This window comes from Foetidibacter luteolus, assembly GCF_009650435.1.
GTDB lineage: Bacteria > Bacteroidota > Bacteroidia > Chitinophagales > Chitinophagaceae > Foetidibacter > Foetidibacter luteolus.
This window is the reverse complement of sequence record NZ_VVIP01000038.1, coordinates 18,872-134,214: the sequence shown is the minus strand read 5'-3', so window position 1 is coordinate 134,214 and position 115,343 is coordinate 18,872. Positions and strand designations below refer to the sequence as shown.

Sequence of the window (115,343 nt, the reverse complement as noted above, 5' to 3'; positions counted from 1 at the left end):
GGCATGAAGCGCAAGGGCAAATTTTGCCCAATGAACCGGAAGCAGTGCCTTGGCTTTCAGGTCAAGCGTGGCTTGCACTGCTTCTTCGGGCATCATGTGTATATGCCGCCAGGCCTCGTTATACTGGCCGGTTTCAAGAATAGCCAAATCAAAGGGGCCATAGTTACTGCCGATGGTCGCAAAATGGGTATCATAGCCACTGTCTGCACCCACGTAAATTTTGTAACCCTCTGTTTGTACAACGAAAGATGACCATAATGTTTTATAGCGTGTCAACCCTCTGCCAGAGAAATGCCGGGCCGGTGCGCCGGTAACCTGGATGCCGTTTATATGAGCCTCCTGCCACCAGTCCAGCTCTGTAATTTTTTCTTCTTCCATGCCCCAATAAACCAGGTGAGAGGAAACACCCAGTGATGTACATACAGCTTTTGTTTTAGGCAGTAGCTGCATTATGGTAGTATAATCCAGGTGGTCGTAATGATCGTGGGTTATAATGAGCAGGTCTATTGCAGGCAGGTCGTCTGCACTGAATACATTACTTCCCTTAAAGCTTTTGGCAAAAGCAGCGAAAGGGGAGGCGTAACCGCTGAAAACAGGGTCTACAAGAATGTTTTTACCATGAATACTGAGCAGGTAAGAAGAGTGCCCAAACCATACTACGGATGCTTTATTCCCTGGTAGTGTTTTAAGGTTTGTTGTAACCGATGGCAGGGCAGCGGGAGGTACGGTGTTTTTTGGTTTGTTAAAAAATTTCCAGGTAGCTTTCAGCATAGATCCGTTTTCTTCCATTAATCTTGTTACGCTGCTGTTCCGGAAAGCATTATTGTGGTATTGCGGGGATTTTTTAATAAGATCCAAATGCCTGCCGTGTGGTCTTCTCCCAAAAGTTTTAAGTGTCATGTATATGGACATTATCAATTGTCAATATTAGGCTTTTTGACAATGCCTGGAAAATGAACATAGATATCGAAGATTAATTTTCAAAATAGTTGCAACATGAATATGGGTTTAACAAAGCGGGCTTCTTTTTTTTAAGCGGCTGGTGATGCCGGTTCGCCATATAAAATCATTTAATCACCGGCTATTCGCCCTATTCAGTACCAAAACCCTTATTTTTGTTTCTGAGGGATTAAACCGCTAACAGAAAAAACCTGGGCAGATTCTATTCACGCAACGAACACGCCGGTGAAAAGAACCTGTGCATAAACCATCTTAATATGGTTACAACAGAAATAAAATTTCTATTTCAGGGAATTATCTTTACGGCCGCCGCGCATGTGCTACAAGATAATAACGGGCAAAAAGAAATTATTGTGCGCTTCAATACCCGCTACCTCATCAACAACTTTCGCCAGTTTTATAAATTCACACTTTTCAAAGAAAAATTCGCAGCCATTTTTGGCGTGGGCGAATTGGAGTTCGAACTTATTCAGTCTGTACAGAAAGCTATACTGCAAAGCCCGGATTTAAGTAACCCCCCCAAAGATGAGCGGCCGAACAGAGAAAGTAGGGTTCAACTGTTTCAATAACAAACCGGCACGTCTCTTGTAACGGTACTGGCAACTTTATTATTCCAGGTAGCCAGTTATTTTAGTTTCGGGGAATTTTTTATATCCACAGCCATTTCACCGGGTTGTTTAATGCGTTGAAAGTAAAATTCAGCGGCGGATTATAAAAATACTTAATCAAGGTATCTGGCATTCATTCAGTTAAAGTAGTTTGCGTTATCCAGTATGAGAAACCTTTTCCAGAGTTTGTACCTGCTGTTGGCAGGCATTGTTATTATTTGCACTATTGTAAAGTCAATTTACTTCCGCAACGCCGGCCGTAGCGGCGTGGATGATTTTATACAGAGCTTTTTCAGGTGGTACAGCAGCTACCGCATGTACGACACCTCTTCCGAAACAAAACGCCTTTACATGCGCACCAATAACCGTGTTAACATTGTATGGTGGGCTGCACTACTTTCGGCAGTGGCATGCTTTGTTTTTTATAAGTTGGTATTTAAGTAAAGAACTGCTGATACCAGCAAAAACGGATGAAGCTGTCTTCTATTTAATCTATCCCGGTAATGTTGCGGGGGTGTGGCTTTTGTTGCCGCATAGACTGGTGCAGTACAAGAGTGCGACGCAAGGGACGCCTCACAGAAGTTCCTCCTGCCGGGCCCATAAAAAATTTTTCCTTAATAAGTAGTGGCAGACTTTGCGCCGGCATCAGTAAAATTAATGCCGATTATCCTGATAGTGTAAGGAAGCTGGGCTCCCCCTTTTAATTGTTGCTGTTGTTGCTGCTGCTGTTGTAGTGACTGCTGTTGCTGGGCAGGTACAAGCCTGTTTGTTATTTGACCGGCAACTTGCCGCACGCCGCTTTTATAAAAAATGTTGCTGATGTTGTTAAGGATGCTTTGCAGTTCCAATCTTTCAGACTCGGTGTTATAGGTGGCTTCCAACCTTATCTTTTTGTCAGCCTGGCTGTTTAGTTGCTGCGCTGTGGTATTTATCAGGTCAAGGCTGCGCTTGTCTGGCTGAAGCTTTTTATCTAATTCTATGGTGCCCAGCAATATTTCCTGTGCGGCAGGCGAAGCAGCCCTGGTGTACACTATTTTACAGTTGGGCAACGCTTCCTGTAAGCGGCTTATTTCTGCATCGTACAGGCTTGTGGCGCCCAGGTTAAGCTCCTGCAGGTTCTTTAACTGGTAAAACTCGGCAGGTAATGTGGAAGGAGGGTTGGCTGATAAGTCGAGCTTACAAATAACAAGCAGGCTGCCTTCTTTTTTTGCTTCATCCAATGACTTGAAGACACGGTTGCAATCCGGCTTTGGATCTGGGTTTTTAACCGGCTCCGCGGGGTTGTTGCTTTCTGCTGCTGTGGTGGCATTTTCATCCGGCTGTAAGCCTATTACCAGCTCAAAGTAACTTCTTTGAAACGGGTTGTTGGGGGCAGGCGTGCCGTCTTCTATGTCAAGGGGAATATTGCCCCGGCTAACCCGTATATTGAAACCCTTATCGGAAAGAATATCCCCCACGGTTGTTTTGCTAACCGGCGAAATGAAGTTGGTGGCCGAATGAATAGTTGCTTTGAATTTGCCTGACCTGTCCATGCGGAACGCCTTGTCCTGAAACTTGTTGTTCTCTGATGGGGCAAGTGTTGTGCCTGAAACAGGCAAATAAATAACGTTGTTGTTAGCGGGATAATACCAGGTCATCCTGTTAAACCTGTCGCAGTTTGCTTCGGTAACATTATCCGCTTCCGCTTTGGTAGTATATGGGTTTTGGCAAACAGACAATTCAAATGACTGTGCTGTTACATTGCGTACAAAGCACAGCCGGTAGCCCTGGCTGGTGCGTATAGTTATTTTATACATATTACGGCTAAAACATATTTCGCTTATGTTGTAAGTGCCATAGGTACTTACATCGCCGGTGGAATAATAAATCCTTCTTTGCTGCAGGTTAATATTTACCAGCCGGTTGCTGGTGCCGCCGTGCCATATCTCATTAAGCGATGCAGGCAGTGCGTTAATGGCCAATTGTGTGCAGGTGTTAACGGCAATATAAACGTTTAGCTGTTGTGCATTACCCGCTGCAAGAACAGGTTGTATGTTCCTTCCCAAATCCCGGGAAATATTGGCCGCAAGTTCCTGCGCATCTTGTAGCTGTATATCATTGTGGTAAATAATCCGTATGCCGGTATCTGAAAAGTTCTCCGGGATGCTGTTTACGCGGAAACGTGCAGGCAGTGTTTCCGCAATTATACCCGCAAGCTGCTGCGCCGCCGTACTGTTATAATGCATAGTAACAGCTACCACAGATGGTTGCGAAAGCTGCAGGTTGTAAAGGGATGCGTTGAGGCGGAAGCTGTCCCTGGCAACTTCCCTGCCTTCCCCGGTTTGTAAGGTAAAAGGTACAACTGCCGCAGTGTCTGTAACCGTTACATTGCGTAACAAAACTGTGTCGCCATTATTTACTGCGAACCCCAGTGTATCGCCTGCTACTATAAAGCCGGCTTTTAACGCCCCCGAACTTTCTACATTATTGCTGACAATAAATGAAAGGTTAACTGGCAAAGTGTTCTTCCATTGCAGCCAGTTGCTGTAATTGGCTAAAGAAAACCATGCAGCGGCGGCATAAAATATGCCACAGGCCACGCTGTAGATTACAGCTTTTCTTTTTCTTTTTTTGTGTTCGCCGGTAATTTCATCTTCCGCAAACTGAAGGTAATCTTTCAAGGGCATCGTTTCTCCGCTGCCGGGGTTTACGAGCATGTCGTTTTCCCTTTGCGAAAGGTTGTCTGCAACGGCAAGGTCAAGTTGCTGGTGCTCCAGGATTTCCCGTATCATCCGAAGTTCTTCCCTGGTGTGCGGTTGTTGTTCTGAGGCTTTCAGTATAAAATTGTTTACCGCTTCCTGTACGTCAAAATGCCGGCGGATAAGAGAGCCGGGTGATATGCTGTCTCTAATGGCATGCAGTTGTTCCAGCAAAACCCGGCGTGCAGTTAGCTGTACTTCTTTTTCCAGGTGCTGAAGCAGTAGGGTTTTTATAGTGCCGCTGATTACACCGTCATGCAACCAGCTTATACGGGCAAGCTTCAACAGGTTGCTGTAATTAACGAGGGATAATGTTTTTCCTTTACCAGCCCACATTTTTTCCAACGCGTGGCCTATGGCAAGGGTAAGGTTCCAGTCTGGCACCGGGTAAACAGCAAGACTGCAAACCCATTGCAGCAGGTACCGGTTGCCAAGGTATTGCTCCAGGCTTTGCAGGGTATTGAACTGTAAAAACCTGGCTTCATAAGTTTCAGGTACCTGTAACTTATGTTGTGCCTGCACATCAACCTGGCGGTTGATGATCCTTTCAATAACAGGAAATGCATCCGCATCCGCAGGCAGTACCATGAAGTTGAGGGATGTGAGTATTTTTTCCCTTTTATCCCAATCGTTTTTGGCGAAAGGCGTTACCAGTATTTTCGTTTCCCATATTTCAAACCGGTCTTTAAGCCAGGGCCTTGGGTTGTTCTTCAGCGGCTGGAAGAAATTAGCCGCATCACCAAATATAATCAAGGCTGTATTGGGGTAAAGGGCGGCAACCCTTTCAACGGGTATGCGTACCTGGTTAAGCTTGTGGCTGGTAAGGTAAAGAGGTTCTTTATAGTACTCATATACGGTAATGTTAACCTGCTCCGCCAATAGTTTCTCGCAAAGTGTATTGAATAATTGAAACAGGAAACTGCCGGGGTGTTGGTTATCTATAAATACCAGGAATTCTGTTGGCCTGGTAAGCGGGGAAAACTGCAGTTGCGGAAGGCCGCCTGTTTTAAACACCGACAAAATGGTTTTGCGTATGTTGAGTTTAAACAGATCGCTTACCTGTCTCTTCCGCATATTATCTGCGAGATGTTCTATGGCAGGCGACGGATGGATAAGGTGGCTGGTTTGCTGAAATTTAATCTCGTAAGGTTCTTCATCGCCACCCGGCTCAAGCTCAATACCGGGGGATGCCGGTTTAATTCTTTTTGACAGGAAGGCGTACAGCAGCAAGCCTGCTATTATGGGTATAGTCAATATAAACAGCAGGCTGAGAACAATGTTCTTCCAGTTAAAAACCACGGGTATTTGCAGTGTTGCCAGCGGGCTTAAAGCCATTGCTATGGCCGGCGTTTCGGCACGGTATACTACTGAGTCTTCCAGGTGCAGGCTGTTATAATCAACAGTAAGTTTAACGGTAAGTGGTTTGTTGCGCCCGGCGGAGAGTGTGAACTGTTTCCCGTTACCTTGCAATACGCCATCCTTATACCAGTTGTAACGGTATTGGCTGGTATCTGCGGTGGCATTGAAAAAAACGGGGCTGTATTCAACAGTCCGCAACCTGGTATCCTGGCTTACCAGTTCTGTAGTTTGAATAGTTAACTTAACAGGCAGCTCCGCAAGTACAGTGTATGATTCCCTGGCTGAATCAATGACAGCACCCGCCTTGTTTTTTACATATACGGCAACAACCTGTTTACCGGTATCCTCAAAACGGTAAGGCGCCTGCCAGCCTGCAGCCGTGGCGCCGTTACCAAACTGCCAGTAAGCGGTGTGGCTTTCTTTCAGGGAACTATCTACTGTTACGGCAGAGAACAAAATTGTGTCATTAACAAGCATCTCCGCTTTGTTAACTACAATCCTTGGCGGCCCATGTTGAACAGCACCCGGTGAAAAAAGTTTTATTCCCCATATTATGATGGCCGTGAGTATTACAACCGCTGCAATGGGTTTGAAGGGCTTTGCTTTTAGGGCATACCACCACTGTTGTAGTTTTGATGCAACCTGTTCTTTGGTTTCCTGTTCCTTAACTTCATCATAAACCTGTACTATCGCCTTGTCATCCAGTATCACTTTTTCATCCAGCAGGTTGAAAATCTTATGCACCTTTTCCTGCTCCTCTTTGTTCCTGCTTATTACCGGCGTAAGCAGATATTTAAGCCTGGCAAAAGAGCTGCAGTCTTCCTCGCTGGCACGCATGAGTATCCTGCCGATGTCCAGCGCCGCAGCGGTGCTTATTTCCAGCCCTTCGTTGCGCAGCAACTGAACCAGTGTTTGCAGCAAAACGGTTTTATATTGAAGCTGGTTTTCCAATTGGCCAGGTTAATTAGTTCAGGAATATTTTTTTATTACTGCCGCCAGGTCGTTTTTTGTTTTCGCCAGTGTAGAGGCCACTTCCCGCAGTATTTTTTTCTGCTGGTCATCGGTTTTGGTAAAGTCTATTTTACCGGTAAAAAAGTCCTTTTGTTCCAGTGCCTTTACCCAATCCAGCAATTCTGCCGTGGCTGGCTGCTTTTCGTTAATAACGGTTTTTATGTTAATGAATTCGGTTACACATGCGGCCAGGTTGTCGCCAAGATTATCGCTGATGGTATTGAGGCGGGCAGTATCTTTTGTGCCATACATTTCCTGTATATAAGGTTTAATGCGGGCATTTACAATGTTGGTAAGCTCAATGGCCCCGGGGTTAGGAATGTGGTAAAACAGGCAGCGTCTTAAAAAAGCATCGGGCAGGTTTTTTTCAAAGTTGCTGGTCATAAACACCACCACCTGGGCCTTGCTTGCGGCAGGCTTTGCTATTTTCTTGTTCATCAGTTCAGCTATTGAGAATTCCATGTTCTCAATTTCATTCAACAGGTCGTTGGGAAAATCGCGGGGGGCCTTATCTATTTCATCTATCAGCACTACAGAGCTGTAAGGCTGCTGTTTCAGTTCATCAAAACCGGCAAGTTTTTGCAGGTCTCCAAGGTTTGGGTCATCCGCTATTGCCTGGCTGCCATAAGCCTGCAGTATGGCGCTGCCCAGGGCATGCAGCTTAATAAAGGGGTGTGCGTCCGCTACATCCGTTTTGGCTTGCCCATCATTTTCATGTACATACTTTTTTTGAAAATGCCTTACCGCGTCGTAGAAGTAAAATAAGTCTGTTGATGTGCTGGTTGTTTTGGTATTAAAAATAAAGGGGGTTGGCAAAAATGGCGCACAGGTATCTGCATGGTCTGTTTTAGCCAGCATGTCTGCCACTTTAAACGCAAGCTGTGTTTTACCAGTACCAGGGGCGCCGGTAAGCAGTAAAGGCTTGCCCAGCCATATAGCCATTTGTATAGCCGTAGCCAGGCCTTCGTTATGCTCACTGTCCAGTACATAACCGGCGGGCGACTTGTCTGCTTTTGTCTTAATGCTCCTGAGGCTAAAAACTGGTTCGGACATATAGTTTGTGTTTATGAATGATTTAATTTACCGGTTGTTTAAGAGGCTTGCACTACGGGGGCTGCAGCCGCTATTATAACCGAACGATGAACGGATTGCGACGCAACGATGATGCCATGAAAAAATATCGCTGGTATCATAAACCTGCCCTGGCTAACCACTCTTGTTGTACAGTTCGATAATTTTTCTCAGGCCCGGTTCTATCTTCTTAAAATAGCAATCGCCCTGCTCCATGTCTTTAAGGTAAAGGCTTACCAGTTCATCGGTAACTGAGTTGGCTGTTTCTATTTTGTTTTCCCGCAGCCAGCGCCGTATATCGTCTTTTTTAATCTTGCCAAACCTGGGCAGGTTGTTTTCCCACAGCAACTGCTCGGTGTGTTTATTAAACTCTTCTTCGGTTATAAATGTGTTGCTGGTATAGCGCAATATGCCGAAAAAGAAAATGTGCTTACCATTGGCAAATGGCTTGCTGTTGTCGGCCACGGATTGTTTCAGCAAGGCATTTACCGCATCGTATTTCTCGTAAAATTTTTGTATAAACTCGTTAAGCTTCTTGTTTTGCCAGTAAATGCTGTCTATGTACCAGGAGATGGATAGGTAGCGCAGGTTGTGCGCATGCATAAACTCCAGCAGCCCGTCAACAGACACATTGGCCGGATTGGTGAATTTCCATTTTATCTTTTGAAAAATGCCTGCTTTAATGTACTTCTCCACCCGTTCAAAATTTTCTTCGGTATTGGGTATGTCGGGTATAATGTCAACATTCATCCATGTGTTTTCTTCGCCGCTGTCATATTCCATTTCCTTACGGTCAATAAAGTATTCCAGGTTGTCATCGTCATGGCCTTTCAGCAAAAAAAACTGAATGGGGTCTTCGTCAACGGAAATATCAAACTCCTGGCTTTGGGGCACCCTGTCGCACAGCTTAATGGTCTCAAAAGAAATATCGTCTTCTTTGCGCAGGTATTTTTTCAGTCTTGCGGCAGTGTTGTAATCCAGGCTTTCCAATACAAGTTTTGGTATATCTTCCAGTTGCTCAAAGTAAATAGTTTGTAATTGCAGGTTGTTTATTTCTTTTTTCCAGCGGGTAATGTCATCGCCGTTGTCTGTGCATACAGCAGGGTTTTTCATCAAAATAATCCGCTCAATACCATGGCCCTGCTGCTTGCGCCATAATGCCCGTTCATATTCGCAGTAAGTAAAAGATTTTATGGTATCAATGCCGGTATCATCCTTTACTTTAGAGCCGTAATTTTCTCCCAGTATTAATATGTAAAAGCCGCAGTTGTCAACATCTTCCAGGCATTTGTCCAGCACTTTTCTATCGGCGCCGCGATAAAATTCCATGGCAGTTATCCTGTACAGGTAGCTGCGTTGCTGAATTTGCTGTATAATCTTTTCCCTTATGTCTTTAAATTCCATATAGGGAGAAGACAGGTAAACAACCATTTCATCTGCCATAAGAATGAATTGATTGTCAATATAAAAAAATATTCATTCATTTACAATCCGTGGTTACTGGATTAACATAAGCGCTTATCCAGTGGGGGCCTTTGCATCATTTATGGGAATTTTTTTATGGACCCGGCGGCAGGAACATCTATGAGGCTTTGGTTGTGTCACTCACTTGTACGCCTTGTCCGCTATTCTGCATAGTGTAACAGGCTTTAATTAATCAAATTGTTTTGGGTTAATCTCTGTGCCTGCTCCAGTCAACCATTTGCTTTTCGCTTGTAATACCTGCTGGCTATAAAAGCAATAGGCAAACCAATACAGATAATCAATACCAACACGGCCTGCACGGCCCTGGCGGCGTCAAAGGGCACAGGGCTTGTTTTACTAAGCGGCACTATCAGCAGGTTCATTACAGCCCATACAAAAATGCCGTAGATAACAGCACTGGTAAAAATGTTTTGCCGCAGCAGTTTTGTTTTAGGATATAGCCAGAAATAAAGCAGCGTAAAACCCGTAGCAATCATGTAATGGAACAAAGTGCCCCAAACCGGCATCATGGGATCGCCGGAAAAAGCGGCTTTGCCAAAAACGCCGCTGGCAATAAACTGCAATACAATAACAGGGCTTTTACCTGTAGCGGATGTAAACATGATGATAGCTGCCAGAATGTCTAAGGTGCCGGCCAGCAAAGCCGCGCCAGCGATGGCCGTAATAGCCGTAGTGGATACCGGTGTGTTCATGGCAATAATTGTTGCGGTTAAGGTAACTTAATTTTTTTGTAAGCGGCATCTTTAACAATCACTCCTCACATAACATTTCAATTGCGTTTTTTATAAAGCTCCAGCGTTGCTGCACTGTGCCGGTGGGCACTATTGCAGGTTGGTATCCATAGTGGTTAATAACATTGGCCACCATGTGTATGGCTGGGGAAGTTCGAAACAGCCGGGTAGGAGAGGGCGGATACACAGAACAGCAGGGCTTCTATATGGTGGGAAAAGCCGCGTAGCGAACCAAACGTACAAGAGTGCGACGCAACGGCAGCTTCATAGCAGTTCATGCAGCCGGGCCCATAATTATTCTTTCTCAAAGGATATGGGCCTAATCTTCCGCCACCAGTTGTATACCGGTTTTGGTAAACACAATCCGGCGTTGCTTATACAAATTGCCCGTAGCCATTTTAAAGGTTTTTTTACTCATGGCAAAAAAACTGTAGATGTCGTCGGGGTCAGATTTATCATTATAAGGCAGGTAGCCATTATTTTCGTTGAGGAGCCTTAAAACCTTGCCGGTTTCATCTTCCACCCGCTGGTAGCCGGGCTTGCCAATCAGCACGTCAATCTTATTGTCTGGGTTTATCTTTTTTATAAAGCCCTGTAATTGGTCGCCGATGGCAATATCGCGGAACACTTCATTAAAATGCAGTACGCCGGTATGCAGGTTGTTAATTATGACAAAATAGCCAATATCGGTACGGCGGTACACCAGCAGGTTTACCTGGTCCATTTCTTTAACAGGAAGGTTATCGTTGTTAAGAAAACGCTCTACTTTTTCAGTAGCCGCAATGCGGCCTGTCTGCTCATCAATATAAATTTTAACCAGGTACTTTTTGCCGGGGTGCATGCCGGTTACCTGCTGAGATTTTGCAACAAAAATGTCTTTCATCAGCCCCCAGTCCATAAAAGCTCCCTGGGGCGTAACGGATACCGCTTTCAGCATCACGATATCACCCACAACACCGGCCGGCTTTTGCGTGGTGGCTATTAACCTGCCCTCAGATTCATGGTAAATAAACACCTCCAGCCTGTCCCCCTTTTTTGTTCCTTCGGGTACAAACCTTTTGGGCAGCAGTATGCCTTTGTCACCATCATCCAGGTACACCCCAAAATCAACCATGCGTATAACTTCCAGTGTATTATAACGGCCAACATTAACCATAGAAAACTTTCCGTATTAATTAAACGGGCTGCTAAGATAGCCTGAACCGGCCACATCTGTTGGCGGCGGCGCATTTTACTGTGCAACAGGTGTTTTGGCAGGTGTGGAGCCGCGCTGCACAAAACTGGCCTGCACCTGTATTTTTTGAAGAGGTTCTGCAGCTTCTTTTTTAGTAAGGTGGGACAGGAGAAGGTTCATCGCTGTATGGGCAATATCTTCCACCGGCTGCCGTATGGAAGTAATGCCGGGCGGATAAAGGCCGAATATTTCGTGATCGTCAAAACAAATGACCGCTATGTCTGAAGGTATTTGCAGGCCGGCATTTTTAATGGCCTGCAGGCCGCTTACGCCCAGGTAATTGGTAGCGAAAAAAACAGCGTCCATTTTTTTATTGTTTAACAGGTAGGCTGTTATGGCGTTGATTACTTCTTCTTTTTGCAGTTGGTAACCCAGTTTAAGCACCAGTTTTTTATCCTGCTTAAGCTTGTGCAGCTTCAGCGTTTCCGTATAGCCCCGCCAGCGTTCTTTAAGCTGCACCAGGTCAAGGTCAACCGAAACAAACCCTATGTTTTTGTAACCATTGGCAATAAGATGTTCCATGCCGCTTTTTACGCCCTCGTAATTATCCACCAATACGTAAGGTATGTTTATACCCGGCAGGTAACCATCCATCATTACAACGGGTTTGCCGTGCTGCACCAGTTCCTGCACATCTTTTTCTATGCCGTTAACCGGCGTTATCAGGTAGCCATCCACAAGCTGGTGAGACAGCATATCAATCATGCCGCGGGCTTTGTCAACATTGTTTTCCGTACTGCAATACACAATACGGTAGCCATGTTTTTCCGCTTCGGCTTCAATTACGCGGGCCAGTGCCCCAAAGAAAGCCCCGCCGATGCTCTCCACTATCAGTCCAATGATCTTTGACTGCCCGGTGCGCAGGCTTACCGCTACCGCGTTGGGTTTGTAACCGTATTTTTTGGTAGTAGCCAGAATTTTTTTGGCTATGGCCGCGCTGATGCGCATTTCCTTGGCCCTGCCATTTAGCACAAACGAAACTGTAGTGGGCGAAGTGCCGGTTAGTCTGGCTATATCTTTTATAGATATTTTTTTCATGTGCTGCGGAGGAAGTTCTGGTTTAGATAACTCGTTATGCTGCCTGTGAATATACAGGATTGGGCAAAGAAATTTTAGAAACGCAGGGGAAAAGATATTTTTAAACCAATATCAGCTATTTTACGCCGCCTGCTGCAATGCCGAATGCTTTACTTTTACGGCCTTATCAATTTAGCTTAACGGTATGAAAAATATGTTTACGCGTAGCCTGGTGCTTGCATCTCTTTTACTAACCATTTCTGCTTATGGGCAAATTGACAGTGCCCAACTGCAGCAATGGAGAAACCAAAAGTATTCCATGTTTATTCACTTCGGCGCTATTTACTCGCAACTGGGCGGCGTATGGGATGGCAGGGAAATATCCAAGGGGCTTAGCGAACAGATACAGGCACATGCAGGCATTTACAGCGATACCTACGCGGATGTGGCAAAAACCTTTAACCCCGCTAAATGGAGCCCCGACAGTATTGCCCTGCTGGCTAAAAATGCCGGCATGCGCAGCATTGTAATTACCTCCAAACACCACGATGGCTTTGCTATGTTCAATACTGCCACAACCGGTTTTAATGTGGTAGATGCCACGCCTTATCACAAAGACATACTGAAGGAGGTTGCCGAAGCCTGTGCCCGCCATGGCCTGCGCTTTGGCATTTATTTCTCGCTTATTGACTGGCATTATCCGGCGGCCATGCCCATATCCAGCCACAACTCAGATAGTATTACCGCCCAACACCACGAATACAACAAACAGCAAATTACAGAACTGTTAAGCAACTACGGCCCGGTATCAGAGCTTTGGTTTGACATGGGCTCCATGAGCGTTGAACAAAGCCGCGACATGCGCAACCTGGTACACCGCCTGCAACCCAATTGCATGATTGGCAGCCGCATTGGTAACGATATGGGCGATTTTATGGTAATGGGCGATAACCAGGAGCCTGATTACACTATAGGTGTGCCCTGGCAAAGCCCGGCTTCTTTTTTTGACGAAACCTGGGGCTACCGTAGCTGGCAGAAAAGGGTTAGTGAAGAAGAGAAAGTGAAAGAAAAACTTACCAGCCTTATACGTGTGGCCAGCAGGGGTGGCAACTTTCTGCTGAACATTGGGCCCAGGGGGGATGGCTCAGTAGTTGAATATGAACGTGATGTATTACTTAAGATTGGCGCCTGGCTGCAGCAAAACAGCGAGGCTGTTTACGACACCAGGCCAGATCCTTTTCATGTTAGCTTTAACTGGGGCAGTATTACCAGCCAGGATAACAAACTGTACCTGCACGTAATGCAACAACCGGAAAATAATCTAATTACTTTGCCGGGTGTAAAAACAAAAGCGGTAAAAGCATACGAATTAAACGGCGCCGGCAACTACACGGCCACCCTTGCAAAAGAAGCGGTTACTATAGAACTGCCTGCGTCTTTTTCTGTGGCTGACGGATATAAAGTAGTTGTTTTGGATTTTCCAGGTGGTTACACCGTTCCCCCCGCCAATATTATACCTGTTGATAAAAGCATCGCCCTCAATAACGATAACGCCTTTAAGTCGTTCAGTAATTCCGGCATTGATTACAACACGCGGTACACCAGTACCATTAAGCAGAGTTATACATTGCTGGCTGCAAAAAATAACAGTTATACCCCGGCGCTGTATTATACCGAAGAAGAAAAAGGAAAGTCGCTTGAACTGGAGCTTGGCGAGCACACCGAAACCATAACGCTGGACAATGACGCACCCTTACCGTTGAACAACAGTACGGGCACGCTGCAATATGGGCCGTTATACCTGCAGGGCCCTTTGTACTCCGGGCTTGATGGTACGCATGCCAGCCTTTCCAACATCAATGTAAATGCGCCCTGGCCAAAAGAAAACGGTAACGCCTGGCAACAAAAACAGGATTGGAAAACCGGCGCCACTTACACTTTGCCTGCGGGCTTAACCACTGCTTACTATGTGTTGCAGGAAATTAATACCGCTGCCGCACAGCCTTTACTGGTGCGCATTACCAGCGGCGATGGGCTAATGGTTTTCCTTAACGGCAAACAACTGTTCATTCAAAATAACCCGTTTAAAAAAGAAAGTGTTGATCATGTATTGCTGTTAAACCTGCAGGCCGGCAACAACCAGTTGGCAGTAAAACTTTTCAATAATTTCCACGGGCAAATACCTTTTGCTATAGACTATAACATACCGCAGCATATCTACCGTAAAGTATTGCCGGTTGTGCAGCTTCAAAAGAACAGTTATTATCCCGTAAGCTGGAGGCTGCATCAACCCTTTACACCCCACCAGGATATGGGGCTGCCTAACCTTGTATTTAAGCTGGAGAAATAGGCCGGGCATTTTTATGGGACCAGCGGCGGTATTTCATGGCGACTTCGTTGTGTCACTCACTTGTACTTACGTTTTTCATGGCGGCTTTTAAGCGGGTATTAAATATTTTCAAGCAAAATATTATGCATCCTATAGCCCATAACAGCATAATTAGGCGAATTTAAACAACACAAACCTGCATCACATGCAACCTGAAACCAGGCTAACCATCATAAAAATAGTGCACACCATTATCTGGCTGTTTTTTAATGTGGTTATCTTCTATATGCTGTACGCGGCTATTACAGGTAAGCTGGATGTATGGTTGTGGATTGGTTATGGCTTGTTTGTACTGGAAGGCATTGTGCTGGCGCTGTTCAGGTTTTCCTGCCCACTCACCGTTATGGCCCGCAGGTATTCTGATTCTGCTAAACACAATTTTGACATTTACCTTCCTGAGTGGCTGGCAAAATACAATAAACAGATTTATACTTCTATACTGGGGTTAATTATGGTTATAACGGTTTACCAGCTTTTGAAATAACTACCGCAGGGCAATATGATATCGCTTGCAAATTCTTAACTTAATTATTGGCGCTGTTTGCTATATTGGGATGATAAAGCTTAACACCAAAAAAATAACTGTATGAAAATAAAAACAAGGCATGTAGGAAAAGGCGATGCCCAAACAGATGTTACCTACAGAAAATTAGGCAAGCATGCTTACCTGGTAAGTGATAAATACCTGGTAATCTTTAACGAAACGCCTGAAGGTTACCAAAGCAGCATACTGGCAGTATCTGCTGTTGATGCAAATGCTGACGCGGAGTATATAAAAAAGATTTCCAAATCTTTCAACAAGCTGCATAAAAAAATGCTTGAAAAGCTTACGGCGGCTTCTGCAGGCGAAACAGGCGCCGCTACTACAGATACCATCGAAGAATAACGGACATGTAGCATGCTGGACAAGCTTTTTAAACGGGCTTAGCCTGCCGGGCAAACTATCAAAAAAACCGGGCGTATCAGCCCGGTTTTTTTACTATAGCATTACCTCTGAAATTAAATGGTTACCCTTTGTTTGCTGGCGGCCGATTTATAAATAGCCTGTACAACACGTATATCCCGCAGGCCTTCTTCACCTGGTACCAGCATAGGCTTGCCCTGCATAATGGAAGTGGCATTGTCGTCCATCTGTTTGGCCTGCTGCCAGGGTATATCGTAAGGGTGATAAATTTCGCCTAACGGGCTGCTGGCTTTTAAGCCGTTGTAAGCGGAGTAGGGCTCCACTTTTATTTCGCCTTTTTCGCAGGTAATGTTTAAAAAGTTAACGTTTTCGCCAAAGCTTGTCTTAATATCTGCGAGTACGCCGCCGGGAAATTCAAGCTGAGCCACTGTAGTTTCATCAAGACCGTTCTTATAAATTTCAGGCCGGGTGGTAGATGTTGTGGCCGATACAATTGCTACCGGTTCCATACCCATGCCCAGCCTTGCACCCTGTATGGCGTATACACCCATATCGTACAATACGCCCCCGCCCAGTTCCCTTGTTTGCTTCCAGTGGTTGGTACGGTTATCGCGATAGCCGGCAGCGCAGTTAACGCCGGTAACCTTGCCCAGCAGTTTGTTGTTAACAATGCGGCGGTATTCCTGCGTGTGCGGCTCGTGGTGAAGCCGGTAGCCGATGGCCAGCGATTGCTTGTTTTTGTTGCAGGCATCTATCATGGCCTGGCATTCGTCCACCGTCATGGCCATGGGTTTTTCGCACCACACATGCTTACCTGCATTGGCGGCACGCACCACATATTCCTTGTGCATAGATGGCGGCAACACCACGTATACTACATCAATATCCGGGTTATTGGCAATGGTATCAAAGGTTTGGTAGTTGTAAATGTTTTTGTCAGGAATATTGTATTTGGCCTTCCATGCTTCTGCCTTGGCGGGGGTGCCGGTTACAATGCCCGCCAGGTAGCAATTTTTAGTTTGCTGCAGGGCAGGGGCCAGCAGGTCTGTACTATAATAGCCCAGGCCAACCAATGCAATGCCAAGCTTATCTTTTTTGCGCCTGGTAGCTGCCAATAAAACGTTGGGGGAGAAGAATAATGCGCTGCTGCCGAGTGCCAGCGTTTTCAAAACATCTCTGCGGGATTTGTTCATCATAGTTAAGATTTGTTGCCGGCGGCTAACCGGTGGTTAACAATGTTTACAGTGTATATGGCAGGTGTGCACCCGCGTAGTGAAGTTAATGAATAGGCTGAATAAACAACAGGATTTTACATGGCTTCGCCATAAGTAAAAAACAATTATGGGCCCGGCGGCAGTAACCTGAATGTAGCTTTTGTTGCGTCGCACTCTTCTACGGTTGGATTCGCTACGCGGCTTTTACCACCAGGTAGATTTTGTTTCTGCCGCCTTTGGCGCCAGAAACTTTGCCCGCAAGGTCAGTGTAGCAAGGGAAAGTACATCTTTCTGCCGCACAAAGTACTTAAAGCGGTTAGCCAGTTGTCAACATCCTTCTTACATTTGGCTGATGAAAGTTAAAGTGCTGGCATTTGGCATAGCCAAAGAAATATTCGGCAGCAGGCATATTGAAGTGGATATGGCAGAGGCTGCTAATGTGCAACAATTGAAGGCAGTGCTGGAACAGCAGTTTCCACGGTTAAAACAACTGGCCTCTTACCTTGTAGCTGTAAATGATGAATACGCTGAAGGCCCGCAGGCCCTTGGCGAACGGGATGAGGTGGCGGTTATTCCGCCGGTGAGCGGGGGATAACGGCTGTTAGCGGCAGTGATAAAGAATACGCCTGTAATCGCAGAGCAAAGATGCTACGGAGACGGATAGATGCCATGAAAAACAGAACGTACACGCTGTTGCGACGCAACGGAAGATGCCATGAAATACAATAGCCGGGTTCATAAAAAAATATGGGCTGGCTCGTTAAGCAATTAATATGATTGATATACAGATTACGGATAAACCACTGGACATGCAGGCTTGTATAAACATGGTTATGCACCCGCAATGCGGTGGTATTGATGTGTTTATTGGCACCGTGCGTGAATTAACCAAAGGCAAACAGGTACTGCGCCTGGAGTTTGAAGCGTATGAAGCGATGGCATTGAAAGAGATGCGTAAAATTGCGGAGACAGCCTTTGAAAAATGGCCGGTGCAAAGAATGGCTATCCACCATAGAACGGGTGTGCTGGAAGTAGGGGAGGTGCCGGTGGTAATAGCCGTATCTGCCGCCCACCGTGCCGCGGCTTTTGATGCCTGCCGCTATACTATTGACACTTTAAAGCAAACAGTGCCCATTTGGAAAAAAGAAATTTTTGAAAATGGCGAAGTATGGGTTGCGGCACACCCATAGTTAATCGCTAAGCAAACTGTCCAGCTTTTGCTGCATTACAGGAAAGCTGTTCAAGTTGCGGTGATCGCCGCCGGGCAGCGTTATAAATTCATCTCCGGGCTTTAATAATGTTTTTAACTTAACCGCGTTGCTGTAGGGTATTACATCATCTTCTGTACCATGAAAAATGGTTACCGGCGCTGTAACTTTTGGCAGGTATTCGTTGGTGGGCAGTTTGCATTTTACCATCAGCGATACGGGGTACATCCACGCATAATGCTGCGCTACCGATACCATGCTGTAATAAGGGGTTTCCAGTATAAGCCTCCTGCAATCCCGCCGGCTGGCCAATTGTGTGGCGACACCCGTGCCCAACGATTTTCCGTAAATAACTATTCTTTGCGGCGTAAAATGCACCCTTGCCATTTTATAAATCTGCATGGCTTCCTCATACATCATCTGTTCGCCCGGTATGCCTGTTGACTTGCCAAAGCCTACATAATCCATCATCCATACTTCGTAACCATGTTTGGTAAAATTGTTTACAAAACGCCTGTACCGCTCTATACTGCCCCTGTTACCGTGAAAGTAAATAACTATGCCTTTGGCGGTATCCTTCGGGAAAAATTTTACGAAATGAAAAGTGGTGGCAGAATCGTAGCGTATGCTGGCTTCTTTAAAAGAATCGGTGAACTTAAACACGTAATCGCTGGGCAATACTTTGGGGTGAAACATGATTTTATCCTGCAGAAAATACAACGCAATGCCCGCTGCCAGGTAGATAATTAATAAAGTTTTCAAAATAATCTTAACAGCTTTTTTCATGAATCATACACCGGTTTAATACAGCAATATATCCCTTAAAAAATTATGGTATTCAGGAAAGGCCGGTAAATTATTATGGCCCCCGCCATGTATGCGTATCAGCGTTATTTTATGCGGGCTTATTTTCTGCAGCGCTTCGCTGTGGCGTATGGGTATCAGCCAGTCTTTGGTGCCGTGAATAATGTAGGTATGACAGTTTACCTTTTTTATCCATTTATCGGTTCTAAGGTGATAGCGCAATACCCAGCGGTGTGGCAGTATGGGCAAAAAGCGTTCCGCCACTTTTAAAAAGCTGTAGTAGGGCGCATCCAGTATTAAATACCGCGGATTGTTTTCCGAAGCTACTTTTGCAGCAAAGCCGCTGCCGATGCTGCGGCCGTACACCAGCAAATGGTTTTCGGCATGTTTTTCCTTCAGCTTGTCATACACAAACTGCATATCGTTAAGCATTTCTTTTTCGCTGCGTTTGCCGGTGCTTTTGCCAAAGCCACGGTAGTCAACTAACAGCACTTCATACTGGTACCGGTAAAAGTCTTTAGCATATTTAGCCCACCCCTTGATACTGCGGGTATTGCCATGAAAATAAAGAATAAGGCCCTTGGCTTCTTTGCAAAAAAAATGCAGGGCATTAATGCGTACGCCCGGCTCCACATCGTAAAACAGTTCTTCAAAAGGAACATCGAATTTATACTGGAAATCCTGCGGCAGTTTTTCGGGCTTAAAAATAAGCCGCTCCTGTATAATGTAAGTGATAATAAGCAATGCCGCATAGCCGGCCAGCAGGTAAACAATTGTCATGTTGCCAAAGGGATTCGTTGTTTAAGGTAACAACAATTATTCAAATGCAGGATGTGGGATTTAAAGCAAGTACAGTACTTTTTTTGTGTAAGATGTTAGATGTGCGATGTACGGTGTGGGTGTCTTGTCCCGTATCAATTACAATCGCAGTCAAATTCATTTTCAAGGTCAATGCAGGTTACCACGGTAACCTCATCGTTACAGGGGGCGAATATGATGCGGAGGTGCTGATTATCGTGACTGTAACCTTCTACAGCATATTTCTTGCGGCATTCAGCGCCGTCCAGTTCACTTTTGCGGTAGTTTATTTTGCCGTCTTTAAGTATTTCCATCACTTCTTTTTCGTCAATGTGGCGGCAACCCATGCGGCAGCGGGCATGTTTGGAATAATTGATGTGAGATGGATTGCGGTTAAGGCCACGCTGCTGATAGTTGTTATCAGCGGTTTCTTTTTTCTTGGGCTTAGGCGTAGTGGTATCCTGTGTATCGGGCTGGTTACACCTTTTAATAGCTACAACGGCGATGGCCAGTAGTAACAGCACTATGTAAGGGAACGCTTTTTTAAAGTTCATAAGCAATGGTTGCGTTGCAATATTAACTTTTATTCCAGTCCCAAACCACCACACTCCATTCGTCCAGCAGGTCTTTATACACATGCAGTTCCCTGAAGCCTACACGTTTATGGGCTTTAATGGAGCGCCGGTTACTGGTGGATATTTCGGTTATCAGCAGATTGTATTTGGAGGCATAGAGTTTTTGGTGATGCCGGTACAGCATATCGAACACGCCCATGCCACGGTAAGCTTTGTCAATACAAACCTGGCCCATTACATACCAGCTATAGTCATTCAGCGGCCTGCCGTTATAGCTAAGGGTAGCCAGGTTATCCATCATTGTCTGCAAATCATGGTGAAAAGGCCCGGCTTCCCGTGGTGTAACCAGGGCGTAGCCAGCTACCTTGTCTCCATCTTTCACAATAATGCTGGCCTGCAGTTGATGCATTTGCTGCAGAAGTTCCATAGAATACAGCCAGGTTACAAAGCCCTGCGCTTTTTTCTCCGCATCCGTAACATTTTGCTTGAGGTTAATACTGTTGAGCCGATGTATTTGTTTAAGCTCTTCTGTTGTGGTAACTACCGTTGCGATTAACATGGCTGCAAAGTAAAAGATAAGCATGTTATTGAACAATTCCTGCAGGATGTATAGGGCAGGCCGCACTGTTATGCAGCCCTTCTGTAATATCGCAGCTTCCGGATATGCTGGATTCATTATAAGGCATTTATGCAGCAGACCCAAGCGATGGTAGACTGCCTCAGTAAAAACGATGGTAGAATCGTTTTCCACAATTATGCCTGTTTTGTTTATAAAAGATTGGACGAAGGGCAGCATTGAACGCCTATTTTTGCGGGTTAGTGCGGCGGGCTATCGGGTAACCATAGATAAAAACTGTACGTAAACACCACCGGGGCCGAATCGATGAGCAGTATTGCAAAATTTGCCTGCAATGCTGCGGGATGCTGGTTTTGTTGCTCAGTAAAGTTATAGAGTACAAGTGAGTGACACAACAGGCGATGACCAAAGCTTCCTAAGCCCGTCCCCAAAAAAAGAAAAAATTGAATTTATCCTATGGCTGAAGTAAAAGAAAAGAATTTGTTTGATTACACGGAGGACAGCATTAAAAGCCTTGACTGGAAGGAGCATATACGCCTGAGGCCGGGCATGTACATTGGTAAACTCGGCGATGGTTCATCACCCGACGATGGCATTTATGTTCTGATAAAAGAGGTGATTGACAACTGTATTGATGAGCATACCATGGGCTACGGCAAACATGTGGATATTACCATCAGGGATAAAACAGTTACTATACGCGATTATGGCCGTGGCATACCGCTGGGTAAAGTGGTAGATGTGGTAAGCAAGATTAATACCGGCGCCAAATACGACAGCAAGGCCTTTCAAAAAAGTGTTGGTTTAAATGGTGTAGGTACTAAAGCCGTAAATGCCCTAAGCCATTATTTTAAAGTGCAAAGCATACGCGATGGCAGAACCAAAGTGGCCGAATTTGAAAAAGGCAACCTGGTAAAAGAGCATAAGGAGGCCGCAACAGATGAGCAGAACGGCACCATGGTAACGTTTGTGCCGGATGATACGGTGTTTAAAAATTTTCATTACATACATGAATACCTGGATAGCCAGTTGTGGAACTACTGCTACCTTAACGCTGGCCTGGTAATTAACTTTAACAACAAAAGGTATGTAAGCAAAAATGGTTTGCTCGATTTGCTGCAGCGCAAAACCAACGAGGATGAAATACGCTATCCCATCATTCACTTGAAAGGAGAAGATATTGAAGTTGCCCTTACGCATAACAACGATTATGGCGAGGATATTTATTCTTTTGTAAACGGCCAGTACACCACGCAGGGCGGTACGCACCAGCAGGCTTTCAGGGAAGCTTTTGTAAAAGTGGTAAGAGATTTTTATAAGAAAGATTACGAAGCCGCCGATATACGCGGCAGCATTTGTGCAGCGGTATCTGTACGTGTGCAGGAGCCGGTTTTTGAAAGCCAGACCAAAACAAAGCTGGGTTCTCTCAATGTATATGAGGAAGGCCCCAGCATGAAGAATTTTGTGCTGGAGTTTTTAAGTAAAGAGCTGGATAACTACCTGCACAGGAACACTGCCATTGCAGATGCGCTGAAGAAGCGGATTGAGCAAAGCGAACGTGAACGCAAAGAACTGGCAGGTATTAAAAAACTGGCCAATGAAAGGGCCAAAAAAGCCAACCTGCACAATAAAAAACTGCGCGATTGCCGGGTGCACCTGAATGATGAGCCACCTGCAAAAAACAAAGAAGAATTTGTAGCCCTTCAAAACAACAGCACCATTTTTATAACAGAAGGCGATAGCGCCAGCGGCTCAATCACCAAGGCCCGCAATGTAGATACGCAGGCCGTGTTTAGCCTTCGTGGCAAGCCGCTTAACTGCTATAGCCTTACCAAAAAAATTGTGTACGAAAACGAGGAGTTTAACCTGTTGCAGCATGCGTTAAATATTGAGGACGGGCTGGAAGGCCTGCGTTATAACCGTGTTGTAATAGCTACAGACGCTGATGTGGATGGCATGCACATACGCTTATTGTTAATGACGTTCTTCCTGCAGTTTTTTCCAGACCTTGTTAAACGTGGCCATGTGTTTATTTTGGAAACGCCATTGTTCAGGGTACGCAATAAACAGGAAACTATTTATTGTTTTGATGAAGCGGAAAAGCAGGCCGCCATTAAAAAGCTGGGTGGCAAACCGGAGATAACCAGGTTTAAAGGGCTGGGCGAAATATCGCCTGGCGAGTTTGAACGTTTCATAACCGAAGACGGTATTAAGCTGCAGCCGGTAATATTGGAGCAGGGCGACCATATTCAACACCTGCTGGAATATTTTATGGGTAAAAACACCCAGGAGCGGCAGGAATTTATTATTAATAACCTGCGGGTAGAGCTGGATTTGGTGGAAGAGAACCAGGCGGTAAAATCGTAAATTTGAAAAAATAGTTTTATGGAGGCGTTTAAATTAACGGGAAAATCAAAAGGGGGTGTGCTTACAGTACATGTACCTGAAGAGTTTGACGGCCGCAACCTGGAGGTGATTATTTTGTCATTGGATGAACAAAACAGGATTGCCACCCAAGGTAATCCTTCAAAAGAAAAAACAAAAAGATTGTTAAGTATTATAGGGTCTGCTGCGGATAAAACTACCAATTTCGATAAGCACGATGTTTATGATCAGTAAAATTTTTATAGATAGTTCTGTGCTGATAGAACCTCTGCAAACCGGAAGGTTGAATTTTATACAAATCTCGTTGGTGCTGAAAAAATAAGTGTTGCTTTACAGCCGTACTTTATTACAAATACTTTAGATGAATTCTTATTTGTGGAGCCGGGTAAAAATATTGTTCCTTTAGTGCCTGCACTGATGGCGAAATATAACCTCCTGCCTAACGATGCCATTATTTTAGCTACGTGCAAAATACTGGGTATCGAAAGGCCGGCATCGCACGATGAGGATTTCATTATTCCGTGCCTTCAAGAGGGTATCGAATTACTAAATGAGCAAAATATACCAGAATAATAAAAAATAAGATTGGCATGTTGCATATTGTTTTCCAGGAAGCTGATATTGCTGTGTTGCAGAAAGCCATAGAACTGGATGAAAAAGGAAGCATGAATGGCGAGGTATGGCAGATAAAAGATGATTTTGCCGTGGGCCCCATCGTTAATATTTATCAAGCGGAAGGGTACCAGCAGCGCCGCGACTGGTGGAAGGGGTTGCTGGAGTTTTCTCCTTATACGGAGCAAATAGATATTGTTGACGATAAGCTTACCGTTCATAACCTTTTGAAAAAGCTTGATGAGGAAGCAGACCTGCATTTGTGGATATGGATGGGCCAAAACCAACATGATGTGTGCGGTTACTACTGGCTGATGAGCCAGTTAAAACAATACCAGGGCCGTATTCATGTATTGTACCTGAACAACCTGCCCTTCATCAACGAAAAGGGCAGCATTTTTTATCCCACTGATTTACACCAAATACAGCCAAAAGAGTTTCTGAAAGCCAAGCGGTTGGCCAGGGTAATAACCCTTAGCGAGTTTGAGGTTGACCCTGATGAATGGAAACGTTTATGTAATGAAAATGCGTTAATACGTACGCTGGAAGGCGGCAAAAAAATAGCAGGCTGCAGCGCCGATTTTTATGATAAGGCATTGTTGGGCGCCATAAGCGGAGATTTTCAGAAGTTGGGCAAAGTGCTGCAAAATGCATTCTCAAAAATGAAGATAGCGACCGGGGATGTGTTCCTTGTTTGGCGCATACGCCAGATGCAGCAGGATGGAAAACTGGAAGTGCAGGGCGACTGGGCAAAAGGCTGGAAAGAAATTTCCGTAAAACTTGCACGCGTTGCGGTAGCGGAACACGCAGAAGCCGTGCAGTAAAATGCTGCGCATTTTCAGGACAAGTTTTATGGGCCCGGCAATTGACGCTTTGGGTATCGTCCCTTGCGTCGCACTCTTGTACTTAAGAATATATGGCATCAAAACCGGGCCATTCATCTTTTCATTAGCTAAGGAGTTTTAGTTTTCAATTCATCCATGAATAAACTGTTTGCAAATAAGTCTCCGGTTATCTTGTTGCCGTTATTTACCGGACTGCTGTTTATTCACCTTATGGTAAACTTCTGCGGCTTTTATGGAAATGACGATGTTAAATATGCAAGTCTTGCCGCAGGCATGTTTAACGGCGGCTATGCGGCGGGTACGATAAACGACCACTTTAGCTTTCGCTGGGTTGCCATATTGGCAACCGCTGTTTTCTATAAACTCGTTGGTGTTACTGCTGTAAGTTCGGCGCTGTTTTCGTTTGCCTGTTTTATTGTAACAGCGGTTGGCATACAGTACTTTCTGAAAAAAGAAAAAGCTGTTGTGCAGTTAGCGGTGCTGGCACTGTTTTTTCTCAACTATACAGTCATCTTTTATTCACACAGGCTGTTGCCGGATGCCGGTATAGCCTTATTTGTTTTTTTTGCATGGCTGTTTTATTACCGACAAAGGTTTGGCGGCTATCAGCCTTTGGTAGATGCCGCAGGGTTTAGTATGTCACTATCGCTGGCCATGCTTACCAAAGAAACCATTATCATCACCCTGCCGCTGTGGGTTTACCTGTTTATTACAGACGTATATCACAAACGTAATATCAGCTTTTGGAAATTTGCCATTGCTTTTTTTGTTGCAGGGTTGTTCCTTTATATGTTGTACTTCCGGGTTGTGTATAACGATTGGTTGTACAGGTATCACCTGCTTGTGCAAACCAACCTGGCTTACTCGGACGGTACAGGTGTGTTAAGCCCGGCAGGAGTTGTTAAACGGGTGCTGTATGATTTGTGGAAAGCCCTGCTGTTAAATGGCGATATGCAGTACCTTATACCGGCAATAGCGGCTTTTATTTACAGGAAATCATTATGGGCAGAGACAAAGCACCACGCTATTGCTACCGCTTTTATTATCCTGCTTGTATTGGCGGATGTAATGAGTTTTTCATTTACCGGTTATGCCCCATTGCCGCCTGATCCCAGGCATTTTATGTTTCTTATACCGTTTGCTGTTATTTGTGGCGGGTACATGCTGGTCGCATTTTTTAATAGCCCGCAACGTTATCCCTTGTTGCCCATGTTTTTCTTATTGGCCGCAGTTATAATATGGTTTCTGCCTGTTGGCAATACCAGGCATATCTATCTTGCACTGGCTGCTTTATTCACAGCAAGATTACTGGTAAAGCGCATGTGGCCTGTATTAGCTTTTGCCGGTTGGGTATCCATCATGCTGGGCAATTACCTGTACGATTTTGTGAAACCGCAATATTCATTTTATTTTGACCAAAAGAAGATTGTTCAAACAAGTTTTTACAATACTGTGCAGCCGGCTGTTGTTTATACCGGCGAACCTCAAACAGCGGATATGGGCAACTACTTCCTGGGTTTTAATAAGAAGAATGTGCTGTTCAGGTGTTTGCGCAACGGAACTGGAACTGGTGAAACAGGTAATGCAACAGCAAACTACCTGTTATTGAATGGCGGTTACAATCAGGGGTTCAAAAACTCTTTTGATTCACTGATGGGCAGCAAGGAATTTAAGGATGGGTTTGTTATAAAAATGCAACATAATGGCAGTGCCTTGTACGAGGTTAAAAATATTGCCTTGCTGGCCGGTTTGCAGCAATTTGCAACAGGCCGTTATTATTGAACATAAAGTGCCGGGCATATAAAATGCCGGAAGAGTAGTTTAACTATGTCAAAAGATATTTCTAAAGAATTAGACCTTTCTAACGAGTTGGGCGTACAGGGCCAGTACAAGAACTGGTTCCTGGATTACGCGTCTTATGTAATACTGGAACGTGCGGTACCTGCCGTGGAAGATGGCCTTAAGCCCGTTCAAAGGCGCATACTGCATGCCATGAAGGAGATGGATGATGGCCGCTTTAACAAAGTGGCCAATATTATAGGGCAGAGTATGCAGTATCATCCGCATGGCGATGCCAGTATTGGCGAAGCGCTGGTGAATATGGGCCAGAAAGATTTACTGATTGAAACACAGGGCAACTGGGGCGATGTAAGAACAGGTGATGATGCCGCCGCACCGCGTTATATTGAGGCACGTCTTTCAAAATTTGCGCTGGAAGTTGCTTTTAATGCCAAAACAACAGACTGGCAGGTTAGTTACGATGGCCGCAAGCAGGAGCCCATCGCCTTGCCCATGAAGTTTCCCCTGGTGCTGGCGCAGGGTGCCGATGGTATAGCCGTGGGACTTTCTACCAAAATATTGCCTCATAACTTTTGTGAGCTTTGCGAAGCCTCCATTAAATACCTCCGCGGCAGAAAGTTTGATTTATACCCCGATTTTCAAACCGGCGGCATGATTGACGTAACCAACTACAACGAAGGTAAGCGTGGCGGCAAAGTGCGGGTACGTGCGGTAATTGAAGAGCAGGATAAGAAAACCGTGGTTATTAAAAGTGTTCCTTACGGGGTAACCACTTCATCCCTGATGGAATCAATAGTAAAGGCAAATGACCAGGGAAAGATAAAAATCAAGAAAGTAACAGACGCCACGGCGAAGAATGTTGAAGTAATGGTGGAGCTGGCGCCAGGCATCTCTCCTGATATTACCATTGATGCACTGTATGCCTTTACGGATTGCGAGGTGAGCATTTCTCCCAATGCCTGTGTGATAGTGGATAAGAAGCCCCGGTTCATCAGTGTGCATGAGCTGCTGCGCATATCGGCCGACCATACCAAGGACATATTGAAGAAAGAGCTGGAGATAAAGCTCGGCGAACTTGAAGATAAATGGCACTATACCTCGCTGGAAAAAATCTTCTTTGAAGAGAAAATATACAAGGAACTGGAGAAACGCCATGAAACCTGGGATAAAGTAATTGAAGCAATTGACAAGGCTTTTGACCCGTTCAAAAAGAAGCTGAAAAGGGAAGTAACCCGGGAAGACATCCTTAAGCTTACAGAAAAGCCGGTAAGACGCATTTACAAACTTGATATTGACGAACTGAATGAGCAGATTAAAGGCATTGAAGCTGACATAAAGCAGGTGAATTACGACCTTGAACACCTTACGGATTACGCGGTTAGCTATTTTGAAAACCTGTTGAAAAAATATGGAAAAGGCAGGGAACGAAAAACCGAGATTAAATTATTTGACACCATACAGGCCAAGCAGGTTGCCATTGCCAATACCAAATTGTATATCAACAGGGCAGAAGGTTTTGTGGGTACCAGCCTTAAGAAAGATGAATTCCTGGCTGAATGCTCAGACCTGGATGATATTATTGTTTTTACCAAGCGTGGAATAATGAAAGTGGTGCGTGTGGCGGATAAAGTGTTTATCGGAAAAGATATTATCCATGCCGCGGTATTTAACAAGAATGACGAGCGTACTACCTACAATATGATTTACCTGGACGGAGACAGCGGCACCAGTTATGCCAAACGCTTTAATGTTACCGGTATTACCCGCGATAAGGATTACGATTTAACCAAGGGTAGCGACAAAAGCAAAGTGCATTATTTTACCGCAAACCCTAACGGCGAAGCCGAAGTGGTAAAAGTATTATTAACACCAGGCAGCTCTGCCCGCAACAAAGAATTTGATTTCGCTTTTGAAGAACTGGATATTAAAGGCCGCAGCAGTATGGGTAACCAGGTTACCAAATATCCTATACGCTCTGTAAAGCTGAAGGAGAAAGGCAGGTCAACCCTGGCAGGCAGGAAGCTTTGGTTTGATGATAAATTTGGCCGCCTTAATTCTGAAGAAAAAGGAACATTCCTCGGAAGTTTTGAAGGAGATGAGAACATAGTTGTTTTTTACGTGGATGGGGCCTACGAAATAACCAATACGGAACTTACCCAGCGTTTTGAAACGGACAAGATTGTATTGATTGAGAAGTTTGTTCCTGAAAAGATAATTTCCGCGGTATACCTTGATAGCGATAAACAGCAGTACAACGTAAAGCGTTTTAAGATAGAAACAACCACGCTTAACAATAAATTCCTGTTCATCAAGGAAGGTAAGAACAATAAGCTGGAAGCTGTAACTACAGAAGAAGAGCCTGTGCTTGCTGTACAAACAGGCCGCGGCCAGCAGGTGAGGGGCGCTAAATTTAAAATTGCACGCATGGTAGAAGTGATGGGCTGGAAAGCTGTAGGGGCAAAGTTGATGGATTTCAGCAAAAGCATTGAAATGTCCTGGGAGAAAAAGGCTGATGAGAACAAGGCGCCGGAGTTGTTTTAAAGAAAAGTCAGGTGAGTCAGGTAAGTCAGAAAGTCAAAATAGTCAGAAAGTCAAGAAAGTCATAGAGTCATTAGGTTATGGTACATTAATATTTGTGAACTAAAACTTTTGACCTAATGACTTTATGACTTAAATGCCCCTGCATTTTTACTTTTTCTGGCATTATTTTTTCAATTCTATTAAAAAACCATACATGAAAAAGCGAAATTCTGCTTTGTTATTCATCGCAGGTACCCTGTTGCTGGCAAGTTGTGTATCAAAGAAAAAATATCTTGATTCACAGATTGCGTTGCGTTACCTTAAAAACGACAGCGCTATGCTGGCCAATAAAATAACCGGCCTGGAGGGTAATGTAGCCCAGCTTGAGCAGAAGGTTAAAGACTTAACATCTGCCAACGCCAAACTTTCAGAAGAAGCATCTACTACACAGGCACAGTTGCAGAACAGGCTTAACAGCAGCCAGCAGGCTTTAAAGGAGCAGCAAAAAAAGCTGGAACAATTGCAAGCCTTGCTTGATCAGCAGAAAGTAAAATCAGAAGAGATAAGAAAGAAAATGGCCGACGCTTTAAGCGGTTTCAGTTCTAACGAATTAACTGTTACACAAAAGAACGGTAAAGTATATGTAAGCTTAAGTGAAAACCTGCTGTTCCCTTCCGGTAGCGCGGTGGTTAACCCAAAGGGTAAGGAAGCTTTAAGCAAGCTGGCTGAAGTATTGAATATTAACCCGGATATTTCTGTAAACATTGAAGGCCATACGGATTCTATTCCCATTCGCGGCCGTTACGAAGATAACTGGGCATTAAGTACTGCCAGGGCTACCTCCATAGTAAGGATATTGGTAACCACTTACCAGGTAGATCCTGAAAGGATTATCGCATCAGGCCATAGCCAGTTTGACCCAGTGGAGTCTAACTCAACTCCTGAAGGCCGTGCAAAAAACAGGAGAACAGAAATTATTCTTTCGCCCAAGCTGGATGAGTTGTACAAACTGCTTGGCTCTTAAGAGGGTTTAATACCCGCATAAAAGTTGCCCAACGAACCGAACGATGAAGTGATTGCGACGCAACGAAGATGCCATGAAAAACTGTTGCTGGTATCTAAAGAAAGATCAATAGGGTAGGGCAGTAGCTCTTGTTTCAATAATAAGTTCTTAAAGCCGGAATGTTATTTCCGGCTTTTCTTTTTCTTGCGCAACAATACCGCACCGTTTTTAAGATAGTCACTGTTTATGTTTACTTCGTAACGGTGTTCGGAATCTGTTACTATCATCAGTGCCGCATTGGGTGGCAATTCGCCCAGGTTCTCCGCAAAGATTACCACTTTGTTGTTTTCGGCAATGGAGTCAACCTGTACATAAAAACTAATAGGCTTGCGGGTATTTAGCTCTTCTTTATAAATCTTAAGTTTATTGTTGTAGAAAAGGCTGATGGAGTCATGGTCATATTCAGCGTTATCATATAAATCAAGGCGAACGGAATCATCTGTTACTTCAAGTTCTTTCACCACATCTACACGCCTTCTTATCACTTCTTTTTCAGTAACTGTTTCTGGTTTAGGTTTAACTGGTTCTGTAATTTGTACAGTGTCTTTTTCAACAACAGGATCTTCCTCCAGTTCCAAAGGTTTGGCTGCAATTCTTTCCTTAAGTGTGGGTTCGTCTTTTTTAAGTTTGTTAAACTTAATGTTCAGCGGTGCGCAGGTAAACTTATGCAGGCCGGGGGCTGAAAAGTTACCTAATAAAATAGTTTCTACTTTAGAAATGCGCAATATAAATTCACCTTCCATCAGGCAATCAACACCAATAGCTATGTCTTTATTTCCGTGGTATAAAATGGGGATGGTTTTTATTTTCAGCATGCGGGAGCCATTATCGAAACTGCCTGTTATTTTGCTGCTGAAGTAGCCGTTTCTGAAGAAATAGTTGAACTCTCCTGTTACGCGGTTGCCTTTTTGCGTAATTAAAAATTCGCACAGGTAAGAGTTGGTGGCGCCTGCAATGGCTATGTTGCCAATGCCATACCATTTTCCTGTAACGCTTTGTGAGAAGATGCTTGTGCTTGCAAAAAATAACAGAGTAGTAAGTACAAAAAACCGGTAAAACTTCATTCCTGCTGGATTTGCGTAAAAATATCAACTATCGTGCTATAGTCATGTTATAATTAACAACGATTTGTTCACATAATTATTTCAGGTAACGCTTAATTTCTTTTTCAGTGTCTCGTTGTTTTATGGTTTCCCGTTTGTCGTGCAGTTTTTTGCCTTTAGCAAGGCCAATCTCAATTTTTACCAGGCTTTTTTCATTAAAAAACACCCGCAGTGGTATGATGGTAAGGCCCTTTTCTTTAAGTGCTGTTTGTAATTTTTTCAGTTCCCTTTTGCCAAGCAGCAGCTTCCTGTCGTGCACGGCAATATGGTTGTTGGCTGTGCCCAAAGCATATTCAGCAATGTACAGGCCACGTACCCAAAGCTCGCCTTTGTCAAAAAGGCAAAATGCGTCATTAAAGCTAAGCTTGCCTTCGCGTATAGATTTTACTTCTGTACCCATCAATACAATGCCCGCCACATATTTATCTTCTATGTGATAATTAAACCAGGCCTGCCTGTTATTCATTTCTTTAGCCATAATGTAATAGTCATTTAATCAATAGTCCCTTAAGCGTGTATCACTGGCCTTTAGTGCAACATTTTTTTTTTGGAGCCAGGGGTCCGGTACTGCTATTGGGCTTTACTTGCGTCGCACTCTTGTACTGCATCTCTTTACGCCACAACACATCTCACATCCTTCAGCATTCGTCATATAGTTATACAGCTTATCAACTCATGTGTTATCAATAATGCATGCTGTGGAAAGCCTGCAAAAATACAAAGCTGTGGGTCAAAAGTAAATCTGTTATTTATTTATTGTTCTATATGCAAAAGTTGTACTTTTAGCCCCTGATGCTTAACCTTCATATCAAAACATTCCCCACGGGTATCAAGTAGTAAACAGTAAGTAAAATAAAATAGATGAACAGGTAATTTTATTTAAGGCATGCATTGCTAAAACGATTGAGCCTTGTATTGCCGGCCAATATAGGTATGTGCTAATCTGATTGCTAAACAAAACGGACGCTTAAATGCAACCGACTTTAACTAACTGCCCCGGGAGAATTTTCCGTGGTTTCTTCTTTTGCTATCCTTTGCCGGAGAAATATCTTCCTCCCTGATGCTGCTATTGTTTTAACCGTAGCTGTTAAAGCTGCGGAAACTTCTTACATAATAAGTCATTCCCAACTTTCTAAAGCATTGCTATGAACAAAAAACTTCTATACACTATCCTGTTGTTTTTGGTTAGTGTACAAGTAATGGCACAGGTACAGGTTACCGGTACCGTTACAAACGATAAAGATGCTTCGCCCCTTGCCGGTGTAAGCGTTACCGTTAAAGGCTCTACCACGGGCACCGCAACCGGTGCAGACGGTAAGTACAGCATACAGGTTCCCGGCGCCACGGCTGTTCTTGTTTTTTCTTTTACAGGGTTTGCCAACCAGGAGTTAACTGTTGGCAGCCAAACCAGCATCAATGTATCTCTTAAAGAATCTGCAGCCTCCCTGGATGAAGTGGTGGTTATTGGTTATGGTACAGCCCGTAAGTCAGACCTTACTGGTTCCGTAGGAACGGTTAAAGCTTCCCAGTTGCAGGAGCGTCCTTCTGCATCGCTTAACGAGTCTATGGCTGGCCGTGTAGCAGGTGTTCAGATAAACACCAACTCTGGCCGCCCCGGTGGTCAGACCAATATCCGCATCCGCGGTTTCAGTTCTATCAACTCTTCCAATAACCCCTTATATGTTATTGATGGTGTTTTTCTTCCAACCGGTACGCAATCTCAAAACAGCAACTCTATAGATTTCGTTAACCCCAGCGATATAGCATCCATCGAAATATTAAAAGATGCCTCGGCTACAGCTATCTACGGTGCCAGGGGCGCCAACGGTGTGGTGCTTATCACTACCAAGCAGGGCAGGTCTGGTAAGCCCAGGATCACCTACGATGGCGATTTCTTTACCAACCGCATCGGGCCTGCAAGGGTACACATGCTGAATGCGCAGGAATACATAGCTGCGGAAAACCTGGCCTATGACAACATTAAAGTATATGACCCCGCAGGCTGGGCCGCCGGTAATTATGCTTCCGTTGTTGACCCCAGGGAAAAAAGAAAGAACCTTCCCAACCTGTTTGATGCCAATGGTAACCCGCTGTACAATACAGACTGGGTAGAAGCTTCCACGCAAAAGAAACTTTCTCAAAACCACCAGTTGGGCATATCCGGCGGTAACGAAAACACTACTTATGGCGCTTACCTCGGTTTCAGGGATGAGAATGGGCTGCTGCTCAATTCTTATCTTAAAAGATATTCTGCCCGTTTTACCATGGACAGCAAAGTGAACGATTTCCTGAAGATTGGCGGCAGCCTTGCTTACAACTACCAGGAAGAAAACATTGTTGACATAGGTACCGGCGGCCTTAACTCTGTTAGGATGATTACCGAAGCTTTCCCCTTCCTGCCGGTAAAATACCCCGACGGAACATGGGCTGAAAACTACCAGTATCCCGGTGCTGAAGGTGGCTCTAACCCGGTGCATATCTTGACAGACCGTAAGTATATCCTTACCACGCAAACAACGCTGGCCAACTTTTATGCCGTAGCTAAAATCACCAAAGACCTTGAGTTTAGGACACAGGCCGGTGTTAGCCTTGTTAACCGTGCAACCAACGAGTACAACGGCCGTACGCTTGACCAGATTTCCCGCGACCAGAGTGGCCGTGCCATTGTATCCAACAGCCAGGAAAACTACTGGTCTTTTGAAAACTACTTTACTTATAACAAGAAGATTTCAGACAAGCATTCCTTTACCGGTTTGGCAGGTCTTTCATGGCAGGGCACTACCTACTTCAACATCAGTGCTTCTTCCCAGAATTTCTCCACTGATTATTTTCAGTACAACAACATAGGCGCAGGCAGCCAGCAAAACCCCGGCGGTTCCGGCAAGAGTGCTTTTGGCTTTAATTCTTATTTCGGCAGGATTAATTATACGTTCAACCAGAAATACCTGCTTACTGTTACAGGCCGTGCAGACGGTTCATCAAAATTTGGTTCCAACAACAAGTATGCATTCTTCCCGTCAGCAGCTTTGGCATGGAGGGCTTCTGATGAAGATTTCCTGAGGGACAGCAGGGTAATTTCTAACCTTAAGGTACGCACAAGCTATGGCCTTACCGGTAACTCAGAAATTGCACCTTACCGTTCTGATGCCCAGTTGGGTTCTTACACCGCCATCTTTAACAACGCAAGGGTTACAGGCATCGGTACCGGCAGGCTGGCTAACGACAACCTGAAGTGGGAAAAAACAGCGCAGTTTGATGCAGGCGTTGAAATAGGTTTCCTGCAAAACCGCATCTCCCTGGAAGCTGACGTGTATTACAGGAAAACAACTGATATGTTGCTGGATGCCCCTGTGCCACGTTCCAGCGGTTACGGCTCCATCTTCCGCAACATAGGCAGCATGGAAAACAAGGGTATTGAGTTAACGCTTAACACGCAAAACATCAGCGGTAAGGACTTCACCTGGTCAACTACGTTTAACATTTCCATGAACAGGAATAAGGTATTGTCTTTGGCAACTCCTGCACCTATCTTCTCCGGCAACCCCAACTTCCTGTCCAATACAGGTATCATCAGGGTAGGAGATCCTGTAGGCTCTTTCTGGGGCCTCAGGCGCCTGGGTGTATGGACAGAAGCCGACAAGAACGAAGCTGCCAAATTTGCCAGCTATCGCGGTGGTAAGCCCATTCTGCCCGGCGACTTGAAATATCTTGACCTCAACGGAGATTATGCCATCAACGATGCGGACCGTATGATCATCGGTAACGGTAACCCAGATGGCTGGGGAAGCTTTGTAAACAACTTCCGCTACAAACAGTGGGATCTTCTGATTGAGCTGCAGTATATGTATGGCAACGATGTGCTTAACCAGTCCCTCCACTCCGGCGAAGACCGCACCGGCATTGCCAATAGCTACAATACCGTGCTGGATGCATGGGATCCCGCCAAAGGGAACGACAATACCATGATTGCCGCCATTCGTGATACCAGGGCCGGTTATGTTACCAACGTTGACAGCCATTGGGTGGAAGATGGTTCTTTCCTGCGCGGCAGAAACCTGTTGCTTAGCTACTCCTTAACATCGGATGCAGTTAAAAAATTGCACCTGAGCAGGTTAAGGTTCTATGCTTCTGTTCAAAACTTCTTCCTGGTTACCGGTTATAACGGCAACGATCCTGAAGTAACCACTTACAGCAACGCATTTGCACAGGGCCAGACATTTTTTGATTATCCCAAGCCTACTACTTTCAGGCTGGGCGTAAACGTAGGTCTGTAATTATTTACCAAAAAAAGAACGAGTTATGAAATTGATAAAAATAAATTATACAAACCTGCTGTTGTTCTTCGCCATACTGGTTACCGCAACGGGCTGCACCAAGTGGCTTGATGAGCAGGATGTTGATCCGTCAAATCTTTCGCCGGATACTTATTATACCATTCCGGCCCATGCCGAAGCAGCCATAGCTGCGGGGTATGCGCAAACAAGGTTCATCAACGGTGGCGCAGGCATATTTGCCAACAACTTTTCCATGCTGGAAATGGTTACCGGTACAGCTAAAACTGAAACCGGGCAGAATACAGATTTAAACAACCTGCTGGGCTTGTCCTACAACGGCGATAATGTGTTTGTTGGCAACTGGTGGAACGGCGCTTACAGCGTAATTGCGCAGGCCAACCTGGTGCTGCAAAAAGTGCCAGGTATTACACCTATGGACGAAGCGCAGAAAAAACGCATCCTGGGCGAAGCTAAATTCCTGCGTGCCTGGTCTTACTTTTACCTGGTAAGGCTTTATGGCGCTGTGCCTTTAATTACAGAGCCTGTTGAAGCTAACTCACCCCAGTTAACACCTGGCAGGTCTTCTATAGATTCTGTATATAACCTGATAGTGGCCGATCTTACGGATGCTGAAGCTTCCGGCCTTTCCTGGACAGACGCTACCGGCCGGGCCTCTTTGGGTGCCGTTAAAGCCGAGTTGGCAGAAGTATACCTTACCATGGCAGGGGCGCCGGTTAACAAAGGCGCGGCGTATTACAAAATGGCTGCCGATAAAGCTTACGAAGTAATACAAAGCGGCCAGTTTTCCCTGTTCGCCAATTATTTCGACCTGCACAATATCGCTACCGAAAACAGGGGCGAGCATATCTTCCAGTTACAATACCTGGGCGGCGTGGCTGATAACCCCAACCAGGGTATATTGCTGCCCAACTTTAAAGATGTATCAGCTTACGGTACAGAAATAGGTTCCAACGTGCCTACGCTTACGTTTTACGAATCGTTTGAACCCGGAGACCTTCGTGCTGTTGACAGGCAGGGTTTCTTTTACACTTCCTATTACAATGGTGGCAATGGCGCTTTAAAAGATCTCTCCGCACCTTACCTCTACAAATTTTTTGATGTAGTAGCCAACGGTACCGAAGGTGTTGCCGGCACTGCTGTAAGCAGCCTTAACTGGCCTAACATACGCTATGCGCAGGTATTGCTTACGTATGCTGAAGCACAAAACGAGTCCGGCGCGCCTAACCAGGCCGCATGGGATGCGCTTAATGCCATACGCACAAGGGCCGAACTTACTACACCGGGCCTTGCTACTTTTAACCAGGCAAGCTTCCGCACCGCGGTATTAAGAGAGCGCTGGCACGAGCTGTGTTACGAAGGCATTACCTGGTTTGATATGGTGCGTTTAAAGAAAGTGTACAACGAATCAACCAATGGTTTTGATGATTTTGTTGGACATAAATTTCCTGAAAACACATCGGTACTGGCCGAGAAACATTTGTTGTTCCCCCTGCCCACTTCAGAAATGCAGAACAATCCAAACCTGAGGCCGCAAAACCCAGGTTACCAGTAACAGCATTGTTTAAGTTTTGTTGATTGAATAAATAGAAAGCCGGTTTATGTTTATAGACCGGCTTTTTACATCCGGCACCGTAAGAGGCCGGCAGGTGAGTGGTAAATGGCAAGTAAGGATAGGCCAGCAGTAAATATTCATGTTTTTCCCGTATTGAAACGGGTTTTTGCCCGGATGCTGCCTGAATATTTTTATAAAATAGCTTTGGTCAGAAAAGCCCGTTTAGCAAGGGGCAGGCCAGCCCGCCGATTACTCGGGCTTATGCCTGGTTGTCCATTCCGTGCTGAAAAATAAGTTAGGTCTGCAGGGTATGCATTATCTATCGGATACTATACCGCTACCGGCGCTTTTATCGGTGGGTGGTGCTGATAGTTTTCCAATGTAAAATCTTCAAAGGTAAAATCGAAGACATCTTTTACAGCCGGGTTAAGTTTCATGGTTGGTAAAGGGTAAGGCTGGCGTGTTAGCTGCAGCCTTGCTTGCTCAATATGGTTATTGTATAAATGCACGTCGCCAAAAGTGTGTATAAAATCGCCGGCTTCCAGCCCGCAAACCTGTGCCATCATCATGGTGAGCAAAGCGTAGGATGCTATGTTAAAAGGAACACCGAGAAATACATCGGCACTGCGCTGGTAAAGCTGGCAGCTTAATTTGCCATCAGCCACATAAAACTGGAACAATGCGTGGCAGGGCATCAGCGCCATATCGGGTAAGTCTGCTACATTCCACGCACTGATAATGATGCGCCTGCTGTCAGGGTTATTTTTTATTTGCTTTATCGCGTCGCTCACCTGGTCAATAACCTGTCCACCAGCGCCCTGCCAGCTACGCCATTGTTTGCCGTAAACAGGGCCCAGTTCTCCATTTTCATCAGCCCATTCATCCCAAATGCTTACACCATGGTCTTTCAGGTAGGCTATATTGGTTTCGCCCTTTAAAAACCACAGCAGTTCATAAATAATACTTTTAAGGTGCAGTTTTTTGGTGGTAACCAACGGAAAGCCCTCCCGCAGGTTAAAGCGTAACTGGTAGCCAAAGCAGCTAATGGTGCCGGTGCCGGTGCGGTCGGTTTTTACGGCGCCATCATTTAATATATGTTGTAATAATTGCTGGTATTGTTGCATGGGCGCAAGTTAGGCTAAAATGGCCAAGGGTGGTTTGTTGCCAGGGGGGTGTGGGCAAGATGTGAAAAGCACGTTTAGCACTACCAGGTGGGTTTCCGGGTATTGTTATGCAGGTGACGGGCTGCCGGATTGAAACGGAAACCCCGCTGAAGGCTTGTGCAGCAGGGGGCTGTGGCGGAGTTGCAGTGAAAAGCCGGGACTACAGCCGCCAATGGCACAAAACCCGAAAGCCCCAAATATGGCTGCTGCTGTTACTGCTGCGCAGCGGCAGTTATCCGGGCTGTAACCAAAGCCTGCCGGGGAATAATAAAAGTTATTAATTCATCGAGTTCAAGGCCTGCCCGGTTACAGGCATCCTTTATGTCATCGCGGGAAACATTGGCGGCAAAGGATTTTTCTTTCAGCCGTTTTTTTACGCCTTTTACATCCATTCCTTCGTAACCATTGGGCCGCATAAGGGCATAGGCATGAACAAGGCCGGAAAGTTCATCAAAAGCGTACAACATTTTATCCATGTTGCTTTGGGGCTGTATGCCAAAATATGCCGGCCCGTGGGATGCGATGGCCTGCAGTACAGCAGGGTCAACATGGCGGCTGTCAAGTTCGTCCACAATTTTTTTGCAATGCTCGTCGGGCCACTGGTCCCAGTCGGCATCGTGCAGTAAACCCGCCATTTCCCATTGCCATTGCAGTTGCTCGCCTGCGCCCTCTTTTTCGGCAGCCCAGCACTTCATTAAATACGCTACCTGTCGCATGTGCAGTTGCAGCCGGGGGTTAAGTACCCACCCGGTAAAAAGTTGTTCAGCTTCGCTTCTTGATAGGGAATTGCCTTTATTGGCGTTATTACCCAATACAGTTTCAGCCGGAAATTTAAAAGCCATTGTTTTATCATTAAAAATTGTTTAAAGGTAACAACCACAGGCTTCTTTTGCCTACTTTTTCATTGTGTTAACTGTTTTTGAGTGTTTGCATAGCTTTTAAGGCAGGCGTCTTACAACAACCCTTGCCCGTACACCTACCGGCTGAAAATATGATGAAATTTTTTTGGGCTACAGCCCTCTCCTCCATACTCTGTTACTCATTAAAAGCGCAGCCAAACGCTAACCAGGATGAAGAACTGGTTGTTGGAAAGGTTGATACCGGCTGGTTAAACCACCAGGCTACCATAGCCCAGGATATCTACCTCCAAAATCCTGATACGGCAATGGCTATTGCCAAGAGAGTACTGATTTTATCAAGGAAAATAGATTATGATGAAGGCATTGGCCTGGGCTTTTCTGTAATGGGGCAGGTGTATTGGGCGCAGGCATATAATTCCATCAGTCTTTTTTGCCTGCAGCAGGCCGCCACATATCTTGAAAAAACAAACCTGCTGGCAGAAAGGGCCCGCTGTTACCGCATGCTTGGCCGCGTTAACATAGATGCGGGTAAAATTGAAACCGGCTGGGCTTACCTGCAAAGGGCCAGGCGTATAAGTACCGGCATAGGCTCGCCTAAAATGCTGGCCAGGGTTAACAGCGAAATTGCCCGTTATTATATTGCTGTTAAGCAACTTGATAACGCCTGGGAGTATGCGCAGCAGGCCATGCAGTATTCCGTTGCCGTAAACGATACGGTGGAAATGGCCATAAGTTACAGCCGCATGGGCAGCATTATGGTAAACAGTGGTAATTACGATGCGGCTAAAAATTACTACGACACATCTTTTCTTTTAAACGGGCGTATTGGCAATAAAAGGTTACAATGCGTACTGATGTATGAAATAGCTGCCCTTCAGTACAGTAATAATTTGTTGCCCCAGGCCGTTGAGTCTGCCACGGCCGCCATTGCCACGGCTGACAGCATCGGCATGTATAAAGTAAAACTGTTAACCATGGAGCTTATGGCCAATTGCTGGGCAAAACTGGACAGCAGCCAGAAAAGGATAAGCATGCTGCAACAGCTTAACAGGGTTAGGGACAGCATTGACCGTGTTGAAGATGAAAACAGTTTTAATCTGCTGGACGAATACCTGTCTTTAAACCGGCGCCTTGGTGAAATGGAAAGGGTGTCTGGCGCCCTGGCCTCCAAAAAGGAAGTTGTAAAGTACCAACGGGGCATTATTACTACGCTTGTTTTGTTTGTTTTATTACTTGGCGGTGGCCTTGCCGCTGTATATTACTATTATCGCCAAAAGAAAAAACTCAGTACTGACTTGCTGGTAAAACAGCAGGCGATTCTTGAACAAAATGAAACAATAGAAAAACAATCGCAAAAGCTGCAGGAGCTTAACCAGCTTAAAAATAAGCTGTTCGCCGTTATCAGTCACGACCTGCGTACCCCCGTAAGCAACCTTAAAATGATGCTTGATTTTTTTCGACGGGGATTGCTTACCCATGAAGAAATGGAAGATGTGATGCAGAAAATGGTGCCCCTGATTGATGGCACCGACCTTACGCTTACCAACCTGCTAAACTGGGCCACCTCTCAAATGAATGGGCTTAAAGTAAGGCCCAAACGTTTTTGTGTATACGACACCGCTGCTGAAATGAAACTTGTTTTTGAGTATGCGCTGGCTTGTAAAAAACTTGAGCTGCATAACCAGGTAAGTACAACAGACTTTGTTTTTGCCGACCCGGCTCTTATTATGATTGTTTTGCGCAATATCGTCAGCAACGCTGTTAAGTTTTCATTTGAGCAGGGGAGTATTACCATATCGTCAGAAAGCAGGGATGGGCGTGTTTACATATTTGTGCAGGATAATGGAAAAGGCATTGCCGAGGACGATGCGAAAAAGTTGTTTAAAGAAGCAACACATTTTACTTCTGCCGGTACTTCCGGCGAAAAAGGCACCGGGCTGGGTTTGCTGCTTTGCCGCGACCTTATATTACTTAACAGCGGTGAAATTGATGTAGCTTCAACCCCGGGCAAAAAAGGCAGCACGTTTTGGTTTAGCCTTCCTCAATGCTGATGGTGAATAGTTAATGCCGTATTTGTTTTAAATCGTACATCCCACATCTAAAATCTTACATAAAAACGATGCTTCGTACTTCACCCTTCGTACTTGCTTTTGGGGGTGCCCCCAAGCTGCGCAAGGGGTCGGGCTTTCCGCTCATACTCCGGCACAAAGGCCAGCGCACAAACCTTCACCGGGGTATCCGCTTCAATCCCTCACCCGAAAGTGCAGCCTGCTTTTTTTTGCCAAAGAGCCTATGTGCCGCCTTCCTCAATCAAAATTCCTTGTTCCTTGCTCGGTATTCATTTCGTGAGTGAACGTGAGTTGGCCGTGAACCGCAGGTTGCTTCTTTCTTCCTCAATCAAAATTCCTTGTTCCTTGTTCGATATTCTTTTCTGAATCCTATATCTTCGCTTTTTAATGAAACTATCCACACGACATCTGCTGGGTATTAAAGACCTTACGAAAGAGGATATCAGCCTCATACTTTCCACCGCAGAACAATTTAAAGAAGTACTTCAACGGCCGGTAAAGAAAGTGCCATCACTGCGGGATGTAACCATTGTTAACCTGTTTTACGAAAACTCCACCCGCACCAGGATGTCTTTTGAGTTGGCCGAACGCAGGCTTTCTGCCGATACGCTCAATTTTACAGCCAGTTCATCATCCGCCGCAAAAGGCGAAACCTTGCTGGATACGGTAAACAACATTCTTAGCATGAAAGTGGATATGGTGGTAATGCGGCATAGCGCCAGCGGGGCCCCCCATTTTTTATCAAAGCATATTCCCGCCGCCATAATCAATGCGGGAGACGGCATTAACGAACACCCCACACAGGCCTTGCTGGATGCTTTTTCCATGCGGGAAAAAACTGGCAGGCTGGAAGGGCTGAAAGTGGCCATTATTGGTGATATTATGCACAGCAGGGTAGCCTTGAGCAATATTTACCTGTTGGGTAAAATGGGGGCCGAGGTAACCGTTGCCGGTCCGCCCACGCTTATACCAAAATACATCAGCGAATCTTTCGGCATCCGTGTTGAATACAATGTGAAGAAGGCCCTGCAGTGGTGCGATGTGGCCAATGTGCTGCGCATTCAACTGGAGCGGCAGAACCAGCCATTGTTCTCATCGCTAAGGGAATACAATATAGCTTACGGCATTAACCGCCGCCTGCTGGAAAGCCTGGGCAAAGAGATCGTTATCATGCACCCGGGCCCCATTAACCGTGGCGTGGAACTGGACAGCGATGTTGCCGACGGGCCATTCTCTATCATACTTAACCAGGTGGAAAACGGTGTGGCTGTAAGAATGGCTGCATTGTACCTGCTGGCCAACAGAGGGAATTAAAGTACGATGTTGGATGTACGATGTGGGATGTACGATGTAAACAAAACGCTGACTTGTTGTAATGTAATTTACACTTGCAGGTGTTTGCCCAGGATTTAGGGTAAAGTACTTCTAACTTTGTAACTTAATTACATCTCACATCGTACATCTCACATCTTACATAAAAAAGTACTTCGTAACTCGTACTTAAAATAACACTGCTTATGCAACGTATTTGTCTTTTTCCCGGAACCTTTGACCCTGTAACGCTGGGCCATACAGACATCATAAACCGGGCACTGCCATTGTTTGATAAAATTGTGGTGGGTATTGGCATTAACGCTGCAAAAGCGCCCATGTTCAGTGCGGAGCAGCGCATGCTCTGGTTTAAAGAAATATACGCCGGCGAGCCCCGGATTGAGGTAAGGGTGTATGAAGGTCTGACTGTTAATTTTTGCAATGATATTGGCGCTAAATATATATTGCGCGGCATACGCTTTGTAAATGATTTTGAGTACGAAAAAACAATAGCCGACGCTAACCGCACCCTTGATAAAACGATTGAAACCATCTTCCTGACCTGCGAGCCGCAATACACATCCATCGCTTCCACCATAGTAAGGGATATCCTTAAAAATAAAGGCAACGCTTCACCTTTTCTTCCGGCAGTGGTTATTAAAAGCCTGGAAAGCTACGCTGACTGAACGGGACACGCACAGGCAAAAGAATATTTGGATAGCAATGACATTTGCTTTGCAATTGGTGATCTTTACCTGCTTAATTTAGCCGCTTGATTTACCGGTGGTTTTGTTGGCTGTAATTTTATTGGCACAGGCCGGCCATTTTTGTTTCCGGTAACAAGGAATAAGGTAAATTCACAATCATCTATGACTTTCACGCAACTGGAATATATAGTAGCGGTAGATACTTACCGCCATTTTGCAGAGGCGGCTTCACATTGTTTTGTAACACAGCCTACGCTAAGCATGCAGATACACAAGCTGGAAGAAGAGCTGGGCATCAAAATCTTTGACCGCAGCAAGCAACCTGTATTGCCTACAGAACCCGGGCTTGAAATTATAGAGCAGGCCAGGAAAATAATTGCAGAGCGGGATGTACTGAATGAAATGATTGATGCCAAAAAAGGAGTGGTTAACGGCGAACTGAGATTGGGCATTATCCCTACACTGGCGCCTTACCTGCTGCCGCTTTTTATACCCGCTTTTGCCAAAAAGTTTCCAAAAGTAAAGATTGTGGTAAATGAGCTTACCACCAGCCTCATTATTTCCCGCCTGCGGGAAGGAAAGATTGATGTGGGTATACTGGTAACCCCACTGAATGAAACAGGCATTAAGGAGCAGGTGTTGTTTTACGAGGAACTGATGGTATATGTTTCCAAAAACAACGACGTTTTTAAAAAAAGCTATGTGCTGGCCAAAGACATTAACCCAGATAAGCTTTGGTTGCTGGAAGAAGGCCATTGTTTCCGCTCGCAGATCATTAATTTGTGCGAGCTGAAAAAGAGCAGCAAAGAGGGCAGCCTGTTTGAATATGAGGCCGGCAGCCTGGAAACCCTGCGGCGCATGGTTGACCTTAATGATGGCATTACTATATTGCCGGAACTGGCCACTTTAGACCTGAGTTCCAAGCAGGAGCAACATATACGTTATTTTAAAGAACCCGCACCGGTAAGGGAAGTAAGCATCGTTACGCATCGCGACTTTGTTAAAAAGAAACTGGTTGATTTGCTGAAGAAGGAGATTATCGCTTCTGTTCCTGACAAGCTAAGGAAGAATAAGAAAACTACCGTGGTGCCCATTTAAACCGGTTGTTAGGGTTACCGCGTTTGTTATAAACAGCCTGTCTGAAAAGAAGTAACAGGCTGCACTTTGGGTGAGGGATTGAAGCGGATACCCCGCTGAAGCCTTCGCAGCCCGGCTTTGTGGCGGAGTAGTAGCGAAAAGCCCGACCCCTTGCGATAGCTTGGGGGCACCCCCTGAAAAACTATTTTCTTAAAAGATAAAACCTTGCTTTAAACAAGCATCTTTTGCGCCCAAAACCATCTCTACACATTAAAAATTCCCTTTTCTTTGCGGCATGGCATTAGAGCAACATACCAATGTACCGCTGCGGTATTGGCAGCAGGTAGAAAACTCCCGGAATTATGTATTGCCTTTTATAGAAAAAGCTATACCTGTAAAATCCGGCATGACGGTGCTGGAGATTGGCTGTGCCGAAGGTGGTGTATTAGTGCCTTTTTTAGAAAAAGGGTGCATGGTAGTTGGTGTTGATTTAAATGAAGAGCGCATTAATACTGCTAATGAATACAATAAAGAAGCTGTTGACAAAGGCATGGCTGCTTTTCGTGCACAGAATGTATATGATGAATCCTTTGTTGCAGAGTTTGACCACTACTTTGATATTATTATACTTAAAGACGCTATTGAACACATACCTGCCCAGGAGCAGTTTATACCTCATTTAAAAAAGCTATTGAAACCAGGCGGACAAATTTATTTTGGCTTTCCGCCATGGTATATGCCGCATGGCGGCCACCAGCAAATATGTGCAAACAAATTCCTGAGTATGCTGCCTTACTTTCACCTGCTACCCAAACCGCTGTACAGAGGCATCGTGAAAATGTTTGGAGAAGACAAAGGCATTATTAAAGAACTGATGGATATTAAAGCCACCGGAATTACCATTGAACGGTTTGAAAAAATTGTTCACAATACTGGCTTCAGGGTAACCAACAAACAGCATTACCTGCTGAACCCTATTTACAAGTATAAGTTTAAGGTAAACCCAAGGAAGCAGTCACCTATCATCAGCGCTATACCTTATGTACGCGATTTTTTAACTACCTGCGTGTATTATACAATAACGCCCGTGTAAGTATTGATGGCAGGTGCACCAGCTTTTGGTACTGCAGGTGATGTAAACATCGGCAGCCAGTTATGCCTGCAAAGCTTTTACGTAGTTGTAAATTTCCTGCTGCGACGCGATAGGAGGGAGGTTGTTAGTTACCTCCGTATTTTCCCCGGATTGATTTAGTTGTACCGCCTGTACATTGTCATTTAGTTGAAGTTGTACAATCTCCATCAACTGCTGTTTAATAGTGGCATCTAATACCGGAAAACATACCTCAATACGGCGGTAAATGTTGCGGTTCATCCAGTCGGCACTGCCCATAAATAATTCCGTATCTCCATTGTTGTGAAAAATGAATATGCGGCCATGCTCAAGGTAACGGTCAACAATGCGGGTAACAGTAATATTTTCGCTCATGCCCGGCACGCCGGGAATAAGGCGGCAGATGCTTCTTACCATCAACTGTACCTTAACACCCGCATTAGATGCATCGTAGAGTTTTGTAATCATCCGCTTTTCTTCCAGGTTGTTCAGCTTGATAATAATGTGCGCCGGCTTACCCCGTTGCGCATGCTGCATTTCCCGGTCAATTAAAAACAGGAAGGTTTGCTGCAGGTTAAATTGCGCCACCAGCAAATGGTTAAACTGGAGGGCCGGGTATTTATCCGCATGTTGCCGGTAGCCCAGGAAAATAAACAACATCTCCAGTTCCCGTACAAGGTTGGGGTTGGCGGTAAAAAGAATATGGTCAGTGTAAAAACGGGCCGTACCCTCATTAAAATTGCCCGTTGCCAGAAGGCCGAAGTACTCTGTTCTGTTATTGTTTTTCTTTTTTACCAAAGCTACTTTTGCATGTACTTTAAGGCCGGGAATGCTATAGATTATTTTTACACCGGCGGCCTTCATGCGCTTGCTCCACTTAAGGTTATTGGCCTCGTCAAACCGGGCTTTAAGCTCAACAAAAACGGTGACTTTTTTGCCATTGCGTGCCGCGCTGATAAGGGCATTGGCAATGCGGGAGTCACTGGCCACACGGTAAAGGGTTACGTATATTTCTTCAGTATCAGCATCAATGGCGGCTTCATTAAAAAAGCGCAGTACAGGGTTATAAGAATGATAGGGGATATGCAGTATCACATCCCGGTTTTTTATAGTATCGAAAATGGAAAGGCCGGTATTAAAGTCTTTCGGGGAAACTGAAGGCCAGCTTTGATAGGATAGTTCCTTGTATGTGCCAATGGGCAGTGACGAGAGGTCTTTAAGGTTATGGTAGCTGCCGCCCTGCACCATGTTAGACGAAGTGATGCCAAGCGTTTGCGCCAGGTTGAAAATTGTTCTTGTGGCGGCGCCGGGCTCGTAAAGAAAACGGGTAGCCAGGCCCAGGTCGCGTTTTTCAATTTGATTTTCTATTTTTTCAGCAAGGTCGCCTTCATATTCATCCTGCAGTTCCAGCTCCGCATCGCGGGTTATTTTAAAGCTGTAACTGCCGGTAACCGTGTAATGTTTAAATATGTTAGCCAGGTTAAGCTTGAGTACATCATCCAAAAAAAGAATGTATTGCGTGCCATTGTACGGCAGGCTGATAAAACGCGGCAACGCGTCTGACGGAATGTTGATAATGGCCGTTTCCTCTGCTCCGTCAGCGCCGGTTAGCACCACCAGCAAATACAGCTTATTGTTTTCCGGGAAAAACTTCCTGGAATAATCCCTTAGCCAAAGCGGCTGCAGAAAAGCAAGTACATGCGTATAAAAGTAGTCGGTAACAGCGCCTGTCAAAAAGCCTGGTACCGGCTCTTTATAAATAAGATGAATATTATGTCTCTTTAGCCCGGGCAGCAAATCTTCCTGCAATATTCTACCAAACTCATCCAGTTGCCTGGCGATTAGCTGGCTGGCTTCGTTGAGTATGCCCCGGTGGTCAGTAACTTCTTCGCCCGGCTTGGGCACGTTGGCCAGTGCCATCAGTACCGGGAAGCGTACCCGGTAAAACTCATCGAGGTTAGAGGAATAAATAGACAGGAATTTGATTCTTTCGAACAACGGTGCACTGCTGTTGGCTGCTTCCTGTAAAACCCTGCCATTAAAGCCCAGCCAGCTTATATCCCTGGAAAAAAATAAATATTGCTGCATGAAGTATTATGCTTCTTTATACGTAAGCACTGCAATGAGGAAAGCTATAACAGAAATTACAATACCAAACATGAAAATATTGTAACCTTTTCTAAGAAGTTTATACTTTTTGCCCAGCACCACACCTTGTGCGTACACATCTCTTATAAGACTGCCATAGAGAAATTCATAGTCGCCCATTACCTGCCGCATGCCCCAGGCGTATTCGTCCAGGCTCATTTTGTAAAAATTGCCAAAAAACAACAGGTTTACTTTTTTTTCTTCAATTTCTTCTTTGGTAAATGTACCGGGTGGTATGGTTGGCCGGGTGGCTAAAATTGCCAGCACAATGGTAACAACATTGGTGGCAACCAGCATAAATGATGGTATGGTAAGGTGGGGGTATTCATCCAGCTTCCGCAATAATACACTCAACAGAACAGAGATAATAATGGAGTTAACAGTAATAAGCAGTTGAGATTTGTTATCGGCCATATCACTCAGCCGCTGGTGATTGGTTGACGATACCCTGAACATGGTTTCTATACCACGGTCTGTCTTTACTGCTTTTTTATCTTCTTTGCCTTTTTCCTTTTTGGTCTGTTCTTCCGGCTTGTTTTGTTTAAGTTCCTGTTCGCCGGTGGCCACTGCAGCTTCTTGTGGTTGTGGTATTGCGGCTTTTTCCTGCTCTTTTTCGGTTACTTTTTTCTTTAACCTGGCCAGGTTTTCATCCTTGGTCTTTTGCAGCAGCAGTTTGGCATAATCGGTATGATAATGGTGCGATTCAAGGAACTGTATAGTGCCTTTGCGCCAGTCGTCTTTAGAAATGTCTTTATGTTTAATAATAGACATTTCTTTGCGCATTAGCTTATTGCGTTCAGTAAATGCTTCTGTGCCAAAATGAAAAAGATCCGCATCGCACACAATTTGCTCCAGCAGGTTATTGGGTTGTTGCGGTATGCGGGTAGCTATAATACAACCTTTAATTTGTGTAATGGTAGGTTCATCCACGGCCAAAGCAGAAAGGACTTCACCGGCTACTTCTGCACTTTTTGTTTCGTGTTCAGCCGGTTCACAAATAAAATAACCCAGGTCGTGAAAATAAGCGGCCGTAGTAACCACAAAAAAATCATGGTCGTTTAGCTGGTAATGATTACCTATTTGCGTGGCAGCTTCCACCACGGCTTTGGTATGTTCATAGTTATGATAAACAATCTGGTTGTCCGGATGTGAGGAATAAAACTGGTCTATATACTCTTTTACACGCTGAATAAGCTCCTGGTAATTCATAATGTAGCAATATTAAGTAACAGTCTTAAATATCGTATTTTTTGGCCAAGTTCAGCGCCAATTATAAGTATTCAGTAACAAATTGCGATGTCAATAGCCATCATCCTACCTTGCACAATACTCAATATTTGGATACCGGCGACGGTATTTCATGGCATCGCCTGTTGCGTCGCAAGCACTTCATCGTCCGGTTCATTGGGCGGCTTTTCAGTCCCGGATAGAACTGGTGCGTGGAGACACACACCAGGGAAAAGAATATTGAACACGCAACAAGGAATAATGAATGTTGAATGTCCCCCACTCACTATTCACCACTCACCATTCACCATTCACCACTCACCATTCACAAAATGAATATCGAACAAGGAACAAGGAATGTTAAATGAAGAAGGGGATACAGCGCATCCGCTACCCCCCACTTGCGATTAACGAGTCACTACTTGCGAAAATGAATATCGAACAAGGAATAATAAATGTTGAATGTCCCCCACTCACTATTCACCACTCACTATTCACCATTCACCACTCACCATTCACAAAATGAATATCAAACAAGGAATTTGAATGAAGAAGGGGATACAGCGCATCCGCTACCCCCACTTGCGATTCACGATTCACTACTTGCGAAATGAAAATCGAACAGGGAACAATAAATGTTGAATGTCTCCCACTCACTATTCACCATTCACCATTGACCATTCACCACTTGCGAATTAAATATCAAAAAAGTTTTTCAGCAGATGGTTATTTTTACAGTATGAGCAGAAAAATATTAAGTGTAATTTTCTCCTTCTTCCTTGTGCTGGCCTCCTGCCAAACTGTTACGTTTAAAAGTCCGCCAGGGTACAACCTGAAAGAAGCTGACATTACCGGGCTGGCAGAATCGTTACACGAAATTTCGGGTATCTGTTTTTTAAACAACAATCCAGATACATTATATGCTATTAATGATGAAGACGGCAAACTTTTCTGGTTTAACCTGAAAAAGAAAAAACCGGATTCAGTAAAATTTGGAAAACCCGGCGATTACGAAGATGTAACCGTTGACGCGGACAGGTTTGTGGTGATGAAAAGCAATGGCGAATTGCACAGCTTTCCGGTAAATGCTATTTATGCGGAACGTATTGACAGTGCTGTGGTAACCAAAGATGCCATACCCAAAGATGAGTATGAAGGCCTGTTTGCCGGTGAAGGTGGCAAGCTTTTTATTATGTGTAAAAATTGCAAGGGGGATAAGCCCTCAACTTCTGTGAGAATTTATGGTTTAACAAGAACACCGGATTTTACTTATACCGCAGATACCATTTACCACCTGGATGTAACTGACGTGAAAGAATTGCTGGCAGAAGAAAAGAAGCTAAGTCTTCACCCGTCTGCCCTGGCTCTGCACCCACTTACCGGGGAATGGTATATCATTTCATCTGTTAACAAACTACTGGTAGTTGCCGACAAAAATTTTAAAGTAAAACAGGCTTACAAGCTAAAGCCCAACCTTTTCCGGCAGCCGGAAGGCATAGCGTTTGATAAGGCTGGAAACCTGTATGTTTCCAACGAAGGCAAAGACGAAGATGCTGACATATTGATGTTTAAATATACAGGTAAGTAGGGGGATGGTGAGTGGTGAATAGTGAGTGGGTTGTTTTATTCTCCATTCAACATTCCGTGTTCCTTGTTCGATATTCATTTCGCAAGTGGTGAATGGTGAGTGGTGAGTGGGGTGTTTTATTCTCCATTCAACATTCCGTGTTCCCTGTCCGATATTCATTCCGCAAGTGGTAAATCGTGAATCGCAAGAGGGAAAATAGCCATAGCTGTATTCTCCTTCTTCATTCATTATTCCTTGTTCCTTGTCCGATATTCAGTTTGTGAATGGTGAATAGTGAGTGGGGGACATTCAACATTCATTATTCCTTGTTCCTTGTCCGATATTCTTTTCCCTGGTGCGTGTCTCCACGCACCAGTTCTATCCGGGACTGAAAAGTTGCCCAGAGAACCAACCGATGAAGTGCTTGCGACGCAACAGGCGATGCCATGAAATACCGTCAGCCGGTATTATAATGTTGCTTTGGTCAGTGAATATTTACAAAATTCCTTCGTCGGCAAAACTGTAATAGCCATCTTCGCTAACAATAATATGGTCCATAACCCGTATGTCTATAAACGAAGCCGCTTCCTTTATTTTATAAGTCAGCGCTTCATCCTGCCGGCTCGGTTTCAGGCTGCCGCTGGGATGGTTATGGCACAATATAATGCTGGTGGCATCGTACTGCAGCGCTTTCTTTAATATGATGCGCGGATCTGCAACCGTACCACTGATGCCGCCTTCACTTACCACTTCGTAATGGGTTACCTTGTTGGCAAGATTTAAGAATATAACCGCGAAAACTTCATGTTTTTTGTATTGTAGCTGTGCCCGCAGGTACTCGGCAATGTCTTTACTGTGAATGATAACTGTCCGTTTTTTATCAGCCAGTTCACGGCGTATGCCCAGCTCAAGGGCGGCGGCAATGGTTACCGCTTTGGCCGGGCCAATGCCTTTTATTTTTAGCTTCAGTAATTCCTTTACGGTAAGCTTGCTAAGTTGCTGCAAATCGTGATTGGTGGCCTGCAGTAAATCTTTGGCCACATCCACCGCGCTTTTTTCTACCGTGCCATTGTTGATGAGGATGGCGATAAGCTCGGAATTGCTGAGGCTTTCAGTGCCTTTCAGCAGTAGTTTTTCTCTTGGGCGGTCATCTTCTGCCCAGTTCTTAATACCGTTTGTTTTCATTGATACCGGAAACTTTTTGAGAAGATACGCACAGCCTGATAATTTTTAATCACAATGCCAAAAAATCATTGGCATCGTTAATGCTACCTGTTATCTTCGCTGCCAATATAATTTACAGTATGGGTCCTTCAGTAAAAATTTTTTCCGGTACCGGCTCCCGTGAACTGGCGGAAAAAATTGCTCAGTGTTTCGGCGCCACACTTGGCCAGGTAAATATCCAAAAATTCAGCGACGGCGAATTTCAGCCGGTTTTTCTCGAAAGCATCCGCGGCGACTATGTTTTCCTGGTGCAAAGCACTTTTGCCCCCATGGAAAACCTGATGGAACTGCTGCTGATGATTGATGCGGCAAAAAGGGCCAGCGCCTATAAAATCATTGCGGTAATACCTTACTACGGTTTTTCCAGGCAAGACAGGAAAGACAAACCCCGCGTAGCCGTTGGCTCAAAGCTGGTGGCCACCCTTCTGGAGGCGGCTGGCGCCAACCGTGTGATAACAATGGACCTGCATGCCCCGCAAATACAGGCTTTCTTTGAAATTCCTGTTGACCATTTGGACAGTTCCGCCATTTTCATCCCTTACATTGAACAACTTAAGCTGCAAAACCTTACCTTTGCGGCCCCTGACGTGGGAAGTACCAACCGTGTAAGGGAAATTGCCAGTTATTTTAACGCTGAAATGGTTATTTGCGATAAGCACCGCAAACGTGCCAACGAAATAGCCAGCATGGTAGTAATTGGGGATGTTACGGGCCGGGATATTGTTTTGATAGATGATATCTGCGATACCGGGGGAACCCTTGCAAAAGCCGCCGGTCTTTTAATGGACAAGGGCGCAACCAGTGTAAGAGCTTTGTGTACGCACCCGATACTAAGCGGAAAGGCTTACGAAACCATTGAGAACAGTGTACTGGATGAGCTGGTGGTATGCGATACCATACCGCTTAAACAACCCAGCAGAAAAATAAAAGTTGTTTCCGTGGCAGATTTGTTCGCTATAGCCATACGCAACGCCTACGAAAACAAAAGCATTACCAGCCTGTTTATACATTCTCAACTGAGAAATAAAAAATAGGCCGGGGCTGCAAAAGAGTTCTTTCTTTAATTAAAATAAAACAAATGAAAACAGTTACAATCGAAGGACAACTGAGGACCGAATTCGGCAAAAAAGCCACCCGCCAGGTTCGCTCTCAGGAATCAGTGCCAGGTGTAATTTACGGGGGTGCTAAGGAGATTAACTTCTCTGCTCCGGCTAAGGCTTTCAAGCCTTTGGTTTACACACCGGAATTTCAGTTGGCAGAAGTACAGGTTGATGGCCAGAGCTACACTTGTATTTTAAAAGACCTGCAGTTTGACAAAGTTACCGACACGCTTGCGCATGTTGACCTGCTGGAACTTGTTGAAGACAAAAAAGTAATAGCTACGCTTCCTTTAAAATTTACCGGCACTTCGGTGGGTGTAAAAGAAGGTGGTAAGCTTATTACCAAAATGAAGTCTTTAAAGGTTAAAACATTACCTAAATACCTGAAAGAGAACATTGAGGTTGACATTACTGCCCTTGAACTGAATGGCAACATCCGTGTTGAAGATGTAAAGGCGGATAACATGGAAATCCTGAATTCTCCACGCATCCCCATCGCTTCTGTGGTTATGACACGCCAGTTAAAACAAGAAGAAGCTTCTGCCGCCAAAGCGGACGAGAAGAAAAAATAACCTGTTTCTTACAGTTTTGGAGCCCTGTACATTTGTGCAGGGCTTTTTTTTAAATACAAATCTCAAATGTCTAAGTTTTTAATTGCCGGTTTAGGCAATATTGGTACGGAATATGTTCATACACGCCACAATATAGGTTTTGATGTGGTGCAGGCTTTCGTGTCTAAACATGGGGGTGTATTTAAAACCGAGCGGTTGGCTGAAGTGGCTGAAGTAAAATGGAAAGGGCGGATTTTTATCTGCATTAAACCTACTACTTATATGAACCTGAGCGGAAAAGCTTTTAAGTATTGGCTTGACAAAGAAAAAATAGTACTCGAAAATTCGCTTACCGTAGTGGATGAACTGGCCTTGCCCATAAATAAGGTAAGGCTTAGGCCAGGTGGAAGCGATGGCGGACATAATGGACTTAGGGATATACAGGCTGTGCTGGGCACAGATAAATATCCAAAGCTGAGATTTGGTATTGGCAACAATTTTCCAAAAGGCATGCAGGTAGATTATGTGCTGGGAAAATGGTTTCCTGAAGAGATTGCTATGATTAATAGAAAAATTGAAAAATGCACAGAGATTATTGAAAATTTTGCAACAATAGGGGTTGAAAGAACCATGAATCTTGCGAATAATTTAATCTTTGAATAGTTGGATTGAAATGTTTTCCTAAATTAGCGAAGAATATAATGCAAGTAATAACTAACCCTTGCTGTTAACAGCACCAATCCATAAGAAAGATTTTATTGCTTGGTTAATATTTATAAAAACAATATCTAATGAAGATTTTCTGTGTTGGCCGTAACTACATTGAACATGCTAAAGAACTAAAGAATGAGATACCGGAAGAACCGGTTATTTTCATTAAGCCTAAAAGCGCTTTACTACAATCCAATACGCCTTTTTATTATCCTGAATTTTCAAATGAGCTTAATTACGAGGTAGAACTTGTACTCCGCATTTCAAAGAACGGAAAGTACATTCAGCCGCACCATGCCAATAAGTATTACAATGCCATTACAGCGGGTATTGATTTTACTGCCAGGGATGTTCAGAATGAGCTTAAAAAGAAAGGGCTTCCATGGGAAAAAGCCAAAGCCTGGGATAATTCCACGGTTATCGGCTCCTGGATTGACCTTACACCGGAACTGCTGAAAAAACCAGTACAATTTTCGCTTTCACTTAATGGCGAAACAGTTCAAAAAGGTAACAGTAAAGAAATGATCTTTTCTTTTGATAAAATTATCGCACATATCTCCCAATACTTTTCCCTTAACATTGGCGACCTTGTTTTTACCGGCACGCCTGCAGGGGTAGGTGAGTGTGTGGTTGGAGATGTGTTGAAAGGGTTTGTGGAAGACAAAGAGATGTTTGAAGTAGAAGTAAAATAGATTACCTGCATCAGCATTGGTATAAATTTATAGCCCTTTGCCGTTTTTACTGCGGCAAAGGGCTTTTGTTTTCCGGAAATACATCCTGGTTTTGATAAACAACAACCTTTTAGCAAATATTCTATATCTTAAGCCCCTTAATGCTGTTTAAATTATTTAGATATGTTGGTAAAAAAATTATGCCTTGTATTGAGTTTAAGTTGTGCAGTGGCGGCGCTTTGTGCGCAGGGAAGGCGTGTTGATACTACCGTAACGTTGGGAAAAACGGGCTATAAAGTGTTTTGCAATAATAAAAATGCTGACAAAAATGATGTTAGCATTAAGCCGGTTGGGTTTGAAAATACGGTAAGGGATGTTACCATACCTGTAAGGGGCCGGGTAAATAAAACTGAAGTTGATGATCTTAATGCTGATGGTTTTCCCGAACTGCTGCTGTATGTGTACAGTGGTGAAGGTGGCGCCTATGGAACCGTGCTGGCCATAACTTCAGAAAAAAACCAGGGTATGCGGCCCATCTATTTTCCTGATATACTGGATGACCAGAAACTAAAAGAAGGCTACCGGGGGCAAGACCATTTTATGCTTCTGGAAGGCATGCTGATAAGGCGCTTTCCGGTATTCAACACATCCGATACAGCCAATATTAAACCTACCGGCGTTACCCGCGGAATACAGTATAATATAGTGAGTGATGAAAATGGCCAGCTAAAATTTAAAATATTGCGCAGCTACGAAGCAAAGCAGTAAGGGCTTTATCTCTTCTCTACCCTGCGGGAAAAGCTGCATAGCGATTCAACTGTACAAGAGTGCGACGCAACGAAAGCCTCCTGTTGGTTTCTACTGTTTGGCCTATAAAAATTTTTACCCTATAACGGCTACGCCGTTGTTTTTTTATGGACCCGGCAGCATGGCTACTATCAGACTTCCGTTGCGTCGCACTCTTTTACGTCCGGTAATTCTATTCGCCACTATGTAACACCCGGCCATGTCCGCAAAGGTTTATGGCGAATACAGTTGTCATTATCGTATTAAAACAACGGGCACTTTTTTTACCAGCGGTTTTCCCTTATAATCTGTGGCAACAGCATAGGCAATATATGTTTCCGCAGGCGCCGGGTTACCATTGATGTAGCCATCCCATCCTTTGTGGTAATCTTTTGTATAAAACAAGCGTTGCCCCGCCCGGTTAAAAACGGCAAAGAAGTCAAATCGCAATGTGCCTGCGGGTATTACCTTCAGTACATCATTGCGGCCATCTCCATTGGGCGTAAAGCCGGTAGGTACATACAGTTCAGGGCCATCGTAGCGCTTAATAAAAATTTTGCTGTGTGCATCGCAGCCTTTGTCTGTAAGGGCATCCAACTGATACCATTGGTCATGGTCAAGCGTGGCAACGGGCGTTTCGCTAAAAGGGTTGTCAAGGCCAAGGGCTGGTGTCCATGTGTATTGGTTATGCGGGCCGCCATTGGCATTTAGCTGCACGGGTTGGTCCCAGGCGGCAACCGTATCTTTACCGGCAAAAGCCTTATTGTCGTAAATAACAAACGGCCTTACAATAGTGTCTTTGCAATGGTGGATGGTTTCTGCCATTAGCGTTAAAGGCCTGTTGCCTTCTTTGCTGTATATCCTGGTAATCAGCGTATCGCCGGTGTTAAAACCATTACCAAAATCCCAATACCACTTATTTACTGAGTTTGAGAGGTCTGTTGCCTTGTAATGTATGTAACGCTTAATACAGGAATCATTAATGGATAAAGCAATATGCGGTTTAGGGTGTACCAACAACAGGGAGTCTGCCTGTATGCTCATGCAGCCATAATTGCTCTCGGCCACCAGGCTTACTGTTTGCAGGCCTGCTACTAAATTAACAGCGGGGTGCTGGGCCTGAGAGGTGGCGGGGTTGGCAAACTGCCAATGCCATTTGGATACTGATTGCCCTGTTGCGCCTTGTGGTAAAAAAGAGGCATCGGTAAAGCGTATAATTTCGTTATTACACAAAGGCTGGCTAAATGTAAAAGCAGCCTGCGGACGGTGATAGATAGGAAGCAGTAAACGGTTGGTATCAGAGCGGCAGCCTTCTTCTGTGGTTACCACCTGTTCTATTTGTATGCTCCCCGGTGCACCGGGTGTAAACGAAACCGGGTGCTCCGTATGTTCTTCTGTGTTGTTAATGCGCCACCACCACTTATTAATATTAGCCAACCAGTCCGGCACCTGGGATGTATTTAAGATATTAACCAGGGTTTGCTGCTCGCAGATAACCGGGGGATGCGTAAAACTGGCAATAGGTTTAGGCACCACCGTAACGGGCAAAGCCATTTCATCACTGCAGGTTTCTGAATTGGTAACCCTTAGTTTAACATAATAATTCCCATGGTCTTTATAACTGTAACTGATAACACTGTCCTTCGCGGATGATATGGTGTCTTTGTTGCCCAATATCCAGGTGAATACGCTGTTAGTTAGGTTAGTGGATGTGCTGGAAAAAGCAAACTGGTTGCCGTTCTGGCATTGCCGCGAATTGCTATTGATCACAAAAGACGTTACCGGGGTACGGTCTATGGCTACCGTAACTTTTTTGCGAAAACTTTCGCAACCAAACAGCACTTTTTGAGAAACATAGTATACAAAAGTATCTACGGCCGAAGACGATGGTTGCGGTGCAATAAAGGCCGGTTGGGAAAGTGTATCCGCCGTATACCATAACAACTCGTTACCGGGCAGTGCTGTTGCTTCCACTTGCTGTGTGCCGGTAAACTGGCAATAGGTATAAGCGGGCTTTGCTTCCGGTGGCGGTGGAACCGGCAGGGGCAGTACCGTTGCCTGGAAGGTATCCCTGCATCCATAACCGGGGTAGGGAATTACATCCACGTAAAAAGAACCTGTAACAGCAGGTGGCGGCGATAATGTGATGGACTGATGATTGCCTATCACTTTGCTGAAATCCTGGTTGTACCAGGTGTAGGTTTGAAAGCCATAAGGCGCATTCAGCAACAATGAATTGGTTTCGGCGCAATACGGCGCCGTTGCCAGTATATTGGTACATCCGCTGGCAACATCCACATAGGCGTACCCAAAGTGCCCGCCGAGCGTGCAATCGGCAGTTTTAAATTCCAGGGCTACGGTACGCCCCTGCAGCCCGGCGAATTGCAGCGATACCGGCGACCAATTTTTAAACAACACATCTCCGCTAACCAGCGATTTTTCAAAACCCGGCAATGTGCCATTGGAAATATAGGTAAAAGAGGCACAGTTAATTACCTCGTTTGTGGCTACATCATAAGCCGTTACAAAAAAACGGGGCTGCTCAAAAGAGGAGTGGTTGGGGTCCTGGAAAACTACGGCATAAAAATAGGTGAAGGTAAAAGTGTCTACAGTAGAAGGCACCGTAAACGTATATCTTAAGCCCTCTGCCTCGGCGCCGGTATTATCGTTGCCCAGTTTAACCGAGTACTTGCCGCCGTAAGGGCACAGCTTGGGAAAGTTGCCGTAAGGGTCTTTGGATGAAGCGGAGTCCATCGTTAGTATTTCGTGGCGGCCGCTGATAACACCTGTATCTGTTAGTTCAATAATATTTTTTCCATCGCCATCCGCGTAAGTAATACCCCTAAGGCATTCCCAATGCGAAAAATCTCCATTTTCAAAATCAAGGTTGGGGGGACAATCCTGGCCATAACAGGCACAGATACCTGAAATAAGCAGTAAGGATACCAGCAGCACGAATTGTTTCATCGGGGTGTAAGGTTGATGAGTTTAGCGTTGTTTAAGTGCCAAAAATAATTATTTACGTTACACCACGTGCTTAAAGTTTAGCCGCTTTTTTTAAGCCCCGGCTGCCGGGAAATTTTTCCGGCGGGGCTGGTATTTTATCTATATGGGCCTGAACAGCACCACAAAGAACCGAACGATGAACGTAGTGCGACGCAACCTGGTCGCCATGAAAAACCATATGCCCGTCACCAAAAATAAATGCCGGGGGGCGCCTGTTTTTACAGGCAGGCCAGCTTTGGTACAATCATTGAAATTGATGGGCTAACGCTTGCGCCAAAAACAATTAAAACCCGGTGTATGAATTTAAGGCCACAGAAAATTTTAACGGAGCAGGATGTGCAAACCGGCTTAAAACTGGTAATAACCGATGGGCTGGCTTCCGAAGCCATGAACGCATTGATTGGCGGCGCTTTCCTGGTTTCTTTTGGCCTGTTGCTGGGCGCTTCCAACTTTCAGATAGGCTTGCTGGCCTCGCTGCCCACGTTTACCAATATATTCCAGTTGCTGTCTATCTGGCTGGTTAAACGGTACAATAACCGCCGCGCAGTAAGTGTATTTTGTTCTTTACTGGCACGTATACCGCTGGTTATTGTTGGGGCAATGGTGTTGTTTAATAACTCGGCATCTATCAACCTGTTGATAATTTTCCTCTTTTTCTTTTATTTTTTTGGTTCAGTGGCTGGCCCAAGCTGGAATGCCTGGATGAAAGACCTGGTACCAGAAAACAGCCTTGGTACTTTTTTTGCCAAACGCAACAGCTATATGCAAACCGTAAACGTGGTATTAAGCATTGTGCTGGCCCTGTTTGTGGACTATGTAAAAGACCATTTTCCGGCGAGGCTGGCTACCACTTATTCGTGGATGTATATTGCCGGCGGGCTTATTGGAATTACGGGGGTTTTGTTTTTGTCAAGAACGCCCGAACCGCAAAGCCAGATGCTGAACGAGAACATTTTTACCCTGTTGAAAAAGCCCCTTAAAGATGGCAACTTCCGCAGGTTGCTGCTGTTTAACAGCGCCTGGGTGTTTGCGCTTAATATAGCTATTCCGTTTTTTACGGTATATATGATGAAGAACATTGGACTGTCGCTGTCTTATGTTATAGGGCTTACCATCATCAGCCAGCTAAGCAATATTTTTACCGTTCGCATCTGGGGCATTTTTGCTGACAGGTACAGCAACAAAACTATTATAGCCATTGGCGCCCCGCTGTATATACTGTGCATTATTGCCTGGTGTTTTGTAGGTATTTATACCCGCATGTATGCCAACATTATACTGCTGGTTATCATTCATATTTTTATGGGTATATCCAATGCGGGCATTAATCTTTCGCTTACCAATATCGGGCTTAAGCTGGCCCCCCGTAACGAAGCGATTGTTTATCTGTCTGCCAAAAATATCATTACCGCCTTCTTTTCTTCCGTTGCCCCGTTAATTGGCGGTTATATGGCCGACTTTTTTGAAAAGCGCCACCTGGTGGTAAACGCCTATTACGAAGGGCCGAGGATGGAGAAAGTGCTGCACCTTATCTCTTTGCACGAATGGAATTTTTTGTTTTTAATCGGCGCGGTACTGGCCCTTGGCGCCATGCAATTATTAATGCAGGTAAAAGAAGCCGGCGAGGTTGAAAAAGATGTGGTGGTACGCATTATGCGCAGCAGCATAAAGAACAACCTGAAAGAAAATTTTTTGATAGGCAACCTGGTGCACTGGCATGAACAATTTTGGAGCATGGTGCGCAGGAAAGCTACCTGAGGAACTTTGTACCATTCAGGCAGGCTCGCATCATATATCCTCATGTCCCGCATCTTCCTAACACATGTTATTGCAAAATGAAATAATTTCGCCGTCCATAATTTGATAGCAATGATTAAGATTGAGTTAGCCCGTGTTCAGGACGATTTTGGTTTTGAAGCAACCGATGCCAACGGCCATACCGTTAGAATGGATACCAGCCCTGACAGCGGCGGCAAGAATTTTGGCGTTCGCCCCATGCAAATGCTATTAATGGGGTTGGCAGGCTGCAGTGCCATTGACGTTATCAGCATACTGAAAAAGCAACGGCAGGAGGTGAGGGACTACAAAATGGTGGTTAATGGCGAACGTGAGCAGGGCAAAGAGCCATCGTTATGGAAAGACATACAGATAGAGTTTCATATTTACGGCAAGGTGGATGAAGACAAAGCAAAGCGTGCCGTTGAACTTTCAATAGATAAGTATTGCTCTGTATCCGCTACACTAACAGCCGCGGGGGCCAGCCTGAAATGGCAGGTATTTGTACACGAATAAAGAAGGCCGTGACCGCACTTAATGCAATACAGTAAACTAGAGAATTTAAAGCAGGCAATTATGTTAGATAAAGCGAAATTACACCCCGCCACACAGGCAGTCCGTATTCAAACGCCGTCAACCTGGCAAATGGAACATTCCACACCCTTGTACCTTACCAGCAGTTTTAAGTTTGATGAAGCCGAAGCCATGCGTGCCGCGTTTGCCGAGGAGAGCGATGACAATATTTACAGCCGCTTCAGCAACCCTAACGTGGATGAGTTTGTACAAAAAATGTGTGCCTTGGAAGGTGCGGAAGCCGGTTTTGCCACAGCCAGCGGCATGGCGGCGGTATTTTCTTCCATGTTTGCTTTATTAAAGCAGGGCGACCACCTTATTTGCTGCAGCTCGGTTTTTGGCAGCACCTACACCATTGTTACCAAATATCTTCCTAAATATGGCATTGACTGCACGCTGGTACCAGCCAACGATGACGCTGCCTGGGAAGCCGCTGTAAAGCCCAATACCAAAATGGTTTACCTGGAAACGCCCACCAACCCACAGTTGGAGATTATTGACCTTGAATGGGCCGGGCAGTTTGCCAAAAAACACAACCTTATTTTAAACGTAGATAACTGCTTTGCAACACCATTGCTGCAGCGCCCGATTGAGTTTGGCGCACACCTTTCTGTACACTCCGCCACCAAGTGGATTGATGGCCAGGGCCGTGTGCTGGGTGGCGTTATTGTGGGTAATGCAGAGCTGGTAAGGGAAATTTATCTCTTCTGCCGCAACACCGGCCCCTCATTGTCTGCCTTTAACGCCTGGATACTCAGCAAAAGCCTTGAAACGCTGGATGTGCGCATGCAGCGCCATTGCGAAAGCGCTTTAAAAGTAGCGCAGGCGCTGGAAGAGCACCCCGGTGTGGAATGGGTAAAGTATCCATTTCTACCAACCCATCCGCAGTATAATATTGCCAAAAAGCAAATGACAGCAGGTGGTGGCATTGTTTGTTTTGAAATTAAAGGCGGACTGGAAGCCGGACGCAAATTTTTGGACAGCCTGCAACTGCTTTCCATGACGGCCAACCTGGGCGACAGCCGCAGCATTGCTTCTCACCCTGCCAGCACTACACATTCCAAACTCAGCGACGCAGAAAGGGCCTCCGTTGGTATTACGCCCGGCCTTATAAGGGTTTCTGTAGGGCTGGAGCATGTGGATGATGTTATCAGGGATATTGTTCAGGCGCTTGGATAGAGGCTTGTGAGGTGCAGGATATTTTACATCTCACATTGTACATCTTACATCGTACATATTTATTGGCCCGGCAGCAGGAACTACCATGAAGCTTCCGTTGTGTCACTCACTTGTACGTCCGGTTTTTTATGGCGACAGTTAAGCGAAGACTAAAGTTGCCGGCCGCGATAAACTTCTGGCTTCCTGGCTCAGCAAAACTTGTAGTTTCGTAGTATTGCTATGCCGTTTGCGCCGGCTTGTAAACGGTTAACAAAGTGCACTTATGAAACGAATGAAAATTTTGCTGTGTCTTATACTATCCATCTTTGCAACCATTTGTTTTGCCCAGCGGGTAGATGTTTTATCCAACGGTTCCCGTGCATCTTTAAGGGGCTTGAGCCCTGTAGATGACGATGTGGTATGGGTAAGTGGCAGTAATGGCAATGTAGGCCGCTCTATAGATGGTGGCCATACATGGGAATGGAAAACGGTGCCCGGTTTTGAAAAAAGAGACTTTCGCGATATCGAAGCGTTTAGTGCCACAACAGCCATTATCATGGCTATTGCGGAGCCTGCCGTTATCCTGAAAACAACTGATGGCGGCCAAAACTGGAAACAGGTTTTTGCCGATACCACCAAAGGGATGTTCCTGGATGCGATGGACTTTTATGACAACCAGAGCGGCGTAGTGATAGGCGACCCAATTAATGGAAAATTGTTTCTTGCATTTACCAACGATGGCGGCGAAACCTGGCAGCCCGCCCCAATGGATAAACGTCCGGCTGTAGATGCGGGTGAAGCCTGTTTTGCCAGCAGCGGCAGCAATATTCACCTGCTGCGGGGCAACAACTTCCTGGTTATTACGGGCGGCGTTAACTCAAGGTTGTTCTACAATACCACGGCATTTAATATTCCTGTTATGAAAGGCGGGGAAACCACCGGTGGCAACGGTATTGCCGTGTTTAACCGTAACATCGCTATCGTGGGGGGCGATTTCAGCAAAAAAGACCGCAGCGACAGTTGTTACGTTTTCTTCGACCAGTTTACCAAAGCTGCCAATCCACGGTTTGCCACACTGCCCAAAACGCCATTCAGCTACCATTCCGGTGTCGCTTTTATTTCTTCCGGAGATATTATAGCCTGTGGATTAAACGGTGTTGACATAAGTAAGGATAACGGCATTAACTGGAAAAAGATCAGCGGAGAAAGTTTTCATGCGGTACGTAAAGCGAAAAACAGCGATGCCATATTTTTTACAGGTGCAAATACCAAAATTGGAAGGCTTGTTTTTTAGATGACTGGGTTGGTTTGCCCTCCGGAACTTTGAGTTGCGTAACGGTATTCTGTCGCTTGCAGCGGCACATACAAAATCCATATCAAGCATGTCTCATAAAAGAATAGCCATGCTGGTTGGCGGCTCAGATTTGTTCTCTGGCATGCGTGGTATTTCCAAAGGCACAAAGCTTATAAAAGGCGCTATAGCGCCGCACTTTGATGAAGTGATTGCCGTTAATTATAACTACTTTCTTGATTTTGGCCAGGCACTGCGCAGGCTGCAAAGATATTTCAGTAATATGCCGTCTGGTACTGCTATTGTTTTGTACGGTTACAGCAAAGGCGGCGATGTGGTATTACAGCTTGCAAGATGGTTAAAGCATAAATATCCGGTACAACTGCTGATTACAATAGATGTAGCCAATGGGCCATGGTTCACAGCATCAACCGCCAGGTTTCCGCCAATGTAAAGAAGAATATCAACGTTTACCAGGGCAGTCCCAATTTTCCCTTGCGTTCTTACGGCATGCCCGCTGTTGCAGAAGTTGTCGGCACGGCAATAGAAAACATTATCCTTACCAAACGCATAATGCGGGGTGTTACGGTAAGTCACAGCAATATTGAGATGCTGATGGTTAACCAGGTGATTAGCTGGATAATTGCTGCTGTATAAACAATATACCTCTATCCTTGCAAGCCATGGAATGCCATCTACATGTAAAATTCTAAATCAAACACCTTATCTATTTGGGCACTTCATTTTTAGTAGTTGCTTTTTGGAGGCATGCCGCTTCAATTCCTCACCCGGCAGCCCAATGTCATTAAGTTAAGAAGAAAGACTTTGTTCTTTGTGCCATAAGTGCTACCTGTTTGTAGAAATAGCATGCAACAAGGGAATTATGCCGCATAGCGGCTACCCTTAAGCGACGATTGGGTAACCACTCTGTGGCATCCGTTCATCTAAAATGATTTTGTTTCTACAAACAGGAAGCCCCGATGGGGCTTAACTTAATGACATTGCCCGGCAGCCGGTTAACAGTTGCAGGATGCTGTTGGCGGGCTAAATTACCATGCGGGAAAAGCCGCGTAGAGAACAAGGCGTACAAGAGTGCGACGCAAGTAAAGTCTCATGCCTGTTATAATGCCGGGACCATAAAAATTCGCAGTGTATTTGTCTCTTTGAAGGCTTGTCATGGATGGTCTGGCTGTGCTTCACCAAACTGCTTTATATTTATTCCAAATTCGCGATATGAAATACTGCCTGCGTTTGTTGCCGTTACTGTTGCTTGCCGGCTTCTGCTCCTGCAAAACCAATACTTCTGAAAATGTAATTATAACCGGCGATACCGCTACTGTTAGCGGTCACCCGGCCTGGATAATGCAGGGCAATATTTACGAGGTAAACATTCGCCAGTACACACCCGAAGGCACATTTAAGGCTTTTGAAAAGCACCTTGACAGGCTGAAGGAAATGGGTGTACAAACGCTTTGGTTTATGCCCATTACCCCCATCAGCCAGGTTGACCGAAAAGGGGCGCTGGGCAGCTATTACGCGGCGGCGCACTATACCGCCGTTAACCCGGAGTACGGCACTATGGAGGACTGGAAAAACCTGGTGAAGCTATGCCATGCCAAAGGGTTTAAGGTTATTACCGACTGGGTGGCCAACCATACCGGCGGCGACCATTACTGGCTGCAAAAACATCCTGATTTTTATGTACATGACTCCACCGGTAAAGTAATGGCCCAATACGACTGGACAGATACCCGCAAGCTGAATTATGATAACCCTGTTTTGCAGGACAGCATGATTAACTGTATGCTGTTCTGGATACGGGAAACCGGCATAGATGGTTTTCGCTGCGACGTTGCCGGAGAAGTGCCGGATGCTTTCTGGCAAAAATGCATACCTGAGTTGCGAAATGAAAAAAATGTTTTTATGCTGGCTGAAGGTAACAAGCCATCGCTTCATGTGGATGGGTTTGATGCAACCTACACCTGGAATGAGTTTAACGCGATGAAAAAAATAGCCAAAGGTGAAGCCCCCGCCACGGCCCTTGACAGTGTGATACAGGTTGTTGACTCTACTTACCCTGCTAACAGCCTGTTGCTTTATTTTACCAGCAACCATGATGAGAATAGCTGGAACAAGGCCGACTATGGCACCATGCCGGGTGATATTCACGCACCTTTTGCGGTATTTACCCAAACCGCTGGCAAAAGCGTACCGCTTATCTACAGCGGGCAGGAGGAACCTTTCTTAGACAGCATCAGTTTCTTTTACAAAGACACTATTACCTTCAGCAAATTTGAAAGGGCTGAATTTTATAAAGCCCTGCTTAATCTGAGAAAGCGTAATGCTGCACTCTCTGCTGATGCAAACTTTGTAAAACTGAAATCATCAAAGGATGAAGCTATCTACGCATACCTGCGCCAGAAAGGAGATGATACAATAATGGTACTGCTTAACCTGTCTAACCAAAAGCAAACCTTTTCTTTAAACGGAGAACCGGAGGGATCTCCTGAAAACCTTTTTTTGGGAAAGCCGGAGAATATAGAAGCGGAGCAGGATTTTACATTGGAGCCCTGGGGATATGCAGTATATGTGTACTGATAAAACGGGTACATTGAGGTAAGTAGTTTATTGCTTTGTTAAAGACGGAGGCGTTAACAAAAAATTGAAACTGAAAAATTCTTTGGAAAGAAAATCTTCATGAGTTTTAGGCAAACAAGCTTATGAAAATTCTTTACCTGTTCCCATTGCTTTTTTTGATCTCCTGTGAAAATTATCTGCCACATTACGCCGTTGCCACCGCAAAAAATTCATTGTCGGATATACCTGTAAAACCACATACAAGGCCGGTTGATATTTTCTTTAACAACGAAGGGCCAAAAGAGCCTTATTACCGCATTAAAATGGTGGAAGTAACCGGCAGGTTGAGCGCCACACTGGATGAAATGATACTGGCACTGAAAGAGAAAGCAAAAGCCGAAGGCATTGATGCAGTGTTGGTAGATAATCCCGGCAAACAGGCCAACAGCCAGGTATCTGTACCCTTTGGCGAGGGTATTATGAGTTACCAGAAACTGGTGGGTATTGGCTTACGGTATAAGCATACTATTGATTACATGGACCAGCTTGTAAAACGGCAGTCTGTAACGGTATGGGATGAGAATGAAACAGCTTTGAAAAACTTTGATATTGATTTTGATATGAGCGGTAATTGCATCACCAATAATGAAGCTGTAAGGCAATATTTTAATTACAACCTGTACCCTTATGATGCCGGTGATATACACTATGTGCCGCAGAATGGGTGGGGCTATAACCTGGATACTTTTTTACACCAGCTTATTTCTAAAAGGATGGTGATTACACTGGACTATGCATTAACCTGCAACTATACTTATGATGACAGAGGGACGCTGCGTGAAATTAAAATCAAAAAGCCTGATACTGATTACAGCGTACCCGCAAAGCAGGTAATGAAAATTTTTTACAACGCGGATGGCTCAATAGAAAGAAAAGAACTCTTTGAAAAAAAAGAGCGTAAATGGATAGAGCAACCTGTGTACTTCATGAGCGGTAAGCTGATGAAAGTGGAGCGTTTTACCTTTATAAACGGCAAAAAGAAAATGCTGGCAAAGAGCGATTTTACCTATTACAGCAATGATGACTTACCTGCGCCTCTACAGCCTTGATAATTATCCAGCCATTAATGCTTCCAGCTTCTTTTGTATCGCCTGTTTATCAGCCGCTGTTTTAGCCAGCAAAAGCGCCTGTTTAAAATGTGCTGCGGCTTTAAGATTGTCAACACCCGTGTACAGCTCGCCCAGCAGCACAAAATAAAAATGGTTGGCGGCCAGGTTTAGTTTTTCTGCTTCTGTAATAGCAAGCATTCTGTTACGGGCTTTGTACAGCGCATACGTTCTGTTAAGTGCTGCAATGGGGGAGTAGGCTGTTTGCAGTAAGAGATTGTAAAGCTGTAAAATGTTTTCCCATTTTTCCGGGGTGTCTTCTTTATGGGTATGCCAAAAGGCTATGCCTGCCTCAAGATGATATTTTGAAAGCATGCTGCCACTGGCCGCGTTATGAAGAAAATGGGCGCCCTTTGCTATCCAGTCTTTGTTCCATAAATCCGCATCCTGCTCCTCATACAAAACCAGTTCGCCCTGTTGGTTTAGCCTGGCGTCAAACCGGGAGATATGAAAGCACATCAAGGCCAGCAAGGCATTTACACGGGGCTTGCAGGTGGCACTGTTTTCCACCAGCATGGTACAAAGGCGAATGGCTTCCAGGCACAGCTCTTTGCGCAATGTTTGGTTTTGGCTAACGGAATAATAGCCCTCATTAAACAGCAGGTAAATAGTAGTTAATACCGGCGATAACCGCTCTTCTATTTCTGCTGGGCCGGGTATTTCAATACGTACTTTTTCTTCCCGCAGTTTCTCTTTTGCCCTCAGCAGCCGTTTGTTGATGGTTTCTTTGTTGCTTAAAAAAGCGTGGGCTATTTCTTCTATACCAAAGCCGCAAAGTATGCGCAGCGATAAACCTACCTGCGCTTCGGCCGGTATGCAGGGGTGGCAAACGGTAAACATCATCTGCAACTGGCTGTCGCTAATGTTGCCAGGCGATAGATCAATATCATCTTCACCATACATGCCGGAAGCCTGCCGCAATGCCGGGGCAATGTTTTGTTTAAAATGTGCACTGCGCCGCAGGTGGTTAACCGCTTTGTTTTTAGCAACGCTGTACAGCCAGGCCACCGGGTTTTGGGGCATGGCGTCCAGGCCCCAGGTTTGGGCCGCTGTAACAAAAGTTTCGCTGGCAATATCTTCCGCTGTCTCTACCTGTTCAAAGCCAAAATGTTTACAGAGTACCGCTACAATTTTGCGGTACTCTGTTCTGAATAAATGCGGTATCAGTGTTCCGTTATGCATCGGTTGTGCAATCAGGCAGTTTGGTGTACGGATGATATTTTTCTTACTTCCACGCTGTTGCCTTCGCCCAGCAATATAGGGCAGGCTTTTGCCATGCTCACTGCTTCATCAAAGTCTTTCGCCTTAACAATAATAAAACCGGCAAGCGATTCTTTAGTTTCCGCATAAGGGCCATCTGTTATTACGTTGTTGGCCTTTAATACTTTGCCCTCTGTTGATAAGCCTCTGCCGCCTGAAAATTTATTCTGGGCAGCAATACCGCCTACCCAATCGTGGTACATTTTCATATAAACTTCCATTTGCTCTGGTGATGGTTGTGCTTCTTTGGTAAGAAGGTCAAGCCGCATCAGTATAAGATATTCTTCCATTTGTTGCCATTTATGTAAGGTTGCAGAAAACTATTTAAGTTGCTACTTTTTAAGCGGTGCATAGGTTAACAATACAGTGCCGCTTTTAAAGGTTCTTGAATCAATCAGCTCAAGGTCAAGTTTGTGTTTAACATTAGCAAATACCGGCGATCCGCCGCCGATGGCCACCGGGTCAATCATAAAGCCAAATTCATCTACCAGGCCGGCTTCCGCAAACTGCGTAACCAGGCTGCCGCTGCCGAGGATGGTCATGTCGCCGGGCTGTTCCCATTTAAGCCGTTTCATCTCGTCAATCATATCCCTTTTAATAAGCCGGGTGTTTTGCCAGCCTGCTTCATCCAGCGTTTTGGAAAATACAATTTTTTGTGCGTTGTTCATACCCGCTGCTACGTCGGGCATGGTTTCAATGGCCATGGGCGTAGGCCAGTAACAGGCCATCATTTCGTAAGTTTTGCGGCCAAATACCAATGTGCCACCCGGTTTCATACTGTCTGATGCAAATTGGCTTTCTTCCTGCCCGTGCCGGTGCCAGCTAATATCGCCATCCAGTCCCTGGAAATAGCCATCCAGCGTCATAAAATTAAATACGGTTAACTTTCCCATGATACATGGTTTTAAAGGTTAATGAATGTATGAATTGCACCTATGTAACAAATGGGGCGGCATAAACTGGACAAAGAGACAAAAACATTTTTGTACTAAGCTACAGTGCTGCTATTGGGCTTTGGTTGTGTCACTCACTTGTACGCTTTGTACGCTATGCAGCATTGGGCAGCAGGCTGTAACTTTTCGGTGTTCTTTTGTTCAAGGTTTAATGTCAGCGGCCGTTACGTAATTTTTTCTGCGCTTCATCAATTAAACAAATCACCAGGTTTTTACACTTCAACAGACCGGCATCCTGCAACCGGTAACCTGCAACCAGCTTTCGGGTGAGGGATTGAAGCGGATACCCCGGTGAGGCCATCGCAGCAGGGCTTTGTGCCGGAGTATGAGCGGAAAGCCCGACCCCTTGCGCAGCTTGGGGGCACCCCCTAAAAATATTTTTTATCACCCCCACAATGGAAGATTGCTGCCCGGTTTTTCTCTAATCTTTGTAAACCAACAGCTTATCCATAACAGACGTTTTTTTCGCCGGTAATGCCCTGTGTTTTCTTAATTATTTTTTTATTGCATAACCCAAATTTTAATGTGTGCGTATTGGCTGGACGCGCAATTTTGTACAACTGCCTGGCAAAAACACCGGCTTACCTATCCAATGTCCAAGTTCCTATTGATTTGTGCAGTAACCGCTGCATGCTGTACAACTGCTGTACATGCTTCCTCCATCGTAGTTATTGTAACGCCCACGTCAGTTATTCTTGGTGCAGACAGCAGGGGCACTTTTATTGACCTGCGAACGCTGAAACCGGAAAAGAGGAAAGTCTCTAAAATTCACCAGGCCGGCAACTTTTATTTTGCCCTTTGCGGCCTAACCCAAAACTCCATGACCAATTTTGATGCGGCCCGGGTAATCAGCAATTACCTGCAACGGCAGGCTACCCTGCATGCGGCTGTAGAGGCGATGAGCGCCGATCTTTGCAGGCTGCTGAGCATTGAACTAAAACGGCAACAGCAGTTGCATGCTGCGCTTTTTGCTAAAAGCATGGAGTACCGGGACAATATTTTGTCCATAGCTATTATTGGGTGCGACAGTGTCCGGCCCATTGCCAGGCTAGTAAACTTCAGTATACAAAACATGGAAACGCTGCTGGTAAAAGCGGAACAGCCAACCGGGGCGCTTACCGGCCAGGATAACACAAGAGCTTACTGTTTTGGAGAAACTGCCGCCATTAACCATTATATGCAGCACAATAGCGAAACGGTTGAGCCATTGAACCTTGTGGAAAAGCTTATTAAACTGGAAGCCGAAGACCAGCCCCGGTTTGTTGGCGGCCCCATAGACATTTTAGAAGTAAAAGCAGGCCAGGCTATCTGGCATAAAAAGAAGAGGGGTTGCCCCGTGCAGGAGTATTCCTGGTAGTAGGGGGCCGGTTTTGCTGACGCGGCTGACTGGTTATTCTTCTTCCGTAAATTCAAGTATATCGCCGGGCTGGCAATTAAGTGCTTTGCAAATGGCTTCCAGTGTGCTGAAGCGGATGGCTTTAGCCTTGCCGGTTTTTAAAATGGATAAGTTGGCCAATGTTAGGTTTACTTTTTCCGAAAGTTCGTTTAACGACATTTTTCGCCTGGCCATCATAACATCAAGGTTTACTATAATTGGCATAAGTTATACTGTTAATTCGTTTTCAGATTGAATTTCCACCCCCTTCTTAAATACCTGTGAGAAAATAAATACCACACCTGCCAGGAAAATAAATTCGCCGGAGATAAAGTTTTCCCGGGCCATGCCGATTGTTTTTGAAAGCCATTTTACATGCGCATTGTACAGCATGGCCGTAACCCATACCAATAGTATCAGGTAGCTGATTTTCTCCAGTATCCTGGATATTTCCATGGTAAAAGGGCTGGCCAGTTTAATTTTAGACAGCACCCTGGTAACAAGAAAAGCTACATAGGCCTCAAGAATTAATAAGGTAACCATTAGCGAAACTGTACCTGTGTACTGCCACAGGTCATGCTGCCTGATGCTGTATAAATCAAGCCCCATGTAAAGGTTTTTTGCAGCTTCGGGGTTTGAGATGCTGACCACATAGGAAAAAATGATGGCGCCGGCTTTTACCAGCAAGCCGAAAAATACTACCCATGACAGCACGTTCATCGCCGCCAGGATTTGTTCAGTTTTTGTTTTCATAAAAAGAGTTGTTTAAAATTTGAAAACAAATATAGATAAATATTTATTGAAAAACAATAAATATTTTAAGATAATAGGAAAATTATTATTGATGAGCGTGAAGGCTTATTGCTGGCATACTGCGGTGGTAGGGTGGGGTATGCTAAGTAGTGAACGAAGCGATGGATTTCTATCGGGTGAGGTATAGTAAAGCAAACATCGTAATTTGAGTGAGTGACAATTCAGTTTCAATAGAAATGTAAACCATTACAACATGCAACCGGCACAGTTATATTCTCTGATGCTTTTAGCTATGCTCTTTTCCCCTTTCTCCAAAGCCCAGGGTTTAACCCAGCCAAAATCTGCATCTGCTCCACAGGTAAATAAACTGGCTGGCACGTGGAAGCTGGTTGAGTATGCAGACTTTGATTCCGTAGCGGGAAAATGGCAATATGATTATGGGCAACACCCAAAAGGATTTTTTACCTATACCCCAGGCGGTATTGTTAACCTGAATATTTCTGCTGATAGGCCTTTAAAAATCCCGGAAGATTCTGCTAAAAAATATAACATCAACTTATTAAGCTGGCTTTATACAAATTCCCTGGCTACCCTGGTATATAGATACTGACCAACAAAGGCCCTTTATTTTAAAAGGAGATTCTCTGATTATCGGCGACAACAAAACCTGGAAAAGGGTATTGATAAAAGTGGATTGATTAGGCGTTGAGACAAACAGCTTACAACCGCTCTATGTAAAAAACATTTTCTATTGTTGCGGCATAACCGCCCATGTGCCCTTTTGCTTTTATATTAACCCGGCCTTTTAGCCTTATATAGGTTTCATTGAATTGCTCAATGTTTCTCAGGCAGGGCAGTTTACTATCCAGGTTAATCCATAGCGAGGGGAATATTTCACCCGCTTTAGCGCCATCCTTAAGGCCAAGTGCCGATTGTTCAAAGCCCGTGTAATAAATTCCTTCTGTAGCAATCCACTTTCCATGGTATTTATCAAGGTTGGCTTTAAGTTCTGCCATAGGGATATAGGTAACCGTCGCTGTGTCTTTCAACGCAGCTTCGCATACAGTTTTTTGTGCTTTGGGAACAGTAATGCACCCCAAAGCCAACATACAAACAGCAGCCCTTTTAAAAAAGTGTATGATAAGGTTTGTACCCATTTTAGCGTTGCTTATAGCTGATGTTAATAAAAAGCCGGCATCACTCATGCCGCATTTTCATAAAGGTAAACATTCATTGTAGCTGTTACAAGTGTCAGTAACCTCCCGCCTTATTTCTAAGGTTTTGCTGAAAAAAATCATGTAACAACAAATAGAGCCGTAAATTTCAAATACCATTGAGAACCACCAGGTATTAAATCGCGGTTGTTCTTTGCATAAAACATCTCTTAACAAACCATCATCAAACGTTGCCATGAGAGCGTTAAATTTAATTGCACAGATTTCTTTGGATGGCTTTGTGGCTGGTCCAAAAGGAGAATTCGACAACTTTATAGGAGGCGAAGAAAACCTGGCATTTGTGTGCAGCATTATAGATGATGCCGATGCGGCCATGTTTGGACGGGTGTCTTACGAACTTTTAGAAGCATACTGGCCAACTGCCGCGGATAAACCCGACGCTACAGAAAACATCATTAAGTATTCAAACTGGTACAATTCAGCTACCAGGATAGTCTTGTCTAAAACCCTGCAACCGACTACTGCCAATAGCTCTCATATTATCAGCCACAACCTTTTGCATGAAGTAAACGCTATAAAAGAACAACAGGGCAAAAGCATTTTAATTTTTGGCAGTCCTACTGCTGTTCACGAATTGCTTAACATCAATGTCATTGACAATATCTGGCTTATTGTACACCCAGTAATTTTCGGAGATGGCATCCCCCTGTTCAGAAAAACTGAGCGGGTTACAAAGCTTAGCCTTTCGGCATCGCATCAGTTATCCAACGGAACATTGTGCAATAAATACCAGGTGCAGCTATAAGGCAAACTAACCTTAACCTCATTCCCAAAAGGAAGGGCGGAGTAATTTTTATGGGCCCGGCAGGAGGACATCAATTAAGCTGTTGTTGCGTCGCACTCTTGTGCGTTCTGTTCGCTACGCAGCTTTTCCCACCGTATTGGCTTTGTTTCTACCCATCTCAGCAACTGTAGGCTTTCAGTATGAATAATACAAAGCACTACCCAGGTAAGTAAGTCAATCCTAATGTATTCAAGCTAAAAAGTGTTTGGCTATAACACAGATTTTGTCATCCGCATATTTTTACCAAAGCCCCAAATAAACACATTCGTGTTAATTATAAAGCGGGTTTACTTCCAGTTCTTTAAGATCTATGTTACTGTAATTTTTTATTTCATTGTACAGGGTGTCCCGTTCAACAGGTTCTCTTTTTACCTGTTTTATTAAGGTAACCAGTTGGGCGGTGCTAAGGGCAGGTGTTTGCTCCTCGCTGCCGGCCATGGAGTATATTTTGGTGGTATCGTCAATGGTGCCGTCAAGATCGTTAACGCCAAAGCTGAGTGTAAGCTGCGCATTCTGGCGGCCCAGCATAGGCCAGTAAGCTTTAAGGTGTGGAAAGTTATCCATGTACAGCCTTGCCACCGCGTACAGCTTCATGTCTTCCACAACAGCGGTTTCCGGTACATGGCTCATTTCGTTATCCCGGTTCCTGAACTTGAGGGGTATAAATGTGTTGAAGCCGCCGGTTTCATCCTGCAGGGTTCTCAGGCGGTCCATGTGGTCAATACGGTGATGAAATTTTTCTATGTGGCCATAGAGCATGGTAGCGTTGCTGTGCATACCCAGTTGATGGGCCGTACGATGAATGTGCAGCCAGCCTTCCGCGTCTACCTTATCATGGCAAATGAGTGAGCGTATTTCCGGGTGAAATATCTCCGCGCCGCCGCCGGGTAATGATTTAAGGCCGGCCGCATTCAGCATTTTCATGCCTTCTTCAATGCTAACCTTAGCCTTGCGGAACATGTAATCCAGCTCCACAGCAGTAAAGCCTTTTACATGCAGGTCTGGCCGGTGGGCATTTATTTTTTGTATCAGTTCAATAAAGTAGGCCAGGTTCATTTTAGGGTGAACGCCGCCCACTATATGCACTTCGGTAACGGGTTTGCCATCGTATTTTTTTACAATGTCCAGCATTTGGTCAATGCTCAGTTCCCAGCCTTCTTCCCGGTGGGCATACAGGCGGGAATATGAGCAGAATTTGCAGGAGAACACGCAAACATTGGTGGGTTCTATATGAAAGTTGCGGTTGAAATAGGTTTTATTCCCGTGACGGTATTCCCTTACAAAATTGGCCAGTGCACCTACCCAGGGTAAAGATGCTTTTTCAAAAAGAAGAACGCCGTCATCAAAACTAATCCGCTGCTTATTGATAATTTTTTCGCCGATGCCTTTAAGCTCATTGTCCTTTACTGATTCCACAATTTTCTCCGCATGGTTCATTGCTGCTGTCATACTTCCGGTTTTGCCCGCAAAGTTATTGCTGAAACAAATATAGCCGGCTGTTTTGTGAATTTGTTGGGTGGTGGCCGGTTGCAGGTAGCTGGGTGCATGAGGTCAGGCTCATTGCTGTCACCGATCCTAAAAGGGCTGAAAAGCTGCCATAAAAACCGGACGCAGAAGTGAGTGACACAACGAAGCCCAATTCATATTCCCCTGTCCGTCCAATAATAATCGCTTTACTGCTGCGGAGCAGCGGTTGGCTTTAGTTGAGTTTAATTAACTTTTGCGTTACCTCTTTATCAGTATAAATCAACCGCATAAAATACACCCCGGAAGCCAGGTTAGGCAGGTTAATGTATATGGACGATGGCGGTGCTGTGCTGTATTGCTGGCGGTAAACCAACTGGCCTGTTGCGCTGTACACATTAATGCCCTTTAGCTGTGTGGGCGGTTGCAGGTGCTGCACCAATACCTGGTTGCTGAAGGGGTTGGGATAAATAAGATAACCGTTTTGCTTGAGCAATACGGGGACGGTTTTGGTGTAAATATTCACGTTGTCAATAAACACATTGTTCTCGTAGTTTACCGTGTTACGGAATTTTACTACCAGGTCGCCGGTAGTGCCGGTATAGGGCGTAAGGTTAATGGAATCGTTGCGCCATTGGGTGGAAGTGGGGAAGAATTCAGTTTCCCTTTCTCCGGGAACGGTAACCAGTTCTGTACCCCACTTTTTATACACTTCGGTAAAAGTTTGGCCACAATTGGTACTGATGAGCACGGTAAGCGTGTCCAAGGGAATGTCGGTGGAGCCGGGGTCGCTGTAAGTAGCCGCGGCCACGTCAAACTTCAGGAATACGGAATCCACATTTTCGTAACTCATGCGGGGCATGATCAGTTCATCGGTATTATCAAAAGCCTGGTAATTAAAGTTGTTGATGTAGGCCGAGGCATTGCCGGATTTGGCAGCCTGCGTGGTGCGCTGCCAGGTAATGTCATCTGCGGGCGCCTGCAAAATGCTCCAGTTGGCAGGAGGGAAGGTGGTACCCTCAAAGCCTTCGGTTAACGGCAATGCTGCCGGTGAAAGTACGGTAAGCGTAGTTTGAATGCTGTTGTTGGCGGCGTTTTGGTCGGCGCCGTTGTTGGGACTGGAGACGGTAACCTGCAAAATGTTGTCGCCTTCACCTGGTGTAAAAGACGGGAAACGGATAATAGCAGAAGCTGATACAGGCAGGTTTACATTCGCTGTCACTGTTGACACAGATTGGCCATTTACCCTAAGCTCTGCCCGTACAGAAGTAAGGGTAGTGGTGCCTGCATTGGTAACAATAAAACTGGGGGTAATAGGTGTTATACATTGTAATTCAGAAGGATAGGCGGAGGATTCACAATCAATGGTTTCTATGCTGCCGGGATTTACAAATGCCGTAGCCGCGGCATCCAGCGCCGGTAAATTAGCGGGCAGTGTGGCGGTAACGGAAGCAGTAAGCGTTTCCCGAAGATTGTCCAGCACCCATTCCATACGTTCTACCTGCTTGGTGGTAAACATGTTGTAGCAGGCATCGTCGGTATAGTCCATATAGTTCTGGTACATCCTGCCCGGCGCTGTTGGCGAACAGGCATCAGTTTGTATACCTACAGGGCAACCACCGGTTGAGCGGCCCATGTTGGGGGTATCGCCAATATCGTCAGCGGTATTGCCCTGACCGGGCGGATTAAATAAACCTGCGGGCAATAAGTTGCCGGTCAACTGGTCAAAATCATCTCCATCACAACCATTGTCATCCCCCCATATATGGTAGAGGCCGAAGAAGTGGCCTGTTTCGTGAACCAGCGTTCTGCCCAGGTTATAGGATGGGTCAACATAGCAGCTATTGCCACCCCATCCTAAGATATTTATGCAAACACCCTGTTGGTTCATGGCGTCTGTTTCAGGAAAAGTGGCATAACCCAATATCCCGGAAGAGTTATTGCCCACCCATATATTGAAGTAGCGGGAGGCATCCCATGCATCCAGGCCGCCCAGGGCGTTAAACTTAATGGCATCTTCGGTTGCGGCAGAGCTAAACTCCACATTGCTGTTTCTTCTTTCTATGCCGCTGGTAAGGCCACCACCGGGGGTGCGCCTGGCTAATACAAACTGTATTTTGCTTTTGGCAAACAACGGTTTAAAAGCCGGTGGTATATTGTTGCTGTCAGCATTAAGGCCCGCGAAATCCTGGTTAAGTTGCGCTATCTGCTGCTCAACATCAGCATCGCTTACCTGTGTGGAAAAAGGCAATACAATGTGCACCACCACCGGAATGTAAACAGGGCCCGCGGTTTCTTTTGTGCCGGTGTGCGTTTGCACCGTTCCATTACCGGCTGCCGGATTTTTTTTGCCGGCAGAAACCGAAGGGGTACTTTTTGCCATTGGCAGTTGCTTCCAGGCGGCCAGGTGTTCCATGGTGGCGCAACGGATAAGCGTTTTGCTGCCGGTGGTGTTTTGGTTAGCAGTTTTTTTCTGAGCCAGCGATTCAAATGTTCCTGCCAAAACGCAGGCGCACAGAATAAAGAATACCTTTTTCAACAGAATAAGTTTTAAAATAAAATGATGCCCGGTATAATCATTACTGAAAGTCAAGACGTTGTTCGCCGGGTTTTCGCTGCCTGTATCTGCCAACGCCTCATTTTTATATACGTATGTTGTTTATACTTGTTTGTGTCCAGCCAGCTTACCGTGTAAAATGCATTTTTAGATACCGGCCCCGGTTTTTCATGGAATCATCGTTGCGTCGCAATCCGTTCATCGTTCGGTTCATTGGGCGGCTTTTCAGCCCGGGTAGAGAATATCGAACAAGGAACAAGGAATGTTGAATACAGAACGAAACCCCCCCACTGACTACTCACCACTCACCATTCACCCCCTCAAATAATAATACCCGCGATGGTAGCGGAAAGGTACGAGGCCAGCGTACCGCAAAGCAAGGCTTTAAGGCCAAGTTTTGCCAGGTCTGTACGGCGGCCCGGGGCCAGTTCCCCAATACCGCCAATCTGCATGCCCACACTGCTAAGGTTGGCAAAGCCACAAATGGCGATGCTTACAATCAGCAGCCCTTTCTCTGAAACAACTGCCACATGAGAGCTGATATTTTTATCTGTGAGGTTTTTAAAAGCTACAAATTCGTTGATGGTAATTTTTTGTCCCAGCAGGGTAGCTACGCTGTTTACATCTTCTGCCGGTACACCCATGGCCCAGGCAAAGGGGTAAAACAGTTTACCGAATATCCAGTTAAGGCTTAAATCGAAATTGGGGTTAAAAAGGTGGCCGGTGCGTATAAGAATAAAATCCAGCAGGGCAATAACGGCAATAAAGCCAATAAGCATGGCAATAACATTCATGGCTATCTTAAAGCCATCCCCGGCGCCGTGGGAGATAGCGTCAATAACATTGGTGTAGTTGCTTTCCACTTTTAGTTTTACGTTACCCATGGTTTGGCTTTCTTCCGTTTCAGGCCACACTATTTTGGATATTACCAAAGCACCCGGCGCCGCCATAAGGCTGGCTGTAATAAGCTTGGGCGCAAGGTCAAGCCCGGCTGCGGCGCCCATATTGGCATATACCACCATAATGCCGCCAGCAATACAGGCCAGGCTGCCGCTCATGCTGGCCAGCAGTTCACTGCGTGTCATGCCCTGGAGGTAGGGGCGTATCATTACCTGCGCTTCCACCTGGCCTACAAAAGCGCTGGCCACATTGCTCAACGCTTCGGCGCCGCTTACACGCATCAAAATATTCATAGCACGGGCAATAACCGAAACAATGCGCTGCATAATGCCGAAATGATATAATATAGCCACCAGTGCGCAAACCAGTATAATGGTGGCCGTTACGTTAAATGCGAATACAAAACCGCCCGCCGCATAATTTATGAAAGAGCCGGGCGCCGCCTCAATGGCAAGGCCGCTGTACACAAAAGAGGCGCCCTGCCGTGCAAACTCTTCAATACGCTGCATGCCGTGCCCAAGTTTGGTAAAAAAGCGTTGCACTATTTCCACCTTAAAAACGAGGAAGGCGATAACCGCCTGTAATGCTATGCCGGTTACAACCAACCGCACATTGATTTTTTTCCTGTTGTTCGAAAATAAAAAAGCTAATCCCAGTATTAAAGCAATGCCTAATAAACCATGAAATCTTTGCATATCAGCAGTTACAGTTTTGTATGGTAATGAAGATAGCCATTTTTCGCCCCAAAATAATGTTTATGCCGTAATGTTTACGGGCATGCGCCTAAAGTGTATATCAACTGCTTAAAATCATCGGCCTGTACGGATTTTTTGCATAATGCCTGCAAACAGGGCGGAGAAATCTTCAGATACGTTAAAGCGCAATATCAATGGAATAAAAATAGCTGCAAAAAGTGTTGACCTTACAGCCACATCCAGGTAAATATTACCCATAAAAGGTAACAGGTAGCACAGCAGCGTTACAATGCCGGCTATCAGTATTACTGTGGCTGTTTTTGCCGTAAAGGGTTGCAGCCGGTAAGCCTTCATAATAAAAAGGTACCGGGCTACATTCAATGCCAGGAAGCCAATAAAATTGGCCCATGCCGAACCGATAACACCAAACCTGCGGATTAAAAAGTAGTTGAGCGGTATGGCAAAGAGTACAAATAACGTATTACTGGCAAAGTCTAATTTCCAGTATTTGGAAAGTATGAGTATCTGGGAGTTCATGCCCGTACCCAAATCAACCAGTTTGGCTATGCCCATAATAAGCACAATGGTTTTCATGGGGCTGTATTCAGGGCCCAGGTATGCAATGGCGCTGTTCATGTTAACCATGCACAACCCCCAAATGCCCAGTCCTGCTATCAGCAGGTTAAGGGATGTTTTTTGGTACAGCTCTTTTATTTTACCAAGGTCTTTATTCTTCCATGCCTCGGCGATAATGGGCGTGGCTATGGATGTCATGCTGCGTTGCGGCACCTCCATAATACTGATAAAATAGGTAGCATACGTAAACACCGCTACATCCACCAGGCCTTTTAAAGACTGGCTGGAAATGATAATACCGTCAATAGTGCGGGAAACAACATTCAGCAGTTGCCCGGCATAGATGAACATGCTGAACGCGAATATTTTTTTATAGATGCGTTTGGTAAGATTGCTGAAAGAAAAATTAAGCGGCAGTTGCCCTGCCTTTCTGAATACGGTAATGAGAATGAAGCCTGCCGGAAAGTAAATAAAGGAATAGCCAATAAAAAATTCGTGGATGTTGATCCATTTAAAAATAAGAAAAGCCAGCAGCAAGGAGGTGATGAGCCTGAAGCCCACTTCTTTCAAAAAATTGGATATTACCGTTCGCCGCAGGCTCCACGCATAAGCTTCTGCCAGGTTAAGGATGGCAAGGCTGATGGTAATGGGATAGATAAGATCGTAATAAGGTAAAAACAAAGGCGACCTTGCCCCGAATTTACGCAGTATAAAATCCTTAAAATAAATGGTTGCCCAGAGAAAAATAACGGTGCCAACCAGGGTAAGAAGTATGGTAACAAAAGGAAGGTCGTTCTTTTTATCGGGCAGGTATGATTTGTAGAAAGGGTAGAACTTGTAAATAATGGGCATACTTCCAAAAGTACAAACCGCGGCGAACAGCATTCCAAAATCCAGCAACAGCCTGGAAAGCCCTATTTGTTCATTGGTTAAAAAATGAGGAAAGAGAATAAAGAAATTAAGCCCGCCAATAGCAAACCCCAGGTACGTAAATATGGAAGAGTAAATGCTTTGTTTTCTGATAATCCCCATTCAACTAAAATATAGGCAGCAAAAAAACAACTATTCAGGGAATAAACCTTTTAAATTATCGGGAGGTGAGGGGGGAGTGGTGAGTGGTGAATAGTGAATGGTGAATAGTGAATGGTGAGTGGGGGGCTTTTTCATTCTTCATTCAAAATTCCTTGTTCCTTGTTCGATATTCTCTGCCCGGGTCTGAAAAGCTGCCCAATGAACAGAACGATGAAAGGATTGCGACGCAACGATGATTCCATGAAAATATGTGGCTGGTATCCAAAAATAAAAGATTGCGGATGTTTTTTATTGAAAACTACATATCCAAAAACAACAAAGGGCGCTGGGGCCCTTTGCATTTGTTGTTCCGATAAGATATTAGCGTGCAGTGGTATCTGCGTTCATTGTTGTATCGGGTGTTACGGTTGTGGTATCGGGCGTTATGCCTGGCTCGGTAATGGCTGAGTCTGTAGAAACATCTGTACTGCCCTCCTGGTTACCACAACCGGCCACCGTTATGCCGGCGGCCAAAACTAAAATAGCGATTGTTTTTTTCATAGATTATGCTTTAGGTTATAAAATGCTTAATGGCTTTAAACAGCGTTGTCGCCGCTTTCTTTCCTGTTGTTGGCAGGCTCAATAAACTCAGGCTGGTTTTTGTATTTCTTATCATCCTGCCCAGGCCTGGGGTATTGGTTGCCCTGCCCTGCCTTGTTGGTATTTACTATAGAAGTGTCTTCATTATCCTTATTGGCTTCTATTGGTTTTTTGTTTGCCTCTGTGGTTTTCATACGCTTCATTTTAGTATCAATTGTCCAATAACCATACCTGCTGTCTAAATGTTTACCGAAATGAAATTCACGGGAAGAATGTCAACAGGTTGCGGAATAATCTACACTGAAGAAAAGTTTGTACAGCAATAAGACAGGCCTGTTATTTATTGTTTTTCAAATGGTTATAAGCTAACTCCTTCACACTCACCCTGTGGCATAGTATTTTAACTATTGCTGTTGTTATCATTTTTTAAAATTATAAACCATATTTTATGAGAAGTATCTTGTATATCATAGCTGTAATCCTGGTAATAGGCTGGGCGCTTGGTTTTTTTGTTTACAGTACCGGTGGCCTTATCCATATCCTGATTGTATTAGCTGTTATTTCATTATTGCTGGGCCTGATAGGGCGTGGCAGAGTTGAATAAAACAGAAGAAACAAGATGTAATAAAGCAGGGCAACCGTTAAGTGCTCTGCTTTTTTGCATAGGTAAATACTTATATGCAGCCTGCTTACGGTAAGATGAACAAGGGGCTGCGGAATTCGTTGCAGTAAATATTATCTCTTATGAAAACACAAAATAAGGCTCCCCTTAGCTTATACCTGTCAGTAGCGTTAGTGATAGCCTTAGCGGTGTTATTATTTTCCTGGCAATTGGTAAGCAACTATACCGAAAGTGCTGAACTTTCGGCAGGGCCAGCAGGCATTAGTCTTGGGGGGATGATTCAGCTTTTTTATTGGGTTTGTGGTGCGGCAATAGCGTTGACGATAGTAGCCCTGTGGATACTACTAAAAAAAGGCGGCGCGGCATCTTCTGCTGATATTTTAAAAGATGAAATAGTTACACTAAAGAAACGCCTGCAGCAGGTTGAAGAAGATAGCCGCAGGCAGGAAGAAACTTTGCGTAACGAAAAATTTATCTCTGCCGGCCGGGTAGCGGAAGGTATTGCTCATGAAGTGAAAAATCCGCTTACATCCATTAACCTGGCATTACGGCAGATAAGGGAAGAGGATATACCGCCGGAACGTACGCTTTACCTACTTTCTATGATTGAGCGCAGCAGCGAACGTATTAACCACCTGGTGATGGAACTGCTTAAATCAACCAAAAGCGAGGAGGTGAAGCTTTCCGTTATTGGTATGGATGACCTGGTTAATGATGTTGTGGAACTGGCCCGGGACCGTGTTGCCTTAACAGGTATTAAAATAACCAAGGAATACCAGCTTGATGACTGTGAGGTGAAAATAGATGAAGAAAAAGTAAAAACAGCATTACTCAACATTGTAATTAACGCGGTTGAAGCCATGGAGCCAGGAAAAGGTGTGCTTAAGCTGGGCACCAAAACCGATAAGGAGTTCTGTTATTTTACTGTAGAAGATAATGGGCATGGCATGGACAGCACTATGGTGGAAAGGATATTTGAACCTTATTTTACCAATAAAGAAAAGGGCACGGGCCTTGGATTAACCAGCAGCCAGAACATTGTAATAATGCATAAAGGCCGCATTGATGTAAAAAGCGAACCCGGTAAAGGATCCCGTTTTATTGTAGCCCTGCCCAAGGTGTAATTAATTTTTTGCTTAAAAAAATTACCTGGCATAAGTTTCATATTTTGTTTGTTGGCAAGACTTTGGTATGAATTTTTTTATTAGTCGTAAAAATACTTTTTATGGAAAAAACGCTGCTGCATAAAAGCGTACTGGTTATTGATGATGATACCAGTATAGGCGAACTGTTGCAGTCCTTTCTTGAGAAGCATAACTGTACTGTAACAGTTGCACATTCCGGCAAAAGCGGCCTGGAACAATGTAAAAACCACCACTTTGATTTTGTTTTGTGCGATTTCAGGCTGGGGGATAAAAATGGTTTTGAAATGCTGGAGGCTGTCAGGGCTATTCAGCCTGGTGCCAAAGTAATTATCATAACGGCCTATTCCGAGGTAAAGACTGCTGTAGCGGCCATTAAAATGGGGGCCGTGGACTTTATAACCAAACCACTGGTGCCGGATGAATTGCTGGCCATTTTAAAACAGGGCGGAAGCAATTCCACAAACGGAAAAGTGCACCATGCCCCCGAAACCACTACGTTACCGGGATTTTGGGCCAGCCAGTCGCCGGTAATGAAAGAACTGTACGATGAAATGGAGCTGATAGCCCCTGTGGATTACAGTGTTATTATTTACGGCGAAAGCGGTACGGGTAAAGAGATGATGGCACGGGCTATACACGCCAAAAGCAAAAGAAAATTTGAGCCATTTGTGGCGCTTGACTGCGGCACGCTTTCGAAAGAGCTTGCTGCCAGCGAACTTTTTGGACACGTTAAGGGTTCTTTTACCGGCGCCCATTCAGATAAGGTTGGCCAATTCGAGCAGGCCAACAACGGTACTTTATTCCTTGATGAAATTGGCAACCTGCCGCTGGATGTTCAGGCTTCTCTTTTAAGGGTGGTGCAGGAACGAAAATACCGCCGCATTGGTGACAGCAAGGAACATTACATTAACGTACGGATACTCGTGGCTTCTAACGAAAACCTTCAACTGGCTTACCAGAAAGGCAGTTTCAGGGAGGATTTGTACCACCGGTTCAATGAATTTAAAATGAACCTGCCGCCATTGCGTAACCGTAAGGAAGATATAATGCCATTGGCCACCTGGTTTTTGATGCAGGTTAATAAAGACCTTGATAAAAGCATCAACAGCTTTAGTGAAGAGGTGCAGGAAACTTTTTTGGAATATTCCTGGCCGGGCAACCTGAGGGAGTTAAAGAATATTGTGCGCCGGGCGGCGCTATTAACCAAAGGGGAAATTATTACCCGCGACAGCCTGCCTATAGAATTGTTCTCCGTTACCCTGCCGGCTGATGATAATACGGAAGCAGAAGCTGATGCCGGTCAAAATCTCAAAAAAGTTATTGCGAGAACTGAAAAAGAAATCATTCTCAACATATTAAGCCAGGTTAAGAATAACAAAACCAAGGCAGCGGCGGTGTTAAAAATTGACCGTAAAACGCTGTACAATAAACTAAAGGAATTTGGCATAATACCTGCAAAAGCTTTAAGAGAAAACCCAGATATATGAAAAGTTCAACAGAAGAAATGACGACAACCTCCCAGGTAGTAGAAAGGCTTAGAAAAAATGGTGACGATAATGAGTTCAGATGGAAAGACGGCAGCTTTGTTGCTGCCGGTAAAAACTACCAGCCGGAAGACTTGAAAATTGTAAAAACTTACCGTTTTGAAGGTTTTTCAGACCCTTCAGATACAGCGGTACTGTACGTAATTAAAACCAATGATAATGTTTTGGGCTACTCGCTGGATGCCTATGGCGTATACAGCAATCACGATGACGAGCAAGGGTATGACAACGCCATAAGAATGATTCCTGTTGCCAACCGCGATGAGCAACTTTTGTTTGAAGTGTAATTGAATAATTTGACGTGTTGAGAACTTCCCGCAGCCCTGCTGTGAGGAAGTTCTTTGTTTACAGGGGCTTTAGGATTAACTGTTTGCTTTTACGCACAAAAAAACTCTCACTGTAACATAGTGAGAGTTTTTTCAATGCTATTTTACTTACGCTACAGCCTTCTTAACCAGGTCTGCCGCTTCGCTTAGTTGTATAGCTGATTGTACTTTTAAACCGCTTTCATCAATCAGTTTCTTGGCTTCTTCGGCATTGGTGCCTTGCAGGCGCACAATGATGGGTATGTTTATGTTGCCCAGTTTATTGTAAGCCTCAATAACACCTGCTGCCACACGGTCGCAACGCACAATACCACCAAAAATATTGATGAGGATAGCTTTTACATTCGGGTCTTTCATAATAATACGAAAGCCTGCTTCTACGGTTTGCGCATTGGCGGTGCCGCCTACATCTAAAAAGTTGGCAGGTTCGCCACCGCTCAGTTTAATCATGTCCATCGTAGCCATAGCCAGTCCGGCGCCATTTACCATACAGCCCACATTGCCATCCAGTTTTACAAAGTTCAGGTTATAGCGGCCGGCTTCCACTTCGGTGGGGTCTTCTTCCGTAATATCCCTTAAAGATGCAAGGTCGTTATGGCGCATCAATGCATTCTCGTCAAGGTTCATTTTACAGTCAACCGCTATAATTTTTTCATCGCTGGTTTTAAACAGCGGGTTAATTTCCAGCATGCTGCAGTCAAGGCCCACATAAGCATTGTACAGGTTGGTAACAAACTTTACGCAGCTTTTAAAAGCCTCGCCGCTAAGGCCAAGGTTAAAAGCTATTTTTCTTGCCTGGAAGGGTTGTAAACCACCGGAGGGGTGTACCCATTCCTTATAAATTTTTTCAGGAGTTTCATGCGCAACATCTTCAATGTTTACGCCGCCTTCGGTGCTGTACATCACCACATTTTGCCCCTTGGTCCTGTCAAGCAGTATAGAAAGGTAAAACTCTTTTACTTCATTGGGGCCTTTGTAATACACATCCTGCGCCACCAAAATCTTGTTCACTTTTTTTCCAGCCGGGCCTGTTTGAATAGTAACCAGCGTACCACCCAAAATGTTTCTTGCAATGGTAGCAATATCTTCTACGCTTTTACCAACAGCCACGCCTTTCTGCTCCGTGCCTTCAATTTTTCCCTTACCACGGCCACCCGCATGTATCTGCGCTTTAACCACCGCAAAGTTGTTATTGGTTTGTGTCTTTATCTGGCGGTAGGCTTCTTCCGCGGCCATTACACTTTCAACTGCTATGCCTTCCTGTACCGGTACGTTGTACTTTTTCAGTAGCTCTTTGGCTTGATATTCGTGAAGATTCATGGGATAAAAATTTGTGTTGGCGAAGATAGGGGAAACAGTTTATAGTTACCGGCATGGCGTGTATTTCAAAAGTTCATCCCGTTAAATATCCTGTAACAGCGGCTTTGCCGCCTCTTTTTTATGGGGCCGACCCCCATGTGCTAACCACCACAAATGCAGGGATGGTGACGGGCAGCGCAAGATGGCCTAATTGCCTTTACTCCCCAGCTTATGCATTTTTGCCGCATTGACTCTATAACCCCACTCACTTTTTGTCTTTATGGCCTACTGTCTTTTTGCCTCTATGCTCATTAACTTCTTGACTCATTGACTTTCTTTATGTACCCGGCAGGAGGTACTGCTATTGGGCTATGGTTGTGTCACTCACTTGTACGCCTTGTCCGCTACGCAGCTTTGCCCGCAGGGTAGCGGGTGTTGCAATTAATGAACTGTTAGTAAAAAATGCTCAACATTAGTGCGTGGCCCCTGCATTTACCAGTGTTTCTTCAATATCTGTAAATCCTTTTTTCTTTGCCCAGGCCAAAGGTGTTGCCCACAAAGCTCCTGCTGCGCTTGTATTGGCTCCGTGTTTAAGTAAAAGCGTTACCATTTCATGCTGCCCCCACCTGGCGGCCATACCCAAGGGTGTACTTTGATATTCTTCGTCAACAGCGTTTATTCCGGCGCCATATTTTAGCAGCAGTTCAGCTTTGGCAATGTTTCCTTTTTGCGCCATGTCATGAAGAAGGGTAACATGGTGCCAGCTCATGGTATTGGGGTTCATACCTTTTTGCATAATGTAGGGGGCGCCGTCGTTGTGTTCAAAATAATAAAATTGCGCCCATTTAAGTATGTCCGGAACTTTGGCCCCATAGCTCATTAATAAATCAATCATCGGTCGGTTGTTTTCTTTTACAGCAAACAGCAAAATTCCTTCGCCCCAGAAGTATGTTTCATCTTTTGCAAACTCCGGGTGCTGTTGCAGTATTGCTTCGGTCTTTTCTAAATCGTTGCTGTCAACTGCTTTTTCAAATTCAACCTGTTCAGCCGTTCTGTTGAAAATGATTTCTCCGTTGTCGCCTTTAAACTTTTGTAGCAAACCATCGCTGGCATATTCGCTTAATAAAGCGGTTATTTCAAAGTATTCCCTGTCTTGCGCTATTGTTTGCAGCGGGTCTAAAAAAGGATAAATTTTATAACCGGCATCATACGCTCCGTTGCTTAATAAGAATTTTACTAACTCAATATGCCCTTGCCGCACAGCAAAATGAATAGGTGGTGTATAGTTGTACTGGGCATACATTAGTTGGGGGCATTCTTCAGCCATTCTCTTTACTGTTTCCAGGTTGCCATTTTTACTTGCCACTAAAACATCCCACACTTTTGAAGTGGTGGAGATAATGCCATCAGAAAGTTTTACCGGCAGGTTTAGCTTCAATTCAATTGGCTTTATCATGGTGTTGCAGATATTTAGCTTTTATATTTTCTGCCCAGTTTACAAAGTCGTAAAATACTTTGGGCTTACTATCACCATATCTAAAATTAAGATTCAAAGTTGTATCAAGAGAAAACAAAAAGCAAGCTATGTAACCCCTTGGTTGAATGCAGGTTTGCCAGCTTGCCTCAAGCTCCGTAGGAGCGGCATGTTAGTAGCTGGTTGATAAAGCATAATTTCTTTCTGCAAAGCCTCGTAGAGGCGGTATGTTATTCAGGGTGTGTTACCGGGTGATATTTGCATTAATCATTCCGCAGGTTATCAGCCTGCCTAACGTATCGCACCTACGGCGCTCCATTACCTGATGTTTACCGTTGCTGCTACTAACATGCCGCCCCGATGGGGCTTTGTTGTTCAATGTTCGTTTGTTCAAAGTTTAATGTTAGAAGGCATTGAATTTGTCCTTCACTTCATCAACCAATCAAATCAGCAATCTTTTACCCCTCAACAGACCGGTAACCTGTATCCTGCAACTGGCAACGGGTTTTCGGGTGAGGGATTGAAGCGGTTACCCCGGTGAGGCCATCGCAGCCGGGCTTTTGTGCCGGAGTAATAGCGGAAAGCCCGGCCCGAGGTACGAGGGACACCCCCTGAAAATTCCTTTTATTCCAAGCTTTAGCTTGCTAACATTGTCAAGCTAACATTGCCGCACCGATGAATATATTTGTAGCAAACAACATAATTTATGACAAGCGCTGAACTTTACAATAACTACCGTAATAAAATGCAACGTATTGCCGATGTGAAATACGCGGCGGCTGTTTTACAGTGGGACCAGGAAACTTACCTGCCTGCCAAGGGCGCTGGTGCAAGGGCCCGGCAACTGGCTACATTATCTGAAACGGCGCATGGCTTATTTACGGATGAAAAACTGGGGGCCCTGTTGCATGAACTTAGTGGCACGCCGGGCTTATCAGTCATTGAAGCAAGGAATGTGGCGGTTACGCTGGAGGAATACGATAAGCAGAAGAAATTCAGCGCAGCCTTTGTACGGGAAATGAGCGAATCTGTATCCGCCGCGTTTTATGCATGGATGGATGCCAGGAAACAAAACAGTTTTGCAATATTTGAACCGGCGCTGGATAAACTGGTAAGCCTTAAACGGCAGGAGGCTGAACTGCTGGGCTATAAAGAGCACCCATACAATGCCCTGCTGAACGAGTATGAAAAAGGCGCAACCGTAGCCATGCTGGATAAACTGTTTAACGACATAACCGGGCCGTTGAAAGAATTGATGCAGCAGGCACAGTCAATTATGGTGGATGATGCCTTTTTACACCAGCTTTACCCAAAAAAAGAACAATGGGACTGGGGCATGTATCTTGTTAAAGAACTTGGCTTTGACCTGGACGCAGGCCGTCAGGATATTTCTGAACATCCCTTTACTACCAACTTCTCCGCAAGGGATGTGCGGCTTACCACCCGCATTGATGAGCATGACTTTGCCAACATGACCTGGAGCTGCATACACGAAGCCGGCCACGGCCTGTATGAACAGGGCTTGCCTGATGAGGAATATGGCCTGCCTTCCGGTGAGTATGCATCCTTAAGCATCCACGAATCCCAGAGCAGGCTTTGGGAAAATTGTGTGGGCCGCAGCAAGGCTTTCTGGAAGCATTACCTGCCGCAACTGAAAAAGTTCTTCCCTAAGCAGTTAGAAAGCGTTGAGGTGGAGCAGTTTTTCAGGGCGATTAATAAAGTACAGCCTTCCTTTATACGTACAGAAGCTGATGAGATAAGCTACCACTTTCATGTTAAAGTGCGCTACCTGGTAGAAAAACAGATTATGGAAGGCAGCCTGGCAACAGCCGATATTCCCAAGCGGTGGAACCAACTGTACAAAGAGAACCTGGGTGTGGATGTACCGGATGATAAAAGGGGCTGCCTGCAGGATGTACACTGGAGCCACGGAAGCTTTGGATATTTTCCTACCTACAGCCTGGGCAGCTTTTATGCGGCACAGTTGTTTGAGAAAGCAAGCCAGGATATAGAGGGGCTGGAAGATAAAATAGCATCCGGAGATACGGCGCAACTGTTGAAATGGCTGCGCACCCATTTGCACTGTTATGGAAAACAATTTGAAAGCGAAGAATTAATAAAAAAGATAACAGGCGAAAATTTAAATTTTAATCGTTTTATAAACTACCTGCACTTAAAATTTAAGCCATAATATTTTTTTGATTGGCAGTTTATGTGCATTTTCGCATAACATCCAATATATTAATAACCTTTTAGATATAAACACTTATTTAGCCTCTGAAAAAACCGATTCTTCTAAGATGAATTCAATTCCAGGTCAGGACAACTAAGACAGCTAATTTTCAACAGGCATATTCTGCAACCCTATTGATGTAATAGTGTTGCGGAGATATATCTGAAAGGGGGAGTTTAAAATCAAATATCCGAAAATTGAAAAACCTGCAACCCTTCGTGCGGTGTGCAAGCGTAACACTACTGCTATGTTTTGTATGCAGTTTTGTGTGGGCACAGCCAAAGGCAGCATTTACGGCTAACATAACTTCGGGTTGTCCACCGCTTGTGGTACAGTTCCAGGATAATTCCACCGGTAACCCCACCGGGTACAGGTGGGATTTGGGCAACGGCGATGTATCTACAGAGCAAAACCCAGGCGCTATTTATGTTTCTCCCGGTACTTATAATGTAAAACTGGTGGTTACTGGTGCTGATGGCAAAGACTCCCTTTTAAAAACCGGCTACATTGTTGTTTATGCCCTGCCCGCGATAGATTTTTCCGCTGCCACATTAACTGGTTGTGCGCCGCTTGAAGTGGTATTTACAGATAAAAGCACAGCAGGTTCCGGCAGCATTGTAGAACGTATATGGGATTTTGGTGACGGTAAAATTTCAACCAGTACAAACCCTTCCACTATATATATTGTTGCAGACACATTCAGCGTAGCGCTGACCTTGCGTAACAGTTTTGGGTGCCGGCAAACAGTTCAGCTTACGGATTATATCACTGTAAACGGGGGCATGCAGTCAGGCTTTTCTTACAGTTATATCAATGCCTGCAAACCACCCACACCGGTTTCTTTGGTAAACGAAACCACCCCCCTGGCCAACTACACTTATCAATGGCTCTTTGGAGACGGTTCTACAGCTTCATCCCTAAACCCTTCTTATACCTATACCCGGGCAGGGGATTTTAATGTGCAGCTTATTACCTCTGATGAGTTTGGCTGTTCAGATACCGCTGCTAAAACTATCTCTATCGGCACCGTAAAGGCCGATTTTTCTTTGCCTGCCAATACTTGCGTAAATGGCGCCTCTGTTTTTACCAATGCTTCGGCGCCCCGCCCTACCAGTGCAACCTGGTATTTTGGCGATGGCAGTACTGCTACAGGTATTGATGCCAGCCATAGTTTTAAGTCACCCGGCGATTATACGGTTAAACTGGTGGCCGATTTTGGAAGCTGTGTTGATTCCATTACAAAAACAATCACCATATCCAACAAACCGGTTATCGCTTTTAATACAATCGGAACACTTGAAACATGCACCATTCCCAACACGGTGCAGTTTACCAACACCAGCACAGGCGCATCCGCCTATCAATGGTATTTTGGAGATGGCGGCACAGCATTAACTGCCAACGCTTCGCACACCTATACCGAAAAAGGCGATTACGATGTAAAGCTGGTGGCGGTTACGGATGGCGGTTGCACAGATTCCCTCGTTAAAAAAGCACTGGTAAAGATTGGCCCGCCAAAAATTACCAAATTTCAAAACCTACCTGCAAAAGTCTGTCTGCCAGCTACAGTTAAGTTTGAACCTGTCATCAACTCGCCGGAACCAATTACTACCTATGTGTGGAGCTTTGGCGACGGTACCACTTCCAACGAAGCTTCGCCTTCCCATGCCTATACTTTGCCCGGCTCTTATACCGTATCGCTTATTGCAACTACAGCCAGCGGTTGTGCGGATACATTAAAGTATGCCAACGCTGTGGTTGCGGGCGAAAAGCCTAAAGCCGCTTTTTCTGCAGACCCGCTGGAAAGCTGTGCCAGGCTCCCTATCAAATTTAAAGACCTATCTACCGGAAAAATTACTGACTGGTTCTGGAACTTTGGCGACGGCACTTCATCCACACTGCAAAACCCATCACATATTTATAAAGATACCGGCCACTTCTCCATAACACTAACCGTAATGAGTGCTGGTTGCGAAGACTCGGTTACCATTAAGGAATATATACATATTAAACCGCCGGTATCCAGGTTTACCACTGTGGTAGATTGCTCCCAGCCTTACTTTAAACAATTTACCAACCGGTCAATAGACGCTACTTCTTACACCTGGAATTTTGGCGACGGTAACACATCCACAGAGTTCAACCCTAAATATACTTATGCCAAACCCGGCAACTACCGTGTTAAACTAAGCGTTGCCAACGGCCAGTGTACGGATGAATACGAAACCAGCGTACTGGTAATTGACGAAAAACCAGGCTTTAGCTACACCGCCCAAAGCGCCGGTACTGATTTGTGCCGCAACGATTCCGTAGTATTTACAGCAAATAATTACAATATTGACAATATAGCCGGCTTTAGCTGGGTTTATGGAGACGGCAGTACAAGCGGTTTCGGCAAATCTTTTTCCAGCAAAACGTACCGTTATACCAAAACCGGCAGCTTTGAGCCTATGCTGGTAACAAGGGACGTACTGGGTTGCCGGGATACAGTTAAAAAAGCCATCAACTTTAATGTGTATGGGCCGGATGCGGCATTTGTAAACGATGCAGGCACATGTATTAACGGCAGCATTGAGTTTACAGATAAAACCAAAACAGATGGTACGCACCCCATTACCCAATGGATATGGAGCTATGGCGACGGACAGCAACAAACCATTGCCACTTCTCCTGTAAGCCACCAATACACAACGGCTGATTCTTTTGATGTGAAACTTACCGTTAAAGATGCTTTTGGTTGCGTAGATTCTGTAACCAAAAGAAACGCTGTTATTATTACCCAGCCACTGGCAGACTTTAAGCCGAGGGACTCCATAAGGTGTACAAGTTCCAGTGTTGGTTTTACAAACTTATCCGAAGGGCTCGACCTTACTTACAAATGGTACTATGGCAATGGAAAACAGGGTACAACCAAAAATCCGGGCCATACATACGCAGCAGAGGGTATTTACACCGTAGCATTGAAAGTAACAGACAGGTTTGGCTGTACAGACAGTATAACCAAGGCAAATATTGTTACTATTTCCAATCCCAGGGCGGCGTTTACCGTAACAGATACTTTTGCTACCTGCCCACCGCTTTTGATCGAGCCTGTAAACACTTCTTCCGGCTACAGTTCTGTTAGTTGGAACTTTGCTGACGGTAACACTTCGGATGTTTACGAACCTGAACACCTGTTTCCGCAGGGCGGGGATTATAAGGTTACACTGGTGGCACAGGGCTTTGGTAATTGTACAGATACTGCATCCCAGCTCATTGTATTAAAAGGGCCTTCCGGCAGATTTACCTATCCCAAGCTGGATAGTTGCGCACCTGCCAGCGTGCCCTTTGTGGCCGAAGTAAAGAATACAACCACTTACATCTGGGGCTTTGGCGATGGCGTTACCATAACAGCAGGCAGCAGCACCAAACACACATATAAAGAAGCTGGCAATTACCTGCCAAACCTGGTATTGATTGATAACAACAATTGTAAAGTGGGTATTGCAGGTAAGGATACACTGCAGATTGCCGGTATAAAAGCCGCGTTTGTACCTGAACTCATCAGCAACTGCGATTCCGCCGTAATACGCTTCAGGGATTCATCGCTAACATTTAATGACGAAGCCACTACCTACAACTGGGTGTTTGGCGATGGCACCGTGCTCAACAACAGAAAAAACCCGGCTCATGCCTTTAATGCAACCGGTAATTATACAGTTAGGCTGGTGGTTAATTCAAAGCTGGGCTGCCGATCCACCGCTTCTATGGAAGTGAATACCACCGTTAACCCGTCTCCTAAAATAACTATTACAGCGCCGGATTCTGTTTGTGTGGCCACTGCTATGCAGTTCGCTTCAGCCAATGCGGATGCAACCCCGGCAACGTATAAATGGCTGTTTGCCGGTAACGATACTTCAGCCCTGCAAAACCCCGGTTACACCTATGCCACAGCGGGCAGCTATACAGCGAGTCTTATAGCTACCAATACCTTCGGCTGTGCAGATACGGCAGACCATCCTTTGCTGGTATTAAACCCGCCAACGGTAAATGCCGGTGCGGATAATTCGCTTTGTCTTGGCCAAACCACCAACCTGCAGGCTACCGGTGCAACCACCTATCAGTGGGCGGCGCACCCATCTTTAAGCTGTACCAATTGTGCAGCGCCAATGGCAGCGCCTGATACTGCCACTACTTACTATGTTACCGGTACTACTGTTGCTGGTTGCTCCGCTACAGATTCTGTGCTAGTAAGCGTAAAAATGCCATTACAGCTCACCGTTTCCGCAGGCGATACGCTTTGCGTCGGCCAGAAGGTACAGTTAACAGCTTCCGGTGCCGAAACGTACCAGTGGCAACCTGCCAGCTTACTAACCAATCCCAATAGTTTCAACCCTGAAGCCTCACCTGCCACCACAACAACCTTTACGGTTACCGGCAGCGATAACCAGGGCTGTTTTAAAGAAACAGCTACCGTAACAATTACAGTTTACCCTAAACCCTCTTTTAACATTATTGACAGCTTTAAAAACCTGAACATCGGGTTAAGGGATACGTTACGTACTACCGCTTCGGCTGATGTTTCGGGCTACCGTTGGGAGCCTGCTACCTGGCTTTCCTGTACAGATTGCCCCAACCCGGTAACCAATGCACAGGCTAACATTACCTACACGGCTATCGCTTATAACCCGGGTGGCTGCACCGCTACAGACCAGGTTACTATCAGTGTGCTGTGTAACAATACCAACATTTTTATTCCCAATACGTTTTCGCCCAATAACGATGGGGCCAATGATTATTTCTTCCCACGTGGGGCGGATGGCTACTTCAGCATAAAGAGCATGCGCATATTTAACCGCTGGGGGCAAATGATTTTTGAGCGGAACAATTTTAAAGCAAACGATCAAAGTCAGGGCTGGAACGGCATTTACAATGGCCGGCCACAGGCTTCAGATGTGTACATATACATGATTGATATAGTATGCGATAATGGCAACATATTCCCCATGAAGGGTAATGTAACGCTGCTGCGTTAAGCTGCTATAGGGTCACGGGTTTTGTGAGAGAGAAAGAATCAGGGGGTGCCCCCAAGCTATCGCAAGGGGTCGGGCTTTTCGCTGCAAGTCCTCACCACCTTCGCTAAGGCTACGGTGGTTGCGGGCTTTCCGCTTCAATCCCTCACCCGGTGGTGACACCTGTTGTTTATCGGCAAGCGGGTTGCAATGAAAATTAAAAATAGTTCAGCCGGTTTTTTTTTGTGAAGCAAAGGAACGGGCAGCAATAAAATCTAATATCCAATATCAATGAAAAAACTCTACTACCTGGTAGTTATTACGACTATGTGCCTGGTGAAAACGGTTAGTAGCCAGGATGCGCATTTTTCGCAGTTCTTTGAAGCGCCGTTGCTGCGTAATCCTTCATTGGCCGGTTTGTTTGCCGGCGATGTGCGGGTACAGGCTGTTTACCGCAACCAGTGGGGCAGCGTAGGCGTGCCTTTTAAAACAACTTCCCTCAACGCCGAATACAAGCAACCGGTGGGGCAGGGGTACGATTTTATTACCATGGGCATGCAGTTGCTGCAGGATAAAGCCGGCACTACTAACTTTACCACCACCAATGTGCTGCCTGCTTTAAACTACCACAAGGCATTAAGTGGCGATAAAACACGTTATCTTTCGCTGGGTTTTATGGGCGGCTGGGTGCAGCGCCGCATAGACCGCAGTAAAATAACCACCAACAGCCAGTTCGACGGTGTGGGCTGGAACCCCTCCCTGGCAGATGGTGAGCAACTGCTTACCACCAATTACAACTATTGGGATGCAAGTGTGGGCATGAGTTATAATTCAACTATTGGCGATAAGCTGGATGATATTTATTTCCTGGGCCTGGCTTATCATCATTTTAACCGCCCTAAAAATTCTTTTTACAAAAACCCCAATATAGAGCTTAGCCCCAAACTGGTTGCGTCTGCCGGTGTAAAGTTTGGTATTGACGAGGTTTCTTATTTAACACTCCAAGGAGATTATAGCAAGCAGGCTGATTATAAGGAAACTATACTGGGTGCCTTATATTCTTATAAAATTGGCGCCGAGCCGGATAACCCGGATTACATCGTTCACTTTGGCGGCTTTATGCGGGTAAAAGATGCCTTTATACCTGTATTCAAACTGGATTATAAACCCTTCACATTCGCAATTAGTTACGATATCAACGTATCTCAATTACGCACTGCCAGCCAGGGCAGGGGCGGGTTAGAACTGTCACTTTCTTATTCTGGTTTCCTTGACAGGGATAACAGTACCCGCAACTCCGTTTTGTGCCCCCGGTTCTGAACATAAACAAAAGCAAAAGCAAAAAGAAACTGCCGCAGGATTTTCATCCCCGGCAGTTTTCTTTTTTAGTCCCCCGACTAATTTGTACATATAACCTGTATAGCGTACGGATTATATGAAATTCGTTTGCAGTATGTTTACGCCTGGACAAAACCATGATTAGAGAGGCATAAATGGCAGCTTATGCTGCATCCGGGTTAAATAATTTAGAAGCTTTATCGCCGGAAACGGCAGATTATTCGGTTTTGCGCTCAATTAGCTGCCCGATAGCACAGGAAAATAGGGTAGGCCCCTGACCAATGCTCATCCAGTTGTTATGAAAGCCAGGCCGTATATTAAGCTTATGGGTATTATCAACAATGCAGTGGTAATAAAGAATTTCTTCATCAAGGTTAATAGCAGTTACATGTACGCGGTGCTTTTTGCCACTCAGCGTAATACTGTCTTCAAATAAAAACGTAGCCGGTAGTGTCATTGGACGTTGGATTTTGGGATACCTACGGCATACAGGATGCTAAGGTTTTTTTAAAAAGCCCGCAATCGGCAATCAGGTGGTTTTTGTAGGTAAGTAAAAGATAATGAATAAGTTGTGTGCAGGATAGCTGAATAAATGTTTAGAATTATTAAATGCCCGCAGCAATTAATTGCCCATCATGTAAAAACATCCAGCCACTCTATAAACGGCCGTTATGCTGGCTTTTTATTGCACCATGGCGAAGAAAAAATCAACTTTACCGGGTATGATACTTTGGAATTTCCGGTATGCTTTTTTAAGCCAGGCGTCAAAAAAAATGCTATAACTCAATCAGCCCATAACCTACGCCAAGACTTGTAAAAGCTTTTTCAAGCCTTTCTCTGTGCGTATCTGTTATCAATACCTGGCCATCCTCTTCCACGCAAACCTTTTGAAGCAGGTTATTCATCCTCTCTTCATCAAGTTTCTCAAAAACATCATCCAGCAGCAGCAAGGGGGCAAAACCCTTCATTTGTTTAAGCACCAGGTATTCTGCCAGCTTTAGCGCAAACAGCAAGCTTTTTCGTTGCCCCTGCGATGCTATTGATTTAAACGGCTGTTGCTGCATTTGTATAAGCAGGTCATCTTTGTGTATGCCTGCACCAGTTCGTTGCAGGTATATATCCCTTTGCCTGTTATCCTGCAGCAGGCTGCCGAAGGTTTGGTTATGCAGTTGGCTGTCGTAAACAATATCCAGCACATCATCCCTCATGGCAATGCTGTTATACTGCTCTTTTACCAGCGGTATAAAATCCGCTAAAAATGCTTTCCTGTAACTGTAAACAATGGCGCCATGCTGTATCAATTGTTCATCCATAACCAGCAAAAGTTGTTCATCCAGCCGGTTATGCTCAGCCGCTGCTTTTAGCAGGCTGTTGCGCTGTTGCAATACTTTGGTATAGCTAATCAGTGCCTGCAGGTAGTCTGGGTACAATTGCGATAATATACTGTCAGCAAAATTCCTTCTTTGCTCGCCGGGCCCCGTTATAAGGCTTATATCATCCGGCGCAACCATTACACAGGGGTATTTGCCTATATGCTGAGAGAACTTTTTGTACGGGTCATCATCTACGTAAAACTCTTTTCGCCCTGTTTCCCGTAAAATGCAAACCAGCTTGTTTTCTGTTACTGCTTTTTGCACCCTGCCTTCTATACGAAAACCCTGCGCCCCCTGCTGCACACCGGTTGCATCCGGTCTTGAAAAATAGCTTTTGGTAAAACACAGGTAATGCACCGCATCCAGCAGGTTGGTTTTACCACTGCCGTTGGGCCCGCAAATGCCTGTTATTCTTTCACTAAAATCAAAATTTGCCAAAGAATAATTCCTGAACTGTGTTAATGTTATTTGACTAAAAGCCAGCATGCTTGCGCAATTTAGCGCAATATGCCTACAAACTGCTGCCCCGGGGATAAGATACGCTACAATTTTGCCAAGATTACCATTGCAGTATGGGCCGTGTAAAAATAGTTTTGGCGATGGAATGATTGTTTAAGCCGAGGCGGAATGATAACATCTGTCTTTAATGGATAAAGCTGTTGCATTTACGGACTGTACGTTATGCCTGCCTGTAAAAGAAGTAACAGGCTGCACTTTGGGTGAGGGATTGAAGCGGATACCCCGGTGAAGGTCTTGTGCGCTGGCTCTGTGCCGGAGTATGAGCGGAAAGCCCGACCCCTTGCGCAGCTTGGGGGCACCCCCAAAACAAGTACGAAAAGTGAAGTACGAAGTACTTTTAATTACATGCACGATGTTATGTGAAAATGTAAAAAGGACGAAAAGATACTGTCGGCAAAAAAAAGACCTCTTTAATTCAAGTACTTCGTATCTCGTACTTGACTTGCCACCTGCCTATGCCGAAAGTCCTATTTTGTCAACATGTTCTATAGCCTCTAAACTGCTGTTGAAAAGCAGGGCATGCACGCCTGTTTGCTGTATACCGTTTAATATTTGTGAGGTGACGGTTATCTTTTCCGGGTGTACATTTCTTATATACACGGCAAAAATGCGGCCCTGGTATTTTTCTGTTATAGACTGGTAGATGGCGGGGTCGCTTTGAGAATTATCGCCCAATAAAATAAACTGCTGGTTAGGAAAGGCTTCCAGTATGCGTACTATGCGCAACAGCTTGCCTTCATGTTTTGTTTTGCCTGTTTTCCACAGTTCAAACCACCGTTTTACCTGGTTAAGCAGCAAGGCGCCTTCCGGCAACTTGTTGTGGCGAAAAACCTGCAGCAGGTAATCGTACAGGTTCCACTCGCTGCTGGATACATAGAAGAAAGGGTTGGGTGTATCTGCGGTGGTTTGCGCCAGGCCCAGCAGGTTGTATAACCGGGCGCTGTCGGCAAATACTTTCCTGCTAAATGCGTTGCGGGTGAGCAACTCTCTCAACCGTTTAAAAACAGTGGCGGAATGAGATACCATAACGGTGTCATCTATGTCGGAAATGATGCCGTACTGCGTAATGTGTGGAATAAAAACCATGCCTTCGCCGGATGCAACGGGTTTTCCTTCCTCATCAAGACTGCTGATGGTAACCCTGTGCCAGCCCGCAGGAACACTGTTTTCGCTCTGCCATTCAAACCTGAAAAACCCATCGCTTTCTGTAACTGACTCAAACTGCTGGTTTTCCCATGTAAGCCGCACCCTCACTCCGGCAAGGGGTTGTACAAAAAAAAGGCGCATCAACTGGCTTACGCTCTGTAAAAAGCCATCGCCTGCATTTGTACTGTAATGGATTTTTTGCTTAAATACATGACCAAATGCCTGCATGTTATGCGCATGGCCAAAACCGTGATATACCTTAACAAAGTGAGTGGCCGTATTTTTTGGATTCAATTTTGTCATTAGAGGTAAAACGACTTCAATAAAATTTATGACAACGCCTGCTTTAAAGTTCCTCTTTATCATTAACCCCGGTTCCGGCAGCAATAAAACAGACTGGCAAGAAGAAATAGACAACTATTTTGCCAGTTTACCGCACCAGGTAGAATGCTTTCTGTTACCGGAACAATGCAAGCCCGGCGAAATAAAAAATAAGATACGCTCCAGCGGAGCAGACAGGGTAGTAGCAACCGGCGGCGATGGCACGGTAAAGCTGGTAGCCGAAAATATACTGGACACGCAAATTCCCATGGCCATTTTACCCGCCGGTTCTGCTAATGGCATGGCTACGGAGCTAGGTATTCCGCCGGAGCCGCAAAAGGCACTGGATGTAGTAGTAAATGGCACCCTTAAAAAAATACACCTGGTAAAAGTGAATAAAGAGCTGTGCATACACCTTAGCGATATTGGCTTTAATGCTTTTGTTATCAAGAAGTTTGAAGATGAAAATACCCGCGGCATGTGGGGCTATGCAAAGGCAGCCTGGAAAGTGTTGTGGAGCCATTCTAAAATGAATGTGGAGATTATGATGGATGGGCAATACGTACGCCGCGAAGCAGCTATGGTGGTAATAGCCAACGCCACACAATACGGCAACAAGGTTAAGATAAACCCCGAAGGCGACCTGGAAGACGATTTATTTGAGGTGGTGGTTATCAGGAAAATATCCCTTGCGGAAATACTTAAAATGCGCTTTACGCACAGCGAATTTCATCCGGCCAAAACTGAGTTATTCAAAACATCATCGCTCAAAATTAATTCGAGGCGTAAAGTACACTTCCAGGTAGATGGTGAGTACCTCGGCAAAGTAAACACCATACAGGCCGAAATTGTACCGGAGGCACTGGAAATAATTATGCCCGATGGGGAGTAAAACAAGGCTTCGCCTGTTTGGAGAATTTTTATGGGCCCGGCAGAAGGAACTGCTATAAAGCTTCGTCACCCCATAAGTGTAACACGCTTCCCCTTTTTGCAGGCAGGTTGGCATGGTAAACCGCAACATAAATTACCGGGCGGTTTAGGCTCTCTTGTAATTATCTTTTGCCCTGTATTTTTTTTCGTTTCAGCTTCTAAAACTTATGCAATAGCCCGAAGGGCTAAATGTGAATAGCCCCGGATGAAATCCGGGGTCAATTCAAGGATAGAAATCACAACCCCCAAAGGGGTTGAACAACACCATTGCACATTTTTCATCCCCATTACACTTTAGCCGAAACTCCCTTTTCGTTATTTACAAAAGAATATAACGGTATGGTTTTATGAATTATATTTATACCTGCTGTTTAGTTCTTTACCCATAAGGTCTGCATGCAGCCAGGGTAAACTCACCAGCCTGGTAAACCAAAATGAAAAAAATCAACTTTCAGAAGCTGATATTCTTTTGCTGCTTTTTTAGCTGGCTCAACAGTTTTGCCCAGGCAGACAGCCTTAAAAGGGATAGCCTTCGATTTATTGAGCTTCCGGGAATTGTTATTTCCGCTTCAAGAATAAAAGAAAATATCCTGCAATCGCCGGTTACTATTGGTAAAATGGGTATGGCTGAATTAAAGCAAAGTGCCCAGCCTTCCTTCTTTGATGCCATTGAAAATATGAAGGGCGTGCAAATGATTACGCCCAGCCTGGGTTTTAAAGTAATTAATGCCCGTGGATTTACCAATACAACCAATGTGCGTTTTGTGCAAATGGTAGACGGTGTGGATATACAGGCCCCGCATATTGGGGCGCCAATAGCCAATGCGCTTGGCCCTAACGATCTTGATATTGCCGGGGTAGAAATTGTGCCGGGCTCTTCATCGGCCCTGTACGGCATGAACGCCATTAATGGTACAGCCAATTTTATTACAAAAGACCCTTTTCTTTACCAGGGTATTGATATACAGCAAAAAACCGGTGTTAACCATTTCAACGACAATAACCATTCGCCATCGTTGTTTTCAGAAACGGCTTTACGATGGGGCAAAGCCTTCGCAAACCGCTTTGCCGTTAAAGTAAATGCCTCTTATACAAAAGGTACAGACTGGTATGCTGACAGTCGCGCAGATTTAAACCCCAATGCCAACACCACCACCAACCTGTCAGGCGCTGATAACCCGGGCAGCGACCTGGTTAACAATTATGCAGACGAGTCGCCCAACAGGAAAACACTTACGTTAAAAGGCAGGCAATATGTAGTTAGCCGTACTGGCTATTTTGAGAAAGAAATGGCGGATTACGGGCTGCAAAATTTTAAAGCAGATGCGGCGTTTGTCTACCGAGTAAACGGTAAAACAGATATTGGCTACACCTACCGCATAGCGCATACCAATACCATTTACCAGCGTACCAACCGCTTCCGGCTGGATGATTATCTTACCCAGCAACATGGTATTTCTGTAAAAACGGCAAGCCTGCAGTTGAAAGCCTATGTTAATACAGAAAACACCGGCAACTCATACAACATACGGTCAATGGCGGAAAATGTAGACCGCAGTTTTAAAACAGACGCCGCCTGGTTTACTGATTTTACCAACGCTTTTAACGCCTACCCTTCAAGCGGTGAAAATGTTGCAGGCGCTATGCGCTATGCAAGGGCTTTTGCGGATAGCGGCAGGCCCGTAGCGAACACACCGCAAACAAATGCGCTTATCGCTAAGCTTAGAGATATCAACGATTGGAATATCGGGGCAGCCCTGCGTGTAAAAACAGCTATGGTACATGCGGAAGTACAGCATGATGTTACTGAAAGCCTGTTACCTGCCCTGCGTAACCGCTATGGCCTGCAGTTAATTTATGGCTTCGATTACCGCAACTACATTGTTGTGCCAGACGGCAATTATTTTATCAACCCTGTTAAGGCGGGCAGTAACCTCACTTATTGGAAGGCCGGCGGTTTTGCGGAGGCCACCAAATACCTGCTGCATAACAGGCTTAAAATAAATGCCATATTCAGGGTTGATAAAAACCAGTATTTCAGCGCAAAGATTAATCCCCGTTTAGCGGTTCTGTTTGTGCCGTCACAAAAACAAAGTATAAGGGTAGCATTACAGCGGGGCTATCGGTTTCCCAGCCTTTTTGAAGCCTTCTCCAATATCAACAGTGGTGGTGTAAAAAGGGTAGGTGGCCTGCCGGTTATGAGCAACGGTATTTTTGAAAACAGTTACCTGCGTAATTCCATAGATGCTTTCCAGGCGGCTATTTTAAACGATGTAAACAATAACCACAGCAACGTAAACGATGCGATTGCAAAAAATGCCGCACTGCTTAAAAAGAACGCTTACACTTATTTGCAGCCTGAAAAGGTTACAAGCATAGAGACTGGTTACAGGGCCAGCTTTTTTGATGACCAGTTAACACTTGATGTTGATTTTTACTACAATATTTATAAAAACCTGATGGCCCAGGTAGAAGCCAATGTTCCTTTCGTTTCCGCGGCAGACAGTGTGCCCTATTATCTTTACGACAAAGCTAAACAGGCAAGGTACCGGCTATGGACAAACTCCAAAACGGTAAGTTACAATTACGGCGGCGCCTTTGGCGTTGCCTGGAAAATGCCCGCACATTTTGCCCTTGGCGCTAATATTACCATGACAAAACTTGACCGTAAGGAGCAGCAGGATGGCCTGGAAGATGGGTTTAACACGCCATCATGTATTTACAACATCAGTTTTGGAAATCCCGCTTTATTTAAGCATGCCGGTTTTAATATCAATTACCGCTGGCAAAGCAGCTTTCTCTGGCAGTCATCCCTGGCAACCGGGCAGGTACCTTCCTATCATACGGTTGATGCCCAGTTGCAGTACAATTTTGCCAACAGCGGGCTTAACCTTAAACTCGGGGCATCCAACCTGTTCAACAGGTATTACTACTCTTTCACCGGTGGCCCCTCTGTAGGTGGTTTGTATTATTGTACGGCAACCCTGCACGTGCCTTGAATATAAGCCTGCCTGCTTTTCTCTGCGGCATTTAATATTTTTTCAGGGGGTGCCCCCAAGCTATCGCAAGGGGTCGGGCTTTCCGCTCATACTCCGGCACAAGGCCCGGCTGCGATGGCCTCACCGGGGTATCCGCTTCAATCCCTCACCCGACAGCCCGTTGCCGGTTACAAGTTGCAGGTTACCGGTCTGTTGATGTGTAAGGTGGTGCTGTGTTTCGAAGATGCAATCTGGGAAAAGAAACTACCAGGTAGCCGGTTGCCAGTTTCTTGATGGGGTGATGTTGATATGGCCTCTTGAAGAAGTGATGTGGCATTATCGGTTGCCGGTTGCCCGAAGGGCATTAATAACAATAGCCACGGGTGAAACCCGTGGTCAAAGCAAGTACCCTTTCAACAACCCTGCAGGGGTTGAATTGTTATGCTGCAGGTAACCCCGGTTTGCAACCGGGGCTATTATAAGTAAAGCCTTTCAGGCTTCCATTGAACATTAATCAAAAAAACATTGAACAACCAAAGCCTCGTAGAGGCGGCATGTAAGTAGCCAACAAAAGCAAGGTTTCCCGGAGCGCCGTAGGTGAGATATGTTAAGCAGGATGATGTGTAACCGCCTGATGGATGATTGCCGGGCTTTGTTGCAAAAGGCTGCGCAACATACTGCCTCTACGAGGCTTTACGAAAAATTCGCTTTCTATCTGCTACTAACGTGCCGCTCCTACGGAGCTTTCAATTCCTCACCCGGAAGACGTTTGCCGGTTGCAAGTTGCAGGTTACCGGTCTGTTGATGGGGAAGTTGATGAGACTGCATTGAGATTATAAAGTGCAAGAGTCATACAAGGTCGCAAACATTCAACGTTAAACAAGCGAACATTAAACAATCAAGCCCCCTCAGGGCGGCATGTTAGTAGATAAAAGCTTTCCCTTTGCCCGAAGGGCATTAATAACAATAGCCACGGGTGAAACCCGTGGTAAAAGCAAATACCCGTTCAACAACCCTGTAGGGGTTGAATATACACAAGCGTTCAACCCCTGCAGGGTTGGATTGTTGTGCTGCAGGTAACCCCGGTTTGCAATCGGGGCTATTATAAGTAAAGCCTTTCAGGCTTCCATTTAACATTAAGCAAAAAAACATTGAACAACCAAAGCCTCGTAGAGGCGGCATGTCAGTAGCCAACGAAAGCAAGGTTTCCCGGAGCGCCGTAGGTGCGATATGTTGTCAACACGGTATATTACCGGATGATTGCGACAATAAAAATTTCGGCTAAAGCCTTACCGCAAAGCGTCATTAACCCAGGCCTTAAGGCCTGGGTTAGCGAAGCCCGCAGTATAAGGCTTTAGCCAAAGTTTCAGATGCTTTTTGAATTGCGCCCATTATTGCGCCTGCCAGCTCAAAACCTTGCTCCCGAATACTTAAATCGCTTGCCCTGTTATAAAACACGCATGCTTATTCTTCGGCCAATAAACATTGAAAAAAAGAACGTAGAACAGCGAAAGGCTCCTTCCATCCCTTTCAGATGGCCGCGGCAGCGTTTTCTGGCAACCTGTCATAATTTTTGGGCTGGTGCATGTTTTGAAAGACGTGTTGTATGAATAGCATGATACAAATGGTGTCTAACCAGGATGCGGCCCTTTTAGACGCTTATTCACAAACAGTAGCCGGGGTGGTACATAAAGTTGCTGAATCCGTGGTGCATATACAGGTGGATAAATATGTTACAGACAGGCGTACAGGTAAAAAGACGCTTTCACAAGGTTCAGGCTCCGGATTTATTATTTCCTCAGATGGTTTTGTGGTTACCAATAACCATGTAATAGAAAATGCAACAGCTATAAGAATTGCTTTCAGCGATGGCAGGGTGGCGCCTGCAGAGTTGCGGGGTGCGGATGCTTCTACAGATATAGCTGTGATAAAAAGTTTTGAAACCGGCTTAAGGGTGTTGGGCTTTGCCAATTCAGACAACCTGCAACCGGGCCAGATTGCCATCGCGGTAGGAAACCCACTGGGACTGCAGCATAGTGTTACCGCGGGAGTGGTAAGCGCCCTGGGCAGAACACTGCGGGCCAGCAATGGTAGGCTTATTGATGATGTTGTGCAAACCGATGCAGCGCTTAACCCGGGTAATTCCGGCGGGCCGCTGGTTAACTCCATGGGCCAGGTAATAGGTGTAAATACAGCCATGATACCCGCGGCGCAGGGCCTTTGTTTCGCGGTTTCATCCAACGTTGCTGCGCATGTGGCGGGAAAACTCATCATCAATGGCCGTGTTAAGCGTGCCTGGCTGGGCATTGCGGGGCAAATGGTAAACCTCACGGATAGAATGGTTTCTGCGGGCAGGCTGCAAAAGAAAACCGGCGTTTATGTGTATGAAGTTATTGCTGACGCACCCGTTTATAACAGGGAACTTGCAACAGGAGACATTATAGTGGGCTTTGACGGGCAGCCTGTTGGCTCTGTGGACGATCTGCATAAGAAGCTTTCAGAAGAATACATTGGCCGCCATATAAAGCTGGATGTACTAAGGCGGGGCGATAAAGTGAAAATAAACGTGATTGCCGGTGAGGCGAAATAACAGGCTTCCGCAGAGATGTGCTGCAAACGTGGAAAAATATGCAACAGGATTGTTCAACCCCTTCGGGGTTGAGAAAGCTATCATTAAATGCCAACCCCCGGAATTCATACGCGGCTATTCAAATTTAGCCCTTCGGGCTACTGGCTGATTTTATACTGACCTACTAAAATAAAGGAATGTGATGGCAGGTTCAGCCCCTGTTTTTGTCAACATAGCCCCTTCTCTTTTTGGCACGGCATTGCCATCTTTGACAGGTAAAACGATTTGATTATCTTAAAAAGGCCATTATGGAAAAACAACATTTCTCTACCAGCATTGATGCACCTGTTGAAAAAGTATGGGATGTACTTTGGCAGGATGATTCTTACCAGGCATGGACATCTGTTTTCAGTGAAGGTTCCCGTGCGGAAACCGACTGGAAAAAGGGCAGTAAAGTTTTGTTCCTGGATGGGAAAGGCCAGGGAATGGTTTCTACTATTGTTGAAAATGAGCCCAACAAATTCATGTCTATCAAGCACATAGGTTTTGTAAAAGACGGGGTAGAAGACCTGGACAGCCCGGAAGTTAAAAAATGGGCCGGGGCTATGGAAAACTATACCCTTTCCAACGCCGATGGTAAAACCAAGCTGGCTGTTGATATGGACATTACCGACGAATACAAGGATTATTTTTTGCAAACCTGGCCAAAGGCGCTGGATAAAGTAAAAGAACTGGCAGAGAAAAACTGACAATACCGTGAGAAACCGCCTACCAGGATACTGCGGCGCCCCGAAGTAGCATAAGGCAGTTGCGTTCTAATTTGCATTATACAACCTGCCTGCTAAAACAGCAGCCTGTTACACCTGCGGGTGAGGGATTGCAGCGGCTACCCCGGTGAAGCCATCGCAGCCGGGCTTTTGTGCCGGAGTAATAGCGGAAAGCCCGGCCCGAGGCACGAGGGACACCCCCAAAGAAGTCTTAGCACTTCAGGGCGCAACACCTTTGTGTAGTAGTTGCCGGGTTACATTTGGCCGGCATACTGGCCTGTGAAAAGCTTTGCGGGGAGTATAAAAAAACCGCCCCTGAAGAAGGGCGGTCACAAAATGCGGATAATCATACCCACATGAGAAAACTTTAGTTCACATCCCAAAACAGTTTGGTTTCAACCTTGTCTCCACCTATTGCAGCGGCGGCTTGTGTGTAGCTGCCACCATTGGTTTGCTGTTCGTTAGCCGGATAAGTAAGCCTGTTGGGAAACCCTGATACGGCACCCACGGGAAGTGAGAGTACCGGATAGTCAAATCTCCGCAGTTCTGTCCACGCTTCGTATGGCCTGTTATAAAGTGCAATCCATTTTTGGAGCCCTATTTTTTGTTTCCAGTTACCTGTTGCGGTAGCATAATTTACATCTGTTCTTGCGAGATAAGAGTTAGCTTCGTCTTCTGTGCCACCCCAATAACGTATAGATGCTTTAATGGCATTGGCGTAATGAGAAGCTGCTGTTCCGCCTACATTGTAACCCCGTTCTATCGCCTCGGCAAGGTAGAATTCTGTTTCGCTGTAATCGAGGAACAGGTACGGCGCATTTGCAGCAGATACAATAGAGCTGGGCTTTGACATTTCAGATGCCGTATTTACTTTTCCTACTACGCCTCCGGCATATCCGCCGTCATTATTAGGGCCAAAATACTTTGTCTTGCGTGGATCGGTTTTGTTGATGAGCTGGTTCATGAGATCTTCTGCGGCCAGGTAATCGTTACGGCCACCAAGAACAATATCCGCGTACAAAGGGTTTGTGTTGGGGCTTGCATCCAGGTAGGTTATCATGGCATTTTCGTCCGCAGATGAAATAGCGTTGCCGGCAGATGATTCAACCGCGGCCTTGGCGGCTGAATTATCTACATCGGCTATTGTCATGGCCAGCCTTATTTTTAACGAGTTGGCAAAAGCTATCCATTTGTTTATGTTTCCCTGGCATACCAGGTCCTGTGTGCTGGAAAAACCGGCTGCGGATGGGTTAAGCCTGGAAATGTCGGAGGTAACCCTTGCTAAAAGATCGCTGTAAATGGCGGCGGCGTCATCATAAGTTGGAAAAAGGATGCTGTTATCCAATGCCTGCGAATAGGGTACATTGCCAAATGTGTTTACGAGTATGCTATAAGTAAATACCTGCATTAAATCACTCTGTGCAAGTTGGTTAGCCTTTACATCTTCGTCAAGGGTTGAAGAAGCTTCAATCAGTCTTGACGACTCGTCCAGGTCGTTTAGGACATCTCTGTACATCCTGGCCCACCAGGCGTCAGGTATGGCACGTACCGTAAAGTCATACTGCGCTTCATCCTGGTAGGTAGCCATTGCCCAATGTTTTACCGTAAAACGGAAAACATTCACATTTACGCTGGCGTTTGCAAGCCCGTCGGAAATATTGCGAACCGCATTGGAAAACAACGTGGCCGCAGGAACATTTGCCGGTTTTTTGGTTTGCTCATTGTAGCTTGATATGTCCTTAGTGCAGGCTGCAAGGACAAGGATTGGGAATAATATTTTAAAGTGCTTCATTGGTAAAAGTTTTAGAATTTTAATTTAAGGTTGCAACCAAAGTACCTTGTAGTAGGGTAAGCGCCACTTTGGATACCCTGTACGTTGCCGGCGGAAAGTGTTTCCTCTGGATCTGAGTACTTCATATTTTTATGGATGATCCAAAGGTTGCGGCCAATGAAGGATAAATCAATACCCTTGAAAACTTTTGTTTTTGCAATCATAGCCGCGGGGAAGGAGTAGGTGAGGGTTAACTCTCTTAATTTAACGTATCCTGCATCATAAATATATTCGGACACGGGGATGGAATAAGTGTTGGTTGCAATTCTTACAGTGTTGGGTTTGCCGTCTGCAGTAACACCCGGCAGTATTACGCCGCCGCCATCTTCCAGCGAATTGCGTTTGGGGTTGCCCAGGTCATTAAGGCCGGCAGATTCGGGTAAGATACCGGTGTATTGTTCATAGAACATGTCCAGCGAAAACAGTTCACCCCCTTTACGTACATCTATTAAAAAGCCAAGGGAAAGGTTTTTGTAGCGGAAAGTATTGTAAATGCCGCCAATCCATTTTGGGTTAACATTTCCTATTACATTGGTAGTGGTTGATGTTGTACTGTAGGTACCGTTATCATTTACAAGCGGCTGGCCATTTAAAGTGTTAATAGCCCGGCCCTGTATAGTACCATATGGCTGCCCGAGGCTGGCATTAATACTTACGCCACCTTGAGATGTTGCAAGCTGCAGGTTTTTGCTGGTATCGTAAAGGGCCACTACCATGTTGCGGTTTCTTGTCCAGTTTACATTAACAGTCCAGGAAAAATCCCTTGTTTTAACGGGGGTGCCGTACATGGAAAGTTCAATACCCTTATTTTGTACTTCGCCGGCATTCAGGTATTTGCTTGAATACCCTGTTGCCGTTGATACCGCTACAGGTATAATTTGATTGACGGTATTTGTTATATAGTAGGTGGCATCAAAACCTAAGCGGCTTTTAAAGAATGCCAGTTCAAGGCCAATTTCCTTGCTTTTTGTTTTTTCCGGTAATAGTGCGCTGTTATTTTGTGTGCCTGGCAAAGAGTACAATAATGCCCCGCCGAAGGGGTTAATAAAGTCATATGCGTCTTTTACACTACCCCATGGCGCATCATTGCCAACTGTGGCATAATTAAGCCTGATTTTTCCTGATGAGAGCCAGCTTGCGTTCTTAAGATGGGTTGAGAACAGCCAACTGCCGGAAACAGCATAATAATTGTAAGCATTATTGTTTTCCGGGAGCGTGGAAGACCTATCGCGACGGATGGTGGCATCAAGTGTAAGGTAATTTCGGTATCCTAATGTAAGACCCCCGAAATAACCATCCACCCGTTTTGGCTGGTAAGCTTCGGTGGGGGCGGATACTGTGCCCAGGGAGTTAGATATTGCATAAAGGTCTGCTACAACAAGCCCGCCGTTGGTAGCTGCATAAACCGAGCTTAAGGCGTTTTTTCTCAGGTTTACGCCAGCCAGCGCTTTTAAATTCAGGTCTTCTGTAATGTTCTTGTCAAAATTGGCGATCAGGTCAAAATTGGTTTCGTTGTAAGTCCTGTCGAATCTTGAATAAAATGCCACGCCCTGACTGCCAACAGCCCTGCGTTCTTCCTGCAGCTCTGTATAATTATCTACCGATACCCTTCCAAGAAGGCTTAACCAGTCTGTTACCTTGTAGTTAAGTGATACATTGCCAAAAGTCCTGGTTCTTGTATCTGTTTCAAAATTTTTATAACGGGTCCAATAATAATTGTCAAAATATATGGGGACAGTGCCCACTTCGGTGGAAGGATCTTTCCAGTTCCAGGTAACATTCTGAAGGTTCCTGAAATAGGCCTCTTTCTGTTCCTGTAAATCCACATTGGTTTGATACCATTGCCTAAAGCTTTGGTTTACGTTTAGCCCGCTATAGCCTGTTCCGTACCTGCCTTTGCCGTCAATTTTTGAATAATTAACAGAGGCAGAAGCAGTTAAGCGTTGTGTTACCTTATAACTTAGCCCAAAGTTTACAATGTTCTTAGTTACCCGGCTGTTGGGCAATACCCCTGTTTCGTCGTTGCGGGTATAACCAAGTTTCACGGTTGTTTTGTCCCCGGCCGCGTCCAGCATAATACTGTTGTTTGTTGAAACGCCAGTTTCGTAAAAAGTTTCCGGTGAGTTTTGGGCTGCTACCCAGGGCCTGGCCTTTTTGTAATTAGGAGAGGCCGGATCAAAAGCATCCCAGTGGTAAACCATCAGATCTGGGTTGAATTTTGCCCCGAAGGATGCGTCTTCTGAAGTTGGCACAACAAGGTCTTTTTCGCCATCACCATCCACATCAAAATAAAAGAACCCGTCTTTTTGATAAACAGTCTCGTAACCTGCGCCATATTCCTTCTGGTATTTTGGAAAGGTTGACTTGTCAATTGTACCGATAGTTACACCGGAATTAACTGTAATGCCAAGGCCGCGTTTAGCGGTTTTGGTAGTAATCATTACTACACCATTTGCAGCCCTTGAGCCATAAAGTGCTGTTGCAGCAGCGCCTTTTAACACGTTGATCGTTTCAATATCATCCGGATTAATATCTGCGGCCGCGTTTCCATAATCATACCCGCCGGCGCCACGTTGTTGATTAGATGAATTGTTAATGGTATTATCTACAGGAACACCATCAACAACAAACAGCGCCTGGTTATTGCCCGTGAGTGATTTACTACCCCGTATTACGATATTGGTAGAACCACCGATGCTGTTACCCTGGCGAATCTCAAGCCCTGAAACTTTACCTGAAAGGGCAGCGGCGGCGTTCCCGGTCCTGATGCGGCTAACATCCTCACCATTAACCTGCTGTGCTGCATAAGGAAGCGAATTTTTGTTCCTTTTAATGCCAAGGGCAGTAACTACCACTTCGTCAAGCAGTTTATTTTCAGCCTGGAGAACGGCGTTAAGCCCGCTTTTAGCTTCAAACTCTTGTTCAGTAAACCCGATTGCGGAAATAACCAGGAATGCCCCTTCACTTACAGTTATGGTGAAAGAGCCATCATTTGCAGCGGTTGTTCCGTTACTTGTGCCTTTTTCCTTTATTGTTGCGCCGGCAATTGCCGCGCCGGAAAGATCCGTAACCTTTCCCGTGATAGTTAACTTTTGGGCGTTTAGGAAAGAGAGAGACATAATAAAGCCCATGATAAGCAGTAGTTTTCTCATGTGTTAGCCATTTTAGTTAAAAAAATATAATAGCGGGCAATATTACCTAATGTTATTCTTATTATCGGGAAATGACAAAATACATCATCAACTGGTTAATATTTGTTACATATGAATTTATATAATGTATTTTATTTGACTATGATTTTAGTAAATATTTGAATATCAATAATTTAAGATTGTTTGATTTTAAGAACAATGTCATAATATATTATATTATTATTAATTATAATATTAATATATAACCAGTTAGCCAATTATCCTAATGTATTTGTTATGTATTTCTAATCTTTTTCTTAGTTCTGATAAATTCACTGAGGGTTTCTATAAATTGTTTAATTCAACCATGCAATATTGGCGGGATGTTGATTTTTTTGCTGCGTAAAGAGGTAAAGTACAAGAGTGCGACGCAAGTAAAGCCTCATATATGTTCCTGCTGCCGGGCTCATAAAAAAATCAGTATAATAGCCTGTTTTACAGGCTATTACTTTACATGAATATAATACTATTTGAAAAAGATAAATAATGCACCGATAAGTGTTAATACAATTACTACCCTGCGATAGCTTTCTTCCCTAATGCGGGCTACTATTTTAATGCCGGCCCAAAAGCCCAGCAGCATGGCAGGCAGCAGGTACAGATCTGTCAGCAGGGAGGTGGGGGTAACGTTGTTCCAGTAAATTACCTGGAAGGGCAGTTTAAAAAAATTAATTACCAGGAAAAGCCATGCCACCGTACCGATAAAATCATTCTTTACCATGCGCATGGCCAAGAAATAAAGGTTGCTGAACGCGCCTGCCAGGTTACCCAGCATGGTGGTAAAGCCGGCGGCCAGTCCCATGCTGGCTACAAACGCTTTGCTGGTGGGTATTTTTATGGTGCGCCGCATTTCCATCAGCAGCATAATAGCTACTGTAAACACAATAATAACAGCCATTATTTTTCTGAATACGGCTTCGTTAAGGTCTTTACCTACGTACACGCCTACCATTATGCCGGCTGCCATCCAGGGTACCAGCTTCCAGAAATGGGCCCATTGTGCATGACGGTGGTAATAAATTACGGCGAATATATCTGCCACACAAAGTAACGGCAGCACTATGCCGGTGGATGCTTTGCCGCCAAAAACAATAGCCATGATGGTAATGTTCATCATGTCTATTCCTTTAAGCCCTGCTTTGGAAAGCCCGATGATGAATGCCGATAACGCTATTAAAGTCCAGTTAAAGGCGGTTTGGTTGAATAAATCCTGCATGTAGGTTACATTAATTGCTTTTTTACGAGAAACACTGCGGCAATGCAAGACAGTTTTTACACAAGTTTGGGGCTGGGGGTATGTGCAATATGCTGTACAATAAAAACCCAATCTTACCCTTACCGGCTGGCATAGAGTTAAGATTGGGCTTTAATTTATGTAATTTTCAGATTTTGTTGTTAATGCTAATACAGCTTAATCCAGCTTCAACACAGCCAGGAAAGCTTCCTGCGGCACTTCTACACTGCCTATCTGGCGCATGCGTTTTTTGCCCTCTTTTTGTTTTTCCAGCAGTTTGCGCTTACGGCTTATGTCGCCGCCGTAACATTTGGCGGTAACATCTTTACGCATAGCGCTGATGTTTTCCCTGGCAATAACCTTGGCCCCAATGGCTGCCTGTATGGCAATCTGAAATTGCTGGCGCGGCAGCAGTTCCTTTAGCTTTTCGCAAAGCTTGCGGCCAAAATCCTGGGCACGGCTGCGGTGTATCAGGGCGCTGAGGGCATCCACTTTTTCGCTGTTCAGCAGAATATCCATCTTAACAATGTCTGCCTCCCGGTAGCCGATGGGAGAGTAGTCGAAAGAAGCGTAGCCACGTGTCTGGCTTTTTAGTTTGTCATAAAAGTCGAACACTATTTCTGTCAGCGGCATTTCAAAAATAAGCTCCACACGGGTAGTGGTAAGATAACTTTGGTTAATAAGTATGCCACGCTTGCCCAGGCAAAGCGTCATGATATTGCCGATATAATCGGGCAGTGTAATAATCTGCGCTTTAATAAAGGGTTCTTCAATACGGTCAAGCTTGGTAGGCTCGGGCATTTCGGCCGGGTTGTTTACTACCAGTTTTTCGCCGCGGCTGGTGTAGGCATAAAAACTTACGTTGGGAACGGTGGTGATAACAGTTTGGTTAAACTCACGCTCCAAACGTTCCTGTATAATTTCCATGTGCAGCAGGCCAAGGAACCCGCAACGGAAACCAAAGCCCAACGCCTGCGATGTTTCCAGTTCGTAGGTAAGAGAAGCATCGTTAAGCTGCAGTTTGTCCATGCAGTCTCGCAACTCTTCAAAATCTTCCGTAACTACGGGGAATATGCCTGCGAACACCATCGGCTTCACTTCTTCAAAACCGTGTATCATCTCACCCGGTTGAGAGGTTAACGTAATGGTATCGCCCACTTTTACATCTTTGGCGGTTTTTATGCCGGTAATAATGTAGCCCACGTCGCCGGCTTTTACTTCAGTACGTTGTTCCAGCCCAAGCTTAAGCACACCAATTTCGTCTGCTTCATATTCGGCGCCGGTGGCAATAAACGTTACTTTATCACCTTTTTTAAGGGTGCCATTAAATATGCGGTAGTAAGCAATAATGCCGCGAAAGCTGTTGAAAACACTGTCAAAAATCAAGGCTTGCAAAGGCGCATCTACACTGCCTTTGGGTGCGGGTATGCGTGCAACCACGGCTTCCAGTATTTCTTCTATGCCAATACCGCTTTTGCCGCTAGCCAGCAGAATTTCGTTTTCCTTGCAGCCAATCAGGTCTATAATCTGGTCTTTAACTTCAGGGATCATCGCGCCTTCCATGTCAATCTTGTTGATAACGGGAATAATCTCCAGGTCGTTATCAATGGCCAGGTACAGGTTGCTGATGGTTTGGGCCTGTATGCCTTGCGATGCATCTACCAGCAGCAGGGCGCCTTCGCAGGCTGCCAGGGCACGGCTTACTTCGTAGCTAAAGTCAACGTGGCCGGGTGTATCAATCAGGTTGAGTGTATAGGTTGTACCATTATGTGTATATTGCATCTGTATAGCATGGCTCTTGATGGTGATTCCTTTTTCCCTTTCAAGGTCCATATCATCCAGTACCTGGTTCATCATATCCCTCTCGCCGATTGTTTTGGTATGTTCCAGCAACCGGTCTGCCAGGGTACTCTTTCCGTGATCTATGTGCGCAATTATACAGAAGTTCCTTATTTTGTCCATAACGGCGCAAATATAATCATACCTTAACGAAAACCCCCTGTGAATTAAGTTTTATAAGGCGGGCTAACCGGTAAACACCCGTCCTGTATCTTAAATAAATTTAAGATGGATGCTATTATTTCGTTACTGCTTACCCTGCAGCCGCTGTTAAACGGCGTGGCCGCAATAGCAGTTATCATAAAAATATTATATGTATTTAATGTACGCGGGTTCGACGTTCCTGTTTTGATGCTCAGTTTTTTTCGCATCTATCACCGCCGCGGCCACAGCAGCAGCAGAAAACGGCAGGAATATATGCTGGTAAATAACTGCATTAATATTTACTTATACTTCTGGTTATTTGTTACTGCTGTTTTATTCATTATCCAGGGCAGGTAATTTTTTGGGGACGGACAGCAGGAACAACTATGAGGCTTGCGTTGTGTCACTCACTTGTACGGTTGGTTTTTCATGGCATCTTTTCAGACCCGGGTATGGCTGGTGCGTGAAGACACGCACCAGGGGGACGCGGGAAGTACTTCAGCAAATCAGGCTACGTAGGATTATTCGGTGTTTCCCCTGCCCGTAACTGACAGGTATATGCCGGACATTGCTGCGCCTGTTGTTTGGTACGAAAAATCTTTTTGCGCCGCGTCGCTTCCTGACTTGTCCCTTTTAGTGCGGAGCGTTTAGTTTTTCTATAAATTCCTTCATTTTAGG

The 115,343-nt window shown here is 45.1% G+C and carries 90 protein-coding genes and 1 pseudogene (1 of these 91 cut by a window edge); 50 read left to right on the top strand and 41 right to left on the bottom strand.

The genetic code is table 11. From position 1 onward, the window contains the following. Positions 1-900 carry the 5' portion of an MBL fold metallo-hydrolase gene (locus tag F0364_RS11655; protein ID WP_153797958.1) on the bottom strand. Its footprint begins 132 nt before the window's first position, so only the first 900 of its 1,032 coding nucleotides appear in the window; it begins with the start codon at positions 898-900; the stop codon falls past the left edge of the window. Positions 901-1,217: 317 nt separating this feature from the next. On the opposite strand from F0364_RS11655, the gene F0364_RS11650 reads away from it, so the two are divergent. Next, a complete protein-coding gene (locus F0364_RS11650) occupies positions 1,218-1,529 on the top strand; it encodes a hypothetical protein (RefSeq protein ID WP_153797957.1) in 312 nt (103 codons plus the stop codon). Positions 1,530-1,733: 204 nt separating this feature from the next. Next, positions 1,734-2,012 carry a hypothetical protein gene (locus tag F0364_RS11645; protein WP_153797956.1) on the top strand — a complete coding sequence of 93 codons (279 nt, stop codon included), beginning with the start codon at positions 1,734-1,736 and terminating at the stop codon, positions 2,010-2,012. Positions 2,013-2,182: 170 nt separating this feature from the next. On the opposite strand, the gene F0364_RS11640 is transcribed toward F0364_RS11645, so the two are convergent. The 6 genes from F0364_RS11640 to F0364_RS11615 all read right to left on the bottom strand — a co-directional run bounded on the left by F0364_RS11640 (position 2,183) and on the right by F0364_RS11615 (position 12,235). Then, positions 2,183-6,616, bottom strand: coding sequence for a hypothetical protein (locus F0364_RS11640; protein ID WP_153797955.1), 4,434 nt, complete (start codon positions 6,614-6,616; stop codon positions 2,183-2,185). 18 nt (positions 6,617-6,634) lie between these two features. Next, the gene (locus F0364_RS11635) at positions 6,635-7,729 is read right to left on the bottom strand and encodes an AAA family ATPase (RefSeq protein WP_153797954.1); all 1,095 of its coding nucleotides are present in this window, start codon (positions 7,727-7,729) and stop codon (positions 6,635-6,637) included. 153 nt (positions 7,730-7,882) lie between these two features. Then, positions 7,883-9,190, bottom strand: coding sequence for a DUF4062 domain-containing protein (locus tag F0364_RS11630; protein ID WP_153797953.1), 1,308 nt, complete (start codon positions 9,188-9,190; stop codon positions 7,883-7,885). A 251-nt stretch (positions 9,191-9,441) separates the two neighbouring features. Next, a complete protein-coding gene (locus F0364_RS11625) occupies positions 9,442-9,924 on the bottom strand; it encodes a hypothetical protein (RefSeq protein ID WP_153797952.1) in 483 nt (160 codons plus the stop codon). A 358-nt stretch (positions 9,925-10,282) separates the two neighbouring features. Then, on the bottom strand, positions 10,283-11,119 hold the full coding sequence (locus F0364_RS11620; RefSeq protein WP_153797951.1) for a CvfB family protein: 837 nt from the start codon (positions 11,117-11,119) through the stop codon (positions 10,283-10,285). A 75-nt stretch (positions 11,120-11,194) separates the two neighbouring features. Then, the gene (locus F0364_RS11615; RefSeq protein WP_153797950.1) at positions 11,195-12,235 is read right to left on the bottom strand and encodes a LacI family DNA-binding transcriptional regulator; all 1,041 of its coding nucleotides are present in this window, start codon (positions 12,233-12,235) and stop codon (positions 11,195-11,197) included. Between the two features lie 184 nt (positions 12,236-12,419). Between F0364_RS11615 and F0364_RS11610 the strand changes: the two genes are divergently transcribed. The 3 genes from F0364_RS11610 to F0364_RS11600 all read left to right on the top strand — a co-directional run bounded on the left by F0364_RS11610 (position 12,420) and on the right by F0364_RS11600 (position 15,489). Next, complete coding sequence (locus F0364_RS11610) at positions 12,420-14,564, top strand: alpha-L-fucosidase (RefSeq protein ID WP_153797949.1); 2,145 nt, start codon at positions 12,420-12,422, stop codon at positions 14,562-14,564. Positions 14,565-14,748: 184 nt separating this feature from the next. After that, positions 14,749-15,087: a hypothetical protein gene (locus F0364_RS11605; protein WP_153797948.1), complete on the top strand. Its 339-nt coding sequence runs from the start codon at positions 14,749-14,751 to the stop codon at positions 15,085-15,087. Between the two features lie 102 nt (positions 15,088-15,189). After that, positions 15,190-15,489, top strand: coding sequence for a hypothetical protein (locus F0364_RS11600; RefSeq protein ID WP_153797947.1), 300 nt, complete (start codon positions 15,190-15,192; stop codon positions 15,487-15,489). A 113-nt stretch (positions 15,490-15,602) separates the two neighbouring features. Here F0364_RS11600 and F0364_RS11595 read toward each other — a convergent pair whose 3' ends face one another. After that, positions 15,603-16,703: a Gfo/Idh/MocA family protein gene (locus tag F0364_RS11595; RefSeq protein ID WP_153797946.1), complete on the bottom strand. Its 1,101-nt coding sequence runs from the start codon at positions 16,701-16,703 to the stop codon at positions 15,603-15,605. Between the two features lie 370 nt (positions 16,704-17,073). Here F0364_RS11595 and F0364_RS11590 point away from each other — a divergent pair, with 370 nt between their 5' ends. Then, on the top strand, positions 17,074-17,316 hold the full coding sequence (locus F0364_RS11590; protein WP_153797945.1) for a MoaD/ThiS family protein: 243 nt from the start codon (positions 17,074-17,076) through the stop codon (positions 17,314-17,316). A 178-nt stretch (positions 17,317-17,494) separates the two neighbouring features. Continuing rightward, positions 17,495-17,911, top strand: a complete 417-nt coding sequence (locus tag F0364_RS11585; protein WP_153797944.1) for a molybdenum cofactor biosynthesis protein MoaE — start codon at positions 17,495-17,497, stop codon at positions 17,909-17,911. Here F0364_RS11585 and F0364_RS11580 read toward each other — a convergent pair whose 3' ends face one another. The 4 genes from F0364_RS11580 to F0364_RS11565 form a co-directional block, all read right to left on the bottom strand. Then, positions 17,912-18,715 carry an alpha/beta hydrolase gene (locus F0364_RS11580; protein ID WP_153797943.1) on the bottom strand — a complete coding sequence of 268 codons (804 nt, stop codon included), beginning with the start codon at positions 18,713-18,715 and terminating at the stop codon, positions 17,912-17,914. Positions 18,716-18,730: 15 nt separating this feature from the next. Continuing rightward, positions 18,731-19,513: an alpha/beta hydrolase gene (locus tag F0364_RS11575; protein ID WP_153797942.1), complete on the bottom strand. Its 783-nt coding sequence runs from the start codon at positions 19,511-19,513 to the stop codon at positions 18,731-18,733. A 134-nt stretch (positions 19,514-19,647) separates the two neighbouring features. Further along, positions 19,648-20,085, bottom strand: coding sequence for a DUF4258 domain-containing protein (locus F0364_RS11570; RefSeq protein ID WP_207632623.1), 438 nt, complete (start codon positions 20,083-20,085; stop codon positions 19,648-19,650). Between the two features lie 22 nt (positions 20,086-20,107). Beyond that, entirely contained in the window at positions 20,108-20,782 is a 675-nt protein-coding gene (locus tag F0364_RS11565; protein WP_207632622.1) for a GNAT family N-acetyltransferase, read from the bottom strand. A gap of 357 nt (positions 20,783-21,139) precedes the next feature. Between F0364_RS11565 and F0364_RS11560 the strand changes: the two genes are divergently transcribed. From F0364_RS11560 to F0364_RS11530, 7 genes and pseudogenes are all read left to right on the top strand, one after another. Further along, positions 21,140-23,050, top strand: a complete 1,911-nt coding sequence (locus F0364_RS11560) for a DNA topoisomerase IV subunit B (protein ID WP_153797939.1) — start codon at positions 21,140-21,142, stop codon at positions 23,048-23,050. 18 nt (positions 23,051-23,068) lie between these two features. After that, complete coding sequence (locus tag F0364_RS11555) at positions 23,069-23,302, top strand: hypothetical protein (protein ID WP_153797938.1); 234 nt, start codon at positions 23,069-23,071, stop codon at positions 23,300-23,302. A 63-nt stretch (positions 23,303-23,365) separates the two neighbouring features. Next, a pseudogene (locus F0364_RS29435) lies at positions 23,366-23,641 on the top strand (PIN domain-containing protein); the annotation flags it as partial. Between the two features lie 17 nt (positions 23,642-23,658). Continuing rightward, complete coding sequence (locus F0364_RS11545; RefSeq protein ID WP_153797937.1) at positions 23,659-24,504, top strand: DUF1835 domain-containing protein; 846 nt, start codon at positions 23,659-23,661, stop codon at positions 24,502-24,504. Between the two features lie 156 nt (positions 24,505-24,660). Then, a complete protein-coding gene (locus F0364_RS11540) occupies positions 24,661-26,307 on the top strand; it encodes an ArnT family glycosyltransferase (protein ID WP_153797936.1) in 1,647 nt (548 codons plus the stop codon). A gap of 45 nt (positions 26,308-26,352) precedes the next feature. Continuing rightward, a complete protein-coding gene (locus F0364_RS11535) occupies positions 26,353-28,866 on the top strand; it encodes a DNA gyrase/topoisomerase IV subunit A (protein WP_153797935.1) in 2,514 nt (837 codons plus the stop codon). A gap of 193 nt (positions 28,867-29,059) precedes the next feature. Continuing rightward, a complete protein-coding gene (locus F0364_RS11530) occupies positions 29,060-29,869 on the top strand; it encodes an OmpA family protein (protein ID WP_153797934.1) in 810 nt (269 codons plus the stop codon). Positions 29,870-30,030: 161 nt separating this feature from the next. On the opposite strand, the gene F0364_RS11525 is transcribed toward F0364_RS11530, so the two are convergent. Both F0364_RS11525 and smpB read right to left on the bottom strand, forming a co-directional pair. Next, positions 30,031-30,972: a hypothetical protein gene (locus F0364_RS11525; protein ID WP_153797933.1), complete on the bottom strand. Its 942-nt coding sequence runs from the start codon at positions 30,970-30,972 to the stop codon at positions 30,031-30,033. Between the two features lie 76 nt (positions 30,973-31,048). Further along, positions 31,049-31,489: an SsrA-binding protein gene (gene smpB, locus F0364_RS11520; RefSeq protein ID WP_153797932.1), complete on the bottom strand. Its 441-nt coding sequence runs from the start codon at positions 31,487-31,489 to the stop codon at positions 31,049-31,051. A gap of 667 nt (positions 31,490-32,156) precedes the next feature. Between smpB and F0364_RS11515 the strand changes: the two genes are divergently transcribed. Next, on the top strand, positions 32,157-35,285 hold the full coding sequence (locus F0364_RS11515) for a SusC/RagA family TonB-linked outer membrane protein (RefSeq protein WP_153797931.1): 3,129 nt from the start codon (positions 32,157-32,159) through the stop codon (positions 35,283-35,285). Positions 35,286-35,310: 25 nt separating this feature from the next. After that, the gene (locus F0364_RS11510; protein WP_153797930.1) at positions 35,311-36,858 is read left to right on the top strand and encodes a RagB/SusD family nutrient uptake outer membrane protein; all 1,548 of its coding nucleotides are present in this window, start codon (positions 35,311-35,313) and stop codon (positions 36,856-36,858) included. A 329-nt stretch (positions 36,859-37,187) separates the two neighbouring features. Here the strand turns inward: F0364_RS11510 and F0364_RS11505 are convergent, their stop codons facing one another. Then, positions 37,188-37,982 carry a thymidylate synthase gene (locus tag F0364_RS11505; RefSeq protein WP_153797929.1) on the bottom strand — a complete coding sequence of 265 codons (795 nt, stop codon included), beginning with the start codon at positions 37,980-37,982 and terminating at the stop codon, positions 37,188-37,190. Positions 37,983-38,233: 251 nt separating this feature from the next. Continuing rightward, positions 38,234-38,863 (bottom strand): hydrolase, encoded by a 630-nt coding sequence (locus F0364_RS11500; RefSeq protein WP_153797928.1) that lies wholly within the window; start codon positions 38,861-38,863, stop codon positions 38,234-38,236. 149 nt (positions 38,864-39,012) lie between these two features. Here F0364_RS11500 and F0364_RS11495 point away from each other — a divergent pair, with 149 nt between their 5' ends. The 5 genes from F0364_RS11495 to F0364_RS11475 all read left to right on the top strand — a co-directional run bounded on the left by F0364_RS11495 (position 39,013) and on the right by F0364_RS11475 (position 45,138). Continuing rightward, complete coding sequence (locus F0364_RS11495) at positions 39,013-40,932, top strand: sensor histidine kinase (protein ID WP_153797927.1); 1,920 nt, start codon at positions 39,013-39,015, stop codon at positions 40,930-40,932. 405 nt (positions 40,933-41,337) lie between these two features. Then, a complete protein-coding gene (locus F0364_RS11490; RefSeq protein ID WP_153797926.1) occupies positions 41,338-42,264 on the top strand; it encodes an aspartate carbamoyltransferase catalytic subunit in 927 nt (308 codons plus the stop codon). A gap of 203 nt (positions 42,265-42,467) precedes the next feature. Then, on the top strand, positions 42,468-42,947 hold the full coding sequence (gene coaD / locus F0364_RS11485) for a pantetheine-phosphate adenylyltransferase (protein WP_153797925.1): 480 nt from the start codon (positions 42,468-42,470) through the stop codon (positions 42,945-42,947). A 183-nt stretch (positions 42,948-43,130) separates the two neighbouring features. Continuing rightward, entirely contained in the window at positions 43,131-44,066 is a 936-nt protein-coding gene (locus F0364_RS11480) for a hydrogen peroxide-inducible genes activator (RefSeq protein WP_153797924.1), read from the top strand. A 274-nt stretch (positions 44,067-44,340) separates the two neighbouring features. After that, entirely contained in the window at positions 44,341-45,138 is a 798-nt protein-coding gene (locus tag F0364_RS11475) for a class I SAM-dependent methyltransferase (RefSeq protein WP_153797923.1), read from the top strand. A gap of 60 nt (positions 45,139-45,198) precedes the next feature. On the opposite strand, the gene ppk1 is transcribed toward F0364_RS11475, so the two are convergent. Both ppk1 and F0364_RS11465 read right to left on the bottom strand, forming a co-directional pair. Continuing rightward, positions 45,199-47,244, bottom strand: a complete 2,046-nt coding sequence (gene ppk1, locus F0364_RS11470) for a polyphosphate kinase 1 (RefSeq protein WP_153797922.1) — start codon at positions 47,242-47,244, stop codon at positions 45,199-45,201. A gap of 6 nt (positions 47,245-47,250) precedes the next feature. Next, positions 47,251-48,513: a Pycsar system effector family protein gene (locus F0364_RS11465; protein WP_153797921.1), complete on the bottom strand. Its 1,263-nt coding sequence runs from the start codon at positions 48,511-48,513 to the stop codon at positions 47,251-47,253. A 757-nt stretch (positions 48,514-49,270) separates the two neighbouring features. Between F0364_RS11465 and F0364_RS11460 the strand changes: the two genes are divergently transcribed. Continuing rightward, on the top strand, positions 49,271-50,119 hold the full coding sequence (locus F0364_RS11460) for an SdiA-regulated domain-containing protein (RefSeq protein ID WP_207632620.1): 849 nt from the start codon (positions 49,271-49,273) through the stop codon (positions 50,117-50,119). A 474-nt stretch (positions 50,120-50,593) separates the two neighbouring features. On the opposite strand, the gene radC is transcribed toward F0364_RS11460, so the two are convergent. Next, on the bottom strand, positions 50,594-51,283 hold the full coding sequence (radC, locus tag F0364_RS11455; RefSeq protein ID WP_153797919.1) for a RadC family protein: 690 nt from the start codon (positions 51,281-51,283) through the stop codon (positions 50,594-50,596). 119 nt (positions 51,284-51,402) lie between these two features. On the opposite strand from radC, the gene F0364_RS11450 reads away from it, so the two are divergent. The 5 genes from F0364_RS11450 to F0364_RS11430 all read left to right on the top strand — a co-directional run bounded on the left by F0364_RS11450 (position 51,403) and on the right by F0364_RS11430 (position 55,123). Beyond that, on the top strand, positions 51,403-52,356 hold the full coding sequence (locus F0364_RS11450; protein ID WP_153797918.1) for a ribose-phosphate pyrophosphokinase: 954 nt from the start codon (positions 51,403-51,405) through the stop codon (positions 52,354-52,356). A 44-nt stretch (positions 52,357-52,400) separates the two neighbouring features. Next, the gene (locus tag F0364_RS11445) at positions 52,401-52,994 is read left to right on the top strand and encodes a 50S ribosomal protein L25 (protein ID WP_153797917.1); all 594 of its coding nucleotides are present in this window, start codon (positions 52,401-52,403) and stop codon (positions 52,992-52,994) included. A gap of 66 nt (positions 52,995-53,060) precedes the next feature. Beyond that, a complete protein-coding gene (gene pth, locus F0364_RS11440) occupies positions 53,061-53,636 on the top strand; it encodes an aminoacyl-tRNA hydrolase (RefSeq protein ID WP_153797916.1) in 576 nt (191 codons plus the stop codon). Between the two features lie 128 nt (positions 53,637-53,764). Then, entirely contained in the window at positions 53,765-54,376 is a 612-nt protein-coding gene (locus F0364_RS11435; RefSeq protein ID WP_153797915.1) for a fumarylacetoacetate hydrolase family protein, read from the top strand. Positions 54,377-54,538: 162 nt separating this feature from the next. Beyond that, a complete protein-coding gene (locus F0364_RS11430; protein ID WP_153797914.1) occupies positions 54,539-55,123 on the top strand; it encodes a hypothetical protein in 585 nt (194 codons plus the stop codon). A 273-nt stretch (positions 55,124-55,396) separates the two neighbouring features. Here the strand turns inward: F0364_RS11430 and F0364_RS11425 are convergent, their stop codons facing one another. Further along, on the bottom strand, positions 55,397-58,108 hold the full coding sequence (locus F0364_RS11425) for a T9SS type B sorting domain-containing protein (RefSeq protein WP_153797913.1): 2,712 nt from the start codon (positions 58,106-58,108) through the stop codon (positions 55,397-55,399). A 336-nt stretch (positions 58,109-58,444) separates the two neighbouring features. Between F0364_RS11425 and F0364_RS11420 the strand changes: the two genes are divergently transcribed. The 8 genes from F0364_RS11420 (at position 58,445) to F0364_RS11385 (ending at position 66,631) form a co-directional block, all read left to right on the top strand. Then, on the top strand, positions 58,445-59,905 hold the full coding sequence (locus tag F0364_RS11420; protein WP_153797912.1) for an MFS transporter: 1,461 nt from the start codon (positions 58,445-58,447) through the stop codon (positions 59,903-59,905). Between the two features lie 111 nt (positions 59,906-60,016). Further along, on the top strand, positions 60,017-60,439 hold the full coding sequence (locus tag F0364_RS11415) for an OsmC family protein (RefSeq protein ID WP_153797911.1): 423 nt from the start codon (positions 60,017-60,019) through the stop codon (positions 60,437-60,439). 60 nt (positions 60,440-60,499) lie between these two features. After that, positions 60,500-61,675, top strand: a complete 1,176-nt coding sequence (locus F0364_RS11410; RefSeq protein WP_153797910.1) for a trans-sulfuration enzyme family protein — start codon at positions 60,500-60,502, stop codon at positions 61,673-61,675. Positions 61,676-61,937: 262 nt separating this feature from the next. Next, complete coding sequence (locus F0364_RS11405) at positions 61,938-62,948, top strand: WD40/YVTN/BNR-like repeat-containing protein (protein WP_235921067.1); 1,011 nt, start codon at positions 61,938-61,940, stop codon at positions 62,946-62,948. 88 nt (positions 62,949-63,036) lie between these two features. After that, positions 63,037-63,399 carry a hypothetical protein gene (locus F0364_RS11400; protein WP_153797909.1) on the top strand — a complete coding sequence of 121 codons (363 nt, stop codon included), beginning with the start codon at positions 63,037-63,039 and terminating at the stop codon, positions 63,397-63,399. Then, the gene (locus F0364_RS11395) at positions 63,360-63,602 is read left to right on the top strand and encodes a hypothetical protein (RefSeq protein WP_153797908.1); all 243 of its coding nucleotides are present in this window, start codon (positions 63,360-63,362) and stop codon (positions 63,600-63,602) included. Before F0364_RS11400 ends, F0364_RS11395 begins: the two co-directional genes overlap by 40 nt. Before the next feature lie 576 nt (positions 63,603-64,178). Continuing rightward, positions 64,179-65,543: an alpha-amylase family glycosyl hydrolase gene (locus tag F0364_RS11390; RefSeq protein WP_207632619.1), complete on the top strand. Its 1,365-nt coding sequence runs from the start codon at positions 64,179-64,181 to the stop codon at positions 65,541-65,543. A 122-nt stretch (positions 65,544-65,665) separates the two neighbouring features. Continuing rightward, on the top strand, positions 65,666-66,631 hold the full coding sequence (locus F0364_RS11385; RefSeq protein WP_153797906.1) for a hypothetical protein: 966 nt from the start codon (positions 65,666-65,668) through the stop codon (positions 66,629-66,631). Between the two features lie 3 nt (positions 66,632-66,634). On the opposite strand, the gene F0364_RS11380 is transcribed toward F0364_RS11385, so the two are convergent. Genes F0364_RS11380 through F0364_RS11370 form a run of 3 tightly spaced genes read right to left on the bottom strand, consistent with a single transcriptional unit; the run spans position 66,635 to position 68,841 of the window. Then, positions 66,635-67,870 (bottom strand): RNA polymerase sigma factor, encoded by a 1,236-nt coding sequence (locus F0364_RS11380; protein ID WP_153797905.1) that lies wholly within the window; start codon positions 67,868-67,870, stop codon positions 66,635-66,637. 11 nt (positions 67,871-67,881) lie between these two features. Next, complete coding sequence (locus F0364_RS11375; protein ID WP_153797904.1) at positions 67,882-68,238, bottom strand: YciI family protein; 357 nt, start codon at positions 68,236-68,238, stop codon at positions 67,882-67,884. Between the two features lie 42 nt (positions 68,239-68,280). Then, on the bottom strand, positions 68,281-68,841 hold the full coding sequence (locus F0364_RS11370; RefSeq protein ID WP_153797903.1) for a dihydrofolate reductase family protein: 561 nt from the start codon (positions 68,839-68,841) through the stop codon (positions 68,281-68,283). A gap of 652 nt (positions 68,842-69,493) precedes the next feature. Here F0364_RS11370 and F0364_RS11365 point away from each other — a divergent pair. Then, positions 69,494-70,258, top strand: a complete 765-nt coding sequence (locus F0364_RS11365) for an Ntn hydrolase family protein (protein WP_153797902.1) — start codon at positions 69,494-69,496, stop codon at positions 70,256-70,258. Positions 70,259-70,291: 33 nt separating this feature from the next. On the opposite strand, the gene F0364_RS11360 is transcribed toward F0364_RS11365, so the two are convergent. Both F0364_RS11360 and F0364_RS11355 read right to left on the bottom strand, forming a co-directional pair. Further along, positions 70,292-70,501 (bottom strand): helix-turn-helix domain-containing protein, encoded by a 210-nt coding sequence (locus F0364_RS11360; protein WP_153797901.1) that lies wholly within the window; start codon positions 70,499-70,501, stop codon positions 70,292-70,294. A gap of 3 nt (positions 70,502-70,504) precedes the next feature. Then, a complete protein-coding gene (locus tag F0364_RS11355; protein ID WP_153797900.1) occupies positions 70,505-71,029 on the bottom strand; it encodes a DUF2975 domain-containing protein in 525 nt (174 codons plus the stop codon). 253 nt (positions 71,030-71,282) lie between these two features. On the opposite strand from F0364_RS11355, the gene F0364_RS11350 reads away from it, so the two are divergent. Beyond that, positions 71,283-71,639, top strand: a complete 357-nt coding sequence (locus F0364_RS11350) for a lipocalin-like domain-containing protein (protein ID WP_153797899.1) — start codon at positions 71,283-71,285, stop codon at positions 71,637-71,639. A 109-nt stretch (positions 71,640-71,748) separates the two neighbouring features. On the opposite strand, the gene F0364_RS11345 is transcribed toward F0364_RS11350, so the two are convergent. Next, positions 71,749-72,045, bottom strand: coding sequence for a hypothetical protein (locus F0364_RS11345; protein WP_153797898.1), 297 nt, complete (start codon positions 72,043-72,045; stop codon positions 71,749-71,751). Between the two features lie 394 nt (positions 72,046-72,439). Here F0364_RS11345 and F0364_RS11340 point away from each other — a divergent pair, with 394 nt between their 5' ends. Beyond that, positions 72,440-73,009, top strand: coding sequence for a dihydrofolate reductase family protein (locus F0364_RS11340; protein WP_153797897.1), 570 nt, complete (start codon positions 72,440-72,442; stop codon positions 73,007-73,009). Between the two features lie 309 nt (positions 73,010-73,318). Here the strand turns inward: F0364_RS11340 and mqnE are convergent, their stop codons facing one another. The 6 genes from mqnE to F0364_RS11310 form a co-directional block, all read right to left on the bottom strand. Beyond that, positions 73,319-74,497 carry an aminofutalosine synthase MqnE gene (gene mqnE, locus F0364_RS11335; RefSeq protein WP_153797896.1) on the bottom strand — a complete coding sequence of 393 codons (1,179 nt, stop codon included), beginning with the start codon at positions 74,495-74,497 and terminating at the stop codon, positions 73,319-73,321. Positions 74,498-74,747: 250 nt separating this feature from the next. Then, positions 74,748-77,051: a T9SS-dependent choice-of-anchor J family protein gene (locus F0364_RS11330; RefSeq protein ID WP_153797895.1), complete on the bottom strand. Its 2,304-nt coding sequence runs from the start codon at positions 77,049-77,051 to the stop codon at positions 74,748-74,750. A 338-nt stretch (positions 77,052-77,389) separates the two neighbouring features. Then, positions 77,390-78,664, bottom strand: coding sequence for a NupC/NupG family nucleoside CNT transporter (locus tag F0364_RS11325; RefSeq protein WP_153797894.1), 1,275 nt, complete (start codon positions 78,662-78,664; stop codon positions 77,390-77,392). Between the two features lie 114 nt (positions 78,665-78,778). Continuing rightward, a complete protein-coding gene (locus tag F0364_RS11320) occupies positions 78,779-80,272 on the bottom strand; it encodes a lipopolysaccharide biosynthesis protein (protein WP_153797893.1) in 1,494 nt (497 codons plus the stop codon). A 360-nt stretch (positions 80,273-80,632) separates the two neighbouring features. Continuing rightward, positions 80,633-80,812: a hypothetical protein gene (locus tag F0364_RS11315; protein WP_153797892.1), complete on the bottom strand. Its 180-nt coding sequence runs from the start codon at positions 80,810-80,812 to the stop codon at positions 80,633-80,635. A gap of 35 nt (positions 80,813-80,847) precedes the next feature. Next, positions 80,848-81,045 carry a hypothetical protein gene (locus F0364_RS11310; RefSeq protein WP_153797891.1) on the bottom strand — a complete coding sequence of 66 codons (198 nt, stop codon included), beginning with the start codon at positions 81,043-81,045 and terminating at the stop codon, positions 80,848-80,850. 254 nt (positions 81,046-81,299) lie between these two features. Here F0364_RS11310 and F0364_RS11305 point away from each other — a divergent pair, with 254 nt between their 5' ends. The 4 genes from F0364_RS11305 to F0364_RS11290 all read left to right on the top strand — a co-directional run bounded on the left by F0364_RS11305 (position 81,300) and on the right by F0364_RS11290 (position 84,449). Further along, positions 81,300-81,455: a lmo0937 family membrane protein gene (locus F0364_RS11305; protein ID WP_153797890.1), complete on the top strand. Its 156-nt coding sequence runs from the start codon at positions 81,300-81,302 to the stop codon at positions 81,453-81,455. A 140-nt stretch (positions 81,456-81,595) separates the two neighbouring features. Next, positions 81,596-82,597: a two-component system sensor histidine kinase NtrB gene (locus tag F0364_RS11300; protein ID WP_153797889.1), complete on the top strand. Its 1,002-nt coding sequence runs from the start codon at positions 81,596-81,598 to the stop codon at positions 82,595-82,597. 101 nt (positions 82,598-82,698) lie between these two features. After that, positions 82,699-84,105 carry a sigma-54-dependent transcriptional regulator gene (locus F0364_RS11295; protein WP_153797888.1) on the top strand — a complete coding sequence of 469 codons (1,407 nt, stop codon included), beginning with the start codon at positions 82,699-82,701 and terminating at the stop codon, positions 84,103-84,105. Continuing rightward, on the top strand, positions 84,102-84,449 hold the full coding sequence (locus F0364_RS11290) for a hypothetical protein (protein ID WP_153797887.1): 348 nt from the start codon (positions 84,102-84,104) through the stop codon (positions 84,447-84,449). The genes F0364_RS11295 and F0364_RS11290 overlap by 4 nt, the downstream gene beginning before the upstream one ends. A gap of 147 nt (positions 84,450-84,596) precedes the next feature. Here F0364_RS11290 and sucC read toward each other — a convergent pair whose 3' ends face one another. Continuing rightward, complete coding sequence (gene sucC, locus F0364_RS11285; protein ID WP_153797886.1) at positions 84,597-85,808, bottom strand: ADP-forming succinate--CoA ligase subunit beta; 1,212 nt, start codon at positions 85,806-85,808, stop codon at positions 84,597-84,599. A 451-nt stretch (positions 85,809-86,259) separates the two neighbouring features. Continuing rightward, positions 86,260-87,243, bottom strand: coding sequence for an ankyrin repeat domain-containing protein (locus F0364_RS11280; protein WP_153797885.1), 984 nt, complete (start codon positions 87,241-87,243; stop codon positions 86,260-86,262). 724 nt (positions 87,244-87,967) lie between these two features. Between F0364_RS11280 and F0364_RS11275 the strand changes: the two genes are divergently transcribed. The 3 genes from F0364_RS11275 (at position 87,968) to F0364_RS11265 (ending at position 95,805) form a co-directional block, all read left to right on the top strand. Next, complete coding sequence (locus F0364_RS11275; protein WP_153797884.1) at positions 87,968-89,452, top strand: carboxypeptidase M32; 1,485 nt, start codon at positions 87,968-87,970, stop codon at positions 89,450-89,452. Positions 89,453-89,712: 260 nt separating this feature from the next. Beyond that, positions 89,713-94,509 carry a PKD domain-containing protein gene (locus F0364_RS11270; protein ID WP_306452327.1) on the top strand — a complete coding sequence of 1,599 codons (4,797 nt, stop codon included), beginning with the start codon at positions 89,713-89,715 and terminating at the stop codon, positions 94,507-94,509. Between the two features lie 267 nt (positions 94,510-94,776). Next, positions 94,777-95,805 (top strand): PorP/SprF family type IX secretion system membrane protein, encoded by a 1,029-nt coding sequence (locus F0364_RS11265; protein ID WP_153797882.1) that lies wholly within the window; start codon positions 94,777-94,779, stop codon positions 95,803-95,805. A gap of 235 nt (positions 95,806-96,040) precedes the next feature. Here F0364_RS11265 and F0364_RS11260 read toward each other — a convergent pair whose 3' ends face one another. From F0364_RS11260 to F0364_RS11250, 3 genes are all read right to left on the bottom strand, one after another. After that, positions 96,041-96,280 carry a hypothetical protein gene (locus tag F0364_RS11260; protein ID WP_153797881.1) on the bottom strand — a complete coding sequence of 80 codons (240 nt, stop codon included), beginning with the start codon at positions 96,278-96,280 and terminating at the stop codon, positions 96,041-96,043. A gap of 319 nt (positions 96,281-96,599) precedes the next feature. Next, positions 96,600-97,682: a DNA replication/repair protein RecF gene (gene recF / locus F0364_RS11255; protein ID WP_153797880.1), complete on the bottom strand. Its 1,083-nt coding sequence runs from the start codon at positions 97,680-97,682 to the stop codon at positions 96,600-96,602. A 486-nt stretch (positions 97,683-98,168) separates the two neighbouring features. Next, entirely contained in the window at positions 98,169-99,164 is a 996-nt protein-coding gene (locus F0364_RS11250; RefSeq protein WP_153797879.1) for an App1 family protein phosphatidate phosphatase, read from the bottom strand. A gap of 28 nt (positions 99,165-99,192) precedes the next feature. Here F0364_RS11250 and F0364_RS11245 point away from each other — a divergent pair, with 28 nt between their 5' ends. The 4 genes from F0364_RS11245 (at position 99,193) to F0364_RS11230 (ending at position 106,408) form a co-directional block, all read left to right on the top strand. Beyond that, complete coding sequence (locus F0364_RS11245; RefSeq protein WP_153797878.1) at positions 99,193-100,074, top strand: diacylglycerol/lipid kinase family protein; 882 nt, start codon at positions 99,193-99,195, stop codon at positions 100,072-100,074. Positions 100,075-100,546: 472 nt separating this feature from the next. Further along, on the top strand, positions 100,547-103,111 hold the full coding sequence (locus F0364_RS11240; RefSeq protein WP_153797877.1) for a TonB-dependent receptor: 2,565 nt from the start codon (positions 100,547-100,549) through the stop codon (positions 103,109-103,111). A gap of 1,585 nt (positions 103,112-104,696) precedes the next feature. Further along, positions 104,697-105,680: a S1C family serine protease gene (locus tag F0364_RS11235; protein ID WP_153797876.1), complete on the top strand. Its 984-nt coding sequence runs from the start codon at positions 104,697-104,699 to the stop codon at positions 105,678-105,680. 287 nt (positions 105,681-105,967) lie between these two features. Then, a complete protein-coding gene (locus F0364_RS11230) occupies positions 105,968-106,408 on the top strand; it encodes an SRPBCC domain-containing protein (RefSeq protein ID WP_153797875.1) in 441 nt (146 codons plus the stop codon). A gap of 385 nt (positions 106,409-106,793) precedes the next feature. On the opposite strand, the gene F0364_RS11225 is transcribed toward F0364_RS11230, so the two are convergent. The 4 genes from F0364_RS11225 to lepA all read right to left on the bottom strand — a co-directional run bounded on the left by F0364_RS11225 (position 106,794) and on the right by lepA (position 114,644). Then, the gene (locus tag F0364_RS11225) at positions 106,794-108,218 is read right to left on the bottom strand and encodes a SusD/RagB family nutrient-binding outer membrane lipoprotein (RefSeq protein WP_153797874.1); all 1,425 of its coding nucleotides are present in this window, start codon (positions 108,216-108,218) and stop codon (positions 106,794-106,796) included. Between the two features lie 11 nt (positions 108,219-108,229). Then, a complete protein-coding gene (locus F0364_RS11220; protein WP_153797873.1) occupies positions 108,230-111,409 on the bottom strand; it encodes a SusC/RagA family TonB-linked outer membrane protein in 3,180 nt (1,059 codons plus the stop codon). Between the two features lie 505 nt (positions 111,410-111,914). Continuing rightward, positions 111,915-112,664 (bottom strand): sulfite exporter TauE/SafE family protein, encoded by a 750-nt coding sequence (locus F0364_RS11215; RefSeq protein ID WP_153797872.1) that lies wholly within the window; start codon positions 112,662-112,664, stop codon positions 111,915-111,917. A 195-nt stretch (positions 112,665-112,859) separates the two neighbouring features. Further along, on the bottom strand, positions 112,860-114,644 hold the full coding sequence (gene lepA / locus F0364_RS11210; protein ID WP_153797871.1) for a translation elongation factor 4: 1,785 nt from the start codon (positions 114,642-114,644) through the stop codon (positions 112,860-112,862). A 105-nt stretch (positions 114,645-114,749) separates the two neighbouring features. On the opposite strand from lepA, the gene F0364_RS11205 reads away from it, so the two are divergent. After that, positions 114,750-115,022 carry a hypothetical protein gene (locus tag F0364_RS11205; RefSeq protein WP_153797870.1) on the top strand — a complete coding sequence of 91 codons (273 nt, stop codon included), beginning with the start codon at positions 114,750-114,752 and terminating at the stop codon, positions 115,020-115,022. Positions 115,023-115,343 lie beyond the last annotated feature (321 nt).

Coding starts and splice junctions, on each gene's coding strand:
- F0364_RS11650 (WP_153797957.1), top strand. CDS start 1,218: ATGGTTACAACAGAAATAAAATTTCTATTTCAGGGAATTATCTTTACG.
- F0364_RS11645 (WP_153797956.1), top strand. CDS start 1,734: ATGAGAAACCTTTTCCAGAGTTTGTACCTGCTGTTGGCAGGCATTGTT.
- F0364_RS11635 (WP_153797954.1), bottom strand. CDS start 7,729: ATGTCCGAACCAGTTTTTAGCCTCAGGAGCATTAAGACAAAAGCAGAC.
- F0364_RS11630 (WP_153797953.1), bottom strand. CDS start 9,190: ATGGCAGATGAAATGGTTGTTTACCTGTCTTCTCCCTATATGGAATTT.
- F0364_RS11625 (WP_153797952.1), bottom strand. CDS start 9,924: ATGAACACACCGGTATCCACTACGGCTATTACGGCCATCGCTGGCGCG.
- F0364_RS11620 (WP_153797951.1), bottom strand. CDS start 11,119: ATGGTTAATGTTGGCCGTTATAATACACTGGAAGTTATACGCATGGTT.
- F0364_RS11615 (WP_153797950.1), bottom strand. CDS start 12,235: ATGAAAAAAATATCTATAAAAGATATAGCCAGACTAACCGGCACTTCG.
- F0364_RS11610 (WP_153797949.1), top strand. CDS start 12,420: ATGAAAAATATGTTTACGCGTAGCCTGGTGCTTGCATCTCTTTTACTA.
- F0364_RS11605 (WP_153797948.1), top strand. CDS start 14,749: ATGCAACCTGAAACCAGGCTAACCATCATAAAAATAGTGCACACCATT.
- F0364_RS11600 (WP_153797947.1), top strand. CDS start 15,190: ATGAAAATAAAAACAAGGCATGTAGGAAAAGGCGATGCCCAAACAGAT.
- F0364_RS11595 (WP_153797946.1), bottom strand. CDS start 16,703: ATGATGAACAAATCCCGCAGAGATGTTTTGAAAACGCTGGCACTCGGC.
- F0364_RS11590 (WP_153797945.1), top strand. CDS start 17,074: ATGAAAGTTAAAGTGCTGGCATTTGGCATAGCCAAAGAAATATTCGGC.
- F0364_RS11585 (WP_153797944.1), top strand. CDS start 17,495: ATGATTGATATACAGATTACGGATAAACCACTGGACATGCAGGCTTGT.
- F0364_RS11580 (WP_153797943.1), bottom strand. CDS start 18,715: ATGAAAAAAGCTGTTAAGATTATTTTGAAAACTTTATTAATTATCTAC.
- F0364_RS11575 (WP_153797942.1), bottom strand. CDS start 19,513: ATGACAATTGTTTACCTGCTGGCCGGCTATGCGGCATTGCTTATTATC.
- F0364_RS11570 (WP_207632623.1), bottom strand. CDS start 20,085: ATGAACTTTAAAAAAGCGTTCCCTTACATAGTGCTGTTACTACTGGCC.
- F0364_RS11565 (WP_207632622.1), bottom strand. CDS start 20,782: ATGAATCCAGCATATCCGGAAGCTGCGATATTACAGAAGGGCTGCATA.
- F0364_RS11560 (WP_153797939.1), top strand. CDS start 21,140: ATGGCTGAAGTAAAAGAAAAGAATTTGTTTGATTACACGGAGGACAGC.
- F0364_RS11555 (WP_153797938.1), top strand. CDS start 23,069: ATGGAGGCGTTTAAATTAACGGGAAAATCAAAAGGGGGTGTGCTTACA.
- F0364_RS11545 (WP_153797937.1), top strand. CDS start 23,659: ATGTTGCATATTGTTTTCCAGGAAGCTGATATTGCTGTGTTGCAGAAA.
- F0364_RS11540 (WP_153797936.1), top strand. CDS start 24,661: ATGAATAAACTGTTTGCAAATAAGTCTCCGGTTATCTTGTTGCCGTTA.
- F0364_RS11535 (WP_153797935.1), top strand. CDS start 26,353: ATGTCAAAAGATATTTCTAAAGAATTAGACCTTTCTAACGAGTTGGGC.
- F0364_RS11530 (WP_153797934.1), top strand. CDS start 29,060: ATGAAAAAGCGAAATTCTGCTTTGTTATTCATCGCAGGTACCCTGTTG.
- F0364_RS11525 (WP_153797933.1), bottom strand. CDS start 30,972: ATGAAGTTTTACCGGTTTTTTGTACTTACTACTCTGTTATTTTTTGCA.
- smpB (WP_153797932.1), bottom strand. CDS start 31,489: ATGGCTAAAGAAATGAATAACAGGCAGGCCTGGTTTAATTATCACATA.
- F0364_RS11515 (WP_153797931.1), top strand. CDS start 32,157: ATGAACAAAAAACTTCTATACACTATCCTGTTGTTTTTGGTTAGTGTA.
- F0364_RS11510 (WP_153797930.1), top strand. CDS start 35,311: ATGAAATTGATAAAAATAAATTATACAAACCTGCTGTTGTTCTTCGCC.
- F0364_RS11505 (WP_153797929.1), bottom strand. CDS start 37,982: ATGCAACAATACCAGCAATTATTACAACATATATTAAATGATGGCGCC.
- F0364_RS11500 (WP_153797928.1), bottom strand. CDS start 38,863: ATGGCTTTTAAATTTCCGGCTGAAACTGTATTGGGTAATAACGCCAAT.
- F0364_RS11495 (WP_153797927.1), top strand. CDS start 39,013: ATGATGAAATTTTTTTGGGCTACAGCCCTCTCCTCCATACTCTGTTAC.
- F0364_RS11490 (WP_153797926.1), top strand. CDS start 41,338: ATGAAACTATCCACACGACATCTGCTGGGTATTAAAGACCTTACGAAA.
- coaD (WP_153797925.1), top strand. CDS start 42,468: ATGCAACGTATTTGTCTTTTTCCCGGAACCTTTGACCCTGTAACGCTG.
- F0364_RS11480 (WP_153797924.1), top strand. CDS start 43,131: ATGACTTTCACGCAACTGGAATATATAGTAGCGGTAGATACTTACCGC.
- F0364_RS11475 (WP_153797923.1), top strand. CDS start 44,341: ATGGCATTAGAGCAACATACCAATGTACCGCTGCGGTATTGGCAGCAG.
- ppk1 (WP_153797922.1), bottom strand. CDS start 47,244: ATGCAGCAATATTTATTTTTTTCCAGGGATATAAGCTGGCTGGGCTTT.
- F0364_RS11465 (WP_153797921.1), bottom strand. CDS start 48,513: ATGAATTACCAGGAGCTTATTCAGCGTGTAAAAGAGTATATAGACCAG.
- F0364_RS11460 (WP_207632620.1), top strand. CDS start 49,271: ATGAGCAGAAAAATATTAAGTGTAATTTTCTCCTTCTTCCTTGTGCTG.
- radC (WP_153797919.1), bottom strand. CDS start 51,283: ATGAAAACAAACGGTATTAAGAACTGGGCAGAAGATGACCGCCCAAGA.
- F0364_RS11450 (WP_153797918.1), top strand. CDS start 51,403: ATGGGTCCTTCAGTAAAAATTTTTTCCGGTACCGGCTCCCGTGAACTG.
- F0364_RS11445 (WP_153797917.1), top strand. CDS start 52,401: ATGAAAACAGTTACAATCGAAGGACAACTGAGGACCGAATTCGGCAAA.
- pth (WP_153797916.1), top strand. CDS start 53,061: ATGTCTAAGTTTTTAATTGCCGGTTTAGGCAATATTGGTACGGAATAT.
- F0364_RS11435 (WP_153797915.1), top strand. CDS start 53,765: ATGAAGATTTTCTGTGTTGGCCGTAACTACATTGAACATGCTAAAGAA.
- F0364_RS11430 (WP_153797914.1), top strand. CDS start 54,539: ATGTTGGTAAAAAAATTATGCCTTGTATTGAGTTTAAGTTGTGCAGTG.
- F0364_RS11425 (WP_153797913.1), bottom strand. CDS start 58,108: ATGAAACAATTCGTGCTGCTGGTATCCTTACTGCTTATTTCAGGTATC.
- F0364_RS11420 (WP_153797912.1), top strand. CDS start 58,445: ATGAATTTAAGGCCACAGAAAATTTTAACGGAGCAGGATGTGCAAACC.
- F0364_RS11415 (WP_153797911.1), top strand. CDS start 60,017: ATGATTAAGATTGAGTTAGCCCGTGTTCAGGACGATTTTGGTTTTGAA.
- F0364_RS11410 (WP_153797910.1), top strand. CDS start 60,500: ATGTTAGATAAAGCGAAATTACACCCCGCCACACAGGCAGTCCGTATT.
- F0364_RS11405 (WP_235921067.1), top strand. CDS start 61,938: ATGAAACGAATGAAAATTTTGCTGTGTCTTATACTATCCATCTTTGCA.
- F0364_RS11400 (WP_153797909.1), top strand. CDS start 63,037: ATGTCTCATAAAAGAATAGCCATGCTGGTTGGCGGCTCAGATTTGTTC.
- F0364_RS11395 (WP_153797908.1), top strand. CDS start 63,360: ATGGTTCACAGCATCAACCGCCAGGTTTCCGCCAATGTAAAGAAGAAT.
- F0364_RS11390 (WP_207632619.1), top strand. CDS start 64,179: ATGAAATACTGCCTGCGTTTGTTGCCGTTACTGTTGCTTGCCGGCTTC.
- F0364_RS11385 (WP_153797906.1), top strand. CDS start 65,666: ATGAAAATTCTTTACCTGTTCCCATTGCTTTTTTTGATCTCCTGTGAA.
- F0364_RS11380 (WP_153797905.1), bottom strand. CDS start 67,870: ATGCATAACGGAACACTGATACCGCATTTATTCAGAACAGAGTACCGC.
- F0364_RS11375 (WP_153797904.1), bottom strand. CDS start 68,238: ATGGAAGAATATCTTATACTGATGCGGCTTGACCTTCTTACCAAAGAA.
- F0364_RS11370 (WP_153797903.1), bottom strand. CDS start 68,841: ATGGGAAAGTTAACCGTATTTAATTTTATGACGCTGGATGGCTATTTC.
- F0364_RS11365 (WP_153797902.1), top strand. CDS start 69,494: ATGTCCAAGTTCCTATTGATTTGTGCAGTAACCGCTGCATGCTGTACA.
- F0364_RS11360 (WP_153797901.1), bottom strand. CDS start 70,501: ATGCCAATTATAGTAAACCTTGATGTTATGATGGCCAGGCGAAAAATG.
- F0364_RS11355 (WP_153797900.1), bottom strand. CDS start 71,029: ATGAAAACAAAAACTGAACAAATCCTGGCGGCGATGAACGTGCTGTCA.
- F0364_RS11350 (WP_153797899.1), top strand. CDS start 71,283: ATGCAACCGGCACAGTTATATTCTCTGATGCTTTTAGCTATGCTCTTT.
- F0364_RS11345 (WP_153797898.1), bottom strand. CDS start 72,045: ATGGCAGAACTTAAAGCCAACCTTGATAAATACCATGGAAAGTGGATT.
- F0364_RS11340 (WP_153797897.1), top strand. CDS start 72,440: ATGAGAGCGTTAAATTTAATTGCACAGATTTCTTTGGATGGCTTTGTG.
- mqnE (WP_153797896.1), bottom strand. CDS start 74,497: ATGACAGCAGCAATGAACCATGCGGAGAAAATTGTGGAATCAGTAAAG.
- F0364_RS11325 (WP_153797894.1), bottom strand. CDS start 78,664: ATGCAAAGATTTCATGGTTTATTAGGCATTGCTTTAATACTGGGATTA.
- F0364_RS11320 (WP_153797893.1), bottom strand. CDS start 80,272: ATGGGGATTATCAGAAAACAAAGCATTTACTCTTCCATATTTACGTAC.
- F0364_RS11315 (WP_153797892.1), bottom strand. CDS start 80,812: ATGAAAAAAACAATCGCTATTTTAGTTTTGGCCGCCGGCATAACGGTG.
- F0364_RS11310 (WP_153797891.1), bottom strand. CDS start 81,045: ATGAAAACCACAGAGGCAAACAAAAAACCAATAGAAGCCAATAAGGAT.
- F0364_RS11305 (WP_153797890.1), top strand. CDS start 81,300: ATGAGAAGTATCTTGTATATCATAGCTGTAATCCTGGTAATAGGCTGG.
- F0364_RS11300 (WP_153797889.1), top strand. CDS start 81,596: ATGAAAACACAAAATAAGGCTCCCCTTAGCTTATACCTGTCAGTAGCG.
- F0364_RS11295 (WP_153797888.1), top strand. CDS start 82,699: ATGGAAAAAACGCTGCTGCATAAAAGCGTACTGGTTATTGATGATGAT.
- F0364_RS11290 (WP_153797887.1), top strand. CDS start 84,102: ATGAAAAGTTCAACAGAAGAAATGACGACAACCTCCCAGGTAGTAGAA.
- sucC (WP_153797886.1), bottom strand. CDS start 85,808: ATGAATCTTCACGAATATCAAGCCAAAGAGCTACTGAAAAAGTACAAC.
- F0364_RS11280 (WP_153797885.1), bottom strand. CDS start 87,243: ATGATAAAGCCAATTGAATTGAAGCTAAACCTGCCGGTAAAACTTTCT.
- F0364_RS11275 (WP_153797884.1), top strand. CDS start 87,968: ATGACAAGCGCTGAACTTTACAATAACTACCGTAATAAAATGCAACGT.
- F0364_RS11265 (WP_153797882.1), top strand. CDS start 94,777: ATGAAAAAACTCTACTACCTGGTAGTTATTACGACTATGTGCCTGGTG.
- F0364_RS11260 (WP_153797881.1), bottom strand. CDS start 96,280: ATGACACTACCGGCTACGTTTTTATTTGAAGACAGTATTACGCTGAGT.
- recF (WP_153797880.1), bottom strand. CDS start 97,682: ATGCTGGCTTTTAGTCAAATAACATTAACACAGTTCAGGAATTATTCT.
- F0364_RS11250 (WP_153797879.1), bottom strand. CDS start 99,164: ATGACAAAATTGAATCCAAAAAATACGGCCACTCACTTTGTTAAGGTA.
- F0364_RS11245 (WP_153797878.1), top strand. CDS start 99,193: ATGACAACGCCTGCTTTAAAGTTCCTCTTTATCATTAACCCCGGTTCC.
- F0364_RS11240 (WP_153797877.1), top strand. CDS start 100,547: ATGAAAAAAATCAACTTTCAGAAGCTGATATTCTTTTGCTGCTTTTTT.
- F0364_RS11235 (WP_153797876.1), top strand. CDS start 104,697: ATGAATAGCATGATACAAATGGTGTCTAACCAGGATGCGGCCCTTTTA.
- F0364_RS11230 (WP_153797875.1), top strand. CDS start 105,968: ATGGAAAAACAACATTTCTCTACCAGCATTGATGCACCTGTTGAAAAA.
- F0364_RS11225 (WP_153797874.1), bottom strand. CDS start 108,218: ATGAAGCACTTTAAAATATTATTCCCAATCCTTGTCCTTGCAGCCTGC.
- F0364_RS11220 (WP_153797873.1), bottom strand. CDS start 111,409: ATGAGAAAACTACTGCTTATCATGGGCTTTATTATGTCTCTCTCTTTC.
- F0364_RS11215 (WP_153797872.1), bottom strand. CDS start 112,664: ATGCAGGATTTATTCAACCAAACCGCCTTTAACTGGACTTTAATAGCG.
- lepA (WP_153797871.1), bottom strand. CDS start 114,644: ATGGACAAAATAAGGAACTTCTGTATAATTGCGCACATAGATCACGGA.
- F0364_RS11205 (WP_153797870.1), top strand. CDS start 114,750: ATGGATGCTATTATTTCGTTACTGCTTACCCTGCAGCCGCTGTTAAAC.